The organism is Blautia schinkii, assembly GCF_013304825.1.
GTDB classification, from domain to species: domain Bacteria; phylum Bacillota; class Clostridia; order Lachnospirales; family Lachnospiraceae; genus Blautia_A; species Blautia_A schinkii_B.
Genome location: NZ_JAAWUO010000003.1, coordinates 173,015 through 274,288 on the forward strand (window position 1 = coordinate 173,015; position 101,274 = coordinate 274,288).

General features: G+C 42.1%; 96 protein-coding genes and 4 pseudogenes. 39 read left to right on the forward strand and 61 right to left on the reverse strand.

What is annotated here, in order from left to right; translation table 11 throughout:
• The first annotated feature begins 38 nt into the window (after window positions 1–38).
• The 11 genes from HFM85_RS03580 to rsfS all read left to right on the forward strand — a co-directional run bounded on the left by HFM85_RS03580 (window position 39) and on the right by rsfS (window position 8,174).
• Window positions 39–1,910, forward strand: a complete 1,872-nt coding sequence (locus tag HFM85_RS03580) for a TIGR03960 family B12-binding radical SAM protein (protein WP_173737009.1) — start codon at window positions 39–41, stop codon at window positions 1,908–1,910.
• Complete coding sequence (locus HFM85_RS03585; RefSeq protein WP_334297444.1) at window positions 1,885–2,601, forward strand: TIGR03936 family radical SAM-associated protein; 717 nt, start codon at window positions 1,885–1,887, stop codon at window positions 2,599–2,601. The genes HFM85_RS03580 and HFM85_RS03585 overlap by 26 nt, the downstream gene beginning before the upstream one ends.
• The gene (locus HFM85_RS03590) at window positions 2,585–3,808 is read left to right on the forward strand and encodes a ribonuclease E/G (RefSeq protein ID WP_334297445.1); all 1,224 of its coding nucleotides are present in this window, start codon (window positions 2,585–2,587) and stop codon (window positions 3,806–3,808) included. The genes HFM85_RS03585 and HFM85_RS03590 overlap by 17 nt, the downstream gene beginning before the upstream one ends.
• Window positions 3,809–3,949: 141 nt before the next feature.
• On the forward strand, window positions 3,950–4,255 hold the full coding sequence (gene rplU, locus HFM85_RS03595) for a 50S ribosomal protein L21 (RefSeq protein WP_015525170.1): 306 nt from the start codon (window positions 3,950–3,952) through the stop codon (window positions 4,253–4,255).
• A 12-nt stretch (window positions 4,256–4,267) separates the two neighbouring features.
• The gene (locus HFM85_RS03600; RefSeq protein ID WP_173737007.1) at window positions 4,268–4,588 is read left to right on the forward strand and encodes a ribosomal-processing cysteine protease Prp; all 321 of its coding nucleotides are present in this window, start codon (window positions 4,268–4,270) and stop codon (window positions 4,586–4,588) included.
• Window positions 4,589–4,593: 5 nt separating this feature from the next.
• A complete protein-coding gene (rpmA, locus tag HFM85_RS03605; RefSeq protein ID WP_015525168.1) occupies window positions 4,594–4,881 on the forward strand; it encodes a 50S ribosomal protein L27 in 288 nt (95 codons plus the stop codon).
• 64 nt (window positions 4,882–4,945) lie between these two features.
• The gene (obgE, locus tag HFM85_RS03610; RefSeq protein WP_173737006.1) at window positions 4,946–6,238 is read left to right on the forward strand and encodes a GTPase ObgE; all 1,293 of its coding nucleotides are present in this window, start codon (window positions 4,946–4,948) and stop codon (window positions 6,236–6,238) included.
• Between the two features lie 14 nt (window positions 6,239–6,252).
• Window positions 6,253–6,543 carry a ribosome assembly RNA-binding protein YhbY gene (yhbY, locus tag HFM85_RS03615; RefSeq protein WP_021978046.1) on the forward strand — a complete coding sequence of 97 codons (291 nt, stop codon included), beginning with the start codon at window positions 6,253–6,255 and terminating at the stop codon, window positions 6,541–6,543.
• A 16-nt stretch (window positions 6,544–6,559) separates the two neighbouring features.
• A complete protein-coding gene (gene nadD, locus HFM85_RS03620; RefSeq protein WP_173737005.1) occupies window positions 6,560–7,201 on the forward strand; it encodes a nicotinate-nucleotide adenylyltransferase in 642 nt (213 codons plus the stop codon).
• On the forward strand, window positions 7,188–7,802 hold the full coding sequence (yqeK, locus tag HFM85_RS03625) for a bis(5'-nucleosyl)-tetraphosphatase (symmetrical) YqeK (protein WP_173737004.1): 615 nt from the start codon (window positions 7,188–7,190) through the stop codon (window positions 7,800–7,802). The genes nadD and yqeK overlap by 14 nt, the downstream gene beginning before the upstream one ends.
• 6 nt (window positions 7,803–7,808) lie before the next feature.
• Complete coding sequence (rsfS, locus tag HFM85_RS03630) at window positions 7,809–8,174, forward strand: ribosome silencing factor (protein ID WP_173737003.1); 366 nt, start codon at window positions 7,809–7,811, stop codon at window positions 8,172–8,174.
• Window positions 8,175–8,333: 159 nt separating this feature from the next.
• On the opposite strand, the gene lexA is transcribed toward rsfS, so the two are convergent.
• Entirely contained in the window at window positions 8,334–8,954 is a 621-nt protein-coding gene (gene lexA / locus HFM85_RS03635) for a transcriptional repressor LexA (protein ID WP_173737002.1), read from the reverse strand.
• A gap of 229 nt (window positions 8,955–9,183) precedes the next feature.
• Here lexA and HFM85_RS03640 point away from each other — a divergent pair, with 229 nt between their 5' ends.
• From HFM85_RS03640 to HFM85_RS03690, 11 genes are all read left to right on the forward strand, one after another.
• The gene (locus HFM85_RS03640) at window positions 9,184–10,626 is read left to right on the forward strand and encodes an HlyD family efflux transporter periplasmic adaptor subunit (RefSeq protein ID WP_243873808.1); all 1,443 of its coding nucleotides are present in this window, start codon (window positions 9,184–9,186) and stop codon (window positions 10,624–10,626) included.
• 15 nt (window positions 10,627–10,641) lie between these two features.
• A complete protein-coding gene (locus HFM85_RS03645) occupies window positions 10,642–11,334 on the forward strand; it encodes a YggS family pyridoxal phosphate-dependent enzyme (protein ID WP_173737001.1) in 693 nt (230 codons plus the stop codon).
• Window positions 11,335–11,357: 23 nt separating this feature from the next.
• Window positions 11,358–12,011: a cell division protein SepF gene (locus HFM85_RS03650; RefSeq protein ID WP_173737000.1), complete on the forward strand. Its 654-nt coding sequence runs from the start codon at window positions 11,358–11,360 to the stop codon at window positions 12,009–12,011.
• Between the two features lie 4 nt (window positions 12,012–12,015).
• The gene (locus HFM85_RS03655) at window positions 12,016–12,768 is read left to right on the forward strand and encodes a YlmH family RNA-binding protein (protein WP_173736999.1); all 753 of its coding nucleotides are present in this window, start codon (window positions 12,016–12,018) and stop codon (window positions 12,766–12,768) included.
• Between the two features lie 20 nt (window positions 12,769–12,788).
• Window positions 12,789–13,880, forward strand: a complete 1,092-nt coding sequence (gene aroB, locus HFM85_RS03660; RefSeq protein WP_173736998.1) for a 3-dehydroquinate synthase — start codon at window positions 12,789–12,791, stop codon at window positions 13,878–13,880.
• The gene (gene lspA, locus HFM85_RS03665; RefSeq protein WP_173736997.1) at window positions 13,877–14,413 is read left to right on the forward strand and encodes a signal peptidase II; all 537 of its coding nucleotides are present in this window, start codon (window positions 13,877–13,879) and stop codon (window positions 14,411–14,413) included. The genes aroB and lspA overlap by 4 nt, the downstream gene beginning before the upstream one ends.
• Window positions 14,414–14,435: 22 nt before the next feature.
• Window positions 14,436–15,350: an RluA family pseudouridine synthase gene (locus HFM85_RS03670; protein ID WP_173736996.1), complete on the forward strand. Its 915-nt coding sequence runs from the start codon at window positions 14,436–14,438 to the stop codon at window positions 15,348–15,350.
• A 102-nt stretch (window positions 15,351–15,452) separates the two neighbouring features.
• Complete coding sequence (locus HFM85_RS03675) at window positions 15,453–16,094, forward strand: cytidylate kinase-like family protein (RefSeq protein WP_173736995.1); 642 nt, start codon at window positions 15,453–15,455, stop codon at window positions 16,092–16,094.
• Window positions 16,095–16,212: 118 nt separating this feature from the next.
• Window positions 16,213–17,640 carry an AI-2E family transporter gene (locus tag HFM85_RS03680; protein ID WP_173736994.1) on the forward strand — a complete coding sequence of 476 codons (1,428 nt, stop codon included), beginning with the start codon at window positions 16,213–16,215 and terminating at the stop codon, window positions 17,638–17,640.
• Window positions 17,637–18,086, forward strand: coding sequence for a D-aminoacyl-tRNA deacylase (gene dtd / locus HFM85_RS03685; RefSeq protein WP_119239704.1), 450 nt, complete (start codon window positions 17,637–17,639; stop codon window positions 18,084–18,086). The genes HFM85_RS03680 and dtd overlap by 4 nt, the downstream gene beginning before the upstream one ends.
• A 171-nt stretch (window positions 18,087–18,257) precedes the next feature.
• Complete coding sequence (locus HFM85_RS03690) at window positions 18,258–19,319, forward strand: tyrosine-type recombinase/integrase (protein WP_173736993.1); 1,062 nt, start codon at window positions 18,258–18,260, stop codon at window positions 19,317–19,319.
• Between the two features lie 89 nt (window positions 19,320–19,408).
• On the opposite strand, the gene HFM85_RS03695 is transcribed toward HFM85_RS03690, so the two are convergent.
• The 7 genes and pseudogenes from HFM85_RS03695 to HFM85_RS16625 all read right to left on the reverse strand — a co-directional run.
• Complete coding sequence (locus HFM85_RS03695) at window positions 19,409–19,666, reverse strand: hypothetical protein (RefSeq protein ID WP_059085862.1); 258 nt, start codon at window positions 19,664–19,666, stop codon at window positions 19,409–19,411.
• A 155-nt stretch (window positions 19,667–19,821) separates the two neighbouring features.
• A complete protein-coding gene (rhaD, locus tag HFM85_RS03700; RefSeq protein ID WP_021652054.1) occupies window positions 19,822–20,652 on the reverse strand; it encodes a rhamnulose-1-phosphate aldolase in 831 nt (276 codons plus the stop codon).
• A gap of 282 nt (window positions 20,653–20,934) precedes the next feature.
• Window positions 20,935–21,807, reverse strand: coding sequence for a DegV family protein (locus tag HFM85_RS03705; protein WP_119240124.1), 873 nt, complete (start codon window positions 21,805–21,807; stop codon window positions 20,935–20,937).
• Window positions 21,808–21,854: 47 nt separating this feature from the next.
• Window positions 21,855–22,472 carry a GNAT family N-acetyltransferase gene (locus HFM85_RS03710; protein WP_173736992.1) on the reverse strand — a complete coding sequence of 206 codons (618 nt, stop codon included), beginning with the start codon at window positions 22,470–22,472 and terminating at the stop codon, window positions 21,855–21,857.
• A 198-nt stretch (window positions 22,473–22,670) separates the two neighbouring features.
• Window positions 22,671–23,681: a HAMP domain-containing sensor histidine kinase gene (locus HFM85_RS03715; RefSeq protein WP_173736991.1), complete on the reverse strand. Its 1,011-nt coding sequence runs from the start codon at window positions 23,679–23,681 to the stop codon at window positions 22,671–22,673.
• A complete protein-coding gene (locus HFM85_RS03720) occupies window positions 23,678–24,349 on the reverse strand; it encodes a response regulator transcription factor (RefSeq protein WP_173736990.1) in 672 nt (223 codons plus the stop codon). Before HFM85_RS03720 ends, HFM85_RS03715 begins: the two co-directional genes overlap by 4 nt.
• 10 nt (window positions 24,350–24,359) lie before the next feature.
• A pseudogene (locus HFM85_RS16625) lies at window positions 24,360–24,545 on the reverse strand (purine permease); the annotation flags it as partial.
• A 310-nt stretch (window positions 24,546–24,855) separates the two neighbouring features.
• On the opposite strand from HFM85_RS16625, the gene HFM85_RS03730 reads away from it, so the two are divergent.
• On the forward strand, window positions 24,856–26,238 hold the full coding sequence (locus tag HFM85_RS03730; protein WP_243251692.1) for a citrate/2-methylcitrate synthase: 1,383 nt from the start codon (window positions 24,856–24,858) through the stop codon (window positions 26,236–26,238).
• Between the two features lie 217 nt (window positions 26,239–26,455).
• Here HFM85_RS03730 and HFM85_RS03735 read toward each other — a convergent pair whose 3' ends face one another.
• The 8 genes from HFM85_RS03735 to HFM85_RS03770 form a co-directional block, all read right to left on the reverse strand.
• Entirely contained in the window at window positions 26,456–28,207 is a 1,752-nt protein-coding gene (locus HFM85_RS03735; RefSeq protein WP_173736988.1) for an alpha-amylase family glycosyl hydrolase, read from the reverse strand.
• A 164-nt stretch (window positions 28,208–28,371) separates the two neighbouring features.
• A complete protein-coding gene (locus tag HFM85_RS03740; RefSeq protein WP_119240119.1) occupies window positions 28,372–28,602 on the reverse strand; it encodes a hypothetical protein in 231 nt (76 codons plus the stop codon).
• A 53-nt stretch (window positions 28,603–28,655) separates the two neighbouring features.
• Window positions 28,656–29,888: an MYG1 family protein gene (locus HFM85_RS03745; protein ID WP_173736987.1), complete on the reverse strand. Its 1,233-nt coding sequence runs from the start codon at window positions 29,886–29,888 to the stop codon at window positions 28,656–28,658.
• A gap of 128 nt (window positions 29,889–30,016) precedes the next feature.
• Window positions 30,017–31,234 (reverse strand): carboxynorspermidine decarboxylase, encoded by a 1,218-nt coding sequence (locus HFM85_RS03750; protein WP_173736986.1) that lies wholly within the window; start codon window positions 31,232–31,234, stop codon window positions 30,017–30,019.
• Window positions 31,234–32,493: a saccharopine dehydrogenase family protein gene (locus HFM85_RS03755; protein WP_173736985.1), complete on the reverse strand. Its 1,260-nt coding sequence runs from the start codon at window positions 32,491–32,493 to the stop codon at window positions 31,234–31,236. Before HFM85_RS03755 ends, HFM85_RS03750 begins: the two co-directional genes overlap by 1 nt.
• A 42-nt stretch (window positions 32,494–32,535) precedes the next feature.
• On the reverse strand, window positions 32,536–33,393 hold the full coding sequence (gene speB, locus HFM85_RS03760; RefSeq protein ID WP_173736984.1) for an agmatinase: 858 nt from the start codon (window positions 33,391–33,393) through the stop codon (window positions 32,536–32,538).
• A gap of 3 nt (window positions 33,394–33,396) precedes the next feature.
• Complete coding sequence (gene speE / locus HFM85_RS03765; protein WP_119240114.1) at window positions 33,397–34,251, reverse strand: polyamine aminopropyltransferase; 855 nt, start codon at window positions 34,249–34,251, stop codon at window positions 33,397–33,399.
• 4 nt (window positions 34,252–34,255) lie between these two features.
• A complete protein-coding gene (locus HFM85_RS03770; RefSeq protein ID WP_173736983.1) occupies window positions 34,256–35,722 on the reverse strand; it encodes an aminotransferase class I/II-fold pyridoxal phosphate-dependent enzyme in 1,467 nt (488 codons plus the stop codon).
• A gap of 651 nt (window positions 35,723–36,373) precedes the next feature.
• On the opposite strand from HFM85_RS03770, the gene HFM85_RS03775 reads away from it, so the two are divergent.
• Window positions 36,374–36,793 (forward strand): twitching motility protein PilT, encoded by a 420-nt coding sequence (locus HFM85_RS03775; protein WP_119240113.1) that lies wholly within the window; start codon window positions 36,374–36,376, stop codon window positions 36,791–36,793.
• Window positions 36,794–36,893: 100 nt separating this feature from the next.
• Here the strand turns inward: HFM85_RS03775 and HFM85_RS03780 are convergent, their stop codons facing one another.
• Window positions 36,894–38,132 carry a DNA polymerase Y family protein gene (locus tag HFM85_RS03780; protein ID WP_173736982.1) on the reverse strand — a complete coding sequence of 413 codons (1,239 nt, stop codon included), beginning with the start codon at window positions 38,130–38,132 and terminating at the stop codon, window positions 36,894–36,896.
• Between the two features lie 38 nt (window positions 38,133–38,170).
• Window positions 38,171–38,719: an HD domain-containing protein gene (locus tag HFM85_RS03785; protein ID WP_173736981.1), complete on the reverse strand. Its 549-nt coding sequence runs from the start codon at window positions 38,717–38,719 to the stop codon at window positions 38,171–38,173.
• Between the two features lie 189 nt (window positions 38,720–38,908).
• Between HFM85_RS03785 and HFM85_RS03790 the strand changes: the two genes are divergently transcribed.
• Window positions 38,909–39,436: a hypothetical protein gene (locus HFM85_RS03790; protein ID WP_173736980.1), complete on the forward strand. Its 528-nt coding sequence runs from the start codon at window positions 38,909–38,911 to the stop codon at window positions 39,434–39,436.
• Window positions 39,437–39,574: 138 nt separating this feature from the next.
• Here HFM85_RS03790 and HFM85_RS03795 read toward each other — a convergent pair whose 3' ends face one another.
• The 17 genes from HFM85_RS03795 to HFM85_RS16770 all read right to left on the reverse strand — a co-directional run bounded on the left by HFM85_RS03795 (window position 39,575) and on the right by HFM85_RS16770 (window position 60,639).
• Window positions 39,575–40,720: a D-alanyl-D-alanine carboxypeptidase family protein gene (locus HFM85_RS03795; RefSeq protein WP_173736979.1), complete on the reverse strand. Its 1,146-nt coding sequence runs from the start codon at window positions 40,718–40,720 to the stop codon at window positions 39,575–39,577.
• The gene (locus HFM85_RS03800; protein ID WP_173754621.1) at window positions 40,717–41,892 is read right to left on the reverse strand and encodes an FtsW/RodA/SpoVE family cell cycle protein; all 1,176 of its coding nucleotides are present in this window, start codon (window positions 41,890–41,892) and stop codon (window positions 40,717–40,719) included. Before HFM85_RS03800 ends, HFM85_RS03795 begins: the two co-directional genes overlap by 4 nt.
• 3 nt (window positions 41,893–41,895) lie before the next feature.
• Complete coding sequence (minE, locus tag HFM85_RS03805; RefSeq protein WP_173736977.1) at window positions 41,896–42,138, reverse strand: cell division topological specificity factor MinE; 243 nt, start codon at window positions 42,136–42,138, stop codon at window positions 41,896–41,898.
• Between the two features lie 42 nt (window positions 42,139–42,180).
• Window positions 42,181–42,969, reverse strand: a complete 789-nt coding sequence (gene minD, locus HFM85_RS03810) for a septum site-determining protein MinD (RefSeq protein WP_173736976.1) — start codon at window positions 42,967–42,969, stop codon at window positions 42,181–42,183.
• A gap of 58 nt (window positions 42,970–43,027) precedes the next feature.
• Window positions 43,028–45,925 (reverse strand): penicillin-binding transpeptidase domain-containing protein, encoded by a 2,898-nt coding sequence (locus HFM85_RS03815; protein WP_173736975.1) that lies wholly within the window; start codon window positions 45,923–45,925, stop codon window positions 43,028–43,030.
• On the reverse strand, window positions 45,910–46,437 hold the full coding sequence (gene mreD / locus HFM85_RS03820) for a rod shape-determining protein MreD (RefSeq protein ID WP_173736974.1): 528 nt from the start codon (window positions 46,435–46,437) through the stop codon (window positions 45,910–45,912). Before mreD ends, HFM85_RS03815 begins: the two co-directional genes overlap by 16 nt.
• Window positions 46,427–47,323, reverse strand: a complete 897-nt coding sequence (gene mreC, locus HFM85_RS03825) for a rod shape-determining protein MreC (protein WP_173736973.1) — start codon at window positions 47,321–47,323, stop codon at window positions 46,427–46,429. The genes mreD and mreC overlap by 11 nt, the downstream gene beginning before the upstream one ends.
• 12 nt (window positions 47,324–47,335) lie before the next feature.
• Entirely contained in the window at window positions 47,336–48,349 is a 1,014-nt protein-coding gene (locus HFM85_RS03830) for a rod shape-determining protein (RefSeq protein WP_173736972.1), read from the reverse strand.
• A 16-nt stretch (window positions 48,350–48,365) separates the two neighbouring features.
• A complete protein-coding gene (gene radC, locus HFM85_RS03835; protein WP_173736971.1) occupies window positions 48,366–49,073 on the reverse strand; it encodes a RadC family protein in 708 nt (235 codons plus the stop codon).
• 106 nt (window positions 49,074–49,179) lie between these two features.
• On the reverse strand, window positions 49,180–50,781 hold the full coding sequence (locus HFM85_RS03840; protein WP_173736970.1) for an NAD(P)/FAD-dependent oxidoreductase: 1,602 nt from the start codon (window positions 50,779–50,781) through the stop codon (window positions 49,180–49,182).
• Window positions 50,778–51,956 (reverse strand): BaiN/RdsA family NAD(P)/FAD-dependent oxidoreductase, encoded by a 1,179-nt coding sequence (locus HFM85_RS03845; RefSeq protein ID WP_173736969.1) that lies wholly within the window; start codon window positions 51,954–51,956, stop codon window positions 50,778–50,780. Before HFM85_RS03845 ends, HFM85_RS03840 begins: the two co-directional genes overlap by 4 nt.
• Entirely contained in the window at window positions 51,953–53,227 is a 1,275-nt protein-coding gene (locus tag HFM85_RS03850; RefSeq protein WP_173736968.1) for a methionine gamma-lyase family protein, read from the reverse strand. The genes HFM85_RS03845 and HFM85_RS03850 overlap by 4 nt, the downstream gene beginning before the upstream one ends.
• Window positions 53,228–53,252: 25 nt before the next feature.
• Window positions 53,253–54,206: a tRNA (adenosine(37)-N6)-dimethylallyltransferase MiaA gene (gene miaA, locus HFM85_RS03855; RefSeq protein WP_173736967.1), complete on the reverse strand. Its 954-nt coding sequence runs from the start codon at window positions 54,204–54,206 to the stop codon at window positions 53,253–53,255.
• A 14-nt stretch (window positions 54,207–54,220) separates the two neighbouring features.
• The gene (mutL, locus tag HFM85_RS03860) at window positions 54,221–56,302 is read right to left on the reverse strand and encodes a DNA mismatch repair endonuclease MutL (protein ID WP_173736966.1); all 2,082 of its coding nucleotides are present in this window, start codon (window positions 56,300–56,302) and stop codon (window positions 54,221–54,223) included.
• A gap of 4 nt (window positions 56,303–56,306) precedes the next feature.
• Entirely contained in the window at window positions 56,307–58,925 is a 2,619-nt protein-coding gene (gene mutS, locus HFM85_RS03865; RefSeq protein WP_173737138.1) for a DNA mismatch repair protein MutS, read from the reverse strand.
• 168 nt (window positions 58,926–59,093) lie between these two features.
• On the reverse strand, window positions 59,094–60,371 hold the full coding sequence (locus tag HFM85_RS03870; protein ID WP_118034480.1) for a tyrosine-type recombinase/integrase: 1,278 nt from the start codon (window positions 60,369–60,371) through the stop codon (window positions 59,094–59,096).
• 70 nt (window positions 60,372–60,441) lie between these two features.
• The gene (locus HFM85_RS16770; RefSeq protein WP_173736965.1) at window positions 60,442–60,639 is read right to left on the reverse strand and encodes a helix-turn-helix domain-containing protein; all 198 of its coding nucleotides are present in this window, start codon (window positions 60,637–60,639) and stop codon (window positions 60,442–60,444) included.
• 240 nt (window positions 60,640–60,879) lie between these two features.
• On the opposite strand from HFM85_RS16770, the gene HFM85_RS03880 reads away from it, so the two are divergent.
• Both HFM85_RS03880 and HFM85_RS03885 read left to right on the forward strand, forming a co-directional pair.
• Window positions 60,880–61,164: a helix-turn-helix domain-containing protein gene (locus HFM85_RS03880; protein ID WP_173736964.1), complete on the forward strand. Its 285-nt coding sequence runs from the start codon at window positions 60,880–60,882 to the stop codon at window positions 61,162–61,164.
• Window positions 61,161–62,075 carry an IS3 family transposase gene (locus HFM85_RS03885; RefSeq protein WP_173736963.1) on the forward strand — a complete coding sequence of 305 codons (915 nt, stop codon included), beginning with the start codon at window positions 61,161–61,163 and terminating at the stop codon, window positions 62,073–62,075. Before HFM85_RS03880 ends, HFM85_RS03885 begins: the two co-directional genes overlap by 4 nt.
• 275 nt (window positions 62,076–62,350) lie before the next feature.
• Here the strand turns inward: HFM85_RS03885 and ltrA are convergent, their stop codons facing one another.
• The 3 genes from ltrA to HFM85_RS03900 form a co-directional block, all read right to left on the reverse strand.
• The gene (gene ltrA, locus HFM85_RS03890) at window positions 62,351–63,646 is read right to left on the reverse strand and encodes a group II intron reverse transcriptase/maturase (RefSeq protein ID WP_173736962.1); all 1,296 of its coding nucleotides are present in this window, start codon (window positions 63,644–63,646) and stop codon (window positions 62,351–62,353) included.
• Window positions 63,647–64,439: 793 nt separating this feature from the next.
• Window positions 64,440–65,867 (reverse strand): IS110 family RNA-guided transposase, encoded by a 1,428-nt coding sequence (locus HFM85_RS03895; protein ID WP_173736961.1) that lies wholly within the window; start codon window positions 65,865–65,867, stop codon window positions 64,440–64,442.
• A 99-nt stretch (window positions 65,868–65,966) separates the two neighbouring features.
• A complete protein-coding gene (locus HFM85_RS03900) occupies window positions 65,967–66,122 on the reverse strand; it encodes a cation-transporting P-type ATPase (RefSeq protein WP_243251702.1) in 156 nt (51 codons plus the stop codon).
• A 333-nt stretch (window positions 66,123–66,455) separates the two neighbouring features.
• Between HFM85_RS03900 and HFM85_RS03905 the strand changes: the two genes are divergently transcribed.
• Window positions 66,456–67,187, forward strand: a complete 732-nt coding sequence (locus tag HFM85_RS03905; protein WP_015542421.1) for a DUF5714 domain-containing protein — start codon at window positions 66,456–66,458, stop codon at window positions 67,185–67,187.
• A 33-nt stretch (window positions 67,188–67,220) separates the two neighbouring features.
• On the opposite strand, the gene HFM85_RS03910 is transcribed toward HFM85_RS03905, so the two are convergent.
• From HFM85_RS03910 to HFM85_RS03945, 8 genes are all read right to left on the reverse strand, one after another.
• A complete protein-coding gene (locus tag HFM85_RS03910) occupies window positions 67,221–68,420 on the reverse strand; it encodes a DVU_1553 family AMP-dependent CoA ligase (RefSeq protein ID WP_330594708.1) in 1,200 nt (399 codons plus the stop codon).
• Complete coding sequence (trsS, locus tag HFM85_RS03915; RefSeq protein WP_173736960.1) at window positions 68,417–69,742, reverse strand: radical SAM (seleno)protein TrsS; 1,326 nt, start codon at window positions 69,740–69,742, stop codon at window positions 68,417–68,419. Before trsS ends, HFM85_RS03910 begins: the two co-directional genes overlap by 4 nt.
• Window positions 69,739–70,173 (reverse strand): DVU_1555 family C-GCAxxG-C-C protein, encoded by a 435-nt coding sequence (locus HFM85_RS03920; RefSeq protein WP_005427480.1) that lies wholly within the window; start codon window positions 70,171–70,173, stop codon window positions 69,739–69,741. Before HFM85_RS03920 ends, trsS begins: the two co-directional genes overlap by 4 nt.
• A gap of 3 nt (window positions 70,174–70,176) precedes the next feature.
• Window positions 70,177–70,710 carry a class I SAM-dependent methyltransferase gene (locus HFM85_RS03925; RefSeq protein WP_173736959.1) on the reverse strand — a complete coding sequence of 178 codons (534 nt, stop codon included), beginning with the start codon at window positions 70,708–70,710 and terminating at the stop codon, window positions 70,177–70,179.
• On the reverse strand, window positions 70,711–70,932 hold the full coding sequence (locus HFM85_RS03930; protein ID WP_019160623.1) for a DVU_1557 family redox protein: 222 nt from the start codon (window positions 70,930–70,932) through the stop codon (window positions 70,711–70,713). It abuts the gene before it with no gap.
• Window positions 70,932–73,226: a pyridine nucleotide-disulfide oxidoreductase/dicluster-binding protein gene (locus HFM85_RS03935; protein ID WP_173736958.1), complete on the reverse strand. Its 2,295-nt coding sequence runs from the start codon at window positions 73,224–73,226 to the stop codon at window positions 70,932–70,934. The genes HFM85_RS03930 and HFM85_RS03935 overlap by 1 nt, the downstream gene beginning before the upstream one ends.
• Window positions 73,227–73,309: 83 nt before the next feature.
• Window positions 73,310–76,072, reverse strand: coding sequence for a molybdopterin-dependent aldehyde oxidoreductase (locus tag HFM85_RS03940; RefSeq protein ID WP_173736957.1), 2,763 nt, complete (start codon window positions 76,070–76,072; stop codon window positions 73,310–73,312).
• 35 nt (window positions 76,073–76,107) lie between these two features.
• Window positions 76,108–76,368, reverse strand: a complete 261-nt coding sequence (locus HFM85_RS03945; protein ID WP_117676729.1) for a hypothetical protein — start codon at window positions 76,366–76,368, stop codon at window positions 76,108–76,110.
• Between the two features lie 210 nt (window positions 76,369–76,578).
• Here HFM85_RS03945 and HFM85_RS03950 point away from each other — a divergent pair, with 210 nt between their 5' ends.
• From HFM85_RS03950 to HFM85_RS03965, 4 genes are all read left to right on the forward strand, one after another.
• Complete coding sequence (locus HFM85_RS03950) at window positions 76,579–77,508, forward strand: NTP transferase domain-containing protein (protein ID WP_173736956.1); 930 nt, start codon at window positions 76,579–76,581, stop codon at window positions 77,506–77,508.
• Entirely contained in the window at window positions 77,501–78,574 is a 1,074-nt protein-coding gene (locus HFM85_RS03955; RefSeq protein ID WP_019160618.1) for a histidine phosphatase family protein, read from the forward strand. The genes HFM85_RS03950 and HFM85_RS03955 overlap by 8 nt, the downstream gene beginning before the upstream one ends.
• Window positions 78,575–78,639: 65 nt before the next feature.
• The gene (locus HFM85_RS03960) at window positions 78,640–79,665 is read left to right on the forward strand and encodes an XdhC family protein (protein ID WP_015542414.1); all 1,026 of its coding nucleotides are present in this window, start codon (window positions 78,640–78,642) and stop codon (window positions 79,663–79,665) included.
• Window positions 79,662–80,522 (forward strand): TylF/MycF/NovP-related O-methyltransferase, encoded by an 861-nt coding sequence (locus HFM85_RS03965; RefSeq protein WP_118341988.1) that lies wholly within the window; start codon window positions 79,662–79,664, stop codon window positions 80,520–80,522. The genes HFM85_RS03960 and HFM85_RS03965 overlap by 4 nt, the downstream gene beginning before the upstream one ends.
• A gap of 90 nt (window positions 80,523–80,612) precedes the next feature.
• Here the strand turns inward: HFM85_RS03965 and HFM85_RS03970 are convergent, their stop codons facing one another.
• Window positions 80,613–81,737, reverse strand: coding sequence for an ABC transporter substrate-binding protein (locus tag HFM85_RS03970; RefSeq protein WP_173736955.1), 1,125 nt, complete (start codon window positions 81,735–81,737; stop codon window positions 80,613–80,615).
• A gap of 169 nt (window positions 81,738–81,906) precedes the next feature.
• Here HFM85_RS03970 and HFM85_RS03975 point away from each other — a divergent pair, with 169 nt between their 5' ends.
• From HFM85_RS03975 to HFM85_RS03990, 4 genes are read left to right on the forward strand one after another with little or no spacing between them, the layout of a single operon-like run.
• Window positions 81,907–82,950 carry a FecCD family ABC transporter permease gene (locus tag HFM85_RS03975; RefSeq protein ID WP_173736954.1) on the forward strand — a complete coding sequence of 348 codons (1,044 nt, stop codon included), beginning with the start codon at window positions 81,907–81,909 and terminating at the stop codon, window positions 82,948–82,950.
• A gap of 4 nt (window positions 82,951–82,954) precedes the next feature.
• The gene (locus HFM85_RS03980) at window positions 82,955–83,752 is read left to right on the forward strand and encodes an ABC transporter ATP-binding protein (protein ID WP_118515227.1); all 798 of its coding nucleotides are present in this window, start codon (window positions 82,955–82,957) and stop codon (window positions 83,750–83,752) included.
• A gap of 12 nt (window positions 83,753–83,764) precedes the next feature.
• On the forward strand, window positions 83,765–84,649 hold the full coding sequence (locus HFM85_RS03985) for a class I SAM-dependent methyltransferase (protein WP_173736953.1): 885 nt from the start codon (window positions 83,765–83,767) through the stop codon (window positions 84,647–84,649).
• Window positions 84,646–85,182, forward strand: a complete 537-nt coding sequence (locus HFM85_RS03990) for a nucleoside-triphosphatase (protein ID WP_015542408.1) — start codon at window positions 84,646–84,648, stop codon at window positions 85,180–85,182. The genes HFM85_RS03985 and HFM85_RS03990 overlap by 4 nt, the downstream gene beginning before the upstream one ends.
• A gap of 170 nt (window positions 85,183–85,352) precedes the next feature.
• On the opposite strand, the pseudogene HFM85_RS16830 reads toward HFM85_RS03990, so the two are convergent.
• From HFM85_RS16830 to HFM85_RS04030, 7 genes and pseudogenes are all read right to left on the reverse strand, one after another.
• Window positions 85,353–88,435: pseudogene (locus HFM85_RS16830) on the reverse strand (DNA methylase); the annotation flags it as partial.
• A 274-nt stretch (window positions 88,436–88,709) separates the two neighbouring features.
• A complete protein-coding gene (locus HFM85_RS16170; protein WP_015524590.1) occupies window positions 88,710–88,811 on the reverse strand; it encodes a putative holin-like toxin in 102 nt (33 codons plus the stop codon).
• Between the two features lie 130 nt (window positions 88,812–88,941).
• Complete coding sequence (locus tag HFM85_RS04015; protein ID WP_173736948.1) at window positions 88,942–89,412, reverse strand: helix-turn-helix domain-containing protein; 471 nt, start codon at window positions 89,410–89,412, stop codon at window positions 88,942–88,944.
• Between the two features lie 64 nt (window positions 89,413–89,476).
• The gene (locus HFM85_RS16835) at window positions 89,477–89,545 is read right to left on the reverse strand and encodes a hypothetical protein (protein WP_347708354.1); all 69 of its coding nucleotides are present in this window, start codon (window positions 89,543–89,545) and stop codon (window positions 89,477–89,479) included.
• A gap of 83 nt (window positions 89,546–89,628) precedes the next feature.
• Window positions 89,629–91,736: pseudogene (locus HFM85_RS16640) on the reverse strand (SpaA isopeptide-forming pilin-related protein); the annotation flags it as partial.
• On the reverse strand, window positions 91,724–92,245 hold the full coding sequence (locus tag HFM85_RS04025; RefSeq protein ID WP_173736947.1) for a hypothetical protein: 522 nt from the start codon (window positions 92,243–92,245) through the stop codon (window positions 91,724–91,726). The gene HFM85_RS04025 and the pseudogene HFM85_RS16640, both read right to left, overlap by 13 nt.
• A 105-nt stretch (window positions 92,246–92,350) precedes the next feature.
• Entirely contained in the window at window positions 92,351–92,926 is a 576-nt protein-coding gene (locus HFM85_RS04030; protein ID WP_173736946.1) for a hypothetical protein, read from the reverse strand.
• A 540-nt stretch (window positions 92,927–93,466) separates the two neighbouring features.
• Here HFM85_RS04030 and HFM85_RS04035 point away from each other — a divergent pair.
• A complete protein-coding gene (locus HFM85_RS04035) occupies window positions 93,467–94,576 on the forward strand; it encodes an adenosylcobinamide amidohydrolase (protein WP_173736945.1) in 1,110 nt (369 codons plus the stop codon).
• A gap of 78 nt (window positions 94,577–94,654) precedes the next feature.
• Here the strand turns inward: HFM85_RS04035 and HFM85_RS04040 are convergent, their stop codons facing one another.
• The 4 genes from HFM85_RS04040 to HFM85_RS04055 all read right to left on the reverse strand — a co-directional run bounded on the left by HFM85_RS04040 (window position 94,655) and on the right by HFM85_RS04055 (window position 96,725).
• The gene (locus HFM85_RS04040; protein ID WP_173736944.1) at window positions 94,655–94,840 is read right to left on the reverse strand and encodes a hypothetical protein; all 186 of its coding nucleotides are present in this window, start codon (window positions 94,838–94,840) and stop codon (window positions 94,655–94,657) included.
• 96 nt (window positions 94,841–94,936) lie between these two features.
• Window positions 94,937–95,404 (reverse strand): flavodoxin, encoded by a 468-nt coding sequence (locus HFM85_RS04045; protein ID WP_173737136.1) that lies wholly within the window; start codon window positions 95,402–95,404, stop codon window positions 94,937–94,939.
• Window positions 95,405–95,533: 129 nt separating this feature from the next.
• Window positions 95,534–96,295 carry an Rpn family recombination-promoting nuclease/putative transposase gene (locus tag HFM85_RS04050; protein WP_243251703.1) on the reverse strand — a complete coding sequence of 254 codons (762 nt, stop codon included), beginning with the start codon at window positions 96,293–96,295 and terminating at the stop codon, window positions 95,534–95,536.
• Window positions 96,296–96,512: 217 nt separating this feature from the next.
• Entirely contained in the window at window positions 96,513–96,725 is a 213-nt protein-coding gene (locus HFM85_RS04055) for a hypothetical protein (RefSeq protein ID WP_173736943.1), read from the reverse strand.
• Window positions 96,726–97,032: 307 nt separating this feature from the next.
• Here HFM85_RS04055 and tnpA point away from each other — a divergent pair.
• Window positions 97,033–97,443: pseudogene (gene tnpA / locus HFM85_RS04060) on the forward strand (IS200/IS605 family transposase).
• Between the two features lie 54 nt (window positions 97,444–97,497).
• Entirely contained in the window at window positions 97,498–98,754 is a 1,257-nt protein-coding gene (locus tag HFM85_RS04065) for an RNA-guided endonuclease InsQ/TnpB family protein (RefSeq protein WP_243251695.1), read from the forward strand.
• On the opposite strand, the gene HFM85_RS04070 is transcribed toward HFM85_RS04065, so the two are convergent.
• The 3 genes from HFM85_RS04070 to HFM85_RS04080 all read right to left on the reverse strand — a co-directional run bounded on the left by HFM85_RS04070 (window position 98,719) and on the right by HFM85_RS04080 (window position 101,237).
• A complete protein-coding gene (locus HFM85_RS04070) occupies window positions 98,719–99,210 on the reverse strand; it encodes a hypothetical protein (RefSeq protein WP_173736942.1) in 492 nt (163 codons plus the stop codon). The genes HFM85_RS04065 and HFM85_RS04070 overlap by 36 nt on opposite strands.
• 396 nt (window positions 99,211–99,606) lie before the next feature.
• Entirely contained in the window at window positions 99,607–100,710 is a 1,104-nt protein-coding gene (locus HFM85_RS04075; protein ID WP_173736941.1) for a DUF4179 domain-containing protein, read from the reverse strand.
• Window positions 100,683–101,237: an RNA polymerase sigma factor gene (locus HFM85_RS04080; protein ID WP_173737133.1), complete on the reverse strand. Its 555-nt coding sequence runs from the start codon at window positions 101,235–101,237 to the stop codon at window positions 100,683–100,685. The genes HFM85_RS04075 and HFM85_RS04080 overlap by 28 nt, the downstream gene beginning before the upstream one ends.
• Window positions 101,238–101,274 lie beyond the last annotated feature (37 nt).

Sequence of the window (101,274 nt, forward strand, 5' to 3'; positions counted from 1 at the left end):
TAACATTATGTTAAACAATAACCTCTGAAAGGAATATTATGAGAAAGCTAGCATTAAGCGATGAAATTTTAATGAAGGTTGACAAAGCTGCCCGCTATATCGGCGGTGAAGTCAACTCCGTAATGAAAGATAAAAATGCGGTAGATATCCGTTTTGCAATGTGCTTCCCGGATGTCTACGAGATCGGCATGTCAAACCTGGGCATGATGATCCTCTATAACATGTTCAACCAGCGAGAGGACGTATGGTGTGAGCGTCTCTTTTCTCCATGGCCGGATCTTGATAAGGTGATGCGAGAGGAGAATATCCCGTTATTTGCACTGGAGTCCCAGGAGCCGGTTCGGGATTTTGATTTTCTTGGAATTACGATCGGGTACGAAATGTGCTACACCAATATTCTGCAGGTACTGGATCTCAGTGGTATCCCATTGAAAAGCGCAGACCGTGGTGAGGATTTCCCTATTGTGATCGGTGGCGGTGCCTGTGCGTATAATCCGGAGCCGCTGGCACCTTTTTTTGACCTGTTCTATATTGGAGAGGGCGAGACTGTTTATGATGCACTTTTTGATGCTTACAAGGCCAATAAAAAGGCTGGAGGCAGCAGGAGGGATTTCCTTCTGGCAGCAGCTAAGATTCCTGGAATTTATGTTCCGTCACTCTATGAAGTTACCTATAAAGAAGATGGTACGATCGCATCCTTTGCACCGATGGCAGATGATGTCCCTGAGAAGGTTCAGAAACAGCTGATCGTTGATATGGAGAAAGAATATCGTGCTGTGGAGGCACCGGTTGTTCCTCACATTAAGGCAACACAGGATCGTGTAACTCTTGAGATCCAGAGAGGATGCATTCGAGGCTGTCGTTTCTGTCAGGCAGGTATGATCTACCGTCCGACCCGTGAACGTGATGTGGAAACTCTGAAAGAATCTGCGCGTATCATGCTGAAAAATACAGGTCATGAGGAGATTTCCCTCAGTTCTTTAAGCTCTAGTGACTATTCCCAGCTGAAAGAACTGGTGAATTTCCTGATCGAAGAGTTTCATGGAAAGGCTGTTAATATTTCTTTACCATCTCTCAGGATCGATGCGTTTGCACTGGATGTTATGAGTAAAGTGCAGGATGTAAAGAAAAGCAGCCTGACCTTTGCTCCGGAAGCCGGTTCTCAGCGACTTCGCGACGTTATCAACAAAGGTCTGACAGAGGAAGTGATCCTTCATGGTGCAGGCGAAGCATTCAAGGGTGGCTGGAATCAGGTGAAGCTTTACTTTATGCTCGGTCTTCCGACAGAAACAGAAGACGATATGAAGGGGATTGCCCATCTGGCACAGAAAATCGCAGAGACCTATTATGAAGTTGTTCCGAAAGAACAGCGTAAGGGCAAGGTGCAGATCAACGTCAGCACTTCTTTCTTTGTACCGAAGCCGTTTACCCCATTTCAGTGGGCACCAATGTATACAGAGCAGGATTTTGTGGAAAAAGCCAAGGTGGTTAAAAATGAAGTCCGCGCCCAGCTGAATCAGAGAAGTATCCGTTACAACTGGCATGAGCCGGATGTAACAGCGCTGGAAGGGTTTCTTGCACGTGGTGACAGACATTGCGCGGATGTAATTTTAAAAGCTTATGAAAAAGGTGCTCTTTATGACGCCTGGACAGAAAATTTTGATTATGATATCTGGAAGGAAGCTATGGCTGAATGCGGAGTGGATATGACATTCTATACACTTCGTGAGAGAAGCCTGGATGAAATCCTTCCATGGGATTTCATTGATACCGGTGTCAGCCGTAAATTCCTGGAGCGTGAGTGGCAGCGTGCAAAAGATGGTGTTGTGACAGAAAACTGCCGTCAGAAATGTTCCGCATGTGGAGCTATGAAATTTAAAGGAGGTGTCTGCCTTGAAGGTAAGAATTAAATTCAGCAAAGAGGGTCCTATGAAGTTTGTGGGACATCTGGATACCATGCGTTATTTCCAGAAAGCACTTCGTCGGGCAGAGCTTCCGGTAGCTTTTTCCGGCGGATACAGCCCACATATGATCATGTCTTTTGCAGTTCCACTTGGTGTGGGAATGGAAAGTCTTGGAGATTATTTTGACTTGGAAATGGCAGAAGATATGCCGACCGGTGCGATTGCAGCGCGTCTGGAGGAACAGATGGCTGAGGGAATGCACATCGTAAGCGTTCGAAAAGTAGAAGATGGGAAAGCAGGCAAGGCGATGGCTCTGGTGGCAGTAGCAGATTATCTTGTGGAGTTCCGCCCGGGTAAGGAGCCTTCTATCGACTGGAAAAGCCGTGTGAAGGAATTTCTGGCACAGCCGGAGATCAAAGTGACCAAGCAGACTAAGCGCAGCGAAAAGGAGATCGATCTCCGTCCGAATATCTATAAAATGGAAGTAAGAGATAACGGGTTCTTCTATATGCTGGCATCTGCAAGCTCTAATTATACGAAGCCTGAGCTGGTAACAAACACATTTTTTGATTGGCTGGGAGAAGAGCTTCCGGAATTTGCCTTCACAGTGAAACGTCTGGAAATGTATGCAGATGAAGGAGAAAATGCAAGCCCACGTTTTGTGACTCTGGAATCATTAGGTGAGGAAATTGAGTAAACTGATCATAACAAGAATGGAGATCCATGGTGTGCCCTGTACAGTAGCGGCTCTTTCAGAGGAGAATCGGATCGTTGAAATCCGTCTGGAATCAGATCAGGAAAAATCTATTCTTGGAAATATATATACCGGACAGGTCGAAAATATCGCTTCTAATATCCAGGCGGCCTTTGTGCAGATCGAACCGGGAAAGAGATGCTATTATCCTCTTGTGGAAGCACAGAGAGCTGTTTTTTCCGCAGGAAGAAAAGGAAACGGACCATTGCGGCCTGGAGATGAGCTTCTGGTTCAGGTAAGCAGGGATGCCATGAAGGGAAAACTTCCTGCACTGACATCCAATCTGAATTTTACGGGAAGATATCTTGTTCTTACGACTGGAGATAAGAAATTTGGTCTGTCCTCCAAACTATCCCTGGAAGACAGACATCGTCTCAGCGGATGGCTTAGGGAAGAAGCAGAACGTCCGGAAAAGGAATTCGGGATCATTGTCCGTACCAATGCAGCAGATGCCTCCAAAGAGGAGATCCTGAAGGAACTGGAATGGCTGAAAAGCCGTTACCATAAAGCTGTAGTTCAGGGACGAAACCGCACCTGCTTCAGTCTTGTATTGGAGACAGAACCATTTTATGTGGCGGCTGTAAGAGATGCTTATGGTCGTGACCTGGATGAGATCATTACCGACGTGCCGGAAATCGGGGAAATGATCCAGGGATATCTGGAAGAGATCAGCCCGGAGCTTAAAGAGAAGCTTCGTTTTTATCAGGATAAACTCCTTCCACTTTATAAGCTGTATCGTGTGGAAACAGCACTGGATGCGATCCAGAAAGAAAAGGTATGGCTGAACAGCGGTGGATTTCTGGTGATCCAACAGACGGAGGCATTTGTGTCCATTGATGTAAACAGTGGAAAATATAACGGAAAAAAGAAAATGGAAGAAACCTTCCGCAAAATCAATCTGGAAGCGGCAGCGGAGATCAGCCGGCAGCTGCGGCTTCGTAATCTCTCCGGTATTATCCTGATCGATTTTATCAACATGGAAAATCCGGATCACAGAGATGAACTGTTTCATGTTTTACAGAAGCTTCTAAGAAAGGATCCGATAAAGAGCAGGGCCATTGATATCACACCATTGCATATCCTGGAAATGACCAGAAAGAAAGTAAGACGTCCGGTAATCGAGGACATTCGGGAGCTTACAAAAAAATAATAAAAATGTCAAAAAAACTATTGACATAACAGTATGTCGCTGTTATGATAATCGAGTATGCCGCACAAAGAGGTTAAAGAGCTTCGGTTTCAGAACAGAAGCCACCGAATTTGGCGAGTAAATAATTAGGAGGTGCCACAGATGTACGCAATTATTGCAACAGGTGGTAAACAGTACAAGGTTGCCGAGGGTGACGTAATTAAAGTTGAAAAGCTCGGTGTAGAAGCTGGTGAAACCGTAACATTTGACAACGTAATCGCAGTCAGCAATGACGGATTAAAAGTTGGCGAAGATGTAAAAGATGCCAGTGTTACCGCTTCTGTAGTTGAAAACGGTAAGAATCGCAAGGTCATCGTTTACAAATACAAACGTAAAACTGGATATCACAAGAAAAACGGACACAGACAGCAGTACACCAAAGTTAAGATTGAAAAGATTAACGGTTAATCTGGTGTCATCATGATTACAATTAAAGTCAGAAAGAAAAATGGATCTTACGAAGAATTTATTTCAAAGGGACATGCCGGTTATGCAGAAGCAGGGCAGGATATTGTTTGTGCTGCTGTGTCTGCACTGATCATCACCACTGTGAATTCTCTTGAGAAATTTACAGATGATAAGTTTGATGTGAAGGAAAAGGATGGATTTGTTTCCATTCATTTCAGAAATAATCTTTCTGAACGAGGGATGCTCCTTATGGATTCCTTACTTCTCGGTCTGACGGAAATTGCTGGTAGTTATAACAATCGATATTTGACAGTAAAAGTCAAGGAGGTGTAACAACAATGATGAAGATGAACCTTCAGTTATTCGCACATAAAAAGGGAGTTGGTTCTACAAAGAACGGTCGTGATTCCGAGTCTAAGAGATTAGGTGCGAAAAGAGCAGACGGACAGTTTGTAAAAGCCGGAAACATTCTTTACAGACAGCGCGGAACCAAGATTCACCCAGGTGAAAACGTAGGCTGCGGTAAAGACTATACTTTATTTGCACTTACAGACGGAGTCGTAAGATTCACAAGAAAAGGTCGCGATAAGAAACAGGTTTCTATCGTTCCTGTAGACGCAGAGTAATGAAATAGGTAAAAGGCTTCAAATCGATGCGGTTTGGAGCCTTTTTTTGGAATAGAGGTGTAATATGTTTGCAGATAGAGCAAGGATCATTATCCGCTCCGGTAAAGGCGGTGACGGACATGTAAGCTTCCGCCGTGAGCTATATGTGCCAAATGGCGGTCCGGACGGCGGCGATGGCGGCCGTGGCGGTGATGTGATTTTTGAAATCGATGAGGGTCAGAATACTCTCGGAGACTACAGACACAGAAGAAAATATAAAGCAGAAGATGGTCAGGAAGGCGGCAAGAAACGCTGTCACGGTGCAGATGGCAAAGATGTTGTCCTGAAAGTTCCGGAAGGAACGGTTATCATGGATGCTGAGTCCGGCAAGGTTATTGCAGATATGTCCGGTGAGAACCGCAGACAGATCGTGTTAAAGGGCGGCCGTGGCGGCAAAGGAAACCAGCACTATGCAACTGCAACTATGCAGGTTCCGAAATATGCACAGCCAGGACAGCCTGCACAGGAGCTGGAAGTACTTCTTGAGCTTAAGGTAATCGCAGACGTTGGTCTTGTGGGATTCCCTAATGTAGGTAAATCTACATTTCTTTCCCGTGTGACCAATGCGCAGCCAAAGATTGCCAATTATCATTTTACAACATTAAGCCCGAATCTTGGTGTTGTAGATACAGATAACGGTGGTTTTGTTATTGCAGATATCCCTGGATTGATCGAAGGGGCATCGGAAGGTGTGGGACTTGGACATGAATTCCTCCGTCATATTGAGCGTACACGAGTTATCATCCACATTGTAGATGCAGCATCTGTAGAAGGCCGTGATCCGGTGGAGGATATCCACAAGATCAATAAAGAGCTGGAAGCATACAATCCGGAGATTGCAGCCAGACCACAGGTAATTGCAGCTAACAAGATCGACTGTATTTTTGATGATGGGGAAGAAAGCCCTATCGATCGCCTGAAAGCAGAATTTGAGCCGCAGGGCATTTCCGTATATCCGATTTCAGCAGTTACCGGTCAGGGTGTCAGAGAGCTTCTTTTCCATGTGAAAGAACTTTTGGATAAGAGCCCTATGAAACCGGTGGTATTTGAACAGGAATTCTTCCCTGAGGATGTTCTTGTGAATGAGAATCTTCCATTTACAGTAGAACGCAGCGAAGAAGATCCGGAGATATTCCTTGTAGAAGGTCCTAAGATTGAAAAAATGCTTGGCTATACAAATCTGGATTCTGAGAAAGGATTTGCTTTCTTCCAGAAATTCCTCAAAGAAGGTGGTATTCTGGAAGAACTGGAAAAAGCTGGTATCCAGGAAGGTGACACAGTACGTATGTATGGCTTTGATTTCGATTATTATAAATAAGAGGTATTAATTAGATGACAAGTAAACAGAGAGCATATTTAAAAGGTCTTGCCATGACAATGGATCCGATCCTCCAGCTTGGCAAGGGAGGTCTTACTCCTGAGAACACAGCTGCTGTTGAGGAAGCTCTTGCAGCACGTGAACTGATCAAGATCAGCGTTCTCCAGAACTGCCTGGAAGATCCGCGCGAGATGGCACAGGTTCTTGCAGAGAGAACAAGATCTCAGGTAGTGCAGGTAATCGGTAAAAAGATCGTTCTCTACAGAGAAGGTAAAAAGGATAAGAAAAAGATCATTCTTCCGTGATTTCGGGAGGTTTCAAATGAACAGGGCAGTAAAAAAAATAGGAATCATGGGCGGCACATTTGATCCCATCCATATGGGACACCTGATCCTTGGAGAAAAAGCATATGAACAGCTGGGGCTTGATAAAGTTCTGTTTATGCCATGCGGAAATCCACCCCACAAACTGAACCGGACAGGACGGGCAACAGATGCACAGCGTTCAGAGATGGTCCGTCTTGCTATTGAAAATAATCCACATTTTGAGTTATCTCTGATGGAGATGCATGAGGAAGGTTATACTTACACCTATCGGACTCTGGAACAGCTGAAAAGACAGAATCCTGATACAGAGTATTATTTTATTATTGGTGCAGATTCGCTGTACAGCTTTGACACCTGGCGGGAGCCGGGGCGTATCTGCCAGGCGGCAGTTCTGGTAGTTGCAACAAGAGATCATACACCGGTTAAAGAGCTTGACCAGCAGATGGAGCTTCTGTCCAAACGCTATAATGGGATATTTGTGCGTCTGGATACCATGAACATTGATGTTTCCAGTGAACTTCTCCGCTCCTGGCACAGAAGCGGACAGAGTCTGCGATACTATGTTCCCCAGCCTGTGATTTCCTATATCGAAAAAAACGGTATTTATAAAGGAAATGATTCAGATGGGAAAATATGATTTTGTAAAAATAAAAAAGAAGCTTTCCAAATATCTGGACGAAGCCAGATTTGAGCACACAATGGGAGTTATGTACACATGTGCATCTCTTGCAATGGTTTATGGCTATGATCTGGAGGATGCACAGGTTGCAGGTCTTCTTCATGACAGTGCCAAGTGTATTCCTAATAAGAAGAAACTGAAGCTGTGCAGTCAGCATAATATTTCGGTATCCGATTTTGAGAAGGATCATCCGTTTCTTCTTCATGCAAAGCTGGGTGCATATGTGGCCAGCAGCAAATACGATGTTAAGGACGAAGAGATTCTGACAGCGATCACATATCACACAACAGGTCGTCCGGAGATGAGTCTGCTTGAAAAGATCGTATACATTTCAGATTATATTGAACCAATGCGTGATAAAGCACCGAATCTTCCAAAAGTACGTAAGATCGCTTTTGAGGATTTGGACGAGTGTATGTATGAAATCCTTAAAGACACCTTGGAATATCTGGAAGAAAATCCGAAAGAAATCGACAGTACAACCAGAGATGCCTATGTCTATTACAAAGATCTCCATGACAGGAAAATGCAGGATACTGCCAACAGACAGGAGGAATAAAATTCTATGAGCATCGAAAAAGATATGGTCCGAATTGCCTGCAAGGCATTGGATGATAAAAAAGCAAAGGATATCAAGATCATTGATATTCATGAAGTTTCTGTGATCGCAGATTATTTTGTGATTGCAAGTGCTTCCAACCAGAACCAGGTACAGGCTATGGTAGATAACGCAGATGAAATGCTTGGCCGTGCCGGATATGAGGCAAAACAGATCGAGGGAACAAGAAACTCCAGCTGGGTTCTTATGGATTACGGCGATATGATCATTCATATCTTTGATGAGGAGAACAGACTTTTCTATGATCTGGAGAGAATCTGGAGAGATGGAAAGATTCTTGATGCACAGGAGTTTCTGGCTGAGAAAGAATAATACAGTTTACAATAAAAATGTTATGTAAACTATTGAGCCAACTTTAGAATTAGCCGGCTGATAAAATAAAAATGCGATATCTTCTTTTTTCATTGTTAGAAGATATCGCATTTTTAGATTGAGTGAATAATATAATTATGTCTGCTGTTTATTCATGATTTACTGAAAGAAACGGAATACCCCGAATACTTTACCAAGGATCTGAAGATTGCCTGTAACAATGATCGGCTCCATGTTGTCGTTCTCCGGCTGGAGTCGATAATAGCCATTCTCTTTATAAAAAGTTTTCACAGTAGCAGAGTCCTCTACAAGAGCAACTACCATATCGCCGTTCTCAGCGGTGGCCTGCTGTCTTACCAGTACCTGATCCCCGTCAAAGATACCGGCATTGATCATGCTGTCACCCTTCACGCGAAGCATGAAACTCTGTTCGTTAGGCATATATTCTGCAGGAATCGGAAAATATGCTTCAATATTCTCTACAGCCAGAACAGGCTGTCCCGCTGCAACAGTTCCTATAAGAGGAACATTGACTACTTCACGGCGTACAAGATTAAAGTTATCGTCAATGATTTCAATAGCGCGCGGTTTAGTTGCGTCTCGCCGGATATATCCGTTCTTTTCAAGGGCTTCCAGATGGGAATGAACAGAAGAAGTGGACTTAAGGTTCACCGCTTCACAGATCTCACGTACAGATGGCGGGAAGCCTCTGTTTAGGATCTCATTCTTCATGTAATCAAGGATTTCCTGCTGTTTCTTACTGATTCTGCCATATGTCATGTGTACTTACCTCCCTGGGTTAAAAATTTATCTGCTGCCGGGTATAATATGACAGCGTCACGAAAATATATTTATAATAGTGTATCATACTTTTGAAAAAATAGCAAACAGATATTCGGAAAGTACGTTCAGAAGATATGTTCGCTTGTTTTAAAGCTTGTATTCGAAGAAAGAAAATGTTAAAATAAAACGAACTTTAAGAGATGAAAGATGTAAAGGAGGCATTCCTTTGCCTGATAATAATGTACGTTCCGGGAGAACACCTGGAATTCTGGCAAAACTTCGTAAAATTTTTGGCTTGAACATCGGAACTGTGATGTTTGGAGCAATTTTAATCTATATGATCTTCAGCGTGATCCTTTATCTGACGGCTTCTCATATGGAATCATATCAGGTTCCTTCCGGTCCGCTGTCTATGAATGAGACCTATACCGGGCTGGCGCTCATGACTGAGAATGTAGTGCAGGCAGATGCCAGCGGATATGTTACTTATTATGCCAGGGAAGGCACTAAGATCAATGCCAATGGTGCTGTCTACAGTCTGAATACTTCAAAGGCTTCAGATAACAGCTCTTCTTTAAGTAAAGAAGAACTGTCTGATATCCGCAGTAATATGCAGAGCTTTTCCAAGGGATTTGATCCAAGTAAATTTAACAGTACCTATAGTTTTAAGTATCAGTTAAATGGAAGTATTCTTCAGTATGCTTCAGACGGATCTTCAGTGTCAACAGTGACAACTACGAATGAAGATGGTGAGGAAATTACCACCACAACTGCTGTTTCAAGTGATCCAAATATCCGCCGTGCAGAAACAGATGGCATTATACTTTATTCCAAAGATGGCTATGAAGCCAAGACCGTAGATAATGTCACCTCTGCTGATTTTGACCAGAATTCCTATCAGGAAACAGATCTGAAAACAGAAGACCAGATAAAAGCAGGAGATGATATTTATACGATTATTTCAGATGAGAGATGGAGCCTTCTGATCCCGTTAAGTGAGAAGCAGGCGGCTGATCTGAAAGACCGTACATCTATCCGTGTGAAATTTTTAAAAGATAATCTGACTCAGATGGGAGATTTTTCCATTAAAGAGATTGATGGCTCGAAGTATGGACAGATCGATTTTAATAAAGGACTGATTCGTTATGCATCTGACCGTTTTCTTGAAATTGAGCTTGTTACCAATAATGTAACAGGTTTGAAGATACCGCTTTCTTCTGTGGTCACAAAGGAATTTTATGCGATTCCTTCCAAATTTCTTACAACAGATAAGGAAACACAGCAATCGGGCTTTATGCTTTCCGGCCGGAACAAAAAAGGTAACAGTACAACAACCTTTGTCAAAGCCGGAATTTATGGGCGAGACGAAGTCACAGATGAGAAGACACAGAAAACAAGCTATATTTATTATATTGATAAAAGCAAATTTAAAGAAGGCGATGCCATTGTTGACCCGGATGACGGAGAGAAATTTGTGATCGGAGACACCGAAGTCCTGGAAGGGGTTTACTGTATTAATCAGGGATACGCTGTATTCCGCCGGATTGAGATATTAGATGAAAATGAGGAATACGCTGTTGTTTCAAAAGAAACATACAACGGACTTGTCAGATATGACCGTATTGTAAAAAATGCGGACAAAGTTAGCGAACAGGATATACTTTACTAAAGGAGGCTTTTTGTCATGGTAGCAGAAAATTTAGCACAGGTGCAGAAGAATATTGAGGAATCCTGCAGAAAAATAAACAGAGATCCCGGAGAGGTTATGCTGATCGCTGTCAGTAAGACCAAACCGGTGGAAATGCTGAAAGAAGCTTATGATGCCGGAGCTCGTGTTTTCGGAGAAAACAAAGTTCAGGAAATCGTAGACAAATATGATCAGATGCCTTCTGATGTGAAATGGCACATGATCGGTCATCTGCAGCGAAACAAGGTTAAATATATTGTTGACAAGGTGGCAATGATCCATTCTGTAGATTCTTTTCGTCTTGCTGAGACCATTGAGAAAGAAGCAGCCAAAAAAGATGTTATAGTGCCGATTCTTATTGAGGTTAATGTAGCACAGGAAGAGAGTAAATTTGGTCTGAAGCCGGAAGAAGTTCTGCCGTTTATTGAGGAAATTGCAGGATTTTCACATATCCAGATTAAGGGACTTATGACAATTGCACCATATGTTGAAAATGCTGAGGAAAATCGAAGAATTTTCCGTGAACTTAAGAAATTAAGTGTTGACATTGCAGCCAAAAACATTAATAATGTTATTATGAGTGTTCTGAGTATGGGAATGACTGGGGATTATATGGTCGCTGTACAGGAGGGCGCTACAATGGTGCGTGTAGGTACCGGGATTTTTGGTGCGCGCAACTATGCGATATAGACTAATAAGATTGGAGATTTAAAATGGGCGTTTTGGACAAGTTTTTAGATGCCATCAAGCTGAACGACGATTATGACGATGACGAGTTATTAGATGATAGTATCCTAGAGGAAGAAGATGATTATGAGGATGACTTCCTCGATGATGAAGATGATATGGAAGAGAAACCAAAGAAGAAATTCTTTGAGAAATTTTCCAAGAAGAAGTCAGAAGAAGAGGATTTTCTGGATGAAGATGAACCAGAGGAAGAATCTGTTAAATCGGCACCTGCCAAGGTTTCTGCGAAGACAGCTGCTGCCAAGGCACCTGTAAAACAGGAACGTGCCGCAAGACTAGCACCTTCCTCCAAAATCACACCAATGCGTACAAGCAAGAGGTCTTCTCAGACTGTAAATATGGAAGTTTGTGTAATTAAACCGACTACCATGGAAGAAGCCAGAGAGATTGCAGATACACTGGTTGACAATTCTACCGTCATTCTGAATCTTGAGGGAATCGATGTAGAGCTTGCACAGAGAATCATTGATTTCACTTCCGGAGCCTGCTATTCTCTTGGAGGAAGTCTTCAGCAGGTATCCAGTTACATCTTTGTACTGGGACCATATAATGTAGATATTACCGGTGATCTTCAGAATATCCTCGGCGGATCTGTACCATCTGTAAGAGTTGGTTATTAATTCCATGGACAAAGAAGAGCTTTTTATTAAGAGAATTCGTGAACTGGCGAATATGGCTTATCAGCGTGATATTACCACATTTACGGATTTTCTTAATTTAAACGAACGAAATATTTTAAACAGTCAGAATCTTCATAAACTGGGTGTTGCAGTGGAAGGTTTTGGCGGGTATGAGAATGCAGAGCGTCAGATGGTAGCCTTTCATCCTGATGCTCTTGCTTTTACATGGGAATATCCCATTGACTGCATCCGGCTAGAACCGAAAGCGGTGAAGTTTTCGGAAGATCTGACACACAGAGATTATCTGGGTGCCATTCTGAATCTGGGAGTAGACAGAAGTGTTGTAGGGGATATTCTGATCGAGGATCATGTAGCCAGTTTTTTCTGCCTTCGCAAAATGACAGATTTTTTTCTGGAGAATCTGTGCAGGGTAAGACGTACAACAGTTGTTGCATCGAAAATCGAAGATCCTGGAGATATTCCGGAGCCGAAACTGAGTCCTGTTACCGGAACCTGTGCATCTGTGCGTCTGGATTCTCTGATCGCACTGGCTTTTGGGACATCCAGGAGCAGTATCGTGCATTGTATTGAAGAAGGGCTTGTTTTTGTAAATGGCAGGCTGATAACTTCCAATGGTTATGAGCCGAAAGAAGGAGATATCATATCCGTCCGTAAGAAAGGACGTTTTATTTTTGATGGAGTGACCCGTCAGACGAAAAAAGGACGTCTTGGCGTGCGTATTCTCCTTTACATCTGAACAGTAAGGAGGAAAACTCAATGACTGAAACAAAATTACTAGTTAAACGTGAGGGAGATTTTCATTATCCCATCTGTTTTGAAGAAAATTTTTCCAATCTGGCCCAGGCTATGAGAGCTGAAGGGCTTGTGGACAGGAAGATTTGTATTGTAACAGATTCCAATGTAGGACCTTTATATGAAAGCGCTGTAGAAGAAGTCTTACGAAAGGTAAGCTCTGATATTTCTGTTTTTACATTTGAAGCCGGTGAGAAGAATAAGAACCTGGATACGGTTTCATCTTTGTATCAGACACTGATACAGAACGGTCTGGACCGAAAAAGCCTTCTTGTTGCATTAGGCGGCGGTGTTGTGGGAGACCTCACTGGTTTTGGGGCAGCTACTTATCTTCGCGGAATTGATTTTATTCAGATTCCGACTACTTTGCTGGCACAGGTAGACAGCAGTGTAGGCGGCAAAACAGGTGTTGATTACCAGCAGTATAAGAATATGGTTGGAGCTTTCCATCAGCCAAAACTTGTATATATGAATTTAAGTACTCTTACCACACTGCCGGCTGAACAGTTTGCCTGCGGAATGGGTGAGATCCTGAAAACAGGGCTGATCTGTGACGGAGAGTTTTTCCGTTTTGTATGCCGTGAACAGGAGAGTATTAAAGCTCTGGATATGAAACTGATTGCTGCAATGGTTCGCAGATGCTGCGAGATCAAAGCCGGCGTTGTAGAGCGTGATCCTAAGGAACAGGGAGAACGCGCGTTATTGAATCTTGGACATACGGTGGGACATGCTGTAGAGAAACTGAAGAACTTTACACTTCTTCATGGACAATGTGTAGGAGCAGGTCTTGTGGCTGCAGCGTATCTTTCCATGAAACGAGGTCTTCTTAACGAACAGGAATACCAGGAAATCTGCAGGGGATGTGCAGATTATGATCTTCCAATCCATGTGGACGGACTTATTCCGCAGGATGTTCTTGCCGCAACCAAAAAAGACAAAAAAATGGAACAGGGACATATCAAATTTATCCTGATGGATGGAATTGGAAAGAGCTTTATTGACAAGACGGTGACAGATGCAGAGATGCTTTCCTGCATTCAGGAGATTACTTTATGATCAACAGAACGAATACTCACCAGAAGATTTCAACGGTCAGATGTCTGGTTGTTGATCTCTTTCTGGTGCTCTTTCTTGTTATTGCTGACCAGGCTGCAAAAAAACTGGCTTATGTATATCTTAAGAATCAGCCGTCTGTATCTCTGATACCGGGAGTTCTGGAGCTTCATTATCTATATCCGGAGAACCGGGGAATTGCTTTTGGAATGTTTCAGGGAAGTGTGCTGTTTTTTGCAGTTGTGAGCATTTTGTTCCTTCTGGTGCTTATATATGCCTGGATGCGAATTCCAAAAGAACGTTTTTATCTGCCGTTGCTTACCATTGCTGCTGTTCTGGCTTCCGGAGCACTGGGGAATTTTATTGACCGTTTTTTCAGGGGATATGTAATTGATTTTATTTATTTCTCACTGATTGATTTTCCGGTTTTTAATCTGGCAGATGTGTATGTTGTAGTAAGCGGGATCCTGCTGATCCTGTTTGTGTGCACCAAATACAGAGATGATGATTTTTCATTTCTGAACAGGAAGCCGTGAGATGTTTTGCAGGAGATAAGAAATGGAAAGATATGATTATACAGTAGAAAAAAATGAATCCGGCACACGAATTGACCGCTATCTTGCAGAAAAGGACAGCGGTTTTTCCAGGTCTTTTATTCAGAAGCTATTAAAAGATGGTCAGGTTACAGTTGGGGGAAAGCCTGCTAAATCCAACTATAAAGTCAGGGAAGATGACAGCATCCATCTGGAAGTTCCGGATTCCAGTGAGCCGGATATTGTTCCGGAAGATATTCCGTTGGATATTCTTTATGAGGATGAGGATGTGCTGATCGTCAATAAACCGAAAGGGATGGTGGTCCACCCTGCTGCCGGCCATTATCAGGGAACCCTTGTTAATGCAGTGATGGCGCACTGTGGGGACAGTCTTTCCGGTATCAATGGAGTAATGCGCCCCGGAATCGTCCACAGGATCGATAAGGATACTACAGGAGCACTTCTTGTATGTAAGAATGATACCGCGCACAGAGATCTGGCAGAACAGCTGAAATGCCACAGTATCCGCCGCCGTTACCGTGCTGTGGTGCAGGGGAATCTGAAAGATGACGAGGGAACTATTGAAGGGCCTATCGGACGTCATCCCACGGACCGTAAAAAAATGGCTATTAACCATAAAAACGGAAAAGATGCAGTGACACATTATAAAGTTTTGGAACGTTTTGGACAGGCAACTTATGTGGAGTGCCGTCTGGAAACAGGACGTACTCATCAGATCCGTGTGCATATGGCGAGTATTGGTCATCCGCTTCTGGGAGATACTGTTTACGGTTCATCCAGGAATCCCTATCATCTGGAAGGACAGGCACTTCATGCAATGATCCTGGGATTTGTACATCCGAGAACAGGTGAATATATGGAATTCACAGCACCGCTTCCAGAGTATTTTGTTAAATTGCTGTCAAAATTGCGAAAATAACTGGAAAAATTGTGAAATATATTGTATAATAAATACATTAAAGATCCGGCAGGGAACTTATCACAACTTTGCCGGATCAGAAGCAGAAAGGATGTGGCTGTTATGAGTAACAATACAACAAGTTCCATTATTACAATTGGTCGTAAGTATGGCAGCGCCGGAAGACAGATCGGACAGGAAGTTGCCAAATATTTCGGAATTAAATGCTATGACAAAGAGCTGCTGGAGCACGCAGCCAATGACAGTGGAATCTGCAAGGAACTGTTCGAGCACCATGATGAGAAGCCTACGAATAGTTTTCTCTATTCTCTTGTAATGGATACCTATTCTTTCGGGTATTCATCTGCCGGATTTACAGATATGCCTATGAATCATAAGATTTTCCTTGCGCAGTTTGAAGCTATTAAGAAACTGGCTGAGGAAGGGCCATGTGTTATGGTCGGAAGATGTGCGGATTATGCACTGGCTGATAATAAAGACTGCTTCAGCGTATTTGTCCATGCGAATCTGGACTGGCGTATCAACCGTATTTCTGAGAAATACAGCAAGAACGCCAAAGAAGCGAAAGATATGATCAATAAGACGGATAAGAGCCGTTCCAGTTATTATAATTACTATACCAATAAGAAATGGGGTTCTGCAGACAGCTATAATCTCTGCCTGGATAGCAGCAAGCTTGGTATTGACGGAACAGCGAAGGCGATCATCGAAGCTATTAATATTTACGACAGCCTGAAAAAATAAGCATTAAATCTGTGACACCCTGCCATTTTAAGGCGGGGTGTTTTGGGTTTTTAATGCTTTTTTTAGACACAAATCAGAGATGCTATGTTATAATGCACATATTGGAGGAATATTAATTATGAAAATTCGTTGGAATCATCGCTATGTGCAGTTAGGTGTGACTGCATTTCTGGTTATTGCAGCCAGTATTCTTTTTTATTACGGGATTTTTCATATGAAATCCCTGATTTCTGGAATCAAGACATTTTTCGGTATTATGGCTCCGATTATCTATGGAGCAGCGATTGCATACCTTCTTACACCAATCGTCAATTTTCTGGAGAGGAAGATATTTTTGCCGATATTCAGAATGTGTAAGAAGCCTATCCAGAAAAAAGGCAAAAAGGTAATTCGGTGGATATGCGTTCTTTTATCTGTATTTTTTATGTTTCTGGTGATTTATGCCCTTGTCATGATGATCCTTCCTCAGCTGATCCGAAGCATTGTGAATATCATCTACAGTTTTCCTCATTATGTGAATGTAGTGGAAGACTGGCTGAATTCCATTGTTGAAAAAGGATGGAAGCTGAATCCGGATATGATCAATCAGATCAACCAGTATTCCAGCAGACTTCAGGAATATCTGACGAACACTTTGCTTCCCCAGATGCAGTCTATGATGAAGAACATATCTGCAAGCTTTCTGGATCTTCTTGTTTTCCTGAAGAATTTCCTGATCGGAGCAATCGTATCGCTTTACATCCTTGCAGATAAGGAGGGATTTATTGCCAAAGCAAAAATGGCCACGTATGCAGTTCTTCCTGCTAAATGGGCAACTTTTCTTGTTCATGCCATGCGATTTACACATAAGACATTTGGCGGTTTTATCAGTGGCAAGATTCTGGATTCAGCCATCATTGGCGTATTATGTTATGTGGGAACATCCATTATCGGAACACCATATGCGATCCTGGTCAGTGTGATCGTAGGTGTAACTAATATTATTCCGTTTTTTGGACCATATTTGGGAGCTGTTCCATGTACACTTCTTATTTTACTGGTAGATCCCCTGCAGAGTTTATACTTCGTGATTTTTATACTGGTTCTTCAGCAGTTTGACGGAAATATCCTGGGACCGAAAATTCTAGGAGAATCTACAGGATTATCAAGTTTTATGGTAATCGTTGCAATTATGATCGGAGGCGGACTGTTCGGAGTTCCCGGCATGATCGTTGGTGTACCGATTTTTGCAGTTTTGAATGCTGCAGTATGGAAATTGATCGGACGTAGTCTTGATGAAAAAGAGATGTCTGCAAATGCAGAGTTTTACAGGGATATCGACTGTGTTGATCCGGTTTCCGGAAAAGCACTTCCCATGCCAGTAAGGGAATCATCAGCAAAAGCGAAGGTGCACGCAGTTGCAGTAAACAGAGAGAATAACAGCTCCTGGTCAGGCACATGGATCGAGATCAAACGCATGTTTGCATATCTGGTCAAATTTATTCAGGCTAAATATGCAGGATTCCGGTCAAAGCAGAAAGATAAACGGAGGAAAAGGAAGATATGAAATTTGTGATCCAGCGTGTGAACCACGCAGAGGTTAAAGTAGACGGCGAAACAGTTGGAAAAATTGGGAAAGGATTTCTGGTTCTCATAGGCGTTGGCCGTGAAGATACCAAAGAAGATGCTGACTGGTACCTAAAAAAACTTCTTGGTTTACGCATTTTTGAGGATGAAAACGGAAAAACCAATTTATCCCTGGCTGATGTAAATGGTGAATTGCTTCTTGTTTCACAGTTTACATTGTACGCGAACTGCCGAAAGGGAAACCGTCCAAGTTTTATTGAAGCCGGAGCACCGGATGAAGCAAATCGTTTATATGAGTATATTATTTCTGAAGCAAAAAAACAGGTATCGGTCGTAGAACATGGAATTTTTGGAGCAGACATGAAAGTTTCATTAGAAAATGACGGACCATTTACAGTTATTTTTGATGAGCATCTTAAAGGCTGAAAAACAGCGAAATCTGTGAGAAGTGGCTTTTTCACTATCCATCTATTTGAAAAACTCGGGTTTGTCGTATAGATATAGATGGGGATGAAACCACTTCTTTTGACCTTTTAAACCGGTATTTCAGGTGTTTCCTGCGAATTATGTATTAAATCATCATATAAAGGAGTTTTTATGGATAACAAAATTACTTACCACGAACAAAATGACATTGACAATACTTTAAAACTCCGAGAAGTTTTAAAAACACTTCCTCCGTTCTGCAGAGATTATTTCCGGGCGATTGATGCAACGACGACAACCAAAACCAGAATTTCCTATGCATATGACATTCGTATATTTTTTCAGTTTCTGTTAGATCAGAATCCGATGTTTAAAGACAAAAATATGTCTGATTTTACAGTTGATGTTCTGGATCAGATCAAAGCTGTTGATCTTGAGGAATATGAAGAATTTCTCAAAGTTTATAAATCCGCGGACTCTTCCAAAACGGAAACAAATGGTGAGCGTGGTGTCAAACGAAAAATTTCTGCTTTAAGAAGTTTTTATGCTTACTATTATAAACATGAAATGATCACCACCAACCCGTCTGTTCTGATCGATGTGCCCAAGATCCATGATAAGAATATTATTCGTCTGGATACTGATGAGGTTGCCATGCTGCTGGATTATATTGAACACTGCGGAGATACGCTGACCGGGCAGAAACGGATGTATCATGAAAAAACGAAGGACAGAGATCTTGCTATTGTTACTCTCCTTCTTGGTACCGGGATCCGAGTATCTGAATGTGTCGGGCTGGATGTTGAAGATGTAGATTTCAAAAACAATGGAATCAAAGTTACCCGAAAAGGCGGAAATGAAATGGTGGTATACTTTGGCCCTGAAGTAGAAAAAGCATTGAAGAAATATCTGGAAGTCAGGGAGAATATTACTCCTCTGGCCGGCCATGAGCACGCTCTCTTCTATTCTACCCAACGTCGCCGGATCGGTGTTCAGGCTATCGAGAATCTGGTCAAAAAATATGCCAGAGAGATCACAACCACCAAAAAGATCACCCCGCATAAGCTTCGTAGTACCTACGGTACAGCACTATATCAGGAAACGGGTGATATTTATCTTGTAGCAGATGTTTTGGGACATAAAGATGTAAATACTACTAAGAAGCATTACGCTGCCCTTGATGATGCCAGACGGCGCCAGGCAGCCAAGGCAGTACGACTTCGCGAGGACTGAGAAAAATAACATAGAGGTAATTTACATAAAATATGTTATGTAAATTACCTCTATGTTTTTATAATTATATTTACGATCAAAACAGGTATTTATTTATCAAAATCTGTTTCAAATACTCCCTCCGGAGTACGCATGGTAAGAACACCCAGATTAAATTCACTGTCCATAATTGTGATATGATATTCAAAGATCACATCATCATCAAACTTGGAAAGCAGCACATAGCTTCCGTTCTCTTTCCCATCGATCTGATCGCAGATGTCATCGTAAACTTCCTCACCGGAAATCTTTCGCGGATAACCGCTTGCCTTAATTTTCTCTTCAATTGCTTTATATAATTCTTCCATCCTTTATCCATATCCTTTCTACTGAAATTAATTTGCTGATAAATCAGATATGTTTTTATCATAACAGATTTATCAGCAAAAATCAGCAAATATTTGGTTGTTTCCGATAAAGCTTCAGATAGGAATACAGTTATATAATACTATAACCGAAGAATTTATTTCTTCTCGTAGAGGAATTCTTCCGGCAGAGTTACTTTGAAATCCTTTGCAAGCGCGCGGAAGTCATTCGGTGTGATAGTCTGCAGCTTCTGTGGAGCCATAGATAAGATCTTAACCAGGATCTCTGCGGATTTTTCAACGGTATGAAGGAGTCCGAAGGTCAGGTCGAAATCCTCGCCTGAGCAGAACATACCATGATGCGCCCAGATAACCACATCATATTTTTTCATCAGTTCAGCGGTTTTGATTGCGATTTCTCTTCCACCTGGAACCATCCATCCGATGACACCTACACCATCCGGAAATACTACCGGACACTCAGTTGCGGATTCCCAGAGTTCACGGGTAAATACTTTGTCATCAAGGGGAAGAACGAAGGTAAGTGCAATGGTATTGGTCGTATGTGCATGGTAAATAACACGATGTTTGCCGTTGGTAAGCTTTTTCTTTACTTCATGGTTCATAAGATGTGTCGGGAGCTCGCTGGTCGGTCTTCCACCCTCTACAAGTCCCCAGCGGATGCGGTAGTTGGTTCCTGTCTCGTCAAGCTCAATGATCGCAAGACATACTTCAGGGTCAACGATGATATTACGGAAATATTTGCCGCTTCCTGTTACCAGGAAAAATTCTCCTGCAAGTCCTGGAACCTCAACACCGATGGGAGTCCATTCTCCTGGTGCGTTCAGTCGTGGACGGATCATCTCTACTTCTTCTGCTTTCAGACGATAGCTTAAGTTTCCACCATTTCTCTCATGCCATCCCTGCTTATATCCATCATCTGCCATTTTGATAAAGCCCTGTACGAATTTAGACTCAAGAATTTTCATAATATATTCCCTCCGTGTTCTATGTGGTTTGTTGTTGAATTACAATTGCAATAATATGGTTTCTTGTTGTTTATGGCTTTATTATATGACTGATGATGTGGTTTGTAAAGACTTTTTTTGGAAAAATATTGATAAATCCACATGCAAAGTATAAAAAACTATGTAAATATTCAACAAACCACATGTGTAACAGATATAAAAGAACAGATAACACAAGAAGCAATAATAATATCATGTGATTTAAATGTGGTTTAATGTTGTCTTATAATGGTTGAGTTCTTTTTATAAAGGCATGCAGGAACATCCGATTCCAAGTCCGTCCGGGCCAATATGGCAGGAAAGTCCAAGGGAAAGATCGTCACACATCACATCCATTCCCGGAAAGCTTTCACGGATCTGAGAGATCCAGTCTGCGGTAACTTCCGCAGTGCTGCTGGATGCAGCCATAAGATATACTTTTCCGGCGTCATATTCTTTTTTGAAAGTTGTTTCCAGTTCTCTGTGCATGGCATCAATCATAGCTTTTCTTGATTTTTTCATGCCTCTGCATTTCTGGAAAACATCCAGTTTACCGGTTCCAAATTTCATAACCGGTTTGATATTGAGAAGATTTGCGGCAAGTGCTGTGGTGGTATTGATACGGCCTCCTTTTTTCAGATATTCCAGTGTGCTTAAGCCGACATAGATCACGGTTTTTTCACGGGAAGCTTCCAGAATATCCTTGATCTGTTGTGCTGTATATCCATCTTCCACAAGGTCTATCGCATCCAGAATGGAACGGTGAAGGGGTGTGGAAACACGCCCGTTATCTACTACAAACACCTTGTTTTTATACTGCGGTTCCTGAGACAAGGCGGCAGCAGTCATGCAGGAACCGCTTAAACTACTGCTCAACGGAATGTAGAGGATCTGATCATAAGATAAAAGCATTTCGTCCCACATTTCCATAACTTCCTGTGGGGAAGGCTGTGAAGTTGAAACATCTGCTCCCTCACGCAGCTTCTCATAAAATCCTTTTCTGGAAAAATCCAGGATTTCATGAAAAAGTTCTCCATTCAGATAAAAAGGCATGGGAAGGACATGAATATCCAGTTCCTCTGCTTCCTGTTTTAAAATGCCACTGTGGCTGTCAGCCATGATTCCTATTTTTTTCATATTGTATTTTTCTCCTGTGTAATTCATGGATGTGATTCACAATTCTGTTACTTTTGATAAAGAGCCACACATTCCCGGAATCGTTTCTTATTTAGTTCCCTCATCTGAGAACTCTCGTTTTTCTTTACAAAACCATGGCTCTCCATAAAAGCTCGGTGATCCATCTGATCCATATATATAGAATAATTCCCGCCTTTTTCATTTGAGATCTGTTTAAGAAGTCCGGTACCTATTCCGTTTCTTCGATAATCCCTGCTTACATAAAGAAAGAGAATATTTTCGGACGCAGCGTTCTCTGCAGAAACTGACAACTGTTTTTTCATATCCTGAAGCTTGTTAAAATGTTCAAGATTTTTTCGCCCTTCTCTGGTAAGCTTAAGGCGAATGAAATGATAGGCTTTTTTCAGACGGAAAACCGGGGAAAAATGTCCAAATCTTCCTTTGCCGGTTATCAATACTCCTACTACCTGGTCACGGTAGGTTGCTACGGTAACGTTATCTCTGTAAATCATATAGGTGTAAAAGAAAAGTCTGGTCAGACGTTTTTCGGTATGTGGCTCATCAAACTCCCAGCGGTCTTTATAATTTCTCCGGACAAATTCCCGAATCATTGAAAAATCTTCCTTTTCTGCCTTCCGGTAGGCAGGTGCTTTTTTTAATAACATATTCCATATCTCCTGTATTTTTTCATAAATAACTATCCTATACTTTAAAAGATGATCTGCAACTTAACATCAACTGTTTCTCAACAATTGTTGAAGTTTATAAAAAAGTTTATATAAAATAAAAAACAACGGAAGAACCTCATTAAAAATAAGGTGTCCGCTGTTTTTAGGTTTTCTGGATATATGTAAAGTATTGTTTTACAGTATAACAGTAAAACGACAGCCGCTTCCTGGAATATTTTCCACGGAAACGGTTCCCTTGCACAGGTTCAGGATCTGTTTTACAAGAGCAAGTCCAAGACCGTTTCCCTCCTGCTTATGGGAACTGTCGCCCTGGTAGAATTTATCAAAAATATGTTTCATGGAGTATTCACTGATCTGGGGGCCTTCGTTTTCTATGGAAAAACGGATTTTTTTCCCTTCCGGCATCATCCGGATATAGATCGTACCACCACAGGGGCTGAATTTGATAGCGTTGGAAAGCAGATTGTCCCAAACATGACAAATGAGATTTTCGTTTCCCAGATATTCCACATCTACCATGTCCACATCAAATTCAATCTCTTTTTCGGACCATTTTGGTTCCATTATAACAATGGACTGTCGAATCTGCTCATCCAGACGGTACCAGTTCTGGTGGGTCTGGATCGCCTGATGTTCGATTTTGGACAGCAACAGGATATTTCCTGCCAGGTGGGAAAGCCTTCTGGTATTAAAAAGGATTTTGTTGATGTACTGCTCCTGCTCTTCTGATATAGGCATGTCACCATTCTGCAGCAGAGTTGCATAACCCTCAATTGCACTGATGGGGGTTTTAAATTCGTGGGAAACATTGGAAACAAAGTCTGTCTGCAGAATCTCCGTTGCTTCCAGCTCCTGGACCATCAGGTTGAAATTAGAATAAATATCCTGGATTTCCTTCATTTGCTTTTCAGTTTCCAGTCGGATGGAAAAATCCCCCTCCGCAACCTGTTGCATGGCTTTTTTCAGCTTTAGTACAGGACCGAAATACCTGATACTGAGGAAGTTGTTAAGGACGCCCCCTGCGATTACGCTGGCCAGGATGATCCATACGATGTTCGGGACGTCTGAAATATGCAGCACATCCATAACAAGCCAGGATATCAGAGATACACAGATAAGCTCCGACATGATCATAAAGATAAAACGTAAACGAATGCTTAAATTTATGAAGGGTTTCTTTTTCATGCCTTTACCACCTTATATCCAACTCCACGGATCGTCACGATCTTAAAATCCGGATTATCGCGGAAGCGTTCCCGAAGTCTTCCGATGTGGACATCTACTGTGTGGGCATCACTTGCGGAATCATATCCCCAGATATCATCCATAAGTTGTTGTCTTGTAAAGATTTTTCCCGGAAAGGCTACCATCTTATATAAGAGCATGAATTCTTTCTGAGGAAGTACCATACTTTCCGAGGCAGTGGATACCGTCAGGGAATCGCACTCCAGAATGGTATCTCCGATTCGCTGTTTCCGCTCATTGATCATCTGCGCTCTGCGGAGAAGTGCACCTACCCGTAAAACCAGTTCATTGATATTGACCGGTTTCACCATATAATCATCGGTGCCGGACAGAAATCCCATACGCATATCATCAAAAGCATCTTTGGCAGTGACCATAAGTACAGGAATGGAATCTCCGGCATCTCTGAGTGATCGGACCAGTTCATAGCCATCCATGTTGGGCATCATAATGTCTGAGATGATCAGATCGTAATAATCTTTTTCCAGGGCATCCAGTGCTTCCTGCCCGTCAGAAACCCCTTTTACTGTATAACCGTTTTTTAAGAGGACATGCTGGAAAAGCTGGCGGAGTTCCCGGTCATCTTCCGCAATGAGAATTTTAAACATTTTTACATCCCTATTCTTTGATTTTTTCAATGTCCATGTTTTCAGGCAGGATACAGCTTAAAACAATGGATATGATAAATACAACAGCAACTACATTTTCCGCAAAAACAGACTGTATGATCGACGGGAATATATCCCAGATGCCGCTCTCGCTTGCAGTGGTAAATCCGATTCCAACAGCAAGTGAAAGAGATAGGCGGCAGCAGTCCGATGTGAAACAAACTACTATTATAAGAAAAATTACGGAATAATCATAACATAGATTCGTTGTGGAAACCAGACGGATTTTGATGAATAAATTTAATAATAGATGAAATATGTCATATTATGAATATTTATACACGAAAAAAGAAATACCCTCTTGCATTTTCGGAACTTTTACTGTAAAATTATTAACCAGGTAAACACAAATGTATGCCATACCCGAACACTGATTACAAAGATGTAACCAATCTTAACTGTATCAGTGTTTTTTAATATACAATGGGGAAACGAGGAAAAAAATTATGGAAAAAAAGCATGAAATGATGAGTCTGGAGGACTCCGAACAGCTGAAAGGCAGAATGAAATTCTTTGAAAAGGAACTGGTAGAGAATCATCACATCGATCCCAATCTCTATGTGGAATACGATGTAAAAAGAGGACTTCGTGATTCCGCAGGTAAAGGTGTTCTCACAGGTCTTACTGAGATTTCCGATGTTACCGGCTATAAGCTGGTCAATGGCAGACGTATTCCGGCAGACGGTGCACTGTATTACCGGGGAATCGATGTGCAGGATATCGTAAACGGACTGAAGGACAGACGTTTTGGTTTTGAGGAGACGATCTATCTTCTGATTTTCGGTAATCTTCCCAGCAAGGAAGAGCTTTCCAGATTCCTCGAGCTTCTCTCTGACATGGAGGATCTGGGAGGACGTTTTGTCCGTGACGTTGTCATGAAGGGAACCAATGCCAATATTATGAATGCCATGGAGCGCTGCGTACTTGCTCTTTATACATATGATGATAACCCGGAAGATATTTCTGTGGAGAATGTACTCCGTCAGTCTCTGGAACTGATCGCCAAGCTCCCTGAGATTGCGGTTTACTCCTATCACGCATACCGTCATTTCCGTAAAGATGAAACACTTTTTATCCGCAATCCACAGAAGGGACTTTCCCTTGCTGAAAATATCCTTCTGATGCTTCGTCCTGACGGCAAGTATACAGAGCTTGAAGCTAAGGTCCTTGATATCGCCCTTGTGCTTCATGCAGAGCATGGTGGTGGTAATAACTCTACCTTTACCACACATGTAGTAACCTCTTCCGGAACAGACAGCTACTCTTCCACTTCTGCATCCATTGGTTCACTGAAGGGACCGCGCCATGGTGGTGCCAACCTGAAAGTCCAGAACATGTTCACAGATCTGAAAGCCAATGTAAAAGACTGGGAAAGTGAAGAAGAGATTACAGCATATTTGCAGAAAATACTGAATAAAGAAGCATTTGATCATGCAGGTCTGATCTATGGCATGGGACATGCAGTTTATACACTCTCCGATCCGCGAGAAGTGATCCTGAAGCGTTTTGCACAGGCTCTTGCAGAGGAGAAAGGCATGACAGAGGAATTCAAGCTCTATGATAAGGTTGAGAGTATTGCCGGCCAGCTGATCATGGAACACAGAAAACTGTTCAAGAATGTTTGTGCAAATGTAGATTTCTACAGTGGTTTTGTTTACACTATGCTTGGTATCCCTGAAGAGCTCTTCACTCCGATCTTTGCTATCGCACGTATGCCTGGCTGGAGTGCACATCGTCTGGAAGAACTGATCAGTGCCAATAAGATTATCCGTCCTGCTTACAAATATGTGGGACATCATACTGAGTTTGTACCGTTTGATGAGAGATAATAAAAACAAATGATAAAAGCAGTAGGGATTTCTGTCTTATTTAAGATGGAAGCTCTGCTGCTTTTTTTGTTCTCTCAGATTACAGAAAAACAGAATCATAAATTTACATAATATATATTATGTAAGGTAAATGGCTGCTTTCATAAAAAAACAAGGCTCACCGCATGAGATCGGATTGCCTTGTTTTTTTATGGAATGTTAATATATTATTCTTTTCCTATCGGAAGCTCTTCAGCCAGTTTACAAGAGAATCATGCCAGATGTTGTCGTATACGGTCTTTTTCATCTGGTCATCTACAGGGCCGTTTCCTGCCATTTTTGCAAGGATAGCAGCCTGAAGTTCGCCCACTGTCATTTCCTCCGGCGTTTTGTGCGGATTCGGTGCAGTAACCGCTTTAGTTTCCTGTGGATTGGAGGACTCTGCTTCAGGAGTTGACGGAACATCTGCTGAGTTTGCTGTATTGTCAGAAGCTTTATCTGTATTTTCAGCGGTTGAAGCTTCTTTTTCCGGGACAGCTTCTGTTACAGTGCCATTTTCAGCAGTCTGGTTCTCTTCTGCCTCAGGTGCAGTGATTTCCTCTTTTGCTGCAGCCATTTCCGGGATTTCTGTCCGTACTGGCTTATATTCCGGCATATCTCCGGCCGGAAGCCAGATCTCACCGCTGTTTGCTGCAACACGGACACGGATACGTCCACCTTGGGCGGAAACTTTCTGGCCGGTGAGTGCGCCTACGTATTCCGGTGCGCTTCCTGTTGGAAGATTCATTTCTGCATCGCTGTCATCGTTATTTACTGTGACGATCACACGCATGCCATCCAGATCTCTTGCAAAAGCAAACTGGCGGTTTGTAAGAGCCAGCTCTGCATAGGAACCATAGCTTAATGCAGGAGTTCCCTGACGGACTTTTCCAAGAGCTGCGATCAGTGCTGTACATGGATTCTTTGTAGTGGAATCTGCGTAATCATCAAGGTTCAGAGCAGGTCTTAAGCTGGCATCGGAGAATTTTTCTTTCTTTCCGTCAATGCCGAATTCTGATCCGTAGTAAATACTTGGGACTCCGGGTAATGTATAAAGCAGCACATGTACCGGAGCAAAATGTGCTTTGTTCTGAAGCTTTGTATATATTCTCTCTACATCATGGTTGTCCACAAAATTGTAGAGATCCAGATCACCCATATTCTGAAGATATTTTACTGTGTGGGCGATTTCAAAATAGTTGTGGTCATTATGTCCGCTGTAAAGAGCTTTATGAAGGGCATAATTTGTTACGCTGTGAAGGGTCTGGCCGTTTACCCAGCGACTGTAATCTCCGTGGATAACCTCTCCCATCAGCCAGAAATCCTTTTTTACTTCGTCAGCAGTGTGGCGAAGAATGCGCATGAAATCAAAATCAAGGACATCCGCAGCATCAAGACGGATTCCGTCAATATCAAATTCAGAAACCCAGAAACGGATCACATCGCAGATATAATTCTGTACCTCCGGATTACGCTGGTTCAGCTTAACAAGAAGGTTGTATCCGCCCCAGTTTTCGTAGGAGAAACCATCGTTGTACTCGGTGTTTCCACCAAAATTGACATTGCAATACCAGTTTACATACGGAGAATGTTCACGGTTCTTCTGGATATCCCTGAATGCAAAGAAATCACGGCCTGTATGGTTGAATACGCCGTCAAAGATTACACGGATGCCTTTGTCATGACATGCTTTCACAAAGTTTGTAAGATCTTCATTGGTTCCAAGACGGGAGTCCAGTTTCTTGTAGTCTGTTGTCTCATAGCCATGTCCTACACTCTCAAAAAGCGGACCAATATATAAGGCAGTACAGCCGATTTCCCTGATGTGGTCGATCCACGGCAGCAGCGTGTTCAGTCGATGTACAGGGGTTCCGTAATCGTTTTCCTTCGGGGCGCCTGTGAGTCCAAGTGGATAAATATGATAGAAGATTGCTTCGTTGTACCAGCTCATAATATTACACCTCTGTTTTAAAAATTTACAATTTCCTGATAATTAGAGAAATTGCACAAATATCTTCTTTATAATACCAGATTTTCACCAAATAATCCAGAAACAATTAGATAGTTTTTCAATGAAAAATCCGGCAGATTGTCGACTGCCGGATTTTAAGACATTTATTCATCAAATTCTGCTGTTACAATAAAGCCACGGGGAGTATGTTCGATACTTTTGACGATTCCTTCTGAGGATTGGATACGGTCTGCATTCTTATAGCAGCCGGACATGGCAACAGCCGGTTCGATGATGTAACTGTAATTGGTGGCTGACAAAAATTCGGAAATTTTAACCTTATCTCCTACCTGAATCAGCCCCTGACGTTCCATTTTGAATTTTTCTTCACGCATATATAAAACCTTCTTTCTGTATTTTATAGTTTGAAATGATTTATATTATGCAGTCAGGAACCAGAGGGAATCCGAAGCAGCAGTTTCCGACCGTCTTTTTCTATTGCTGTAAGAACCGGAATATGCTTTTTTCGCAGCGCATGTACGATTGGATACAGGGAAAACATGTCATCACCTGCAAAAACAGCTTCGGGCTTGTATTTGAGGATCTGTTTTATCTGATCTTTGATATAGCTTTTCCACCGGGATTTCTCCATGGCTATTTCGCAATAGCTGCCCTCCATGGTTAATTCCGGCAGTTCCGGGACAGTTAGATGAATAATTTTGGCACGGCTAAGATCAGGCAGATTCTGCAACAGATAATCAGTTTCTGCGCTTCCACCAAGGCTTACGATCACCGCTTCCTCGTGAAATGCTGCAAGACTACTTCTACATGCGCGCAAAGAATCCTCCAATGTGCCACAGGTCATAAGAAACCCACCTTTATGACAGAAGACCGCGCTTTCAAGACCTGTGGCAGCAATAAGCTCCTCACCTTCAAGACCCAGCCACTGAGAAGGAAAGCTGCATTTATAGTTCATGGAGTATTCTTTTTTCTGAGGCTGGATGCAGTAGCCGCCGCGGTTGGATGGAAAAATTACGAACGCAATGCTGGTCTCGGAAAGTCTTTTCTGGCAAGGGATAAATTCCGGGAGTACAAGGATATTGGTATTTTCGGCCGGTGTATCTCCGGTTTTCAGGGCTCTCTGGTGTTCTTCAAGAACCTCTTCCACACGTTTATCAGCCCGTTCATTACCGCGATACCGCTCAAATTTGTTTTCCAGGATCATTCCTGCAACACTGACCGCCTGGAAAAACGCCTGGTCATTGCTGCCTTTGGAATCCCAGCCAAGATTAAAATTCCCGATCAGTGTGGCGAGCTCGTTTTTCTCCCCTGTGTTATCGTTATTATCCAGCGGCTGGACAAACGATTCGTCAAATTTCTCTGCCAGTTCCGCTCCCAGGATCTCTGCTCCAAGTGCTTCCCAGAGAAGACCAAATGCTGCATAAGGCACTCCGTTTTCACGTACCCGGCTGTCTTTCTGGTGGTGATCATACTGACCTCTTCCAATATCAAAAACAAGTCCTTTGTAATCATCGGGAACCTTATTTCCGCGGATGATTGTGATCTCAGGATTCAGATATAAAAGCAGTGCGGCAGAAAAAACATCATCTGCATGGAATTTGCCACTGTGAGTGAATGCAGATGAGTCTTTTTGTCTGATTTCTTCCAATAATTGATTCATATGAAATTCTCCTGTATATTTAGTCTTTTCCAAGTATATCACAGAAATGAAAAAGATACAAAATCCAGAAAGCTATGCCCTGCTCACAAAAAACACCTCGCGGTATATTGCCAGTGAACAGTAACAAATTATTTCCTGCGGCGTCCAAGTCTGTATTTAAAATCTTCATACCCAAAATCTGTCAGACGCTCCATAGTTTTATCACCATGTCTAAGCCATATATCAGGCAAAGGCATTCCATTAAAGGTATTGTTTTTGCAGGTTGTATAAATGGCCATATCACCGAACATGAGAATATCTCCGTATGCCAACGGCTCCGGAAAGCTGTAATCTCCTATAATATCTCCTGACAGGCAGGTTGGTCCTCCGAGGCGGACTGTGACTACATTTTTTCCTGGTTCATCAGCTCCAAGAAGTGGAGGACGGTAAGGCATTTCCAGAACATCCGGCATATGACAGGCAGCACTTCCATCCAGAATTGCAAGACGGGTATCACCATTTTGCAGCACATCCAGAACAGTCGTCAAAAAGAATCCGGCATTTAAGGCCCATGCCTCTCCCGGTTCCAGGTAAACATCCACCTTCCATTCTTCCTTTGCTGCCCTGATGCACTTCTCAAGCCGTGCAATATCATAGCCTGGTCTTGTAATATGATGTCCTCCTCCCAGGTTCAGCCATTTTACCTGAGAAATCAGATCTCCGAATTTCATTTTCACTGCTGCAAGAGTAGTTTCCAGATCAGAGGAGTCCTGTTCACAAAGAGTGTGAAAATGAATACCATCCAATAATCCGATCAGCTCCGGATGCTTTTTCACAGCAGCTTCCCACTGCGCTCTTGTGGTACCCATGCGGCTTCCCGGGGCACAGGGATCATAAATAGCATGTCCCTCCTGGGTAGAGCATTCCGGATTGATCCGAAGCCCTGCACTTTTCCCGGCCTCCTTCGCTCTTTTTCCAAAGCGAAGGAGCTGGGAAGGTGAATTAAAAACTATATGATCTGCAAAGCAAAGCAGCTCATCAAATTCATCCTCACGATATCCGGCACAAAATACATGTACCTCTTTTCCTGGCATCTCCTGGGCACCAAGCCTGGCTTCGTACAGTCCGCTTGCTTCCGTTCCTGTCAGATAAGGTTCCAAAAGATGATAGCAGTCATAATTGCTGAAAGCCTTTTGCGCCAGGAGCATTTTGCAGCCTGTTCTTTTGGCAATATTTCCCATTAATTCTGCATTTTTTATAAGCGCTGTTTCGTCAAGAACATAACAAGGTGTTTTGATCTTCCGGAATTCCGACGGAATAACTCCGCCGGATGCTGCAAAGGGTGGTCTTATATCTGTTCTTTCCATCAATCCACCAGCTCCGGATTATGATTTTCACTGCGTGGAAGTCCATATTTGTCAAGTGCTTCCAGGAACGGATCCGGATCAAATTCTTCTACTGTGTACACTCCCGGGCGGATCCATTTTCCGGTAAGCATCATTAATGCTCCGCACATAGCCGGAACGCCTGTCGTATAGCTGATTGCCTGACTTCCAACCTCTTTATAACATTCCTGGTGATCACAAACATTATAAATATAATAGGTTTTCTCTTTTCCATCCTTTACTCCGGTGAAAATGCAGCCAATGTTAGTTTTTCCCTTAGTACGTGGACCAAGGCTGGCCGGATCCGGGAGAAGAGCCTTCAAAAACTGGATAGGAACGATTTCCTGTCCATTATAGTTGATCGGAGTAGTGGAAAGCATTCCAACATCCTCCAGGCAGCGCATGTGATCCAGATAGCTCTGTCCGAAGGTCATAAAGAAACGGATTCTCTTTACTCCCGGAATTGTCTGGGCAAGGGACTCGATTTCCTCGTGATGCAGAAGATACATATCTTTATCACCAACCTGATCAAAATCGTATTCCCTCTTGATAGCCATCGGAGGAATTTCCACCCAATGTCCATTCTCCCAGTAGCTTCCGGGTGCACTTACCTCACGAAGATTGATTTCCGGATTAAAGTTTGTTGCAAATGCGTATCCGTGGTCTCCTCCATTGCAGTCCAGAATATCAATAGTATCGATCTGGTCAAACTCATGCTTTAATGCATATGCACAATATGCCTGGGTAACACCCGGGTCAAAGCCGCAGCCAAGAAGCGCAGTAAGTCCTGCTTCCTCAAATTTCTTCCTGTATGCCCACTGCCAGGAATAATCAAAATATGCGGAAAATCCTGCTTCCTTGCAGCGTTTTTCATAAATAGCACGCCATTTGGGATTATCAGTATCTTCTGGCTCATAGTTTGCCGTATCCATATAGTTTACGCCACATGCCAGGCATGCATCCATAATGGTCAGATCCTGGTACGGAAGTGCAATATTCATTACCAGATCCGGTTTGTAAGTATTGATCAGCTGGATCAGCTGGTTTACATCATCTGCATCCACCTTTGCGGTGGTAATAACTGTTTTTGTTTTTCCCTCCAGCTTCAGGGCAAGTGCATCACATTTTTCTTTTGTCCTGCTTGCTATACACAGTTCTGTAAATACAGTATCTGCCTGACAACATTTCTGAATTGCTACACTGGCTACTCCACCGCAGCCGATTACAAGTACTCTGCTCATGTTTTTTTGTCTCCTTTTTTATAATTAACTGGTTAACTGTTTTTATTTTGCCAATGCCAGCAGCAGTTCCCTGACTACCTTACATGCTGTAGCAGTGGAAACACCGCTCGGATCCAACATAGGCGCCAGTTCATTGACATCTGCTGCCACAATATTTAATTCTGATACCTTCCGGATGGCAGCGAGCAATTCAAGAAAGCTTACGCCTCCTGCCTCCGGTGTACCGGTTCCCGGAAATACAGACGGATCCAAGCAGTCCAGATCAATGGTAAAATATACCGGAACCTGCTTCCTGGCCAGTTCCTCTACTGTTTCTTCCAGACCTTCAAAGGTAAAGGGATGAAAATCTGTATGCTCCTTTGCAAACCGGAATTCTTCTCTTTCCCCGCTTCGAATACAAAACTGATGTATCCGTCCATTTCCAAGAATATCATAGCATCTGCGGATAACACACGCATGGCTTAAACGGGCACCAAGATAATCGTCTCTTAAATCTGCGTGAGCATCAAAATGAATAACATGAAGTCCCGGATATCTCTCTGCGGCAGCTCTCACAGCAGCCAGTGTCACCAGATGCTCTCCCCCCAGAAGCAGAGGCATTTTTCCTGACTTCAGGATTTCCTCTGCACGATCCTGTATATCAGCAAGCGTCTTTTCACTGCTGCCGAAGCAAAGCTCCAGATCTCCACTGTCAAATACATGGATATCCATAAGGTCACGATCCTGATAAGGGCTGTAGGTTTCCAGTCCAAAACTTTCATGGCGAATGGCAGAAGGACCGAACCTGGCTCCCGGACGAAAGCTTGTGGTTGAATCAAAGGGAGCTCCGTAAAGAACGATTTCCGCTTCCTCAAAGCTGCTGTCACAGCCGATAAAATTTTCAATATTTGGTAAGATCATAAGTCAGCCCTCCACCTCCTGAAGCATTTCTTCCAGAAAAGCAGGAAGATAAAAAGCACCTTTGTGAAGCCTTGTAGTATAGTAACGGGTGCGAAGATTCAGTGCATTCCATGCCTCCGAATCCAGATCATCCACAGGATGGTATCTTTTACTTGCAAAGCCAAACAGCCAGTATCCGGCAGCAAAGGTAGGAATATGTGCCTGGTAAACACGACTGATCTGGAAAGTGCTGGCAATTCTTTTGTGACTGCGTTGCATAGCATGGGCATCCTCCGAATAAAAAGGACTTCCCTGCTGATTAACCATGATTCCATCTGCCTTCAGCGCATTATAGCAGTTTCCGTAAAATTCACGGGTGAACAATCCCTCTGACGGGCCAAATGGGTCAGAGGAATCCACAATAATAAGGTCATATTTATTTTCACAGCTGCGTATATATTTCAACGCATTTTCATAATGAAGGTGCACTCTCCTGTCATCCAGCCTGCAGGCATTTCCCGGAAGATATGCGCGACAGGCCTCTACTACCATAGGATCCATCTCTACCAGATCAATATGGCTGACACGGTCATATCTGGTCAGTTCACGTACAACTCCGCCGTCTCCTGCTCCGATCACAAGAATATCCTTAGCTTCTTTATGAATAGCCATAGGTACATGAGTGATCATCTCGTCATAAATAAATTCGTCGCGCTCTGTGAGCATTACATTGCCGTCAAGTGTGAGTACCCTGCCAAATTCCGGTGTCTCAAAAATATCAATTCTCTGATAGTCGCTCTGCTTTGAGTAAAGCTGACGGTTTACCCGGATACTATGCTTCACATCCGGTGTATGAAATTCCGAAAACCACATTTCCATTTATTTACCTCCCTGCCAGTACGTTTAAACGCAATATATCCGGATCTTCCGGCCCTGTCATATTGCATCCTTTTGCCTTGGCATATTCAATATAATCCAGGATTTCCGGTGTGATTCGTTCTCCCGGAGCCAAAATCGGGATTCCAGGAGGATAACACATTACAAATTCGCTGCATACCTTGCCTTCTGTTTCTCTGAGAGGAAGGCTGCATTTTTCAGCATAAAAAGCTTCCTGGGGACTTGTCACTACCTGCGGATCGATATATTCCTGATCCAGTAATCCTGATTTATCCTTCTGGAATCGCCTGCGGATCTCCGCAAGAGCACTAACCAATCGCTCTATTTCCTGGGCACGGTCTCCGATGGACAGATAAGCCAGAATATTTCCGATATCACCAAATTCGATCTGAATGTCATATTCATCTCTCAGTATGTCGTAAACCTCGATCCCTGCAAGTCCGATATCCAGAGTATGTACACTTAATTTCGTAATGTCAAAATCAAAAACAGAATCTCCATTCACCAGTTCCTTTCCAAATGCGTAATAGCCGCCAATAGCATTAATCTCTTCCCTTGCATACTCTGCCATATCTGCTACCTGATGAAAAATCTGGCGTCCCCGCTGTGCAAGATTCCGGCGTGAAATGTCGAGACTTGACATCAGAAGATAGCTGCCGGAGGTAGTCTGGGTCAGGTTGATGATCTGACGAACATAACCTGCATGGACACCCTGTCCTGTAAGAAGAAGACTGGACTGGGTCAGACTTCCGCCGCTTTTATGCATGGATACAGATGCCATATCTGCACCAGCTGCCATTGCCGAAACCGGCAGTCCCCCGCCAAAATAAAAATGAGTCCCATGTGCTTCATCTGCCAGACACAGCATTCCCGCTTCATGAGCCATACGCACAATCGCGCGAAGATCACTGCAGATTCCATAATAGGTGGGATTATTGACAAGCACAGCCACAGCATTCGGGTGCTCCTTAATTGCTTTTGCCACCTGTTCACGTTGCATTCCAAGGGAAATCCCAAGTCTCTGATCCACCTCCGGATTCACATAGACCGGGATTGCTCCGCACAGAACCAGCGCATTCAGCACACTTCTATGGACATTACGGGGAAGAATGATCTCATCTCCCCTCTTACAGGCAGTTAGCACCATAGTCTGTACTGAGCTTGTAGTTCCTCCAACCATAAGAAATGCATGAGCGGCTCCAAAGGCATCTGCTGCCAGCTCTTCTGCTTCACGGATCACAGATACGGGATGGCAGAGATTATCGAGCGGCTTCATGCTGTTTACATCCACACCTACACATTTTTGTCCCAGAAATTCAGTAAGCTCAGGATTTCCTCTTCCTCTTTTATGTCCTGGCACATCGAAGGGTACCACCCTCATACGCAGGAATTTTTCCAGAGCTTCATGAATCGGTGCATGATTCTGGTCCAGTTTAAAACGACTTCTGTTCATTGCTTCTCCATTTCCAGTTCCTTTATCTGCACAAAAAAAACAGGCCGATACAAAACCGTAAACCTGCTTAGATCATTCTTCCAGATTCAGATTTCATTGCACATATAATATAAAAAACCTCATATTTACATGAAACCAGAATCAGGATGATATATGTCAGAGTCTATATAGCAATCATACTTTTACTACTCTTATTGACCGTTTCACAAGTCTGCGCAACAGGCGCATGACGGTTATCAAAGGAACCAACTTATAAAATTTGAGCTTCTAACTCAATCAATAAGGCAACCAAAGTTACCATCAGCGGCAGTGGACCCGGCTGTCCGTATGGCCTTAACTCCAAATGGAGTGATCCAAAATAATTGCTTTGAAAAGACTCTTTTTTGTCTTTCAAATTCTATATAAGCATAACATATCCGAAAAATCATGTCAATTACTTCCGTTTTCCAGTTTCGGCTGTTCTTCTGAAACAACTGCCCCGGAATTTGTCATGACAAGAGAACAGGCAATTAATAATAATTGTCTTCAATGAAAAATTGCCAGAATTTTTAAAAATCCTCTTGTATTTTCGGTCATAATGCACTATAATATGAAACATATTAATAGCAATTTTATTCAAAATTATTATATGTGTCTAAGGAGGAAAACAGAATGGTTGAACTGATCGTAGGAAAGAAAGGCAAAGGAAAAACAAAAGTACTGTTAGACAAAGTAAACGGAGCTGTAAAGGATGCAAACGGTAGTATTGTTTACTTAGACAAAAGCACTAAACACATGTATGAACTGAATAACAAGGTTCGTCTTATTGACGTTTCCGGTTTTCCTGTTAAGAATGCTGACGAATTCGTAGGATTTATCTGTGGTATCCTTTCACAGGATCATGATCTGGAGCAGATTTACCTGGATAGCTTCCTTACAACAGCAAAACTTGAAGGTAAGGATGCAACAGAAACACTGGATCAGTTAAGTGCCATTGGTGAGAAATTTAAGGTTTCCTTTATTATCAGTATGTCACTGGATAAGGAAGAAGTTCCTGCTACATATCAGGATAAGATTGTCAGCGCATTATAATAAAATTGAATATTGATGTTGTTTTTATATAAGAATAAATGATATTAAACAACATAAAATCAGGGGAATCTATTTTGGATAGATTCCCCTTTTTAATGCTTCATTCCCTCTCATTTTCCATCTGTGCCCTGGCTTTCCGTCCAATGCGTGTATTGCTGTTCATAAGACTGGCACGGGTGACTTTGTCATTGCCGAATTTTATTCTGATAGAATCCAGAGCCGCATCAAGCTTCTGGCGGCGTTCTTTTTCACAGGTGTCTTCAAAGAAAGACAGCTGTTCAAAGGAATCGTCGGTAAGCCCTGTCAGGGATACTCCGATCAGGCGGAGAGGCTGGCCTTTCCAGGATTCCTGAAAAAGTTTCCGGGCATCTGTGTAGATTTCATCTGTGATATCTGTGGCATTGGCAAGTTTCATCTGATGAGATTTATTCCGGAAATCCAGGGTTCTGAAGGTTACGGATATGCAGGTGCACTTTTTCTTTTTACGTCGCATGCGGGTTGCCAGGACATCACACTGTTCCAGCAGGATAGGAAATATCTTTTCAAGAGAAACAATATCATCATTAAATGTTGTTTCTACACTGAAACCTTTTGCTTCATCAGGCTGGGATTTTACCGGAGAATCGTCCAGGCCTCTGGAATACTGGTAAAGCTGCTGGCCCGCCTTGTCACCCAGAAGCTGCTGGATTTTGGATTTTTTTTCATGAGCCAGGTCTCCGATCGTTTTAATTCCTGCATCTATGAGTTTCTGCTCTGAGGATTTTCCGAGAAAAAGCAGATTCCGTACTGGAAGCGGCCACATTTTTACAGGAATTTCATCTGGGAACAGCGTATGGACCTTATCAGGTTTTTCAAAATCAGAAGCCATTTTTGCCAGAAGCTTGTTTGTGGATATTCCTACATTTACAGTAAAACCAAGTTCGTTATGGATCTTATCTTTGATTTCGCAGGCAGTTGCAACAGGATCTGGATATATAAAAGAAGTTCCGGTCATATCCAGAAATACCTCATCAATGGAAAAAGATTCCATTACAGGTGCATAGGATGCGCAGATTGCCTTAAAAGCCCGGGAATATTTGTCGTAAAGCTCAAAATCAGAAGGAACTGTGACAAGGCCGGGACATTTGCGCAGAGCCATGGCCATTGGCTCACCTGTCTGAATGCCATATTTTTTTGCAGGGATAGATTTTGCTACCACAATGCCGGTCCGTTTCTGTGGATCTCCACCGATACAGGAAGGAATTTCACGGAGATCCGGAAGGCCTTCTTTTATTCTTCGTACAGCTTCCCAGGAAAGGAAAGCACTGTTTACATCAACATGAAAAATTAATCGTTTCATAGTTGTTCACCCTTTGTTTTTATAAGTTTCTGTCGTAGCTACTGTCCAATCCGGGAAGAAAGCTGTCTGAAAAGCTTCAAATACTCCTCTTCCACTGTTTTAAATGGAAGTACTGTATAATCAACTGTGATATGGATCGCAGGTTTCGGTTCTGCCGGAGTCTCACCAAGAAGATATTTCAGATCATACCAGAGAAGGTCATTGTCTATGGATTTCAGTTTCATGTCCTCTTCTTGGGAAAGAGCGGAACCCAGATACTTTCGGTAAATAATTTTAAGAAGTTTTTCTTCCTGTTTCAGATAATCCATGAGACTTTTTTTGAAAGGTCTTGGGACATCTGACATGTAACATTCACTGGCATCATGAAGAAGTGCAGCCAGGCTCAGGCGGCTGGAATAGCTGCGGGCAGCGGCTTCTCTGGCACAGAGGATACAATGCTGTCCTACGGAGAAAAAGCTCTTTACATGGCCGTTGCCGCGACAGATAAGGGAAAGGGCATGTGCAATGTCTTCTATACAGATAAGTGCTTCTTCTGGATGAAGAGGATCAAAATGTCTGCCCGTGTAAGTGGTAATACAATCGCTCATAATAGGAAATGCTCCTTTCTGTAAGTTACCTTTTATATGATAATTATTGGTTCGCGTGATTTATGTATTTTATTATAAACACTGAAAAGAAACATGTCTATTATGAAAAAGCAAAATAAATAGATTCTGTTTTTACAAATCTGTTCTGTTCTGTGCTATAATACAAAAAAACGACAGGAGATAATGGCTATGAAGCATATGGAAGAAATGAAGATTGCCGGTCTGGCTATGGCACTATGTATTGTCATGCTGGGAATTTATATTGTTGTTCCGAAAGATGGAACAACCTCTCATCTTACAGCGATTCCGGATAATAACGCAGCACAGCCTGCTACAGATTCAACTTCTCAGGGACAGGGTTCTACAGATACCGGAAATGATGGTTATTTTCCAATTTATACAGAAGACAGCTATGATAATTCGTACTCTGATGGCAGCGGAGATAATGGAGATTCCGATACTGATAATAATTACTCTAATGATAATTCAGGTGATACGGCTGATAACAGCGATTACAATACAGATTCATCCGATAATGGTGACAATGGAGATGATGAAGTAACTGATGAGACTCCTTCTGATGATTCGTCTGATAATACAGATAACGGAACTGGTGATGTGATCGATGATAGTTCTGATACAGGTGATGCATCTGATTCAGATCTTGGAAATGATATCGGAGATACCGGAAATGATGATACAGTAGAAATATATTAAAAATATATAAAGCATGCAAAAAAAGAGCAGATTTCTGCACTTCACATTATATTGTGATACAGAAGCTGCTCCTTTTTTATAAATTAACAAATAGCTGAGTGGATCATGACTATCCGTTCAGCTATCTGTTTTGTTTACTTATGAATTAATATTCTGAAGCAATGAGGTCATTTCCTGATACAGGACATCTTTGGAGGAGGCACCCATAACAATGGAAATAAATGGTTTTCCGTAAGCATTCTGACTTAACAGAGCCAGACAATTTCCTGCTTTATCAGTTGTTCCTGTTTTTCCGCCAAGGATAGTGACATCCTTCGGTGCAGTTGCCTCTCCGGTAAGATAATGATCTGTCGCCGGCAAGGTGGCACTTGCATCGGAACCATCGGTGTGTTTGTAAGTAACTGTGTAAGATGACATCTGTGTGATATCAGTAAATTCCGGATAATTCAGTGCTTCTTTCAGCATCAGATAAATATCGTAAGGTGTTGTGTAATGATTCTCATCCTGCAGACCATGAGGATTGGTAAAATGAGTACCTGTACATCCAAGCTCTGCAGCAAAAGAATTCATCATTTCCACGAATTTATCAGTTGTTCCTCCTACATGTTCTGCAATGGCAGAAGCTGCATCATTAGCAGAATAGACTAGCAGGCAATGAAGAAGCTGATCCATTGTGACCTGATCCCCTGCCTGAAAACCTGCCACCTGAGAACCGGATTCCAGAGTAACATTTTCCTGGGAAATCGTTACAGTATCATCCATGTTGCCATATTTCAGAGCTAACATTGCAGTCATAATCTTAGTGATGCTGGCAGGATACACTTTGTTGTAGGCACCTTTGGCATAAAGGACTTTTTTGTCATTAAGGTTCAGAAGAACTCCGGACTGATTATCATCCAGACTGACCGAATCCAGATCAACATCCTTGGTGACAACACAGAGATTCTGGGCAAATCCTTCTGCTCGTTGGTTTTCTTTTGAAATCAGAGTATTATCAAATTCAGAAAATACATTGAAGGAATTAGTCGTGGATGAGAATGCGCCTCCCTTTAATTTATAAACGCCAAACCCGCCTGCACCGCATAATACCACAAGAAGAAGTATCAGCAAAATAGTGTTGCGAATCCTTTTTCTGCGCATTCTGCGAAGCCTGGCCGCCTGTGCTTTCCGTTTGGCAGATGCTGTGGAAGATGAAGGCTGACGGGGAGTTTGAGTACCGGAAGATGTACGGCCGGAACGGTTTGCCGGTCTGGCACTGTTTTTTACAGGTTCTTTACGTGTCATAAATATTCCTCTTTCCGAAAGTAGGCATCCTTTTTCTGCTCTTTCTTTTGTAATTCTTTATTATATGTACTGCTCTGGAGTCCAACGTTGAGAACAAGTCCCATACCTATAAAAAGACTGACCAGAGAAGTAAGTCCATAACTTACAAAAGGCAGCGGTGTTCCGGTATTCGGTGCAAGGCCGGTAGCAACACAGATATTGATAAAACTCTGTATAGAGACAATACTTCCTACACCACAGCATATGATCTTTCCGGCAAGATCCTTCGCCCTGAGACTCATGCGGATACACTCAAAAGTGATCAGGAACAGAAGAAGTACAATACATGTACAACCGAAAAAGCCATACTGTTCTCCTGCTACTGCGAAGATAAAGTCTGTCTGGTTCTCAGAAACAAAGTTTCCGTCATTAACAGAAGTGACACTCGTATTATTGCCAAACACACGGCCTACAAGCTCACCGGAAGCAATGGCTGTCTTGGAGTTGTTCTGCTGTTCAATGTCATCCGCATATTCTTCATTTTCCGGATAGAGAAAGGACATGATACGGTTTCTCTGGTAATCCTGTATCAGCTTCTGATCCGGTTGAACAACGATGGAGAGAAAAATGATTGCAAGAGGAATCGCAATCATTGCTGCACCACCAATGATCTTATAACTTAATCCTGCGATATAGATCAGAATACAGAATAAGATCGTTACAGTAATGGTATTCTTCATATCTGGCTGCACATAGATCAGCATTAACGGTATCACAAGGAGTACAGCTGATTTTACAAGTGTTCTTAAAGTATTGAGATCTTCCTCATGATCCATAAAAAATTTTGCAAAAAACAGGATAATGATAATCTTGGACAGCTCAGTAGGCTGGAAACGGATAAATCCCAAATCCACCCATCTTGCAGCACCATTGGCACTTGATCCGAAAAATCTGACTGCAAGAAGCATTACAATATTAAATCCATACATGATCCACTGAAAGTTCAAAAGCCAGGAATAATCCATCAGCGAAAGGATCAGCATAAGAACTACGCCGATGATCACACCCAGAAGCTGACGGGTGCGGAGATAATCAGCAGCTGTTCCAACAAGCTGAATACCGATAAAGCTGATCGCCAGCAGGAATACTACCAGGCGGAAATTATAAAACCGCAGCTTATACTGTTTAATCATAAATTATGCATCCCTTTTCTTAAGTACAGGTATGACGGCATGCAGAACAGGTGGTTCCTGAGTAATCTGTATCGTCACCCCTTTTTCATCAATAACAACGTATTTTTTTACCGTATGAATAAGATCATTGCGCAAAAGCTTCATCATCTGTGGAGAGCAGTCTATGCGTTCAGAAACAAGAAGAAGTTTCATTCTGTCACGGGCATATCCTGCAGAACGGTTTTTTTCGGAGAAAAAAGCACGCATTTGGATTCCTCCCTTTATGATGAGAAAACGGCTGGCAGCAGGTTATTTCCTGAAAATACTGCCAAATCGCTGAAATATATTGTTTTTGCGACGGACGGTAACATAAGGAATATCCTCCCCCATCAGCCGTCGGCAGATGTTTCGGTACTCCTCTTCTGCCTGGGATTTTTTACCGGAAAGAGGTTCACCCTGGTTGGTAGAAATGACGATCTGCTCATCATCAAGAATCGCTCCGATCAGATCTACGGCAAGAATTTCCAGTACATCATCTACAGACATCATATCGCCCCTGGCAACCATCTCCGGACGGAGCCGGTTGATGATCAGCCTGATATCGCGGATTCCGTCAGATTCCAGAAGTCCGATGATACGGTCTGCATCACGGATAGCTGATACTTCAGGGGTTGTTACTACAAGTGCCCGGTCGGCACCTGCCACGGCATTACGGAATCCCTGCTCAATCCCTGCCGGACAATCCAGAAGAACATAATCGAACTCTTCCCTGAGATCATCAGTAAGTTTGATCATCTGTTCCGGAGATACGGCAGTCTTGTCCTTTGTCTGGGCTGATGGAAGAAGATACAGTTCCGAGTGCCGCCTGTCGCGGATCAGAGCCTGTTTCAGGCGGCAACTTCCATTGATAACATCTACCAGATTGTAAACAATACGATTTTCAAGTCCCATGACAACATCCAGGTTTCTAAGACCGATATCAGTGTCCACAACTACGACTTTTTTGCCCATGGCTGCAAGTCCTGTTCCAATGTTGGCAACTGTTGTGGTTTTTCCTACACCGCCTTTTCCGGATGTGATGACAATGACCTCACTCATGTTTTCTGATTCCTCCTGATAAAAAGTTCCATACTTCTGGTCTTTTCGTCTGGTTCGTTTAGTCATTCGAAACATTACTGGTATCGCTTGCGGCATAGCCAGTGAGAATGGTGCTTTCATCTGCAAGTCCGAAAATGTATTTAAAAATATCATTTGCTGCAAGGCAGGCATTACCGGATGCATATCCATTGGCAATACGGACAGAAATTGCATATTTCGGTTCAGAGGCTGGTGCATATCCGATAAAAAGCGCATTGTTCGGATGGTAGTAATCAATCTCAGCTGTACCAGTCTTTCCGGCTGCTTCAACTCCAAGACCATTAAACTGGTCATGTGTCTGCACTACACGGTACATGCCATCATGGATATCATCCCAGATGTTGCTTGCAATGTCAAGCTGGCCTTCTTTTTCGGAAGGATATTCTTTTACCAGATTTCCCTTGGAATCGGTTACACGGTTCAGAAGAGAAAGCTTGTAGATGCTTCCGGATGTTGCAATGGTAGTTGCGTATCTTGCAAGCTGACTGGTGGTAAACAAGTTGGTACCCTGTCCAATATAAGAAGGAACTGCATTTTTATCTGAAACCTGAGGGGAAGCTTCGGAAATTTCGATTCCGGTCTTTCGGTCAAGTCCCATCAGCGACGCATATTTCTGGAGCATTCCAAGGCTTCGTGCCTCGGAAAAATTCCCCTCAGAATCCTTACCAAGTTCAAAACCGATGGTGCTGAAGAATACGTTGCAGGACTGCTCAATAGCTCCGCGGATCTCAAGAGAAGAATGTCCCTGCTTGTTCCAGCAGTTGATCGGGGGTGTTACAAGATCAAAACTTCCTGTACACTCAATGTAAGTATTATCATCGATCACACCCTCTGACATACCGGCAACTGTGGAAAGGATCTTCAGTGTAGATCCAGGTGCTGTTCTCTGCTGAGTAGCCTTATTAAAAAAAGGACTGGAGAGATCGGTGGAAAGCTTTGCATAGTAATCGGTATCCATATTATTGGTAAGTCTGTTATTATCATATCCCGGATAAGATACACATGCAAGTACATCTCCTGTTTCTACATCGGTAAGAACGGCTGATGCAGAACACGGAGCTAACGCAAGCTGGGCAGGAGTGATCTCAAGGTTTGCAATCTTACGGTACATAAATGTATAGGAATCGATCTGACCGGAAGCCAGACTCTGATAAAGCTCGTCCTCTTTAGAGAGAATACCCTGTTCATAAAGGATAAGACACAGTTCCTGTCCGCTGATGGTATCTTCCTGAAGCATATATTTGTACAGAAGTTTGGAAAATCCTGTATCTGTCTTCAGATAGTTGATAACGTAATCAGTCAGAGCCTGATATATCTCGGTGGAATCCAGATATTCACCGGATGTGGAAATCTGGGAGATATCGATCCAGTTCTGGCTGGCGGCATAGTTAAGATAATCTTTCAGGCTAATGCTCTGGTCGTTTTTCCATGCTTTGTAAGTCTCATCGGAAGTATCAATGGAATCACTTTTCAGAACATTCAATGTGTTTGTGAGAAGATCATCACAGATATAGGTAAGGTATTCCTGGATCTGTGCATCTTCATCTTTATAAGCAGGCGGATTATCACCCGTGAGCCTGTTACTTATTGTATCAAAAACCTGCTGCTGTTTTTGTTGAAACTTGGCATATAAATTTTTTTCTGTATCAGAAGCATCATCATTGCTGAATTTTGTGATATCGATCACGCTGTTGGCGATCAAAGCATTGTATACATCATAGATCGGAATGGTAATCTTACTTGCATCTTTTTCGGCTTCATAGTCGTATGATTTATTTGGTGTCAACTTGGAAAGAACGATTCCGGCTACACGCTGCTCCAGGATCTGATAGATACTCTTCTGCCAGTCTGAATCAATGGTCAGATAAACGTCGTTGCCAGCTACAGGATCTACAGTTTTGGAGCTGTCGATATCCAGAACTTTACCAAGGTTATCAACGGTTACGGTTTCTTCACCGTCTTTGCCCTGAAGATCCAGTTCCATATACTGCTCGATTCCGGCTTTTCCTACGATAGCATCGTTGGAATAGTCAGGGTTTTCTTTACGAAGAGTTTCCAGTTCCTCGGAAGAAGCCTGGCCTGTGTAGCCAAGGATCGGAGCCATGCTCTCATCATCTACATATTTTCGGGTGGAATCTTCCACAATATCAATTCCCTGAAGTTCTGCCTGATTTTCTCTTATGGCTGCAACAGATTTTTCACTGACATTAGTTGCGATGGTAACAGGCATATATTTCTTGAAGCTGTTGGTATTCAGCTGATAACGCATAATTGCGATTTCAAGAATTTCCTGTTTGGTAAGCTCATCAGGAAGTGAATGCGCAGCAAGCTCTTCGCTGGTGTAAGCATCTTTACCGTACAGTACAATGGAAAAACCCTTGTTTCCTGTGAGGTAATCCATCATTTCAGCAGCAGTGGCATTTTTCTGCTCATCGCTTAAGTTATCGATCTGCGCTTCTCCGTAAACATCTGCGCGGAAACGGTTCAGTGTAAAGCCTTCATCTACATCAAAGGCATAATCACCGTGATCGTTTACAATAATATGAAAATTATCTGAGAGACTGTCACCATTTCCGGAAAGGATCTGAAGCACCTGGTAGGCAATGCCGTTCAGTGTCAGATTTTTTTCTCTGGAGGTGTCGTATGTACCGCTGTCTTCAAAAGTAACAGAATAGGCAAGTACATTGGAAGCAACTACTGTGCCGTTCCTGTCATAAATATTACCACGGGTACTTTTGATCACTCGTGTTTTAGTTGTTCTTGACTGAAATTTATTGATGTAGTCCTGACCCTGTATGATCTGCAGGCTGAAAAGCTGCCTTACAAGAACAGAAGAAAGAAAAACAAATACGATCACAAGAACTGTTGTACGTTTTAAGCGTATTTTTTTGATGATTTTTTTTATTTTAATTCCCAAATAGACTCACTTTCTTTCCTTACAGTATCCATTAAGTGGTAGTTGATCCAGTAAAATGCCCGGTATACGATGATCGTGAGGAAAACCGTATAGACAATTTCAGGAATGATGATCCTATACATATAGGTCCAGAATCCAAGGCGACCCCGAAGAAGAAACTGCAGGCCGTATACAGCCAGATTATAAAGAAGATCAGTTCCTGCTACAAGGAAGATCGGAACCTTCAGATCATCATCGTAAAAGCTGCGGAACGCATAACCACTGATAAACCCTACATACATATAGATCAGTGCATAAAAACCAAACAGTGATCCGTAAAAAAGATCAATAAACAGTCCGGAGAAAAAACCTGTCCAAAGACCAGCTTTACGACCGCGCATCAGTCCCATCGCAACACAAAGGATCAGTGGCAGGTTCGGTGTAATAGAACCAATGGAAATGTAATCTATTACTGTACATTGAAGTAAAAAACAGACTATTATGGTAATAAACAGTACGATTTTATTTTTCATCGGACGCATCCTCCGATTTATCTACTGCGTCCTGTTTATTGACGGTAATAACAAATACATCTTTGAGATGGCCAAAATCCACCGGTGTTACAATGGTACCTGTTTTTGTCAGGTTGTTGGGATCCTGCTGGATCTCACTGACATAACCGATAAACAGTCCTTCTACATATTTTTCACTGATGTTGGATGTGACAATACGTTCGCCTACAGTTACCTTGTTGTCCTGATCATACAGCTGTTCGAAACTCAGTTTACCCTCATCAATAAGCTCCAGATCTCCTGTTACAACGCAGTTGTCAGAAGTGCTGACTGCCATTGCACTTACGTTGCTGCTGTCATCAATAATAGAACGTACGGTTGCCCAGGAAGGTCCTACCTCTGTGACAATACCAACAAGCCCTTTGCCTGCAATTACGTTATTATCAATGTGGATACCATCATTACTGCCCTTGTTGATCATAAAGGTATCATACCAGTTCCCCGGATCTTTGGAAATGATACGCGCTGCAACTTTTGGATAGTCGGAGTATTCCTGATCCAGATCATAAAGTTCCTTCAATCTGGTAAGTTCAGTCTGATCCTGGATCAGGATGTTATTCTGCTCAGTGAGGCTGTTGATCTGATTTTTAAGATTCTCATTTTCCTGAAGCACATCCTGTTTATCACGGAGACTATTCTTTACATCCCCAAACATGTTGCTGACACCTGAGATACCTTTTTGAAATGGTACTACAAGGAAACTGGCAGCACCCTGCAGTGCCGAGGAGGATGATCCTGAAGCAACTGTAGCTACAATGCAGCTTCCGCAGAAAAGTGTCATGATCACAAGGAGATGCTTGCTTTTTAATTTGAAATGAAAACGCACTTTTTTTCTGATGTTTTTCATGTACATACCCCTTTACAGTTTTTTCTGCTTTACAGGCTGCGCCCATTTGCGCAGTTCTCTGTCGCGGATAATCTTCTCAAGGCCGCGCACAGCAGAAGTTTCGTACAGATCGGAAAGATTAAAGGCAAAGCCTGTGTAACTTGCAAGATAATTATCAAGATATGGAAGCCGTGTGCTGCCGCCTGTCAGATAAATGCCTTCTTTTGCTATGTGATAAGCAATCTGAGGCGGCGTACGTTCCAGAAAAGTCTTCATTTCCGATGCGATCTGGTTTACACAGTTGGTAATTCCCTCATTAACTACTGAAGCAGAAACCACTTCTTCTCTTGGAAGACCGGAAACACTGTCAATTCCTACCACCTTGCGGGCTTCTTTCTTCTGATCGTTCAGCCGTCCCATCACCAGTTTAAGACGCTTGGCCGTGCGGGTTCCAATCTGGAGATTATATTGCTTGCGGATTTCGCTGCAGATGGATTCGTTCATTTGTCTTCCACCAATAGGGATTTTTCGGCTGATGATGATCTTTCCTTCGGTGATAATGGAGAACTCTGTACTCTGGGCACCGATGTTAACGATCATACTGCCCTCTTCCTTCTCGAGATTCACATTCATGGCAATTGCGTCTGCAATAGGGGATTCTACCATGAAAACGCGGTTCTTGCGAAGCCAGTGCCCGTTGACCAGATGATAATAAGCTCTCTTTTCGATGGCCGTCATATCAAGAGGAACTGCAAAATACATATCAGCACCAAGACCGGTTGTATGATCGATCTTTCGCATCATACTGTACAAGACGATTTCCTGAAGTTCCAGATTGGCGATCATACCAAACGCCATAGGGGAATTCACCGTAACATCAGCTGGTGCTTTTTCAAACATTTCGTATGCATCGTTACCCATGGAAAGGATTTTACGTTCACGATAGGCCACCATGTTTTTTTCTATGTAGGTTTTATTTCTAAAAGCTGAATAAACTTTTACAGAGCTGCTCCCCAGGTCTACTCCGTAATGATTTCTAAAAAGCATAAATCTGCCCCTTCACTTAAATGTACTCGTCAAAAATTCCTTTTTCGCGGAAACTGATGTATTTCTGGTCGCCTATGATAATGTGATCCAGAAGATGGATTCCAATCATTTCTCCTGTTTCATAAATACGTCTTGTCACATCCAGGTCAGCTTTGCTGGGGGACGGATCACCGCCTGGGTGGTTGTGGACAAGAATCAGATTCACAGCGCGGAACTTCACTGCTTCCACAAAGACCTCTCTCGGAGTGATCAATGTGGCATTGGCTGTGCCGCGACTTAAAAGCTGCTCTCCAGTCAGATGGTTATGTCCGTCCAGCATCATACAGTAAAGCAGCTCCTGCTCTTCATGACGAAGCTGCTCCATATAATATCTGGCAATGGTGACAGGACGGTTAAAAGACAGCTCCGGTTTAGCTGCAGCTGCAGCCATACGTTTGGAAAGCTCCCCGATGCATTTCAGCTGTATGGCTTTAACCTTACCGATGCCACGAATTTTCATCAATTCAGGTAAGGAGACATGAAACAGTCCAAGAAGTCCGGAATGTCCGTTCTGTTCCGACAAATTAAGGATTTCATCTGCCAGTGCAAGGGAACTTATACCCTGAACGCCACAGCGCAGGATTACGGCCAGAAGCTCTCTGTCATTTAAAGCCTGCTCCCCTTCCCGTAAACATTTTTCATACGGGCGTTGATAACCTGGCATTTCCATGATTGTATCTTTCATTTAATTTCCCTTTTCGCTCCCGGAAGAAGGAAATGCAAAATTGCAGTGATTATTTTAGCATAAAAAGCTGGGGATGTACACTCTATCCCGGAAATTTCCACTTTTTTCACATTTTGTTTAAAGGAAGAGAATAAATGGAAGCCACTGCTTCTGCTACTTTAATTCCGTCCATAGCAGCAGAAGTGATGCCTCCTGCATAGCCGGCTCCCTCACCGCATGGATAAATTCCTCTTATATTAGAAGTAAGTTCTTTATGGTCACGGACGATCCTCACAGGAGATGAGGTTCTGCTTTCAACACCTTCCAGAAGTGCATCCGACCTGTCAAAGCCGGCAATTTTTTTCCCAAAAGCATGAATACCTGCTTCGATAGAATCCCCGATCTCTTTCGGGAAAATGCTTCGGACATTGGCAAGGGTATATTCTCCTTTGATACAGGGAATTACTTCACCTAATTTCGTACTTTTCTGATTCCTGCAGTAATCCCCGAAAAGCTGTACCGGAACTTTACCATTTCCTGTTTCCCAGGCTGTAAGTTCCAGTTTACGCTGCAAGGCAATTCCTCCAAGCACATCTTCATTCGGAAAATCAGAAGGGTTAACAGTAACAATGATAGCACTGTTGGCATTATGGCTGTTACGTGCCTGATAGCTCATGCCATTTACTGCAAGCATCCCTTCCTCAGAGGAAGCATTTACTACATAACCGCCCGGACACATACAAAAAGAATAAACACCTCGTCCATTTTCCAATGTATGGGTAACTTTATAGCTGGCAGCTCCCAGGCGTTCATTTTCCGATTCTCCGTAAAGATCCTGGTTGATCATGGTCTGTGGATGTTCTATACGCACACCTACGGCAAAAGATTTCGGCTCCATACAGAGGCCTCGTTTTTTTAACATGGAAAAAGTATCTCTTGCACTGTGGCCAGGCGCCAGCACACAGACCTCTGCCGGAATCTTTTCCTGATCATTAACAATAACTCCTTCCAGGTGTCCGTCATTCAGGATAAAATCCGTTACTGTGGAACGGAACCGGAACCTGCCACCCATTTCTTCAATCTGATGGCGCATAAACTGAACGATTCCCACCAACTGGTCTGTGCCAAGATGGGGTTTCTGCTGATAAAGAATCTCAGAAGGAGCCCCGGCTTCCACAAAACGAGACAGAACTTCTTTTCCTCTTCCAAAAGTGTCTTTCACAAGGGTATTCAGTTTTCCATCAGAAAAAGTTCCTGCTCCACCTTCTCCGAACTGTACATTGGAATTCGGGTCAAGAACACCGTTTTTCCAGAACTGCTCTACTGTTTGCTGGCGTTTGTCAGCTTCCTCACCACGTTCCAGTACAAGCGGACAGTAACCGACCTTTGCAAGATACCATGCACAGAACAGACCAGCAGGACCGCTTCCGATCACTACTGGTGGATGAAGCAGTTTTTCAGAGCCTGGCTCAGGAAAATGATAGCAGGTCTCTTTAGTTGACATAACATTTTTATCGTGAACCTTCTTGAGGACGCGAGATTCGTTATCTGTTTTTACATCGATGGTGTAAACAAATTTTTTATTATCTTTATGACGTGCATCCAGAGATTGTTTGTGGATTTTGTAAGTAAAAGGTGTATTGCCAAGACGAAGCGTTTTGGTGATCTTTTTCTGAAGCTGCTCTTCTGTGTGGGTGATTGGCAGTTTCATCTGTGTGATCCGGATCATGAATTCTCCTCCTTTGCTGCATGAATGCCGGCTGTGGCACCGCTTGACCAGGCCCACTGAAGATTGTATCCTCCGCAGGTTCCGTCAATATCAAGGAGTTCTCCTGCAAAATAAAGCCCTTTATGGAGCCTGGATTCCATGGTATGACTGTCTATTTCAGAAGTATCCACACCGCCGGAGCAGATCTGCGCCTGTTCAAAAGAAAGGCCGCTTTTTACAGAAAGTCTGAAATCTGTGATCGCAGAGATCAGATCCTTCTGTGCAGCTAAAACGCGGATCAATTTTTCAGGAAAAAGACCTGTGAGAAGTTCTTTTTCATTTTTGTACGGACAGTCATTTTTTCTTCTGCCGAGATATTCCTGCAGTTCCTGTTTTGTAAATTCAGGAAAAAAGTTGATCGACAGTTCCACTTTTTTCTTTTCGTAAATAGCACGGATAGCATAACGGGAAATCTGAAATACAGGAATTCCGGATACGCCATAATCTGTAAGCTGTAATTCCCCCTGCTGGGAAGTTTCTGGCGTGCCGTTGATATATAGAGTTACTTTTCCCTCTGTACGCACACCGCTCCAGCCGGAAAAATAATTCTCCTTACATTTAAGGGCAGTCAGTGCAGGCAGCGGTTCAATAAGATGATGACCAAGACTTCGGGCTATCTTATAACCGCTTTCACCGGAACCGGCAACAGAGGAAGCTTTGGAACCATTGGCAAGGATCACGGCATCACAGGTGTAGATCCAGCCATCAGTATGGACATTCCAGTGTCCGTCAGAAAAAGACACGCCTGTAACAAGCTGATTGGTTTTCAGTTTTACTTTCAGGCTCCGGACTTTCATAGTAAGCACTTCTACGACACTTTGGGCCTGATTGCTCCGGGGATAGATCCAGCCATTGCGGTCTGTGATGCAGATTCCCAGTTCCTGAAAGAAAGAAATCGTGTCTTTTACTGAAAACTGTTCAAGTGCATCTTTTGCAAATTCCGGATGTGTTCCTCTGTAAACACCTTCTGCCTGGTTTAGATTGGTCATATTGCAGCGTCCGTTTCCTGTAGCACAGATTTTCCTGCCAGGACGGTCATTCTGTTCCAGTACTGTGACAGCTGCTCCGCCTGCAGCAGCTTTTATTGCCGCCACAAGGCCGGATGCACCTGCACCGACTATGATAATCTGTTTCATAATTTCACAAGATCCTTGTCAACCATGTATTGAAGAGATTTCAGAATTCCAAGTTTTGCATGTTCCCATGTAAGTCCGCCCTGGAAGTAAACAGCATACGGATCTTTCATAGGTCCATCAGCAGAAAGCTCAATGGAAGATCCCTGGATAAATGCACCTGCTGCCATGATAACCTGGCTGTCATAACCTGGCATATCCCATGGTTCCGGTGTCACGAAACTGTCTACCGGTGCAGCTGCCTGGATTCCCTGACAAAATGCAACAAGCCCCTCCGGACTTCCAAGAGTTACAGCCTGAATGATATCCTGACGTGGTTCTGTACTGTTTGGCACTACCGGGAAACCAAGCTTCTCATAGATATTAGCTGCAAAAACAGCTCCTTTTAAAGCCCCTTTTGTGACCATCGGTGCAAGGAAAAATCCCTGGTACAGAGAACGGTTTACACCAAGAGTTGCACCGACTTCCATGCCAAGTCCCGGACATGTCATACGGTAAGAAGCATTTTCCACGCAGTCTTTTCTTCCCGCAATGTAGCCGCCAATAGGAGCAAGTCCGCCGCCCGGATTCTTGATCAGGGAACCAACCATAATGTCAGCTCCTACGTCACTTGGCTCAATGGTATCTACGAATTCCCCATAGCAGTTATCTACCATGCAGATCATATCCGGCTTGATCTTCTTTACAAAAGAGATCAGTTCCCCGATCTGTTTTACAGAGAATGAAGGACGAGTCTGGTAGCCTTTGGAGCGCTGGATCGTTACCAGTCTTGTTTTTTCGTTAATTGCTTTTTTAATGTTTTCGTAATCGAAAGTACCATCGGAAAGAAGATCTACCTGACGGTATTTTACACCGTATTCAGCAAGAGAGCCATTGGATTGACGGATTCCGATAACTTCTTCCAGGGTATCATATGGTTTTCCGACTGGGGAAAGCAGCTCATCGCCCGGACGTAAATTTCCGAACAGGGCAATAGCCAGTGCATGGGTTCCGCATGTGATCTGTGGGCGGACCAGGCAGGCTTCTGTATGAAAAGTATCTGCATAAACCTGTTCCAGGATCTCACGGCCAAGATCATTGTAGCCATATCCGGAGGAGGTTCCGAAACATGCTTCGCTTACGCGGTTTTTCTGCATGGCGTGGATCACTTTCATCTGGTTATACTCTGCAGTCTGGTCAAATTTTTCAAAACGTTCTTTTAAAGAGTCTTCTATTTTCTTGCCGAAATCATAAACCTCGGAAGAGATTCCGAGCTGTGCATACATTTCTTTCATAATAATCTTTTCCTTCTTTTTTTTATTATTCAGACAGAAGAATCCCCTTTTCTCTGCATACAGAAAGCATGTAGGTAAGGATCTGACTGTCATTGTAATCAAATTTATCTTTATCCACCCAGGTTACTTCTCCTTCTCTGCGGAACCAGGTAAGCTGCCGTTTGGCGAAATGTCTGGTGTCACGCTTCAGGATACGGACAGCTTCATCGTAAGGATATTCTCCTTCCAGCCATGCAAGGATTTCTTTGTAACCCAGACCCTGCATGGATACCATCCCTCTGTGGCATCCCATCCGCTGAAGTGTTTTTACTTCTTCTACCAGGCCGTTTTTCAGCATTTCATCTACTCTTGCATCAATTCTCTCATAGAGAAGAGGGCGTGGGGCATTCAGAACAAAATAAGCCAGGTTATAGGGACTTACATGTTCTTTCTGCTCCTCATTATGTTCGGAGATCCGGGTACCGTTCTGTTTGTAGAATTCCAGTGCGCGGATTACTCGTTTAACATTATTTTCGTGAATGTCTTCTGCTGATTTTGGATCAACAGATGCAAGCATATCGTGGAGAAAAGAGCTGCCTTTTTCTGCAGCTAATGCTTCCAGTTCTTGGCGATAGCTGTCATCCTGCTCTGACTGGGTAAAATCAATATCCCTGGTGATCGCCTGGATATAAAATCCGGTGCCGCCCACCAGGATGGGAATCTTGCCTTTTGAGTAGATCTCTTCCATTGATTTTTTTGCCAACTGCTGAAAAAGCACGATATTAAAATCTTCTGTAGGATCCAGCACATCTACCAGATGGTGAGGGACACCGTCCATTTCATCCGGAGTGATCTTGGCAGAACCAACATCCATATAGCGGTATACCTGCATGGAGTCTGCAGATATGATCTCACCGTTTACTGCTTTTGCCAGAGCAATAGAAAGCTTTGTTTTTCCAACAGCAGTAGGTCCGGTAAGAACAATAAGAGGTTTCTTCATAATGTCCTCCCGTATTATACGATACGTTTAAATTTCTTTTCGATTTCTGTCTTTGTCATGGAAATGATGGTTGGTCTTCCATGAGGGCAGTTATAAGGATTTTCCAGGGTCAGGAGCTCATCGATCAGTTTATCCGCCTCCTGAGGTGACATGGCATGATTTCCTTTTACTGCTGCTTTGCAGGCCATAGTGGCAAGTCTTGCAGTAAACAGCTCAAAAGCATCTTTTGTGCCGTCTGCGCCGAGATGATCCAGCATTTCCAGAAATACTTCTTCCTCGGTCATTCCAAGAAGCAGGGAAGGCACTGCGCTGATACTGTATTCCCGACCGCCGAATGGCTCGATCTCGAAGCCGAAATCCCGGAAATAGTTTTCGTTTGCTGTTAGAAGACTTTCTTCCTCCAGGCTGAGAGAAACGATCAGCGGCGGGCTTAAATACTGAGACCGGATTTCCTGGGATTTAAATAACTTCACAAACCGCTCATAATATACTTTTTCATGTGCCGCATGCTGATCGATAATGTAAAAATTTTCCTCAAACTGTACCAGCCAGTAAGTGTCAAACAGCTGTCCGATCAGCTTGTGGCGGCTTCTGGATTCCGGTGCAAGAAGCCGTTCCTCAAAAAGTTCCAGTTGTTTGGGCTGTTCAGTGGGGACGGGGTCTGCCGGGGGAGATACAGGAACAGAAGCATTACACGATTCCTGGAATGAGACTCCGCCGGATTCATTGGATGCTTTGAATATGGAAGTCTTCGTATTGAAAACACTAGTGTTATCCGATGTATTTGGCGTATTCTGTGTCGCTGTGTTTTCGCAGATGTTTTTTTCTTTTAAAGTCCCGGAAAACATTTCCTCTTCTTCTTTTGTAAAAGGTTTGGAATTATAAAAGGAGCTTTCCCGCACAGAATCTTCTGCTGCTTTTTGCGAAAATGCTGTACTGGCAGCTGCAACAGCCGGTGTGCTGTTGTAGGACGAAACTGCAGCCGGTCTGCTTCCATACATTTCCTGCCGCCTTTTTACTTCAAAGGGTTCCGGTACGTTGCCAGGTTTTACCTGCTCAGCGCGGGATACTGGTGTTTCTTTTCCAACAGATACCTGCGGGATTAGTTCTCTGTGAGTAACTGCCTTCCGGACTGTTTCATAGATCGCTGTGTAAACTTCTGTTTCTCTGGCAAAACGTACTTCCCTTTTAGCTGGGTGTACATTCACATCAAGATCATTTCCATCCATCTCGATCCGGAGAGAAACAAACGGAAATTTATGCTGCATTACAAAACCTTTATATCCATCTTCAATAGCCTTGGTAATAATCTTGTTTTTTACATATCTTCCATTAATATAATAATTCTCGAAAGTACGGTTTCCTCTAGATATTTCCGGTTTTCCCACAAAGCCTTCAATCTTCATGAAGTCATTTTCGTAGGAAACTTCAAGAAGAGCCCTGGCAATATCACGTCCGTAAACACTGTAGATTACGTCTTTAACACTGTAGTTTCCGGAACTTGAAAGCTTGACCTGGCGATTCTGGATATATTTAAATGAAATCTCCGGATGGGAAAGTGCCAGCTGTTCCATCAGTGTGTTGATATAACCAGCTTCTGTTGTATCTGATTTCAGAAATTTACTTCTTGCCGGTGTGTTATAAAATAGATTCCGGATCAGGAAGGTAGTTCCCTCCGGAGCACCCATTTCTTCTAAAGACTGTTCCTGGCCGCCTTCGATCACATAGCGGGTGCCGCTGATAGCAGATGAAGTTTTGGTTATCAGTTCCACCTGGGCTACAGCTGCAATACTGGAAAGAGCCTCGCCTCGGAAACCAAGAGAGGCGATATGGACAAGATCCTCTACTTTTTCAATTTTGCTTGTGGCATGACGGAGAAATGCAAGAGGAACCTGCTCTGCCTCCATTCCGGAACCATTGTCTGTGATGCGGATCAGTTTTTTTCCACCGTCTGTGATTTCAACAGTGATAGCTGTTGCCCCTGCATCAATAGCATTTTCCACAAGCTCTTTTACAACGGAGGAAGGTCGTTCCACAACCTCTCCTGCTGCGATCTTATCAATGGTATTCTGGTCTAAAACTGCAATTTTTCTCAAATGATCACCACCGGTTCTTTATTTTGTTCTGCAGGTTATAGAGAATGTTCAGAGCTTCCATTGGTGTCAGATTACCGATTTCCAGGCATTTGATCTCCTCAATGATATCATTATCCTGCACTGTATCGAACAGGGACATCTGTGCCATATCTACCTGATCATAAGAAATCTTCTGCTTTTTTTTAGGAGCAGTCAGATCTTTTACAGCTGCAGTAATGTCCGCATCACTGAGCTCTTCTACCAGTTCCTTTGCCCGCTGGATAACGGAATCCGGCACACCGGCAAGTTTGGCTACCTGGATACCGTAACTTTTGTCTGCACCGCCTTTTACGATTTTACGAAGGAATACGATGTCATCACCCTTTTCCTTAACTGCAATACAGTAATTATTTACGCCGGAAAGCTTTCCTTCCAGCTCTGTAAGCTCATGATAATGGGTTGCAAATAAAGTCTTTGCTCCGCAGAGCTTGGTGTTGCTGATGTATTCAATCACTGCCCATGCAATGGAAAGCCCGTCAAAAGTACTAGTTCCGCGTCCGATTTCATCCAGGATCAGAAGACTTTTCGACGTGGCATTTCGAAGAATATTGGCAACTTCTGTCATTTCCACCATAAAAGTACTCTGGCCGCTGGCAAGATCATCAGAAGCACCTACACGTGTAAAGATACGGTCAACGACTCCGATATTGGCACTGTCAGCAGGAACAAAGCTTCCAATCTGTGCCATCAGTACAATAAGAGCTGTCTGGCGCATGTAAGTGGATTTACCTGCCATATTCGGGCCTGTGATAATAGAAATCCGTTTCTTATGGTTGTCAAGATATGTATCATTAGGAATGAACATATCGTTCTCGATCATCTGTTCCACAACAGGGTGGCGTCCGTTCCGGATATCAATAAGTCCTGTTTCATTGATCTTTGGGCGGACAAAATTGTTCCGCTGTGCCACAAGTGCCAGGGATGCAAAAACGTCCAGTGCTGCAACTGCTTTCGCTGTCCGCTGGATACGGACAACCTCTGCCCCTACTTTATCGCGGATATTGGAAAAAAGTTCAAATTCCAGTGCATAAAGCTTGTCTTCTGCCCCAAGAATCAGATCTTCCAGTTCCTTCAGTTCCTGAGTGATATAGCGTTCTGCATTGGTAAGGGTCTGTTTACGGATATAATCCTCTGGTACAAGATCTTTGAATGTATTGGTAACTTCCAGTGAATAGCCAAATACACGGTTATATTTGATCTTCAGGCTCTTAATACCGGTACGTTCCCTTTCTCTTGCTTCCAGTTCAGAAAGCCATTTTTTTCCATCTGTGCGGGACCGGCGGAATCTGTCGACATCTTCGTTGTAGCCCTCACGAATGATTCCCCCGTCTTTCTGTGCCAGAGGCGGATCATCGGTAATGGAAGTCCGGATCAGTTCTGTGATATCGGTCAACGGATCCATATCTTCGTTGATCGTCTGAAGCAGCGGAGACTGGAATTCTGAGAGAATCTGTTTGATATATGGAAGCATTTCCAGAGATGAGGCAAAAGAAACCAGATCTCTTGGATTGGCGGATTTATAACTAATACGGCTGATGAGACGTTCCAGGTCATAGATGGGATTTAAATATTCACGAATCTCATCTCGTTCCATTGGCTTTTCATTCAGTTCTTCCAGTGCACTTAGTCTCTTTTCGATTTCATCTGCATCGATCAGAGGCTGTTCCACATAAGAACGAAGAGTTCTTGCTCCCATAGCGGTTTTAGTCTTGTCCAGTACCCAGAGGAGAGAACCACGTTTCTGTTTCTCCCGCATAGTTTCCACAAGTTCCAGATTCCGGCGGCTGGAGCTGTCAATGAGCATATATTTCTCCGCTGAATATGGACGGATACTGGCCATATGGGAAAGGGCTGTTTTCTGTGTTTCCTTCAGATATAGAAACAACGCTCCTGATGCAATGATCCCGCTGTCATAATCTGCAATTCCAAGACCTTCCAGGTTTCCTACATGAAAATGTTCTTTTAATGTCTTCTGACAGAGCTGATCGTCAAAATACCATGGCTCCAGTGCAAATACGCAGATCCCAAGACGTCCTTTCAGATTTTCCACATCAACACCGCTTAAAAGAAAGGCATCATTGCAGATGATCTCTGCAGGAGTAAATTTATTGATCTCATCCAGGAGTTTCTGAGGTTTATCCAGTTCTGTGAGAAAACAGTCACCAGTTGTAATATCCGCAATAGCGCAACCGAAATGATCTCCAATAGAAACGATAGACATCAGATAATTGTTTTTAGATTCGTCCAGAGACATGGCATCCAATGTAGTTCCCGGTGTGACAATACGGATAACTTCACGTTTCACCAGACCTTTTGCTTTTTTGGGATCCTCCACCTGTTCACAGATTGCAACTTTGTAGCCTTTCTCGATCAGCCGGTTGATATAAGTCTCCGCAGCATGAAAAGGAACGCCACACATGGGCGCTCTCTCTTCCAGTCCGCAGTCTTTTCCAGTAAGCGTGATCTCCAGTTCCTTCGATGCAGTCAGCGCATCCTCAAAAAACATCTCATAAAAATCGCCCAAGCGGTAAAAAAGGATACAGTCGCTGTATTCTTCCTTGGTTTTTACGTATTCTTTCATCATCGGTGATAATACACTAATATCCTCCGGAAACCCAGTATTTATGCGGCTTTTAGAAGTCCCAGATGTTGATTTGACCACATTATTACGATAGTTTTTTCCCTCGTTAGTGTTTTTGTCTATACTCAAGTATTTAAACCTCTCTTTAAAATTTTATCTCCATTTGCAAAATCAGGTTTCTGTTCCGTATTTTTGTATATACAGTTCGTATTCGTCATCTATATGTTCTTCTTCAATGTGTGTATAATAATTAGTCATTTTTTCATCAGAGTGTCCAGCTATTTTCTTTACTGTAGCGGCATCCATTCCCGATTGAATGCATCTTGTTACAAAAGTATGACGGAAAATATGAGGATGAACATCCATTAAATTCGGATCTCTGTTCTCTTTTTCTGCCAGAGCAATTTCATGCTTATTAACAATCCCAACAATCCGCCTGCATTCTGTTTGAGCTGATGATGGAAGATAACTTCTTCCTGAAGATGTTGTAAAAATCAGACCGGGATATTTTTTTAAAAGTATATTTGGTTTTCCCCAGTTTTTCCCCAGTTTTTCTTTATCACGATCCTGTTTTTCCTTCCAGCTCATAAAAGCAGCAATCACTGCATCCGTTAATGGAACCTTTCTATTGCTGGCACTTTTCTTTGGTGTTGTAATCTGAATAGTAGAATACCTTTCAGGAAGTTCATTTCCTTTCGAATCATAATATTTTGTAACTCTGTTTAAGGTTTTATATACACGAAGCTTTTCATGCTTAAAGTCAAGATCACACCATTCTAGGGCAAGTGCTTCCCCTATACGTAATCCTGTATGAAGAAGAATAAAAAAGAGTTCATAATACCGGGTATTCTTGCAGCTCTCAAGGAAACGATGAGTGTCATATATACTAAGACATTTTTCATCTTCTTGTTCCTGCATTATCTTCTCATCAGGTATTTCACCCGGTTCTTCTTTAGGCAGTTTAATATCGGCTACGGGATCTATGGGTATCATTTTTCCACCATATGCCTTTTTGAAAAGCTGACGGACTACACTTAATGATTGTATTACCGTTGTACGTGCATATCCTTCTTCTTCGAGTCCCTTTATCATGTCAAGAATATGTGTTGGACGGACCTCTATTAACCTCATGTAACCAATATATTCTCTTACTCGCTCAAAACCATTTACATAGTTACTTAAAGTGGTTGCTTTAACAGAATGCACCACATAAATAAGCATCCATTTTTCATACCACTTTGAAACAGAAATTCTAGGATCATATCCTGCAATTCCGGGGGAAACATTAGCAAGGTAGGCATTTCTTTCTTTTTTTAGATGTTGTAAATTTGTACCATAAATTGAAAACGTTTTTCCTGTACCGCGAACGAAAATTCTGGCCTCATATCGTCCATCTTTTCTTTGATATAATCCTTTTCCTAATTCTTTACCCTTTAAGTTTTTTCCCATAACACCACCATCCTTTCTGATGATAATGCATGGCACTGGATATATATTTTAGCACAACAAAAAAAAGCTTTCAAGACTGCCGATCTATCCATTTTTGAAATTTTTTCTTATCAATCAGTGTTCTGCGCCCAATCCGTACCATGAAACAGTTTTCATTCATCAATGATCTCATTGTTTTCTCAGAAAGTCCTGTAAGCTCACAGGCTTCTTTAACGGATATAAGAATTTTATCGTTGTTTGCTTCCGACTGTGTTTTTTTTCGCAACATATATAACCGGTCAATATCTGCAGGCAGATGATATTGACCGTTCCTCCTTCCTATATTGTCAAGCCCTAAAGTATTGATTTTGTGGGCTTTTTCTTTAAATATTACCTCTCAAAACAGAGCTAAAAGTGTACGACAGTCATCGTATCCTGTTGCTAGAATATAAATAGTACAAGCCAAAATGAGAAATTCCAAATACACATAAGCATGGTACAATAGAAACATGCTGAAGGAGGATCTCATATGGCAAAGCAACATGACAAACAATTTAAACTTGATGCAGTCCAGTACTATCAGGATCACAAAAATCTCGGAGTACGTGGATGTGCAGAAAATCTTGGCATCGGCTACAGTACATTAACAAAGTGGCTGAAAGACTTCCGGGAATCAGGTGATATTCCTGTTCGTGGTTCTGGTAATTATGCATCTGATGAGCAGAAGGAAATTGCCCGTCTCAGGCGTGAATTACGTGATGCTCAAGATGCACTTGACGTGTTAAAAAAAGCAATCAACATTCTGGAAAAATGACGGAAGCCATTTATCTCGAAGTGTCTGAGAAGACGGAAGCTGCCAAAAAGGCTGGACGCCGGGTTTCCGTCTCCGGAATGTTGAAGTTTTTAGGTGTCTCTCGCTCAGGATATCTTGCATGGCTCCACCATGTACCTTCTGATACAGAAAAACGTCGTGAAGCTGTAAAAGCAAAAATACAGGATATTTATGATGATTCCAAGCAGAACTACGGTGCTCCGAAAATCACTGTAGAAATTCGAAAAACTGGTGAAGTCATTTCGGAAAGAACCGTTGGTACATATATGCGCCAAATGGGGATCCGTGCTCAGTGGAGCAAACCATGGACAATCACCACAAAAGATTCCGATTTCAGCACTGAATTACAAAATATCCTTGATGAGCAATTTAATCCTAATCGTCCGAATGCAGTCTGGTGTTCGGATATCACCTACATCTGGACAATAGATGGATTTGTCTATCTGACCAGTGTTATGGATTTATTTTCTAGAAAAATCATAGCCTGGACGCTTTCAGAAACACTGGAAGTATCCTGCGTGATTGATACTATAAACAAAGCCAAAGCTCGCCGGAATATCAATCAACCATTAATTATCCATTCGGATCGTGGCAGCCAATATGTTGCAAAGGAATATAAAAAAGCAACCGAAAATATGCAGCGTAGCTACTCAAAGAAAGCTTTTCCGTGGGATAATGCATGCATTGAATCCTTTCATTCTATTATCAAACGTGAATGGCTCAATCGTTTTAAAATTCGCGATTATAAGCAGGCATACCAGTTGATTTTTGAATATCTGGAAGCTTTCTACAATACGAAACGAATTCATAGCCATTGCAACTATATGTCGCCAAACGAATTCGAACGAGTGTATGAAAGAATACACACTGAGGCTGAGCTTCTGGCAGGTTAAAATGGGGAGAATTTTCTCATTTTAACTTGTACTAAATCTTGACATAGGACCATCCTGTACTGAACAACCATAAAAGGGTATAGTTTTATAAAGCGTCCTGGTAAAGGGGCTTTAAAGGCTATAATCCTCTGTTAGCTATGAGGGTGAACCTTCCGTGTCTAATGGGATCTTGTCCCAACTTGTCGGGTAGAAACACCTATTACTAGGTATATCCCCCACAGATCCGTACGTGCCCAATTCAGGCATACGGCTCTTCACGACACTTATGCCTCAGATTATCCATATAGGCTCACATAAATACGTGGTCTTACTATAGGATGCTCCTTCAAAAACTGATTGAATCCATCCCATGTATAACTTTTCCTCTGACTACGCCTATTCATCCAAAAATAAAGAATCTGAATAACTCTCTTACGGAAGTTATCCATCATTTGATAGTTATCACTTATTCCATAATAATGGTAATACCCAATTAAAATCTGATTTACTTTTGCAAGAATATATTTCTTCTTTTCAAATCTCATGTCGCGTATAGTGATATTCATCTGTTTACATTTCTTCCGATATTTCTTATTGGAAGTTTTATGTTTTACTCTGAAATTACCGTTTCGGCTTTTGGAACAATAATGAGTGAAGCCTAGGAAGTCAAATGTTTCTGGTTTGTTCCCCTGTCTTTTAAGGTTATCAGCAGCGAATCGACCAAAATAAATTAATCGAGTCTTTGATTCCTCTAGGGACAGTCCGAAGTGATTCATCCTTCTCTTAAGATGTTCATAAAAGAGTTCTGCGTCATTCTTATATTGAAAACAGCACACAAAATCATCCGCATAGACAACTATGTCTGCATACCCTTTTAGCAATGGTCTTATTTTCTCATTAAACCACCATATAAGGACATAATGCATATATATGTTTGCAATTATTGGTGAACATACGCTTCCCTGTCCGGCACCGAATTCGTCAACATAAAATTCTCCATTCTTAAGAATACCTGCTTTGAGCATCTTTTCTACCAGTCGGAGCACACTGCTATCTGTAATTCGTGATGAAATAAATTTCATTATCCAGTCATGATTCAAATTATCGAAGAAGCCTTTTATATCGGCATCCAGTATATAATTCATCTTATGCCCTTCAATCATGTCATTTAGCATTTTTATAGCTCCATGGCAGTTGCGGTTTGGTCTGAAGCCGCACATATTGTTGTAGAAATGGGGCTCAAAGACCGATTCCAAAACTTTCCTAAGTGCTTCCTGAACCAGTTTATCTTCATATGAATAGATACTAAGAGGTCTGGTCTTACCATTCTCTTTTGGTATTTCCACTTTACGTGCTGGTTTAGGTCGATAGCTTTTATTCTTAAGCTTCTCCACTAACTGTTTTAGATTGTTATCAAGATTTGAGTTGTATTCTTCTTTTGAAATGCCATCAATCCCGACCGCTTTTCTGCCATCCATTTTGTAGTGGCATTCTTTAAGCATCTCAATGTTAATCAAATGCCCAATAGAATTAAATTTCATTTCTGGATGTTGTTTTGATAATTCTGAGATTCTCTCAAGTTTTGTTGTCATTATTTGTCCTACCTCTGAGTGTAGATAATGTTTCCCTTTTGATATGATGTCGTGTGGCTGGATATATGTTATCCGTTCTCGACTTCCCTCCAGTGGCATTACCCACTTTCATTAGTACTATTCGGCCATCCGACTACCTATACTCCATTTGATTTCCTTTTCTCATTCGTACGTCATACCTGTTAACACAGGAAAGTATAGGTTCTCCCCAGGTAACATACAGACATTGTAAAACATGGCTGGCTCTCAGACTCCGCCGTAGCATATGCTTCCTAACCTAAACAGAAACATACGTATTGTCTTCCGTCCGAAAGAAAACGTCGACCTACGGGTTACGTAGATTTCGGAGCTCAATCACTTTCAGCCCTATTTCCTAACTGTTTACACTTAGGATACATCGTTACCTCTGTATCCCCAAAACTCGCTACCAGTGGTGCGGCTACACCTTACTGGATGAGATTTCCACTCATTAATCTGTATGCCCTTCTGGGCGTACCCTTCGTCCCACCTGTTCATACACCGAGTGCTTGCCAAGCTTTCTAACAGGGTCGTGCCCTATGGAGTGAACTACCACAAGCTACAGCTCTTGTTTGTCGTTTGATTCTTACTGACCTTATGATTCTGCAAGGTGCGGTTTCCCGCGGACACTTACCCTGCATCTCTCAACCAGTCGTTTCGTTATGATCCACGTTCCATGGATCTGGGTCAACGGGTTCCTTTCCAGAACCCTACTCAATTTCAGAAGTTTCTGAACCTCAGCAGGATTCTGGAATACTGCTTCGCTTTATACTCCTTATGCAACCAGGCTTTCCCGCCTGGATTTCCGCTGGATATCTTTCAACATCTTTCGGGGATCATACTTGATTCCCTTCTTCAAAATCGTAAAGATAATCCTGAGAAGTTTGCAGGCGATTGCTATTAATGACTGCATCTTTTTCAGTGGATTCTTCTCCCTGGTCGTATAATAGACATGTAATTCCTTGAATTCTTCCGCATGTGCTACAGCTGATTTTGCCGCCTGAAACAGCCAATATCTGAGGCGCTTACGTCCTCTGTGACTGATCTTGGTTTCACCCTTATGCTTGCCGGAACTGCTTGCCACAAGCCCAAGTCCACTTAATTTCTGGATCTCCTTTACATCGTCAACTCTGGAAATATCTCCCATTTCTGCCATCATACCGGATAGGGTATTCTCCCCAATTCCACATATCTCCAAAACTTTATCCGTATGGGGAATTTCCAGACATTTCTGATTGATCTGCGCTTCTATCAATGCAAGCTCCGCATCCAGTTCCAGGATTTTTTGAACAAACCACTGTACAACCAGTTTCCCTGTTTCTTTTCCTTCACGGAGGCCAACACTCGCCTTGGCGTACTCTAAGATTTCTCCAGCTCTGCTATACCCGCGTCCTCTAAGTTTCGCATTATGCCAGATCTGTCTGATTCCGTCTTCTTTCAAAGCTGCCAGATCATCCGGAAATGGTGCCTGTTTCAACAGTTCAAGGCTGAATGTGCCTTCTGTTTTTCCAAGTGCTTCTTTGTACTCTGGAAAATATATTTTCAGTTCCCGGTGCAGTCGGTTGATCGACCGGATCCTGTCCTCATTCAGCTGGTCACGAAACATGGATAACCGTCGCAGATCTGCATAAAGCTGCTCTGGAAGATAAGGCATTCCAAAGTTTCCATCTTTTACAAGATTTGCAATCAGCTTAGGATCTTTTGTATCATCTTTCAGCTGGCTGTTATCCTCAAGCTCCTTTGTCTGTTTTACTGCATACGGATTTACCTGAACTACACTGAGTCCATTTGAGATCATCCAGGTTGCAAGGCAGAACCAGTAATGGCCGGTTGGTTCAAGACCAAGAACAATCTGTTTTTTATCGTATTCGGCTGCTATCTTTACTGCCCATTCCTTTGCTTTGCTAAATCCATCCGCATTATTGCTGAATGAAAAAGCGGACTTACTGAGTTCTTTGCCTCTGGTGTCAATTGCCCTCAGATAGTGTGTTTCACTGCCTACATCGCATCCTAAAATAAGCATGTCATCACAGATAAAACTGAGTTTTGCGTTCTTATCGAACTTTCCTTTGGTTTCTAACTCACGCCAGGTTGAAGCTGTTAAATTTTCTCTGACCACCTCGATTTTCTTCAGAAGCTCCTGCTGCTCGAAAATATTTACATTTGATACTTGATTTTTCTTCTTTGTGCCTTTAAGATTCATGTTAGATACCTCTTGTATTCTCTGGATTTTACCAACCGGCCAAGTCAGTAATAATCCAAATTTACTTGAGGTATTTTTTATGTCAATCTCTTGGCCTATTTAAAGTATACAGGAAGCTTTCTTCTTTCCTTCTGTAAGTTCATTCCACCCACATTTTTCTCTGGATCTTTTCACCTGTTCACTCGTAAGCCCAGATTTCTTCCCATTCACCCTTTCAAGAACCTCTTCTACCGTCTGCTGATAAATTTCCTTCATCACTTTCGCCTCCTTGTTTCTAAGTATTTACTACCTGGATTTCTTATTCAATGAAAGACCTCTTTGATAAAAAAATATAAAAAAAGGAGACCTTCATTGCATAATAAAAATGCAATAAAAGTCTCACCATTTCCTTATGATACCGGATGCTTCCACCGTACTGACGACATCACAAACGCAAATTGTTAAGCGCAGGTTACTCCCCTTTATTGGATCAAATCATATACCCAAAGTAACATGATTGTCAAGATGCTATATCATTACTTTTTCATTCTATGTTATACTTATTACATCGTTAACACTATTAAAATAAATTCTTCGGAGGTGAATCAAATGGATCATACGAATAATTCCTGTTGTTGTGGTGAAGCAGAATATTTTTCCGGATGTCTGATTTGTGGTGCTCCTATTACGTATCGTGCTGAAAGCTCTATTCAGACGTGCAGCATCTGCCATAAAGAACAATTAACCAATGCGGTCTGTGAAAATGGTCACTTTATCTGTGATGCCTGTCATAGCTATGGCACATATGCTCCGGTAATCACGACACTCCGGGACAGTACAGAAAAAGATGCTTTGCTTCTTCTGGAAAAAATTATGGATCTTCCATCTGTACATATGCATGGACCGGAGCATCATGCAATTGTCCCATGCGTTCTTCTGACAGCGTTTCGCAATAATGGAGAACATATGGATTACGATGCTGCATTATCTGAAATCTGTAAAAGAGCAAAGCAGGTTCCGGGCGGTACCTGTGGTTACTGGGGTGTCTGCGGAGCTGCTGCCGGAGCCGGTATTTTCATGTCCGTTATGACTGGATCCAGTCCACTTCACAAAGATGCATGGCCGTTTCCTCAAAAACTTGTTTCCATTATTTTATCTAGACTGGCAGATGTTGGTGGACCTCGCTGCTGCAAACGAACCAGCAGAATTGCCATTGAAGAAGCTGTTCATTTTTACAGTCAGTTTTGTTCTGTAAACATTCCGTTGTCTTCTATAACGTGTAAATACTGCAAAGATAATCGCGAATGCATCCAGGAAGATTGTCCATACTATTCTGAATAACAGACAAGGCAGTGATTCCATGATACCACGAAATCAATGCCTTGTAACTCGTTTGCCAGGATACAGTGCCAGATCTTCCCACTTTACTTTTCGGCAGTTCCATGAACGAATATCCTTCTCTTCCAAAACACTCCTGATTCGTTCTTCTCCATTGTCCGATGTAAAAAGCGCTGTAATTTCCTTTTTTCCATCTACAATTTTCACACAATAATCTATCAGTTCCGGAATCTCAAACAGCAATTCATCCATCTCTCTGATACTTCCCAATGGATCCATCCGCTTTACAAAGTCCAGGCGTTTTGTTTCACTTCCACAGAGGCATCTTCCTGGAATGATCCTTGTCCAGTCACCGGTTCGATATCGAATCAACGGCTGTGCTTCCATTCCAATGGTTGTGATTACCAGTTCTCCCCACTCACCGTCCGGCAGCACATTTCCGTTCTCATCTATAATCTCTGTAATACAATGGTTTTCCCGCATATGCATGCCATCATGCGCCGTGCAGCAAATGGCACCTCCAAGCCCCATCTCTCTGGAACCATAGTGCGGCCACAGTCGTGTTTCCAGAATTTCTTCGATTGCTTTCATGACAGTTTGCGGACAGGCATCTCCGGATACCAGTGCTCTTTTTATACTGCCTTTTCCGCACATTCTAAGCATGGAAAGCAATGCCGTCGGCATTCCCACATACGTATCCGGCTGCTCCTCTTCCAGAATCCTGTTTAGTTCGCCATAAGTTCTTCCTGTCCCGGTTGAAAGAGGTTTTGCTCCCAGACGTCTGATTGCCTCCGCGATCAGTTCTCCCAATCCAAAAGGACCTGAAAATGGCATAGCCACCATCGTTATACTTCCCGGATAAATAAATTCACCCAGACCTGCCATAAAAAGTTCTATGGTGTGTTCACAGTCTCCCTCTGTATAGAATACACGTTTACCGGCACCGGTAGTTCCGCTTGTCTGTTCTGATATCACTTTCTGTACTTCCCCCTGGGAGCAAAGCAGCATCCTGCCTCCATCTCGTGCCAGATCTGTTTCTGTTGTAAAAGGAAGGCTTCTCAGATCTGTCAGGCTCTCCAGTCTTTCCGGCAAATCTCGATAAAAACCCTCTCGTTCTTTTTCTTTCTTCAGTACAATATTTAATTTCTCCAGCTGCATTCTGTGTATTTCATCTCTTGTAATCTCTGTAATGCCTTCCTGCTTACAGATCATTGCATCTATATTTGATCGTTTCACTTTCTGTATAAATATATTCCTTTCGAATTCGTCAGATTATATGCACAAAACGGCACCATTCCATAATCAGAATCCACCTCGCAGATATAACATCTTTTCAGACGTTCAAGATCCAGATTCCATGCATCCTGAAAAATCATCCCTGATACCGCAAAGGTTTCATTATGAACCCGGATCAGGAATTCATCCAGCGCATCTGTCTGTGTCATTTCTCCATCATCAAATTTTTTTGTGCTATAGCTCCACTGATTTTCCACATACTGCCTGGAATCATCGCTGGTAGTACAACAACATCCTCTGCCTGATTTCTTTTTCAGAAGTTTCAGTTCCCTCTCACCTTTTTTCAGATAACTTGCATGAAAAGAACAGTATGGATTCTCTGCTCCACCACCAGCAAAATCATCACTTTTCATAAGCCCGTCTGTCTGTTCCTCGATCAGCTTCAACATCTTTGGTATGGTAATCGGAGCTTGTGGACGTTGCTGAGAACATCTGCCAAAATAGCTGATCGGCTGGAAATGTACTCCTCTTACAAATGGCATATGATCCATCGCAAACTTCAGGATATCTCCAACCTGCATGTCATTTACTCCTGGAGCAATGACAGGTACCAGGGCAATTCCCAGTTCCGCTTCCGAACAGTTTAACACAGCCTTTTCTTTCAGTTCCATCATAGAACGTCCGCGCAATGTCTGATACACGTCATCTGTGACACCGTCAAATTGAAGAAATACCGTATTCAGTCCTGCTTTTTTTAGTTTTCTGGCGTATCCTGCTTCCTGCGCAAGACGGATTCCATTGGTATTCAATTGAAAAAATGTGAACCCCTTTTCTCTTCCCATATGTATGATCTCCGGAAGATCCTCCCGCATGGTTGGTTCTCCTCCTGAGAGCTGTATATTGAATGGTCCCCCATGATCCATCAGAAAATCATATTGCTTTTCTATTTCGTCAATTGAAAGATCACCGTTTTCCAGACATTCCCCTGCCGAAGCAAAGCAGACCGGGCAGTGCATATTGCAGCGCTTTGTCACTTCCAGTATCATACAACATCCTTTTCGTTCGTGCTCCTCACAAAGTCCACAATTATCCGGGCAAGATTTCTCTTTGATTTTTGGATTTACAGGAGTCTCCGCAGACAGGTTTTCTCTCCCCCAGGAAAGATACTCTGCTGCCGTTCCTTCCCAGATCAGTGTCTGAAACTTTCCGTGGATATCACATTCTTTCACCAGATAAATGCCATCTTCACCAATACATTTTTTAGCCGTAAGTACTTTCATACATATCGGACATACACTTTTTGTTTTACCCAGCGTAATCATAGTTCCAATATTCCCCGTTCTGTCAGTATTTCTATCACTTTTGTATAAGTATCTGCAATCAACGCAGGACATTGCTCCATGACAATTCCCCAATCCAGATTGGAAGTGATGTCCTTACAATAAAAAGCACCAAACTCTTCTTCGGTCTTCTTATGGAACCACTGATATAATTCCTGCACAGCCGGTTTCATCTGTATATCTTCTTTCTCCTGCGGAGCCAGATTGCCAAGGAACAAACCTATCGCACAGGCTCCTCCTGTCAGACAGCCACATGTATCTCCACAGTAACCGATGCCGCCGCCAAGACCGCCCAAAGCCTTTACAAGCTGTGGATTCTCTTCCCCTATCGTTTCCAGTGTCAAAATCATAATCATCTGAGAACAATGATACCCCATACTGCTAAGTTCTATGATTCTTTCATAAAGATCCATATGTTACTCCTTTCTGCCAACCACCATGGTATAGCGCAGCTTCTTTCCTTTATATTCTTTCTGCAGAATCTTATACTCTTCGCAACAGAACGAATCATTCCAGATTGCTTCCAGATAATATTCACGCCAAAGTAACGTCTGATCCTCCTGCCGGAGAATGGTAAATCCTGTCTGTTCTGCCATTTCTGAAAGATTTCCAGTATCCAGATCTGACAATAATAGAAAACCTCCCTTTTTCAGAACACGCCAACATTCAGATAGTGCATTTTTCTGATCTCTGCTGACAAAAAATGCACACTGGCTGATGCAAAGATCTATACTGTCTGATGGATACTGCAAATGCAGAAAATCTCCTGTTTCCACATCACTGCCCCGTGGGAAAAGATCCACACCATGTGCATCCATCCCAAGTGATTTCAGGATTCGTATCGTGTCTCCTTCTCCAGCTCCAAGATCCAGTGCTTTCATTTCTTTTTTCCATTTTATGTTCTCCAGAAGATAAAGCGTCTGCGCTTCCCCTCCCGGATGCCTGTTCATCTATTTATCCTCCAGTGCACGCTCCACCGCAAGAACTTTTCCAAGTGCGAGTTCTTCCGGAACATACACAAATCCACACTTTGGACAGACAGGCATTTCCACAGGAAACCCATTTTCCAGATACATAAATTTTGCTTTTCCTTTTACAAGAGGAACCTTGCATTTCATGCAGGTCAGCTTTCCCTCAGGATCAATGGTATAATATGTTCTCTCTGCTGCCATTACTGTCCCACCCTTTTCATAATATTCATTCTGTGACTGTATGCTCTGCGTACCAGATACCCTTCTTCAGTTTCCACAAATCGCACCCAGAATGTCACATTTCCAAGTCTGCTCCTTGTCACCAGTTCTTTTGTCTCTTCATCAAAAATCGCTTCCTGGTTTTCTCTGTAATCTGATAATACACGCTCCACATCACTTTTCAGTATCATACGTTCATCCATCATACTGATAGCATCTTCTGTATATGCAACGGTATAATCTTTTTTCTCCATCATCAGTTCCTCATTCCATATATTTTTTAAAAGCTTCTCTTTTAGCACAAGCCGGTTGTAGCGTTTTTCACTGATATCCGGCATATTGACGGCATTTGTGCCATACAGAAGTTCAAGGATATGTCTGGATTCCCTGCCTTCCCTGACAAATCGGTCCCTGCATGCCATGCAGTACGTTATATATGGGGCATCGGATCGTTCCAGACACTTTTCTGTCATTTTATCTGCCATCTCTTTATTAGCGTAGGAAGTCAGTCCGCCGTATCCGCAACAGGGAGACAGATCTCTGGAATATTCTGTGTTTACAACAGTGCACCCCATATCTGCAAGAAGCTCTCTTATTATGTCCTGTGTCTGCGCATCACCCCTGGCTCCGCAGGCATCATGTATTGCAACAGGTATCTCCAGCCCTTTTGCCTGTGCGGGAAGTCCGATTTCCTTTAAGATCTCCCAGATTCCTGTGACTCTGACACCAAGACTCTCTTTTAACTGTTTCATACAGCTTGGACAGCCTGCTATGATCATGGGATCTCCCAGCTTTGCAAGCTCCTGCTTCAGCTGTTCATTTACCTTTTCTGTCATTTCATAGCGTCCTGCCCATTCACTGATAGCACCACAGCATCCCAGCATCAGAGCAACACCGCCCTCTGTCCTCCTGCAAAGATCCTCATATGCCTCTGTGACAACATCCGGCGCTATGGCTCCTGCCTGACATCCCGGAAAAAATACATATCTGCAAGTTTCATATCCCGGCTGAGGTCTGCATAAGAAAGCCTCCGAATTGGAGAACAGCATATCCATCAGTGCAAATTCATGAGGTGCCAGAGGCATCTTGTCTGTAGATACCATATTTTCTCTTGCAGATTTGCAGACCTGGCTCATATCAAACCCATTTGGACAGGTTACAGTGCACTGTCCGCAGAGCGAACAGGAATTCATCGGTTTATTCATCTGGTGATCTCCCATAATGATCTGGGTATTATTATAAATCTCACGTGCAAGAAGACCAGGGTGCTTTTTATATTCACTTAAATAGACACAGCTTTTCATACACTCATCACAGTGGCACTGAATGCATCGCTTTGCTTCCTCCATAGCTTCTTCTTTTGAATATCCATCTATGCTGCAGGGAATCTTTTTGGAACCTTTCATCCCTTCCATATTTGTATAGAGCCTGGTAGTAACTGCTCCTTCACTGCCTCTGTTGCTGTGGGGCGAAAGATTCTGTACAAGGAGATCTACAGTCAGGGCAGCTCTCTTTGCAGCAAAAGCCGCATCCATCACAGACTGGGCCAGACCGCTGACAATTCCCGCCTGTTCTCTCAGCATGATCTCTGCGTCTGCTGTTTCTTCAGGAGCCAGCTTTTTGGCCACCTCCTCTGAAGCACAGACCACATCTGCCTCCTTCATTTTCTCTCTGATAAACGGAAGGTCAAGACTGCATCCGAATTCAAAGGAAAGATCCATGGAACTGAGACGTTTTGCTTCATTTCTACAATCTGATTCCGAAAGCTCCGGTGCTGCTGCTACAATATAGGCTTCATAATCTTTCTCCTGACAGTAAATGGTTGCAGGATACATCTTCTTTTCCAGCTCCCCTGCAAGAAACAGCGGGAATAATCCTGAGCCAAAAATCACAGCCTTTTTTTTCTTTCTGATACGAAATACACTGCTCCGTTTTCCAGGTTCCCCATATCGGACAATGGCACGCTCTACTTCACGTATGGATATGCCATCACCCAGCTCACAAAGCCTGCATTTCTCCTCACAGGGTGCAGTACAGCCGCTACAGAGGATCATGGGAAATGGTGTGATCTTCTCATAGATCCCCAGAGCTTTCTTAAAATTTCCTTTTGCAGCATAAAACAGCATTTCTTTTGTATCTGCTTTGAAAGGACAGGCTGCAACACAGTACGCCGGCTGTTCATGAACACAGAGGCTGATCATATGATCCATCTCTTCCTTTGACATTCGATTTACGTGATAAACATGAGTGGAACCTCTCTCCTGTATATATGTCATAACCCGATACTCCTTTCATTTCCAAAGGGGAGACAGTCTCCCGTCTCCCCTTATTATATCATATGATAAAATTATACTGAGAATTATTTCTCAAGTTCCTTTAATGCTGCAAGAACCTTTTCCGGACGGGCAGGAACACGTGTGATACGTGCGCCTGTAGCATTGTAGATTGCATTCAGGATCGCAGGATGAGGAGCATCCAGCGGAGCCTCACCACAGCCGGCAGCACCGTAAGGACCGCTTGGGCGATATGTTTCATTGAAATGAAGTTCAATATCATCCGGCGCATCATTTGGATACGGAATACCACAGTTCTTCAGAGAAGTATCATGGTTCAGATCCTCGAAATCTTCTGTAAGAGCAAGACCGATACCCTGTACAAGACCACCGTAGAAGTTGCCTTCTACAAGAAGTCTGTTCATGATCGTACCTACGTCAGCCACACAGGTGAATTTTTCAACTTTAACTTTACCTGTTTCTGTATTAACAGCAACTTCCGGAAGGAAGATCGTGTACATGTAGGTTGCAAACGGATCACCCTGTGCTGTATCCTGATCGATCGGATGATCTGCACAGAAGGTTGTCACCCAGTTACCTTCATATTTTGTTGCAAGACCTTCAGCCACCATCTCATCATAAGTACGGAAGGTTCCGTCTTCTTTCTTCATAGCTGCCACAAGGTTTTCTGCTGCCAGACGACATGCATTACCTGACATAACCTGTGAACGTGATCCACCTGCAGGACCTGCATTAGGACATGTCTTGGTGTCATTCATAACAAGTTTGATCTGTTCCGGTCTGATTCCTGCCTGACGAAGTGTTTCATGAGATGATACAAGAACACCCATATCAGCGCCCTGTCCGTGATCTTCCCATGCAGCATACATTGTAACTGTTCCATCCGGATTCAGCTCTGCAAATGCGTTTGATGTATCAACACCGTCAAGGCCACAGCCATATACACCGAGAGATACACCGATGCCATATTTGATCTTGCCATCAGAAGCTGCATTCTTTTCAGCCACACGTTTCTTAGCAGCCTCATACAGGGGGCGAGCTGTCTTGAACAGATCTTCTTCACAGTATACTTCAGGCGGATAACCTGTAGGGATCGTACTACCTTCGGATTCTTTGTAACAGTTCATTTCACGGATATCGAACGGGTCGATTCCCATCTTTGCTGCCAGAACATCTATCGCGATCTCAGATCCCATGTAAGACTGCGGAGAACCGTAAGCACGGAATGCGGAACCCCATGCGTGGTTTGTAAATACTGTTGTAGATTTATTGCGGATAGAATTGATTCCATAACCTGCACCTGTAAACTGGGAAAGTCTCATTGTAAGCAGGTCACCGAATTCTGAGTATGGACCATGATCCACATAGTTATTGCCCCAGAGTGCAAGAAGCTTACCGTTTTCATCTGCTGCAAGCTTGATATTCATAAATGCAGGAGATCTCTTTCCTGTATATGTAATATTCTGGAACTGATTAAATACCAGAGATACTGGACGTTCAAGAATCTTAACAGCAGCACCGATCAAAGCCTCATTTGTAGGAGAGAACTTATAACCAAAGGTTCCTCCTGCATGGTTCTGAACAATTCGTAAGTTCTCCATTGGCACACCGATACCATCAGCGATCATAGGCATATGCAGATGGATACCAATGGATTTGGAATGAACAGTTATCATACCGTCTTCGTCAATATAACCATAACCGCAGTCCGGCTCAAGATGAAGATGAGGCTGACGTGAACAGTAAGATTCTATCTCAACCTGCTGTGAATCCGGAATGCTGTCCCAGTCAAAATCAGGACCCTTGATACAGTTTGTCTCAAAGAATGCGTTCGGAGTACCGGGATGAATCTCCGCTGCATCCGGTGCGATGGCATCCATTGCATTCATGTATGCAGGAAGCTCTTCAATCTCAACTTTAACTGCTTCTGCTGCTGCCCGTGCATGCTCTTCTGTATCAGCAGCTACAATGGCAATCGCATCACCAAACTGGAAGATTTTTTCATCGCAGAGTACAGGACGTTCGAATCCGTCTGTTTTGTTGTGTTTTGGAAGCATTACAAGACCATTGATCTTATTGGTTCCGCCTGCTGCCTTAATATCTTTTGCTGTGATAACACGGACAACACCAGGCATGCTCTCTGCTTCTGTTGTGTCAATGCTGAGGATATTTGCATGAGAAACCTTTGCCTGTGTAAGAGCAAGACGAAGTGTTCCTGATGGCATCTTTAACGCATCATCTGCACCAAAGTCCCAGGTACCTGTTACTTTCTGTGCTGCTGACGGACGGATATAATTTGTTCCAACAATAGAATCCCCTGTCTGTTTGAACACAAGGTCTTCCTTTGTCATCTCACCGCGCATAACTGCTGCTGCTGCCATAGTAGCATCAATCAGCGTCTTATAACCTGTACAACGGCAGAGATTACGCTGTTTATTAAACCAGTCTCTTACCTCCTCACGGGTAGGACTTGGATTATTATCCAGAAGTACTTTTGCGGAAATAATAAATCCCGGTGAACAGAAACCGCACTGTGCACATCCATATGCCATCCACGCAACTTGGATCGGGTGCATATCAGAAATTGTTCCCACACCTTCAATGGTTGTGATCTCTGCATGATCGGGAACACGGCTCATCTTATAGATACAGGATCTTGTAACTTTTCCGTTCATAATAACATTACAGGCTCCACAGTGACCTTCACCGCAGCCGATCTTACATCCTGTAAGAAGAAGGTGATTACGGAGTACCTGCGCCAGTGTCTCATCCTTATCAAGAATAAGTATTCTCTCAACACCATTAATCTTCAATGTCTTTTTAATCATGTCCCATTCCTCCTTTTAAAAAATTCGTTTCCATCTTACTGATCTTCAGGCTTATGCGTTCCGCACGGATCATGGTCAGCTCCTCTGCCTGTCAGATCTTTCAGTCTCTCTATTCCTCTGGCGGAATAGAAAACAATGGAAGAACTGCTTCCGTCCAGATTCTCACCGCTGAGCTTTAAAACATTTGCATTCTCATAATAATCGATGGGAAGCGTCCGGCTGTATACAACCCCTGTACGCTCATCTTTTACCTGTACAGTAACTTCTTTTGCGGTAATCTCAAAAATCTTATCCATAAAAAAGTTCTCCTGTCCACGTTATTTTATATATCCATACTACCATGATTTTGCACAATTATACAAATTACAAATAATTAATAGTTGGCTACTTTATATATTCCAGACAATTTTATTTTGTTTTATTTAAAATTTTAACTATTTTTATTCTTTTATATGTTATAATAATATCAAATTTGTATAATATCATTGAAAGAAGGAGGTATCTGAATGCAGACAGGCGCCCTCATCGTGGCTGCGGGGAAATCATCACGAATGGGAGACTTTAAACCCATGCTTCAGCTTGGCTCCATTTCCATCGCACAGCGCGTGATCAATAATTTCCGGCAGGCCGGAATTTCCAAAGTAGTAGTGGTAACCGGATATCATGCAGATGTTCTGGAATGCCACCTGGCTTCCAATAATGTAGTCTTTCTTCGAAATGAGAACTATGCAAACACTCATATGTTTGATTCTGTCAGGATCGGACTTGAGTATCTGAAAGAAAAAGTGGATACGGTACTCTTTACACCTGTTGATGTTCCGCTGTTCACAGCCCAGACAGTCACGCAAATGCTCTCTCTGGGGCGTCCCCTTGTAACTCCGGTCTGTAATGGCAATCCCGGTCATCCCATTCTGATTCGTTCCACACTGATTGATTCCATTCTAAGTGATGACGGAAAATCAGGACTTAAAGGTGCTGTGGATAATTGCGGGGAACCCATGTATTATCTTAATGTAGAGGATCCCGGTATTATTCATGATGCTGATACACCAGAGGATTACGATGAACTCCTCCGCATACACAACCAGAGCCTGATCCGTTCTGAAATCCATATTCAGCTAGCCCGGGAAAAAGTTTTTTTTGATGAAAAGCTCTATTCGCTGCTTACACTGATCCATGAAACAGGATCTGTCCGTGATGCCTGTGAGCGCATGCACATTTCCTATTCTACCAGCTGGAACCTGATCCATACCCTGGAATCACAGTTTCATGAACCTCTGATCATCAGAAGCCAGGGCGGTACAAGGGGAAGCCATAGTGAACTGACACCATACGGCGAAGAATTTCTAAAACGATATGCCCGTTTTTCAGAAGAAACACGTTCCTGTTCAAAAAAAATATTTGAAGAATGTTTCGGAGGATTTTTAAATGCGTAGCCTTTATCTGGTCCGGCATGGAAAACCACAGTATCCGGATGAACATTCTTACTGTGTGGGACAGACAGATTTCTCTCTATCCATGCTTGGACACCTGCAGGCAGTCCTTCTTAATGAAGAATTGTCCGATAAAATATCAAGGATATACTGCAGTCCTTTGTTAAGAGCTGTTGAGACAGCAGGCCATATGGCACCTGAGCTTCCACATATAATTGTTTCTGATCTGTCAGAACGAAATCTGGGAGAATGGGATGGCCTTTCTTTTGATAAAATACGCCAGAGATGGCCGGACATTTATAAAGCCCGTGAAAATAACCCTGATCATCCGATCCCGGGAGCAGAAACTCCTACTGCATCTGGTTTTCGCTTTTCGCAGGCAGTTCATAAGATTCTTTGCGCTTCTGAAGGTGATATTGCAGTGGTAGCTCATACAGATGTAATCTCTTCTTATATATATGCATTACATTCCGGTATGTACAGCAGGCAGCGGTTTCGTCTTCCCTGTGGCTCTTACTATCATCTGGAAGTGAATGAAAGAAATAATATTTCTTTCTCTGATCCCAGTTATATACTGCCTCATCCTGAATTAAATGACGGGCTATGCTTCAGGCTTCGCAATGCGGTTTCTCTGCCCCGTCATGTACAGGCTCACAGTGATGCTGTTACTGAACTTGCCTGTTGTTTATGCAATATGTTGGAATCCAATGGTTATATCTTTGATCAGAAGCTTGTTCGCTCCGGTGCACTTCTGCATGATATTGCCAGACTTCAGAGGCATCACACCAAAACAGGCGGTGAACTTTTCTTACAGTTAGGTTATCCTGAGATCAGCCAGATTATTTCACAGCACCATGGTCTGCTGGAAACCAAGCTGGATGAAGCAGCTATTGTATTTCTGGCTGATAAACTGATTCAGGAAACACAACGTGTAACCATAGAAAAAAGATTTGCCGACAGCATGAGTAAATGCAAAAGTCCAGAAGCTTGCAAAGCTCATGAGCAGCAGTTAGAACAAGCCCGCAAACTGCAGGACATGATACAGTCGCTCTGCCATATCACGCTTTAGTCCAGGAAGGCATACACAACTGGAGCAGAAAAATCACTTAATTTAGTTAGGAGGTATTTTATTATATGAGAACATTATTTCAGACAATAAAACAACAATTCCTAGAGGAAAACGATCTTGTACTTGTTTCCGTTACAGCATCCTCAGGGTCTACACCAAGAGGTGCCGGTTCCCGCATGCTGGTCGGAAAAAGCGGCAGAATTTCCGGAACCATCGGAGGTGGAGCTGTAGAATATCGTGCTGAATGTATGGCATTGGATATTCTTGAAAAAAAGGAATCCTGCCAGCATGAATTCCGGCTGAATCATAAAGATGTTGAAAATATTGGTATGATCTGTGGTGGTGATGTTACGGCCTTTTTCCAGTATCTTGATCATAACGATCCGATTATTATGGAAATCACGGAAACTGCGGAAAAATTCTATGAAGAGCGAAAAGATTTCTGGCTGATCTGCGATCTTCTCACCACCTCCGGTGTGAGCCTCTACAGTCCTGCATGCGGTCTCATCGGAACTGCCAATGTTCCTTCTTCTGTATTATCTTCTTTATCTGCAAAGCCACACCGATATCATAGTGAAGATTATGATCTGTTTTCTGAACAGATGGGAACCTCAGGAACTGTCTATGTATTCGGCGGCGGACATGTCTCACAAAAGCTTGTCCCAATCCTTGCAAGCGTTGATTTTCGCTGTGTTGTCCTGGATGACCGGCCGGAATTTACAGATCCTGCTCTTTTCCCGGGAGCAGTTGAAACAATACTTTGTGATTTCAACCATCTAAAGCAGTATGTTTCTATCACAGCTGCTGATTATTGCTGCGTCATGACACGCGGACATTCCTATGATACCATTGTACAGGCACAGCTTCTCGCTACACCTGCATGCTATATAGGCGTCATTGGAAGCCGCGCAAAAAAAGCTGCTGTATTTCGCCGTCTGATTGAAGAATACAACATTAATGAACAAGATTTAAACCGTATCATCTCACCTATAGGACTGGAGATCAAAGCAGAAACACCGGCTGAAATCGCCATTTCCATCACAGGACAGATGATCCAGGTTCGTGCTGACAGAAAGGCTACATCAAAATGATGGCAAAATCAGTATATAAAGCTGTAATATTTGGTGCCGGACAAATTGGACAAATGACAGCAAGACTTCTCAACAGTCCCTGTCAGCTCCTGTGCTTTGCTGATAATGACCCCCATAAACACGGATCCTATATTGGGAATATTCCAGTCTGTTCTCCGGATGCTGCAGTAGCACTTCTCCCGGATCTGGTCATCCTGGGAGTTCTGGATGAAGAACGGCGTAATTCTATGATAAAACAGATGGAAAACCTGGGTTATCACGGACCTTTTCGTGATCCCTCCGTCCTTCGCATGTTTGACGCACGGGTTGCTGTTATGCGTCTTTTATCTGAGCAGATCTATCAATTGGATATTCCGGGAAATGTTGCAGAACTGGGTGTTTTCCGAGGTGAATTTTCTTCCCTGATCAGTGCAGCCTTTCCAGACCGAAAAATCCATCTTTTTGATACTTTTGAGGGCTTTTCAGAAAAGGATATCACAATAGAAGCCTCCGGTAATCTGTCCCGCGCCAAAACAGGTGATTTTTCTTCTACTGATATTGACTCTGTTCTTCATGTTATGCCAGATCCTACACGTACTGTGATCCACAAAGGATGGTTTCCAGATACCTTTTCCGATGTTAGAGATGAAACTTTTTGTTTTGTATCTCTGGACGCGGATCTCTATGCTCCAACTGCTGCTGCACTTCCTCTGTTCTATGAACGCCTGGCCACCGGAGGAGTTCTCTTGGTTCACGATGTGTACAGTACACAGTTTTCCGGATGCCGAAAAGCGGTTGGGGAATTCTGTCTGAAAAACCATCTGTTTGCAGATCCTGTATGCGATCTGCATGGAAGCGCAATAATCCGAAAATTATAAAAAGAAACGCCGGAACCGGTATTTACCGGAACCAGCGTTTCTTTTTCGTTTATTTATTGTATAGCCCTTTTTCACGTCCATGCCTAACCTTTATAAAGTTCCTTTCAGAACATTTTCCAACTGTTCATCGGACAGATCAACATGATAAAAAAGATCGAAAAATTTATGTATTTCTTCATTGATATCACATTTAATATATTCCGGATAAATCAATGCTGAGAACCATCGCATACCGATCAGACGATTTGGTCCTGCCGGACGATCCACCCAGCTAAACGGTGCATTCGGAGTTCCATAAACCTTTTGGTCCTGTACTGCTTTTAATGAAGCATAATCAGGATTGCTCAGGATATCTTCTGCTGCAGAACTTCCGCTTTTATCTGCCTTTGGTTCACCATTTACAACAATCACATCCGGATCCCATGCAAGAAGCTGTTCTGCTGAAATCTGAACACGAGATCCATCTCCCAATTCCAGATCTGCAACATTGACTGCATTGATGACATCAAGAATCTGTGCATGCTGGGATCCCCTGGGTGCAGTTTCCAGTGAATCCTCTCCATTACCGAAGTATACACTGACTTTCTTTTCTTCTGGAATATCTGAAAGTGCATTAATATCAGTAAATACCTGCTCCGCATACTGGGCAAGCTCTTCTGCATGATCTTCTACACCAAGAAGTTCGCCCATAAAACGAAAAGCTTCTGCAGAATTATTAAGCTCGTTGTCTACTGCAACAACCGGAATTCCAAGGCTTTCTGATAACGCATCGCAATCAGAAACCATTGCATCATTAATCTTTCCACTATTAATAGCAATTGTAGGATTGGCAGCAATTACTGCTTCATAATTGACAGCATCACCCATTCCAAAATTAGGAAGATCCTGATATTTGTCCAGAATAATAGATTTCTCAACATCATTCAGTTCATAATTCCACCCAAGAAGCTTATCCGGTGCAACCATATACAGAAAAATTGCAGCTACCGGACCTGCTGAAAAAACAGATTCAATATTTTCTGCTGCTGGGACAGTTACTTTTCTTCCTGCCATGTCTGTGATCTCACGGGTTTCAGCAGTTTCCTGCGTGGCATCCTGCTCCGCACTCTGCGTCGGCTCTTCAGTAGCAGCTTTCGTTTCAGAACATCCTGTTAAAAGACTGACTGACATCACCAGACATATAAGCAGAGCCAAAAGTTGTCTGTGCTTTTTCATAAACTCTCTCCTTTCTTTTCTCCGCATTACTCATAATTGACGCTTATTGAAATTGACTATACAATTTTTAAGTATTATAATGTATATGTGAATAGTTTTTGAAAACAATTCGGTTTTTCTGAGTATAACACCGTAAATTTGATTAGTCAAGTTACAAGGATGAATGATTATGAATCTGACAGCTAATGAAAAAAATGCCGCCGCTGCCCGACAAAGACGATATGTTCTGCTGTTGGCGGTTATGCTGGTACTTTTGTTTATCATTATAGTACTCTCATTCTGGGTGGGATATTATCCGCTTACACCAGTGCAGGTACTAAATGCATTTTTATCAAAATTTGGTTTTAAAGGAGATATTTTACCCCAGGCAGTTACCATATTCTGGAATATCCGTCTGCCCCGTATTCTGTCTGCTTTATTTATTGGTGCTTCCCTCTCGGTAGCAGGTGCAACCTATCAGGGAATGTTTCGCAATCCACTGGTATCTCCTGATATCCTTGGAGTTTCTTCCGGTGCAAGTCTCGGAGCTGCTTTTGCAATTTTAAACGGAGCTTCCAACTGGATGATTCAGCTTTCTGCTTTTGCAGGTGGTGTGGCCGCAGTAGCCGCATCCTATCTTATCAGCCGAAAATCCGCACATTCCCAGACCCTCAGTCTTGTTCTGACCGGAACTATGATCATGTCACTCTGCAATGCCGGTGTCACAATGATCAAATATGTGGCAGACCCCAATGATGTTCTCCAGCAAATTACTTTCTGGCTTATGGGCAGCTTAACCAAAACCACAACCAAATCCTTTTGCTGGAGTGTTCTTCCAATGATCATTGGATTAAGTCTGATTTTTATTTTTCGATGGCAGATCAATCTGCTGACTTTGGATGAAGAAGAAGCCAAAAGTTTAGGAATCAATGTGCGTAAATATCGTCTGATTTTTATAGTCGCTTCCACATTACTCAGCGCCGCTGCAGTCTGTCTTGGAGGATTGATCGGATGGGTCGGGCTGATGATCCCCCATCTGGCACGTGCACTGGTTGGTGTTGATTACAGAAGGCTGATACCTGCAAGTGCGATCCTTGGCGGCGGATACCTGATACTTGTTGATGATATTTCCCGTTCCCTTTTGTCCATGGAACTTCCACTTGGCGTTGTCACAAGTATCATGGGCGCCCCCTTCTTTATCTATCTTATCATCAAACGAAAGGAGCGCACGTAATTATATGCTTCTGGAAATTGAAAATGTTTTTGGCGGTTACGGCAATGGTGATATTTTAAAGGGTATCAGCTGCAGCGCAGACTATGGTGATGTGCTTTGTCTGCTTGGCCCTAATGGTTGCGGAAAGACCACTCTGTTCCGCATGATATTAGGTTCCCTTCCTGTTTCTAATGGAAAAATAAAGATAGCCGGAAAAAATATTAGTGACTTTACAACCAAAACACTGGCAAATATGATTGCATATATTCCCCAATATCATTCCCCTGTATTTGCCTATACAGTTCTTGATATGGTAATTATGGGGCGTGCTTCTCATTTCTCCGCATTTGAAACCCCAAAAGAGCCTGATCAGGAAGCAGCTTTTGCTGCCTTGGAGAAAGTAAATGCCCTGCCTCTTGCCAACAGGAAATATACTTCCTTAAGCGGAGGACAAAGGCAATTGGTTTTAATTGCCCGTGCAATCTGTCAGTCTGCAAAAATCTTCATCATGGACGAGCCAGCCGCCAATCTGGATTATGCCAATCATCAGCTTCTCATGGAAGTAATTTCAGGGCTGGCCAATCAGGGCTATTGCATTATTATGTCAACACATAGTCCTGAGCATCCCTTTTCCGTGGGAAACAAAGTTCTTCTCATGAAATCCGGAAAGGTTATGGGATTCGGCTCTCCCAAAGAAATCATTACATCTGAAACCTTACAATCTGTTTACGATATTGAAATGGATGTGATAACTACACACGACCGCTATGGCCGTGAACGAACTATCTGTTTACCGGTAAATAGCTCACCAAAAGCATTTTAGGAGAAATGATACATGGACTCTATATTGGATTATTTTATTTCTCTGCAGGAATCTGAGCCTGCAGAATTACCTGAGCGGGCTATAGAAAGATGGAATAAACGTGCAGACTTTTGGGAGGACGCACGCAAAAAGAAAGAAAAAGGTGATGAACGTGTCATCAGCGCAATAAACTACCTGGATTTCAAAGGACTTCTTGAAAAAAATTATGATGTCGCAGATATTGGATGCGGTCCCGGACGGTTTGCTGCTGCATTTGCCAAATATGTACACAAAGTAGTGGGGCTGGATATTTCTGATAAAATGGTTAAACACGGAATGGAACATATCCAAAATGAAGGCTTAAATAACGCTATACTCTATACATGTAATTTTCAGACATTAGATATTGATAAATCGGGGTATACGCATGCATTTGATTTGGTATTCAGTTCCATGACACCTGCAATCCACAATATGGACGGACTGATAAAATCTATGGAAATGAGCAGGGCATGGTGCTGTAATATCACGCATCTTGACAGACGAAATTCACTCAGGGAACAGATCTTACAGGAAGTATTTGGCAAACAAACAGCACCCCAATGGAATGGGCGATGGTTTTTCTCTCTTTTCAATATATTATTTCTGCTTGGATATAATCCTGAAACAAGCTATGAAAAACTCCATCGTGAAACCTGGGTAACTCCGGATGAACAATATATTGATTCCCTCATGGAGCACATGCTTCCTTCTGAAGAATATACACAGGAAAACGCAAATAAAATCATGCAATGGATTCAATCTCACTTAAACAAAGATGGGCAGATCAAGGAAATAACTGATTCCACTTATGGAAGAATTCTCTGGGATGTTCGAAACAAAACAATACGACCTGACTATAGAACTATTATAAAATGAAATGGGACTTTACTATGACTCAACATATATTTTTAACTGGTAAAAAACACATTGGAAAATCTACATTGATCCAAAAGATATTAGATGATTATAAGAAAACCTCTGATGGATTCCTGACTGTCCGCACAAAAAACTATCTGAAGGATCAGTATTCAGTTCATATGTACCATCTAAAAGAGAAGGAGCTCCCAAACGAATCTAATCTTTTGTTTTTATGCGGAAAAACAGATGAACACACTGCCGATACCTTTGATCGCCTTGGATGCAATATTCTTTCCATGTGTTCTGACTGCTCTTTAATTGTTATGGATGAGCTTGGTCCACATGAAGCAGACGCAGCTTTATTTCGGAGAAAAATCCTAAACCTTTTGGATGGGCAGACTCCCATTTTAGGGGTATTGCAAGAACCTGCAGAATCTTTCTGGCCTGAAATCGTAAATCACCCAAAGGTAGAAATCATTATAATTTCTGAAGACAATCGAAATGATTGCTCTTTACTTAATCACATTCAATATAAAATCTCATCTCCTTAATAATTACTCCCGGGGCTATGCGTTCGGAACTAACCAAAGGGTCAAGTAGCTTTGTCAAGTAAATCGAGTAGGAGAAATATCTCATCTTGTGAATGAGATATTTCGACCTCTCACACCACCGTGCGTACCGTTCGGTACACGGCGGTTCAATCAACTTAGCAAGTGACACACCTTTCGGTGTAGTAATCTAACATTGAGACTAAGGTATTCTTTAACTCCAGATACTCATTTGCCCAGCTGCTGTTATTCTCTTCAAATGCCTGCGGGATGCCACCCCAACCAACATAACGGGATAAGATTTCCTGTTCTTCGGGTGTTGCCAGACGTTCTTCTTTCTCCAAATTCTGTAACCTTTCTCCAAAGTCTGTAACAAATAAATGGCTTCCATATTTGTCTTATACTTTGCTTTCGGACCGCCTGCACCAAGGTCATTATCCTGGATACGGAAGTTGTGTGGTTCTATCACGGCTTTTTCCTGTTCCTGACTTTCCGGAATATCTTCTTTGGCAGTAACCTATTCCTCTTCTATTTCCTCCACATCTGACATATCTACTACGGTCGGTTCTGTCACTGCCTTCGTATCCAAAAAATCAAACATGGTCATCTGGTGCCCGGATGGTTCCGCAAAAGACGGTTCTGCTTCCGGTGTCGGGAAAATCGTATAGGTTCCTTCTGCATACTGGTGAAGTTCTGAAAGAAGTTCTGTTTTCTGCTGGTAGTTTGTCCCATATGCCTCAAAATCTAATGGCAGAACTGCCAATGCTGCATCCATCTTCTGTAACAGTTCTTCTGTCTGCTCTGGATTCTCTAAAACTGCCACCATTTCTTTTCCAGGTTTTTCCCAGAAGAAATCATCCGTAAATGGTCTGTCTATCTCTTCCGGAAGACGGTCCTAAAAGCGGAGTACCTTGTTCGCCATCTGTTCCCGTTCATATTCCGGCATACGAGCATAATCTTCTGCCTGCAGGAACTGGTCATTCTTTATCAGATAAGCTACTCTATTTGCAACTTTATTCCAGGATAATAAAACTGACGTATGTGGATTCCCATAAGCACCTCTTGCAAGAAACAATCCTTTTCCATCATAATTTGCGTGTGAATCATCGGCACCAGACAGTGCATGACTGCTTCCACCGATCCCATACTGTTCCTTGATAAAACCTGTCCTCGATCTTTCATCCTCATGCAGCAGATAAAAGGAATATGTCCTAAGCCTGCCCTGCGAATACGCTCCACCTCCTGCAAGAAAAACATCAATCTCATCCTGCGTAATGAACATCGGATGCTCTTTCCATGCAAACCCGTCTCTTGCCTGATAAGGGATGACCTCATCCGCAAACTTCTGAAACTGTTTTGAGATATTTATAGGATTATAATGATGGAAACGCATAATGGAATGATTTTCTTCATAGGCTTCTGCCAGTGCATCCAGTCTTTCATTCAGTTCCGAAAGCCACTGTGGATCTTCCAGCTTTTCTTCCAGATAATCCGTGATCTCCGGATAGATACTGTGAAGATGTGGTAAATCATCCTCATCAAAAACAATCTCCGCTACTCCTTCTGCCATATCCCCTTTCATATAGGCAAGAGCCTGGGCGTGTTCTTTTACTGCATTACTTCTTGCCGCATCCAATACAGACTGCGGTGCATATTCACCCTGATCTAAAAGCTGATGGATACGTCCGCTGACATCTTCCCATGATAAAAATGCCTTATCTAAAATCTGGTCTGTGACCGTATGCCCCACTGCGATCTGCATCCCAGTTTCATCAAACCAGACCGAATATTCATTTCCATCAATCTGAAAGCCTTTTCCACCTTTGCGGTATTCACGCTTCACAAACTCCGTATATTCCTCCGGGGCCTGTTCGCTCATAAAATTGTAGATGATACGAAGCTGACTGCCCGCCCGGTTTCCTCCTGTCCGTAAGATCTCGTCGACAACGCTTTCTGGAATCGGGATTTCTCCGGCATAAAGGGCTGCTGCTCTTTCCTCGATCTGCCGTCTTTGTTCATTTGCAGTTGGATATTCGGGCAAAGATAAAGCAGAGGCGATTTCTTCCTCTGCTTTACTCAATCCATCTTCTCTTGTATCTTCGACTAACTGTATACCAATTCCGTCAAGATGCTCTCTTCCACTGTTACCATCAATGCGTTCATGTGTGCTGTCCATGCTATCGGATCTGCTTCCTTGTCCGGTGCCGGATTCTTCTCCAGTAATTTCTCCATCTGGCTGTCCATTCTCTCCTGTGCTGCTTTCTCGATCTGTTCCAGATGGCTGTTCAGCTTCCCTGTCAGGAACAGGCTCTGATACAGGCTGTTCTTGTGTTCCTTCAGAAAGCTCCTCCGTAGCATCCCGTATTTCCCGATCGTCACTTCTTCCTCCTCTACGGTCAGGTTCGGAAACAGGTAATCTCCCTTGCGATGATATGTCAGTTCCATAATCGGTTCCTCCTTCATTTTCAATATTTTCTTCTTTTTTCGCTTCTGCATCCCGGTTTTTAGTTTCATACATTAACGTGGTAAAGTTATTATAATTCCTTTCATTGGAATTTTCAACCTCTTTTCTCGCTTCTTCCAGAGAAATTTTATGTACGGTCTTTCCAATATCAATCAGAATACTCTCACTGAGCTGGCTTGCCGCATTTCCAAGGAAGGTGAGAACAGACAGACGGTTATAATCTGTGATATGCATGAAGTCCTCTTCTTCCAGAAATTCCGTCGGGTCAAGCCCGCATCGCCTGGAAAGCATATAGTAAACACTGTCTGTTGTCAGCTGACGGAAATCACTGCGGATCGTCACCTCATCCAGATCCTCAAGATAAGTGTCCTCTACCGCATATTCCAACCCATCCAGGTACTCCTCCAGATTATCACTGACCATTTCCCTTGCTACTGCCATTAATGCGTCCTGCAGGGTTGCTGTATCCTTTTCTTCCAGAGCATAGACCTCTGCCAGATGGGTGAGGATCTCTTCTCTCTGTTGTTCCTGCATCTGCCAAAGATACGGGCTTCTGCCTCCGGCTACCATGTGGGTATCCGAAATATCAAACACATAACGAAGTTTGGTATTCTGCCAGGTTTCATCAAACAGGGCAATTCCTCTTGCACCACGATTTACCCAGCGTAACATCTTTTCATTCCATAGTTCCAGCGATGCACAGGCTGTTGCGTCTGGACGCTGTGCATGAATCAGAAGCTGATCAGAAAAAGAATACCGATATAATCTTGATGCTGTATTCATATAATCCATTCAATTCCCTGGCGAACTGCTTACTGATACGGCATGTTCCTGTACCAAGTTTCGGATGTCCTGTAGTTTAGACATTTAACTTCCCTCCTGTCAATAAAAAAACAGCCCTCTCTTTTTAGAATTGGCTGCATAAAATGTACTTTACTTTTCGGAGAGAAAATGCTATATTCTAATTGAAAAGAGTAACCGCCCACAAGGTGGATGCTCCTGGATTAGGTTTTAATTTATTTTGCTCTCAAAGAGAGCTGCCTATCCTGTTGGCAGACAGGGTAGGCTATTTTTTTCGCTTGTTGTCCCTATTATCCAAATAGGCAAGCAAAGCAATCAGAAACGTACCGCCTAAGAACAATAAGCTCAAGACTTCGTATGTATCCATTCGCTCCACCTCCCTTCTTCTGTATCCCTTAACGGGATCTGAAAATCCAGGAGGTTTTTACCAACCCTGTACACGGTTACTCCAGTAATATTCTAACAGGTAACTCTCCGCAAAGCAATTCCTTTTTACTTCATACGGTTTTATATTCTGTTTTTTGTTTATCCTCTGGCCAATGCAGTTTCCATTCCAGATATTCCTCTTCTGTAATTCTTCCATCGCCCAGTTTCTGCTTTTTCCCCATCCATTCCTGCAGATAAGACATTGTTTTTTTATCCCTCATTGTGATTCCAACTGTTTCACTTTCTGAATCATTTAGCAGAAACAGATGAAAAAGCCCTCTATTTTCTTCATCCATCCAGAATAAAGTTTCCATTAATTCGTCCATTGTCGCAATTCCAGGACTTAAAAAATTCCGGACATCAACTTCCAATATTTCTGCTATCCGGATAAGCGTTTCCTGCTTCGGTGTACGCTGTCCTCTTTCATATTGAGCAATTCTCACATCTGCACTATTTTCTCCATACCCTAACCTGCGCCCCAGTTCTTTTTGCGTTAGCTTGCGAAACATACGGATTTTTCTTATTCTTGCTCCTAATTTCAATTTCTTCTCCTTTTCAAAATGAGGCTGTGCAGTAACCACACAGCCCCAGAACCTTATTCTATTATTATTTACGTTTTCTTCTGACTGCCACTACAGTTCCCAGGCATCCTGCTGATACCGCAAGAGCCAGCACAAAAATAGCAATATTTGTGTTATCTCCTGTTTTTGGTGAATTGGATACGGAAGTCGCATCAGAACCATGGAAACAGGAGTGCTGCCTCCCTGATTTTCTGATGTTTCCGGAGTATCCTTTTCCGGAGCTTTCTCATTTGTCAAATTCAGAGTGTATTCAATCACAGGAGTATGGTCATCGACATACTCAAACTGAATCTTATGCTCTGTTTCATCCAACTGATAGCCATCCAGTGTTTTTGTTTCTTTCAGGATATATGTAATTGCTTTTTTATACTGCCCATTCTTAAAAGTCGCAATCGGATAATTCTTTGATTCTGCATGGCCGGCACTATCTGTTACCAGAGTTTCCAGAACTTTACCTTTACTGTCACAAAAGGCAAATTCTACACCTTTTATTGGCTTCTTGGTATCTTTATCTGTTTTATTTAAGATCACCTTGCCCATTGCCTGTTCATCTTCCATTTTAGCTCCCTGAATATCTCCGGTGTCCTTAATCTCAAACGTCACTTTATTTGCCACAATGTAACCCTTCGGTGCTGTTTCCTCCAATAATGTATAAATACCAATTGGAAGTTTCTCCACATAATGGGGCTGATCACCCGACGTCCAGCTTTCCATAACTTCCTGGTTTTCATTAAGGATATACAGCTTAGCATCTTTGACCTCGCTGCATCCATCTGTCATATCTACCTTACTGATCAACATTTTTGTTGTATCATCCTGCATTTCTACTTTCTGTATATCTGCAGTATTTTCTACTACAAACGTAATGGATTCTGCAGTTGCATAACCATCAGCAGGAATTGTCTCCGTTAATGTATATTTCTTTCCAACTTCCAGTTCCTTAATGATGTGTGGTGTGCTTCCAGAAGTCCACTCATCCACAACGTTTCCCTCTGGATCGGATACTTTCAGTTTTGCACCTGGTAATTCTTCCCCGGTTGTAAGATCTGATTTTGTGATTTCAAAAGTAGTTGGCTCATCTTCATAAGTGAACTCAAAGGATACTTCTGAACCTCTTCTCCCGCATAAGTAAAATCAAATTCCTTGATTTCTTCTGTTGTTACAAATCCAGCAGGAGCCTGCACTTCTTTTACATAGTAGCTGCCATTGATTGGAAGATCTGCCGTAAATACAATCCTTCCATCCTGATCTGTAGCTTTCTGCTCAATCATGGTATCTGCTTTCAGGATCACTTCGCCCTCTGCATTTAAAATATCATTCTTTGTATAAAGTGCAAATACTCCGCCTTCCAGAACACGGTCCGTATTTTTTTCTTTCTTAACTACAGTTACTTTTGCTTTCTGGCGGTTATTCTGCCAGTCCTCATCATAAGTCACAATCGGAGTATTTTGATCACGATAAGTCAAATCAACTTCTCTGATTTCCCCATCCAGAATATATCCATCTACAGTTTCTTTTTCCTTCACATAGTATTTGCCTAAAGGAAGATCTTCTGATCTTGCATATCCAAGAGCGTCTGTCGTAATTGTAGCTACCAGTTCGTCCTTCTTATAATAATCACTGCTTTCCCCATCTGCAACCTTGATATCTTCCGCTGCATAAATTTCAAAAGTAACATCTTTCAGAGAACCAGTAACATAGCCAAATGCTGCGTCCATGCCACCTGCCAGCATATCTTTCCAGGTAACTTCTTTGACAAATTCGCCTTTTTTATTGATGATGATTCGTCCAACCGGAACAGCATCCTTCATTTCTACTTTTTGAATTTCTGCGGTATCAGAAACTGTAAATTTCACTTCCTCTGCCTGCAGATAACCATATGGTGCAAACTCTTCCCGAAGTGTGTAGGTTTTTCCCACATGGAGTCTTTTTATTACATGAGCTTTTCCTTTTACAGAAGTCCATTTTTCTACTTCTTTTCCGTCTGAATCCAAAACCGTCAGTGTTGCTCCGTCAAGTTCCACACCTGTTGTAATATCTGATTTTGTAAATTCAGTTGTTGTCGGCTCATTCTTAAAAACGGTTTCCAGTTTTACTGTTTTTACTTCCTGTCCCTTATATTTCGCAGTCACCTCAATCAGCTCATCAGAAGATACAAAACCATCTGGTGCTGCCAGTTCTTTTATATAATAAATTCCAAATGGCAGATCCTGCTCAAAAACAGCTTTTCCATCTTCACCTGTTACCGCTTTTGTAAGCAGTTCGTCTGCTTTTACCAGTACCTTATCGCTGTCGTAGGTTTTCCCTTGTCAGCACCAGATCCAAAAGGATATTTGGGATTTGTAAGAAATGCATTAGTGCCAACCAAAACTTTATTTAGTTCACCTGGTACATATACATTGGCAGTAACTGTATAAGTGCCATTCTCAAGTTTGTCCACACTGCTATAAGGAGCTGAATTGTCCTCTGCACCAGCTGCAAGTACGTCTTCTATATTCTCCGTTCCATCAGAGAATTCATCAGAAGTAAAATCATTTTCCTCAGATACCAATACATCTGTATCCGAATAAGCGGTCGTCCCCTCTACCTCAAATTCATCTTTCTCGATGTCTATATCCTCATCTGCCAGATCGGGTACTTCAGCCATTTCGCCTTCTGTATCTACATTCTCTTCAGAATCTACCTGATCTGTTTCTATTTCAAAATCTTCTAATTCTTCTGCATAAACAGATGGTGCTATAGCAGTTGTTGTCATCATAGCAACCATCAATAATGCTAACCATTTCTTTCTCATGTTCACCTCATATCCTATCCTAAAAAAAGGAGTTACTGCCTCAATTAACAACATCTTATTTCATATGTTTCTTAATGCAGCAACTCCTATATTTTTGTTAATTAATTATTTTGTGATTGAATCACTTGGAAGATCAATCTGTAAAACCGGATTAGCATTAAAATTGTTATCATATGGTGTGATTGTAAGACCGCCAATCAGTTCTTTTGTGATTTTCGCATGGAGGGCTGATGTCTCAAATGTACGACTGATAGAAGAGTTTCCATCATTTTCAGTCTCAACTGAAGCTTCCAGAATATTATATCTTGTTCCCGGATGCTTTGTGCAGTTAGTAGCTCCAGCATCTTCAAGTTTCGCAGTCACGCCATCTGCGGTTCCTAATGTTTTAATGCCTAACTGTGTATTGTTAATCGGTAACTTAAAAGTAATCACTCCAGCACTGGAAATATGTACTGTAACGTTATTTGTTGCAGCATTTTTAGGCGGGATTGCTGTATCATTCAGATACGCATTATATAAATGCTGCGGTGCCTGATCTCGTGGAACATAAAGATTTACAGATGCTGTGTAATCTCCGCTCTTATAAGATGCAGCGCTTGCTGTTAATGGAAGTGCAGTAACCACCATTGCTGCTGATGCTACCACGATGCTCATTTTCTTGAGTAAGCTCTTCTTGTTCATAATTCTTGTCCTCCTTGAAGTACATTTTTATAATTTGCAATTTCATGGCCATTGAAATATTGAGATCTATGTATCACAGGTTGATCCTGTAAATACCAAATTAATTTTTACTTTTTTCAGTGACTTAGTCGGTTTTATAAGACTAACTCACTGAGATTTTTTTTGGAGCGATCTGCGCTCCAGCAATATGATTATAACATAGGTCCTTAAAATCTTGCATTAATAGCTATTAAGTGCAACTAACTTTTTTTGCGAATTATTATACTTTTTCTCATTAGCGCTGAAAAATTTAAAAAAATTATTTTTTTGAGATTTTAGACTATTTTGTACTTATATAAAAGTATTGTTTTATAACGACAATTTCTCACCTTTTGTACATACATTTTTTATATCTGATTTTCATTAAATGTCCTATCAACCTCCCCTTTCATCCAGTCAATATCCTTTGATACCCCGAAAGTATATAGAAAATAGCACTTTCAATTGACGTAAGCAAAAGATATTAATAAAATAAATAAAAACATACAAGAAGGAAACGTAATGAATACATTTTTTACCTGCGAGCAAAAATTGGGGAATACCATCTTCACTTTTTCACAAAAAACAAAAGTTCTTAGCACAAGTCCTTTAAACGGAGGCCTTACAAGGCACCTTTCTCATGCTGTAAATATCAATTGTATGAATGGTTCTTATGAATGTAAAATGCTTGGAGATACTTATGAAAAAGATCTAGCTGCACATGTCCACGCCCTTGGTCTTTCACCCTCCTGCACTACTGCCTTAAGTACCGCAGCCTGGACTGAATTACGTGCTATAGAAGAAGTATGCTTCCGGGATCTTACGGTAACTGCTGTTGTGACCGGTGGAATTGACTCCAATGGCATGCATCCCGGCGATCCCGCTTCTTACTACGAAGAGGATGGAAATTATGAAATGCCTCTTCCTGGAACGATCAATATTTTTCTGTTCATTAATCAGAATTTGACTGATACAGCAATGTCCAGAGCACTGATGCTTTGTGGAGAATCGAAAGCTGCTGCTGTTTCTCAGTTATTACTGGGAAGCTGCTATTCCGAAGAAATCGCAACAGGTTCTGGGACTGATGGAATTGTAATCGCTTCTAATCTTTGTGGTACCAGAACTCTTACGGATGCTTCTGGACATTCCAAACTTGGTGAACTGATTGGAAAATCCGTGAAATCTGCCGTAAAACAAGCTCTTCTTAACCAAACAGCGGCCTCTGGCCCGAGGCAATTTCTTTTATCTGCACGCACTGCAAGATATAAGATCACACCTGCTACTTTATGGGAGTTTTATATAGAATACAGAAAAATTTTTAATGATTTTAAGATTTCTTTTGAAATGCCCTCATTATTGGAGCAGAAGTTTCTTACACACAATCGTACCAGTAACCTGGTTCTATGTGTATCACTTTATCTTCACCTTATGGATCAGGTTCGTTGGGAGTTGATTATGGAGCCGGAAGCTATCCGGGAGGGGAAACGTCTTCTAATTTATGGACTCTATTGGAAAGATGGAGACTTTTTTGAAAAAGCATATCCGGCAAAAGCATGGGAGCAGCCCGGATTGCTGCATTTTTCATTAAAAGAACAGCTTATGTATCTGCTTTTATTGTATATTGCTATTTAGATAGTGCTAAAAATTTCTAACTTTTAATATAAATGGGTAAGTCGAAAACCGACTTACCCACTATAATATTATTTTTATTTACTTCGCTACACACATGTTTTCATCAATCCATTTATGGATGTCATCTTCGCTTACTTTAACCAAACGGGCAATTTTCTTAACATCCATCCCCTCTTCTGCCATAGAAAGAGCTGTCTCTTTTGCTTTTTTTAGTTCGCCGCTTTCTATTCCTTCGCTATAAATTTTTTCCATTTCATGGCACATAAGTTCAACTCCATTCTGCGTGTCTTTTAATTCATGTACCCGTTTTACAACAACCGGACTGTGCATTTCATCCGCATTCCTGTTTGTGAGATCATACTATTTTAACCAATCTGTGATATTTTCATCTGTTGCATGGTTCGCATTAAATGGTCTGCACCATTTTGCAGAATATTTCTTTTTGATCTTCACCGCAATTTTTTGTGGTTCTGTAGCTACGCTGGTTGTAAAAATTGCTGCTTTTTTTCCATTCAGATTTACCTTGTCCAGAAAACTGAATACTGCATTTGGAATTGTTCCACACCAGATCGGGCTTCCTATCAGTATCCTGTCGTATGCAGAAATATCAGGAATCTCCATATCCAGTTCTGGCCGCTCATTTAATAAAATTTCTTTTAATGCGGTAAATACCGTTTTTCTATAAGACATCCGGTAAGATTTATAAGTCTTAATCTCTGCCAGATCTGCCCCGGAAAGCTGTGCGATCCGTCCAGCAGCTTCTTTTGTCTTTCCTTTCTGCGAAAAATAGATAACTAATGTTTTGGCTCCTTTTCTAATACAATATATTTATGGCTGATGTCTCTACAACTCTGATACAGAATAACTGCTCTATTATAACTGGATATTTACTCTTAAGCACGATATTATATAAATCAGGGCAAGCCCAACAGACCTGCCCATTTATAAATGCGTTTCTTATTTTATTGCACATAAATTTTCATCAATCCATTTTTGGACTTCATTCACATTATGATTTACAGCTTTTGCAATTTTTTCAACAGGCAGACCCATTTCTGCAAGTGAAAGTGCTGTTTCTTTTGCTTTTTTGAGTTCACCACGTTTCTCCCCACTTTCCATTCCCTCGCTGTAGATTTTTTCCATCTCATGGCACATAAGCTCAACTCCTTTCTGCGTGTCTTTTAATTCATGTACCCGTTTTGCAAGAACCGGACTGTGCATTTCATCAGCATTCTTACAATGCAGATCATGCATAAGTCTCCCAAGTTCTGTGTCTTCCTGTTTTCTGGAATTCACATATATAATATGTGCTTCGTCCTGAAAGCTATCATCGGCTTCTTTGATATGCCTGTCAATATGGTAAATAGGAAAGTCATACCCAAGGATGTCATCCCTGGTAATAAAGATCACATAGCTTTCCGGTAATTCATCAAAATCCTGACCCGGATTTAAAGTGTTCATGTCCATCAAACCACTATGGTAACGTGCCCTCTTAGGTGATGCACCTTCATTATCCTGCTGGATCTCCACATCAAACTGTTTGCCTTCGGAATCTCTGGCAACACAGTCCATGATTGCAGATCGTCCCTGCAGATTCTTATAATCCTTCTGGATGATCTGATCAATTACTCGCAGATCCTGTTTTTCCATAATGACCTGCAGAACATATTCCAGGCATTCTCTCTGTTTGAAAACATTTCTCATAAATATGTCACTCATGAGTGTAAAATTCTTAATAATACCTTTATATCTTTCGTAACGTACTTCCAATCCGTTCTCTGGCACAATTTTTTCATCTGCCACGTTCGCTGTCACCTCCCACTTTATTCTTTTTATGTTATGAAGAAATTTTCGAAAAAGCTTTTGTTTATTTTATCTTAGCATCAATGAATGACCTTTACAAGACACTTTTTCCCCGAGTTGTATCGGGTGCTTTTTAACCTACCCGTTCCACATAGCATACACTGTTTCCCTTGCACTCAAATTCCGGACAAAGAGACAGCCATAATCTTTCCAGATCATTGATGTTTATGGCGTCCAATTCTGTTTCATCTTCTTCACCATAAATATTTACAAAACCGATCCGATATATGCCATACTCTTTATGTAGGTTTTTTACTACTTTTCTTCCTGCTCTTCGTATATTCATAAGCTCTCTTTTCTCCTCTCTTCTGCTTCCAGCAAAAATGTATTGCAGGTATAGCTTCCGGAAGCACTGACACCAGCGACCCCTCCAAGGCTGTCCAGATACTGGCTTCCATTTTTAGGACAATAAGCGGGAATCCTTGGCAATTCAATTACCGGGATGAAAGCGCAGGATTGTGCATATCTGCATATTGAAATAATATAATAATCTCCCAATCCCTTGGTATTAATTCCGTAACCGGCATATAATCAATCGAAAATACGTTCGTTTTTTTATTGCGCATTTCTACTTGTTATGTTATACTATATGTATGAAAGAAAATCTAATACATTACAGGACTTGTGTGTGTAATATTAATTACCATATGGTGTGATCGGTGAAATACCGGCGGAAGATATTAAACCCAGAAATTGAGGAATATCTAAAGGAACTGGTGCAGCAGATCGCTGAGGATAAAGGTTTTACTGTTCATTTATTTGAATGTGGTGAAGGTGCTCATGTCCACTGTTTTGTATCAGCTCCACCAAAACTGTCCATAACAGCGATTGTCAAGTATCTGAAGGGAATCACCGGCAGAAAACTGTTCGAACGTTTTCCGGAAATAAGAGACCAGATATGGAAGGGAGAGTTGTGGAACCATTCCTATTATGTGGAAATGATCGGATCTGTATCGGAGGAAAATATCCGCCGTTATATTGAGCATCAGAGCAAGTCGTATTAAACCAAGGTGGAGTGTAGATCTCTATCTGCATAGCTGTCCAAAGGGGGAAGAGGAATGCTGCTGTCACACAGAACATCTGTAAAGATTCGGCCGGAATATTCCAATATCATAGGGCATATGTGTTATGCAGCTTCCAAACTCTGTAATGTCTGCAACTACGAACGTCATCATTATAAAGAGCTGGGACTGGAAAAGTATCCTGACTGGTATTATCAGAAAAAAGCGCATAAAGGAGATCTGTGGTACAGACAGCTTCCGTCACAGACAGCACAGGAAACCTGCAAGCAGCTGGACAAAGCATGGAGATCTTTCTATGTTCTGAAAAAGACCGGAGGGATCAAAGATCCAAATCCGCCCCGTTTTAAACAGGACAATATCCCGGTCACATACATGCAGATGGGGATCCGGCATGAGAAAGGTTCAGACCAGCTGCGGCTGTCTCTGCCAAAGGATCTGAAAAGCTATATGGAAGGAACCTATGGGATCCATGAAAGATTTCTACATCTTGAAAATAAGATTTTCAGGGACATGGATCATATAAAACAATTGCGGATTTATCCGCCGGAAAACGGAAAATGTGACCTTATCGTTATCTACGAGATCGAAGTACCAGAGCAGCTTTTCCAGAATGGACATTATTTATCTATTGATCCTGGACTTCATAATCTGATGACCTGTTATGATTCCGGAAATGGCCGGACTTTTATCCTTGGAAGGAAATATCTTTCATTAGAAAGATACTTTCATAAAGAGATCGCCAGAGTGCAGTCTGTCTGGTATGCGCAGCAATCGGAAAGAGGGATAAGATATTCAGGATCATCGAAACATATCCAGAGACTTTACAGAAAAAAGCAGAATACAGTGAAGGATTATCTTCATAAAGTGACCAGATGGATTGCAGAATACTGCAGAAAAGAAGATATCCGCTGTGTGGTTGTGGGAGATATCCGAAATATCCGTAAAGAGAAGGATATGGGGCATAAAGTCAACCAGAAGTTTCACGGACTGCCATATAACAGGCTTTATATCATGCTAGGATATAAGCTGAAACTGTATGGAATCCAATTGATAAAACAGGAGGAAAGCTATACCAGCCAGTGCAGTCCGTTATCACCGAAAGTATCAAAAAGATATGCAGAAGCAACAAACCGAAAAGAACGGGGTATGTATATAACTGACAGAGTAAGCTACAATGCAGATGCAGTAGGCGCGTTTAATATCCTGCGGAAATATCTTTCCGTATCCGGAAAACAGAAGGAACTGTCCATAACCGGACTAAAAAATCCAGAAGTAATAAAAGTAGCTGTATAGCCGAAAGGCAAGCAGTATTGGTGTCATGGACGCACCCTGAAAAAAGGCGGTATCCCGCCAGATTTCAGATGCTCTGGTAACTAAGTTGCCGAGTAGTTCACATGCAGAAATGTACATATAAAAGTTTGTCAAAACATAGTTTTTATTTTCCAGAACATTCTTATAACTGCTGTTAAGTACAAGCCTTGCTCCTATTTTTTCTGCTTTTTCTTTTACCCGCATGGCAGTTAAATTTACTGCTTTTCGTATTTCCTGTTCGCTAAGTCCGCTTTGATAATAACGTTCCAAAAACAAAACCAGTTCTTCTGCTTTATTTTCATGTGGTTCGCTTTTGACAGTCACATCAACAAACTCAATCGTCTTCCTTTCATCCGCAGCTACAAAAGATCCTTTTTCCTTGTGTTTTTTTGTGATCCTCCTTTCCGTATTTGCTGATCTGTACTTGTTGTCTGCCATATTTTTGCAACAAAAAAAGGCCATTTAGAAATTTTCATTCTAAATGACCTTATTTATTACAAAGGCAGGAGGCTTTTGGCTCCTTAATGTTTTACTCCCGGTCAGATCCGGAACCAGCGTTTCTTATCTGTGTTTACAGATACAAATACAAATCTCACAATCATATTAACACAAGATATTGTTGGCGTAAATCGCACTTTTGCTATATTTTGTATTTTCGATTTTCAAAGATTTAATCAACTTCTCGTATTACTTACGGAAATGTAATTTTACCATTTTTATTTATACGAATTTTAAATGTACCACCAAACATTTTATTGTTATTTTTTTTATCTCTACAGTAAAAATATCCAATTGCGGTATCTCATCCCTCTCTTCGATTAAATTATTCTTTTGTCATCTGATTTTAATTTCTATTTTTCCTTCCACTGGGCTATATAAATCCAGAGGATCTTCATCACTTTCATAAACACGTCCTACGCCTTCTCCGTAAGTATCTTCTGTTCCAGTTTCATATTTTTTATATGTTGTTCTGTTTTTTTCTTCTTTATTTACATATAATTCTAATGTCACCGTTTTAGCATCTGGAGAAATTCCTTTATATTTTGTATTATTTCTGCTTTCTTCAAACACAGTCTCTGTGTCTCCATAATTTGTCATTCTATAAAGCCCCTGATTTCCTTTATCGTCGGTTCCTATTAAATAATAATCTTCATATTCTTTATTATCCAAATTTCCATAAATTGTACTTGCCAAATCGTTTAAGTTCATTTTTGAAATCGTCAGATTTTGATTTGGAGATATCTTTATTTTTTTATTCACATTTACATTTATGGTATTCTTTTCCAGTTCTTCCCAATTTGATGAAAATTCAAAAATATAGTCATCCGTATCTTCTGTATCTGCAGTATCCATTTCTGTTGGATCAAATAACCATACTTTCATTTTTATATCTGCTGTATTATCTTTAATAGTTGTATCTTCCAACCTATAATGACAAACCTGACCATCTGCTCCGTTCTCCTTTTTCTCCAGAGCATATGTTCCATCTAACTGTGCCGCTTTTCCATTTATCTCCACTTCTGTTAGTAGAATAGTCTCTTTTTCTTTTGAATCATTTATATTATCAGATATTGCCACCCATAAATTCTCCTTATCAGCAGCAATTTCATCTAATGTAATAGAAATTCCATTTTTAGTAATCGTTTTTCCAACACTATCTATATATGATTCTACATTTTTATTAATCCCCAATGCAGTTTGAATCCACGAAGTAATCTGTTCCCAGGCCGCCTTTATCTCATGCGGATGTCCCAAACCTCCTATCAATAATGCTATTACAACTCCTGCTGCTGCAATCTTTGCTAATTTTAATTTCAAATTAACATTTCGCTTTTTCCATAGCAAGGAAGCTTCGTAAACAAATTTTTCATCTATTTCTCCCATCAGATCCAAAAAATTGTTTTCTTTTTTCATATGATTTCTTTCACCTCTTCCCATAATCTGTTTCTGCTTCGAAAAAGACTGGATTTAATTTTAGTCTCAGAGCATCCATGTCTTTTTGCAATGTCTTTAATATTATCCATATACCAATATCGCCTGACAAAAATATCCCTGTCCCCTGCTTTTAAATTACTTAAAAATTTTTCTAAAATATTCAAAATTTCCTTTTTCTTTATATCCTCTTCCACATAATCCTTTATTGTATTTTCCAGTTTTTCCACTTCACCACAAATATCCATCATATGTGTATCTGCTCTTTTTGAAGCATTTTTCTTTCTGAAATTGTCCAATGCCAAATTTCTAGTTATTTTTCCAAGAAATGCAGATAATTTTGTTGGCGTTTTAGGCGGAATCTTATTCCACGTTATCAGCCACGTATCATTTACGCATTCTTCTGAATCTTCTGTGTTATATAAAATATTCCATGCAATCTTAAAGCAAAATTTTTCGTACTTTACTTCTACCTGGCGAATTGCATCTTCTGATCTTTCTAAAAATAAATTTATAACTATAAATGAGCAAATTTGAAAAAATGCACAAAATTATCCTGCTAATTTCATA

What these genes read in the sequence shown, in the direction of transcription:
- HFM85_RS03990 (WP_015542408.1), top strand. Translation starts at nt 84,646, where the DNA reads ATGAAATGGGACTTTACTATGACTCAACATATATTTTTAACTGGTAAA.
- HFM85_RS16770 (WP_173736965.1), bottom strand. Translation starts at nt 60,639, where the DNA reads ATGTTGCGAAAAAAAACACAGTCGGAAGCAAACAACGATAAAATTCTT.
- HFM85_RS03785 (WP_173736981.1), bottom strand. Translation starts at nt 38,719, where the DNA reads ATGAGCGATTGTATTACCACTTACACGGGCAGACATTTTGATCCTCTT.
- HFM85_RS03985 (WP_173736953.1), top strand. Translation starts at nt 83,765, where the DNA reads ATGGACTCTATATTGGATTATTTTATTTCTCTGCAGGAATCTGAGCCT.
- radC (WP_173736971.1), bottom strand. Translation starts at nt 49,073, where the DNA reads ATGAAAGATACAATCATGGAAATGCCAGGTTATCAACGCCCGTATGAA.
- HFM85_RS03730 (WP_243251692.1), top strand. Translation starts at nt 24,856, where the DNA reads ATGGAAAAAAAGCATGAAATGATGAGTCTGGAGGACTCCGAACAGCTG.
- HFM85_RS03580 (WP_173737009.1), top strand. Translation starts at nt 39, where the DNA reads ATGAGAAAGCTAGCATTAAGCGATGAAATTTTAATGAAGGTTGACAAA.
- HFM85_RS04025 (WP_173736947.1), bottom strand. Translation starts at nt 92,245, where the DNA reads ATGAGAAAGAAATGGTTAGCATTATTGATGGTTGCTATGATGACAACA.
- minE (WP_173736977.1), bottom strand. Translation starts at nt 42,138, where the DNA reads ATGCGTGCTTTTTTCTCCGAAAAAAACCGTTCTGCAGGATATGCCCGT.
- HFM85_RS03895 (WP_173736961.1), bottom strand. Translation starts at nt 65,867, where the DNA reads ATGAATCTTAAAGGCACAAAGAAGAAAAATCAAGTATCAAATGTAAAT.
- HFM85_RS03925 (WP_173736959.1), bottom strand. Translation starts at nt 70,710, where the DNA reads ATGAACAGGCATCCGGGAGGGGAAGCGCAGACGCTTTATCTTCTGGAG.
- HFM85_RS03930 (WP_019160623.1), bottom strand. Translation starts at nt 70,932, where the DNA reads ATGGCAGCAGAGAGAACATATTATACCATTGATCCTGAGGGAAAGCTG.
- HFM85_RS04040 (WP_173736944.1), bottom strand. Translation starts at nt 94,840, where the DNA reads ATGTGCCATGAAATGGAAAAAATTTATAGCGAAGGAATAGAAAGCGGC.
- HFM85_RS04070 (WP_173736942.1), bottom strand. Translation starts at nt 99,210, where the DNA reads ATGGCAGACAACAAGTACAGATCAGCAAATACGGAAAGGAGGATCACA.
- HFM85_RS04065 (WP_243251695.1), top strand. Translation starts at nt 97,498, where the DNA reads ATGCTGCTGTCACACAGAACATCTGTAAAGATTCGGCCGGAATATTCC.
- HFM85_RS03740 (WP_119240119.1), bottom strand. Translation starts at nt 28,602, where the DNA reads ATGCGTGAAGAAAAATTCAAAATGGAACGTCAGGGGCTGATTCAGGTA.
- trsS (WP_173736960.1), bottom strand. Translation starts at nt 69,742, where the DNA reads ATGATTACGCTGGGTAAAACAAAAAGTGTATGTCCGATATGTATGAAA.
- HFM85_RS04050 (WP_243251703.1), bottom strand. Translation starts at nt 96,295, where the DNA reads ATGAGTGACATATTTATGAGAAATGTTTTCAAACAGAGAGAATGCCTG.
- HFM85_RS03845 (WP_173736969.1), bottom strand. Translation starts at nt 51,956, where the DNA reads ATGAAACAGATTATCATAGTCGGTGCAGGTGCATCCGGCCTTGTGGCG.
- HFM85_RS03970 (WP_173736955.1), bottom strand. Translation starts at nt 81,737, where the DNA reads ATGAAAAAGCACAGACAACTTTTGGCTCTGCTTATATGTCTGGTGATG.
- rsfS (WP_173737003.1), top strand. Translation starts at nt 7,809, where the DNA reads ATGAGCATCGAAAAAGATATGGTCCGAATTGCCTGCAAGGCATTGGAT.
- HFM85_RS03870 (WP_118034480.1), bottom strand. Translation starts at nt 60,371, where the DNA reads ATGGGAAAAAACTTAAAGGGTAAAGAATTAGGAAAAGGATTATATCAA.
- HFM85_RS03735 (WP_173736988.1), bottom strand. Translation starts at nt 28,207, where the DNA reads ATGAGCTGGTACAACGAAGCAATCTTCTATCATATTTATCCACTTGGA.
- rplU (WP_015525170.1), top strand. Translation starts at nt 3,950, where the DNA reads ATGTACGCAATTATTGCAACAGGTGGTAAACAGTACAAGGTTGCCGAG.
- HFM85_RS03850 (WP_173736968.1), bottom strand. Translation starts at nt 53,227, where the DNA reads ATGAAAGAAATGTATGCACAGCTCGGAATCTCTTCCGAGGTTTATGAT.
- HFM85_RS03935 (WP_173736958.1), bottom strand. Translation starts at nt 73,226, where the DNA reads ATGACATATATACAGGAGAGAGGTTCCACTCATGTTTATCACGTAAAT.
- obgE (WP_173737006.1), top strand. Translation starts at nt 4,946, where the DNA reads ATGTTTGCAGATAGAGCAAGGATCATTATCCGCTCCGGTAAAGGCGGT.
- HFM85_RS03655 (WP_173736999.1), top strand. Translation starts at nt 12,016, where the DNA reads ATGGACAAAGAAGAGCTTTTTATTAAGAGAATTCGTGAACTGGCGAAT.
- minD (WP_173736976.1), bottom strand. Translation starts at nt 42,969, where the DNA reads ATGAGTGAGGTCATTGTCATCACATCCGGAAAAGGCGGTGTAGGAAAA.
- HFM85_RS03770 (WP_173736983.1), bottom strand. Translation starts at nt 35,722, where the DNA reads ATGAACAGAAGTCGTTTTAAACTGGACCAGAATCATGCACCGATTCAT.
- HFM85_RS03880 (WP_173736964.1), top strand. Translation starts at nt 60,880, where the DNA reads ATGGCAAAGCAACATGACAAACAATTTAAACTTGATGCAGTCCAGTAC.
- speE (WP_119240114.1), bottom strand. Translation starts at nt 34,251, where the DNA reads ATGGAAATGTGGTTTTCGGAATTTCATACACCGGATGTGAAGCATAGT.
- HFM85_RS03940 (WP_173736957.1), bottom strand. Translation starts at nt 76,072, where the DNA reads ATGATTAAAAAGACATTGAAGATTAATGGTGTTGAGAGAATACTTATT.
- miaA (WP_173736967.1), bottom strand. Translation starts at nt 54,206, where the DNA reads ATGAAGAAACCTCTTATTGTTCTTACCGGACCTACTGCTGTTGGAAAA.
- HFM85_RS04075 (WP_173736941.1), bottom strand. Translation starts at nt 100,710, where the DNA reads ATGGGAAGAGGTGAAAGAAATCATATGAAAAAAGAAAACAATTTTTTG.
- HFM85_RS04030 (WP_173736946.1), bottom strand. Translation starts at nt 92,926, where the DNA reads ATGAACAAGAAGAGCTTACTCAAGAAAATGAGCATCGTGGTAGCATCA.
- lexA (WP_173737002.1), bottom strand. Translation starts at nt 8,954, where the DNA reads ATGACATATGGCAGAATCAGTAAGAAACAGCAGGAAATCCTTGATTAC.
- yhbY (WP_021978046.1), top strand. Translation starts at nt 6,253, where the DNA reads ATGACAAGTAAACAGAGAGCATATTTAAAAGGTCTTGCCATGACAATG.
- HFM85_RS03950 (WP_173736956.1), top strand. Translation starts at nt 76,579, where the DNA reads ATGCAGACAGGCGCCCTCATCGTGGCTGCGGGGAAATCATCACGAATG.
- HFM85_RS03795 (WP_173736979.1), bottom strand. Translation starts at nt 40,720, where the DNA reads ATGACACGTAAAGAACCTGTAAAAAACAGTGCCAGACCGGCAAACCGT.
- ltrA (WP_173736962.1), bottom strand. Translation starts at nt 63,646, where the DNA reads ATGACAACAAAACTTGAGAGAATCTCAGAATTATCAAAACAACATCCA.
- nadD (WP_173737005.1), top strand. Translation starts at nt 6,560, where the DNA reads ATGAACAGGGCAGTAAAAAAAATAGGAATCATGGGCGGCACATTTGAT.
- lspA (WP_173736997.1), top strand. Translation starts at nt 13,877, where the DNA reads ATGATCAACAGAACGAATACTCACCAGAAGATTTCAACGGTCAGATGT.
- HFM85_RS03705 (WP_119240124.1), bottom strand. Translation starts at nt 21,807, where the DNA reads ATGAAAAAAATAGGAATCATGGCTGACAGCCACAGTGGCATTTTAAAA.
- HFM85_RS04055 (WP_173736943.1), bottom strand. Translation starts at nt 96,725, where the DNA reads ATGAATATACGAAGAGCAGGAAGAAAAGTAGTAAAAAACCTACATAAA.
- HFM85_RS03675 (WP_173736995.1), top strand. Translation starts at nt 15,453, where the DNA reads ATGAGTAACAATACAACAAGTTCCATTATTACAATTGGTCGTAAGTAT.
- HFM85_RS03790 (WP_173736980.1), top strand. Translation starts at nt 38,909, where the DNA reads ATGAAGCATATGGAAGAAATGAAGATTGCCGGTCTGGCTATGGCACTA.
- HFM85_RS03695 (WP_059085862.1), bottom strand. Translation starts at nt 19,666, where the DNA reads ATGGAAGAATTATATAAAGCAATTGAAGAGAAAATTAAGGCAAGCGGT.
- HFM85_RS03755 (WP_173736985.1), bottom strand. Translation starts at nt 32,493, where the DNA reads ATGAGCAGAGTACTTGTAATCGGCTGCGGTGGAGTAGCCAGTGTAGCA.
- HFM85_RS03900 (WP_243251702.1), bottom strand. Translation starts at nt 66,122, where the DNA reads ATGAAGGAAATTTATCAGCAGACGGTAGAAGAGGTTCTTGAAAGGGTG.
- aroB (WP_173736998.1), top strand. Translation starts at nt 12,789, where the DNA reads ATGACTGAAACAAAATTACTAGTTAAACGTGAGGGAGATTTTCATTAT.
- HFM85_RS16170 (WP_015524590.1), bottom strand. Translation starts at nt 88,811, where the DNA reads ATGGATACATACGAAGTCTTGAGCTTATTGTTCTTAGGCGGTACGTTT.
- HFM85_RS03830 (WP_173736972.1), bottom strand. Translation starts at nt 48,349, where the DNA reads ATGCTTTTTAGAAATCATTACGGAGTAGACCTGGGGAGCAGCTCTGTA.
- mutS (WP_173737138.1), bottom strand. Translation starts at nt 58,925, where the DNA reads ATGATGAAAGAATACGTAAAAACCAAGGAAGAATACAGCGACTGTATC.
- HFM85_RS03775 (WP_119240113.1), top strand. Translation starts at nt 36,374, where the DNA reads ATGGTTGAACTGATCGTAGGAAAGAAAGGCAAAGGAAAAACAAAAGTA.
- HFM85_RS03720 (WP_173736990.1), bottom strand. Translation starts at nt 24,349, where the DNA reads ATGTTTAAAATTCTCATTGCGGAAGATGACCGGGAACTCCGCCAGCTT.
- HFM85_RS03885 (WP_173736963.1), top strand. Translation starts at nt 61,161, where the DNA reads ATGACGGAAGCCATTTATCTCGAAGTGTCTGAGAAGACGGAAGCTGCC.
- HFM85_RS03600 (WP_173737007.1), top strand. Translation starts at nt 4,268, where the DNA reads ATGATTACAATTAAAGTCAGAAAGAAAAATGGATCTTACGAAGAATTT.
- HFM85_RS03980 (WP_118515227.1), top strand. Translation starts at nt 82,955, where the DNA reads ATGCTTCTGGAAATTGAAAATGTTTTTGGCGGTTACGGCAATGGTGAT.
- rpmA (WP_015525168.1), top strand. Translation starts at nt 4,594, where the DNA reads ATGATGAAGATGAACCTTCAGTTATTCGCACATAAAAAGGGAGTTGGT.
- HFM85_RS03780 (WP_173736982.1), bottom strand. Translation starts at nt 38,132, where the DNA reads ATGAAACGATTAATTTTTCATGTTGATGTAAACAGTGCTTTCCTTTCC.
- HFM85_RS03670 (WP_173736996.1), top strand. Translation starts at nt 14,436, where the DNA reads ATGGAAAGATATGATTATACAGTAGAAAAAAATGAATCCGGCACACGA.
- HFM85_RS03920 (WP_005427480.1), bottom strand. Translation starts at nt 70,173, where the DNA reads ATGGATCTTTATGAAAGAATCATAGAACTTAGCAGTATGGGGTATCAT.
- HFM85_RS03745 (WP_173736987.1), bottom strand. Translation starts at nt 29,888, where the DNA reads ATGAATCAATTATTGGAAGAAATCAGACAAAAAGACTCATCTGCATTC.
- speB (WP_173736984.1), bottom strand. Translation starts at nt 33,393, where the DNA reads ATGATCTTACCAAATATTGAAAATTTTATCGGCTGTGACAGCAGCTTT.
- HFM85_RS04035 (WP_173736945.1), top strand. Translation starts at nt 93,467, where the DNA reads ATGAATACATTTTTTACCTGCGAGCAAAAATTGGGGAATACCATCTTC.
- HFM85_RS03690 (WP_173736993.1), top strand. Translation starts at nt 18,258, where the DNA reads ATGGATAACAAAATTACTTACCACGAACAAAATGACATTGACAATACT.
- rhaD (WP_021652054.1), bottom strand. Translation starts at nt 20,652, where the DNA reads ATGAAAATTCTTGAGTCTAAATTCGTACAGGGCTTTATCAAAATGGCA.
- mreD (WP_173736974.1), bottom strand. Translation starts at nt 46,437, where the DNA reads ATGAAAAATAAAATCGTACTGTTTATTACCATAATAGTCTGTTTTTTA.
- HFM85_RS03715 (WP_173736991.1), bottom strand. Translation starts at nt 23,681, where the DNA reads ATGAAAAAGAAACCCTTCATAAATTTAAGCATTCGTTTACGTTTTATC.
- HFM85_RS03650 (WP_173737000.1), top strand. Translation starts at nt 11,358, where the DNA reads ATGGGCGTTTTGGACAAGTTTTTAGATGCCATCAAGCTGAACGACGAT.
- HFM85_RS03680 (WP_173736994.1), top strand. Translation starts at nt 16,213, where the DNA reads ATGAAAATTCGTTGGAATCATCGCTATGTGCAGTTAGGTGTGACTGCA.
- HFM85_RS03905 (WP_015542421.1), top strand. Translation starts at nt 66,456, where the DNA reads ATGGATCATACGAATAATTCCTGTTGTTGTGGTGAAGCAGAATATTTT.
- HFM85_RS03645 (WP_173737001.1), top strand. Translation starts at nt 10,642, where the DNA reads ATGGTAGCAGAAAATTTAGCACAGGTGCAGAAGAATATTGAGGAATCC.
- HFM85_RS03960 (WP_015542414.1), top strand. Translation starts at nt 78,640, where the DNA reads ATGAGAACATTATTTCAGACAATAAAACAACAATTCCTAGAGGAAAAC.
- HFM85_RS03800 (WP_173754621.1), bottom strand. Translation starts at nt 41,892, where the DNA reads ATGATTAAACAGTATAAGCTGCGGTTTTATAATTTCCGCCTGGTAGTA.
- yqeK (WP_173737004.1), top strand. Translation starts at nt 7,188, where the DNA reads ATGGGAAAATATGATTTTGTAAAAATAAAAAAGAAGCTTTCCAAATAT.
- HFM85_RS03945 (WP_117676729.1), bottom strand. Translation starts at nt 76,368, where the DNA reads ATGGATAAGATTTTTGAGATTACCGCAAAAGAAGTTACTGTACAGGTA.
- HFM85_RS03710 (WP_173736992.1), bottom strand. Translation starts at nt 22,472, where the DNA reads ATGTTATTAAAAAAAGCACCTGCCTACCGGAAGGCAGAAAAGGAAGAT.
- HFM85_RS03975 (WP_173736954.1), top strand. Translation starts at nt 81,907, where the DNA reads ATGAATCTGACAGCTAATGAAAAAAATGCCGCCGCTGCCCGACAAAGA.
- mreC (WP_173736973.1), bottom strand. Translation starts at nt 47,323, where the DNA reads ATGAAAAACATCAGAAAAAAAGTGCGTTTTCATTTCAAATTAAAAAGC.
- dtd (WP_119239704.1), top strand. Translation starts at nt 17,637, where the DNA reads ATGAAATTTGTGATCCAGCGTGTGAACCACGCAGAGGTTAAAGTAGAC.
- HFM85_RS03840 (WP_173736970.1), bottom strand. Translation starts at nt 50,781, where the DNA reads ATGATCCGGATCACACAGATGAAACTGCCAATCACCCACACAGAAGAG.
- HFM85_RS03955 (WP_019160618.1), top strand. Translation starts at nt 77,501, where the DNA reads ATGCGTAGCCTTTATCTGGTCCGGCATGGAAAACCACAGTATCCGGAT.
- HFM85_RS03750 (WP_173736986.1), bottom strand. Translation starts at nt 31,234, where the DNA reads ATGGAAAGAACAGATATAAGACCACCCTTTGCAGCATCCGGCGGAGTT.
- HFM85_RS03965 (WP_118341988.1), top strand. Translation starts at nt 79,662, where the DNA reads ATGATGGCAAAATCAGTATATAAAGCTGTAATATTTGGTGCCGGACAA.